Source organism: Thermococcus barophilus MP (genome assembly GCF_000151105.2).
Classification (GTDB): domain Archaea; phylum Methanobacteriota_B; class Thermococci; order Thermococcales; family Thermococcaceae; genus Thermococcus_B; species Thermococcus_B barophilus.
Window position 1 is genome coordinate 386,558 of the sequence record NC_014804.1, and the last position, 112,137, is coordinate 498,694.

The window sequence follows — 112,137 nt, forward strand, 5'->3', positions numbered from 1 at the left end:
GATTTTCATCTCTCTTCATCTCTCTTCTCAGTTCTCTGTTTTCGATGCTGAGCTTTAATCTAAACTCCTTCATTTTTTCTTTATCTTTCTTCGCTTTTTCGCTGAATTTGAGGAGCATTTGATAATGCTCTTCCATCTCCTTGAGCTTTTCTTCAAGCCTCCTGCGCTTCTCAAGCAGGTAGTTGATCTCAAGTATTTGGAGCGTTTTTTCGAGTTTTTCAAGCTCATAGAATCTTCTTTTTATCTCTTTTTTCTCCTTTCTAATTTTCTGAAATTCGTCGTTGGTGACTCTAATCTCTATTTCCAAGCAGAACACCTCTGAGAATTGAATGCTGCTTCTGCCTCTTCACAAAATTTATCTGCAAGGGGAGCCCCTTAAGACTTTCAATTGCCTTGGGAACTGATGATGCTTCCTGTTCGGTTGGTGCCTTGGTTGCCCTGTAATCAAACTTCTCAATGAACAGGTGCATTAGGGTTTTTATTTTTTCCAGCTTTCCAATTTGAACTTTCTTAAGTTCTTCTGCAAGCTCTGGGTTTTTTCTTCTAAGCTTAACTTCAATTTCTTCGAAGTGTTTCTTGCATAGGATTGCCTCAGAGTTCCTGTAGTCTTCAATCAGCTTATCCATTCTATCCACTGTTGCCTCTACTGTATGCTTTTCTTTGACTTCTGTGAGTTCGCAGAGGTAGCATTTTCCATCTTCAATTTTCTTTTCATCCTTCAGTGCATTGAGATAAATTGAAAGCATGTGTTCGTAAATTATTGCAACTCCAAGCCCACCATAGAGGGGATTGGAGTATGCAATGTCTTTAAGCTTCCATGCATGATATGGACATAATCCCAGACTCTCCGAGAACTTTTCTCGGACACTGGGACTGTTGATATGTTCGTAGAGTATATGCCCGATTACCTCTCTCTCGTACTTTTCAACGATTCTGCAAATAGGACATCCAGTTCCTTGAAATGCTTCCCTGAGATATATTCCAATCAGATCCATAGCCATTCCTCAGAAGCTGAGCAGATCATTTAGGGCTCTCAAAGCTCTGTACGTGTTCTGGAAGTTTGAAATTCCAAGCTCAAGGGATCGTCTGAATCCACCATTGGGATTCTGCAGTGCTCTGATGAATCTTATGTGCTCCTTTATGTATCTTGGCTTTCTTCCAAGGAGCTTCAATGCTCTTATGGCATAAAACGTTGGTTCGAGGTATGGAGGCAGGGACATTGGGACTTCTGTGAATCCTCCGTAAACTTCACATTCTTCAAAAAACCTTGTTTTTGGTACTGGATATCCAAGAACATTGAGGGAATATATGGCTTGATACGTCATTGTGACAGTTGGCTGGTTCACTCCGTAGCCGTTTCCTTTTCTAAAACCTTCTATGAAATCCCTAATCTTTTCTTTCATATCATCTGTGATTTTATAGTTCAGCAGTGAAACAAGCCTCATGACCCAATAGGTTGATTCTAATGGAGTTGCTGCTCCAAATTCCTCACTTCCACCTAACCCAACGGAGAACTGTCCCTTCAAGGGATTGTATTTCGCAAATATGTATTCAAGCTTTTCTCTCGCCAAATCTTCAGCGCCAAGAATTGCGAGTGCTTCGCCGGCCATTGCTAAAGCAACTGTAGCCCTGTGCGGCTGAGCAGAGCTATTTAAAAATTCAATTGTTTTTTCTTTCTCTGGAATTTCAAGATTGAGCAGGTCATAGATTTTAACGGCATAGTATGTGTCATTTATATTTGTCTCGTTCAGCATTGAGACGAAGCAGTAACCGCCATCTTCATGACGCCTCTTTGAGATGTAGTTTATAACAGCATTCAAATTCACATATCTCGCAAGTTCATTAAGCTTCGAGCCCATTCTACCGCCTCCTTCCATTTTTATGAGCATGAATGGGTAGAACAGGCGTCATCAGCCCTTAACGGGCGGTTCGGGCTCGAAGCCCGGGCGGACGCCATCGCCCGACTAAACGTGAGAAAGAAAACATTTAAAGATTTTGGTTCATTGTTTTAATTAAAGCCTTTGCAGGTGAAATCATGAAAACCGTGTGGTTCGTGTACATAGGCAACAATTCGTACAGAGATGTCGTTTTTTATGCATACACCGATGTTAATAAATACTTAGCTGAGAATAACATCCCCATTAGGCTAATCTTCCATCATCCTCGAGTTAGGGCTGGGGAGAACGCAGAGAACATGCCAGAAAAGGATATCATTCTTGAATCCAAACCTGGTTTCACAATAACCATTAACACAGGAAAGGGGAAGGTGGTGGCATATCCCCTTGAGGGGATCCTTGATGTCCTCTACGGGTGGCTGGTCAAAACCCGTCATGAAGTTCAGGAGATTTATGAGATGCACCAAATAGAGCCTGACGATGAGATACCAGACACCGTTATAGGGGTTGTCAGCTTTCCGCTTGTTACAAGGAATCCCTATCTCGATTTCTACGAGAAGTTCCTTGGGATCCAAAAAAAGGTTTCTGGTCTGAATATTATAGCTGTCTCTGTGAGCCCGTTTTATCATCCAAACAAGCTCAAGTTCTCAAACAGGATTTTTAAGGCAATTCTTCATGAGCTCGGTCATGCTTTTGGGTTGGATCACTGTTCTGAAAACTGTGTGATGAATCCCCCCTCAACCATTGAGGAGTGGGATTCAAGGGTTCCCGATTTTTGTCCCAAATGCTTTCTGGAGCTGAAGAGAAATGTTGAATGGAAAGAGAATAAGCGTGATAATACCAGCTTACAACGAGGAGAAGAGGATAGGGAAAGTTCTTCAAAGGATGCCTGACTTCATCGATGAGATCATCGTGGTGGATGATGGGAGTGAAGATAGAACAAGTGAAGTGGCGAGAGAGCTTGGGGCAGAGGTCATTAGACTTGAGCAGAATCAAGGGAAAGGTAGAGCCATGAGTGAAGGCATTAAAAAGGCTAATGGAGATATAATCGTTTTCATTGATGCCGATGGGCAGCACAAGCCCGAGGAGATCATAAAACTTGTGGAACCCATTCTCAATGGTGAGGCGGATTTTGTCATAGGCTCCCGCTTAATAAAAGCTCAGGGAGAGAGGCCGCTGATAAGAAAGATAAGCAACTTCATAACGACTTCTCTCATTCGTTTAAAGCTTGGGATAAACGTTAGAGATACTCAGAGCGGATTTAGGGCAATCAGAAGGGAATTTTTGCCCGAGATTGAAAGCAAGAGGTATGAGGTTGAGACTGAGGTTTTGATAAAGGCTGTAAAGAAGGGTGCGAGGGTGAAGGAAGTTCCGGTTTCGATGATCTATGGCATTGAGACAGGTCATTTTAGGCTGGAGGATATTTTACGATTCTTGCATTCTTTAGTGAAGTACTGAAAGCCCTCTGTTGGTTTTTGCCCAATTATTCAATGAAGTTTTAAAATCTTAAACCAGTCCTTAGAAAAAACTTATATACAATAGTCCACATAATTATTCTTTGAGTTCCTGTCTTTTGCTGTGGTGATTGGATGAGGTTCCTAATAAGACTCCGAAATGAGAATTTGGAATTTAAAGTGCCGTACAACCATCTCTACTACCTGCAGGGTTTGGTATATAGGAGAATCCAAAGGGTAAATCCAGAGCTGAGCCTGTCCCTGCACAGGCCAAAAGTTCCAAAGCTGTTTACCTTTTCGCTCTTCATGACAAAAGAGCGGCATAGGATGAGCGGCAACAATAAATACTTCATCGGCAGAAAGGAGGCTTTCTTTTACTTCTCTACAGCTGTTCCGGAAATAGCTGAGGCTTTCATAGGCGGTCTTTTGCAGGAGCCGGAGGTAAAGCTCTGGGGAGAGAGGTTCTACGTTGAGACAGTTAAGGCTTTGCCGGAGCCGATTTCGTTCAGCGGGAAGATATATTCAACGCTCTCTCCAATAGCAGTAACTACCGTGAAAATGCAGTTTGGAAAGCCGAGGCATTACGACTTGGGACCAGATGAGCCAGAGTTCTATGAGAATCTAAAAGAGAACCTCAAGCAGAAGTACCTCTTGATCTATGGCAAAAAGCCCCCAGAGGATTTTGAGATTGAAGTGCTGAGTGCAAAGCCCAAGCGCTTCGAGGTTAAGCCCGGTATTTTCCAGAGGGCTTGGCATCTTATATTTAGGGCATATGGAGATGATGAATTAATTAGAGCTGGATATCTTGCTGGCTTCGGGGAGAAAAACTCTCTCGGCTTTGGGATGGTGAAGGTTGATGAGTGAAATAGAAAGAAGGTTTAGGCAGGTAACAGGCTTTACTCCATATGATTTCCAAAAGGAAGCTATTGAATACCTCTTGGATGGCTACTCTTTAATAGTTAGAGCACCGACAGGGGCAGGAAAAAGTGAAATGGTGCTAATTCCCTTTATCTCTGAATTAAACGAAAGTTTGCCTTCCCAGCTTATATACTCCTTGCCAAATAGGACTCTTGTTGAAAGTTTAGGCAATAGGGCTAAACGCTATGCATCCTTCAAAAAGCTTAGAGTTGCTGTTCACCATGGAAAGAGAGTTGAAAGCAGGCTTTTTGAGGAGGACATAATTATTACAACAATTGACCAAACGGCAGGAGCTTATTTAAGCGTGCCCTTAAGCATGCCAAAAAAGTGGGGAAATATCTTTGTTGGTGGTGTTGCATCTTCAATGCTAGTGTTTGATGAAGTTCACACGTTGCATCCAGAAAAAGGACTGTTGACATCGGTAGCAATGAGCATTGAGAGTTCAAAGCTTGGATTTCCATTTGTCATGATGTCTGCTACACTCCCAGAGAGCTTTATGGAAAAAGTAAAGAAGATGGCAGAGAAGAAAGGAGGAAAAGTAAACATAATTAGTGTGGATGATGAAAATGAAATTGCATCAAGAAAAGCTCGAAAGATCTATTTAGACACTAGTCCTCTTTACTCTAAGACTTCATTAACTGCTGAAGAAGTTTTAAAACATTTAGAAGATTCTAAGAACCTTTTAATTGTTGTTAACACCGTCAGTAAAGCTCAAAAGCTTTATTTGGATCTTAAAGATAAGATAGATGTTCCGTTATTACTACTCCATTCACGGTTTCTTGAAGAAGATAGGCAAGCTAAAGAGAGAACAGTTTTAGAAATTTTTGGAAAGAAACAAAGGGAAGGAATCTTAATTACCACGCAAGTAATTGAAGTGGGCATGGATATCTCCTCTTCAAAACTTTTGACAGAAATTTCTCCTATTGATTCTCTTATCCAAAGGGCGGGAAGGGTTGCAAGATGGGGCGGTGAAGGAGAAGTTATAGTTTATGACGTTGAGAAGAAACCAGGAAAACCTTATGCTCCTTACTCTGAAGAGCTTGTTGAACCAACTATCCAAGCTCTCAAAGGCGTTGAGCTTTTGAATTGGCAAGCTGAAGTAATGCTGGTTGATAAAGTTCTCTCTAAACCTTTTGAGAATTATCTTGATCCATATAAATTCTATGAGCGGTTAGGAGGTTTGGTTAGGGCTGTTTACGAAGGAAAGCGGGCATATGTTGAAGAAAATGTTAGAGAAGCTTATTCAGTTGAGATAGCACTATATGAAAACGTTGAAGAACTTAAGGGTGAACCAGAGAAAGCATTTGCCCTTAAGCGGTTAAGAGTTGACTTTAGAGTTTTGGCTGGTAAGTTCAACTACCTACAGGAGATTGGTGCCAAAATTTACCGTGTGGAGGAAAATCCACTCATCGACGAATACGAGAGCAAGTATGAGCTCGTGGAAGTTCAAAGCAAAGAGGATATCATGCCATTTGAGTTTTACATAATTTCCGGAATAAGTTACTCTCCAGAGGTTGGTCTGCTATTTGACAAAAGTGGTGAGATTAAGAGCTTTGAATTTGAAGAAAAGGAACATCTGTTTAAGCTTGAGCTAAAAGAATTAAGGAGAGAAACATGGGTTGAGCATTCACTAAAAACACTTGACTTTTTGAGAACGTACATGCTACCGAGATATGCTTATCCCATCAAAACCTTTGCCAAATATTTTGGTATCTCCAAGAAGGACTTAATTAGTTGGATTGAGCTTAGTGTGGCTTTGCATGATCTTGGAAAGCTCAATTATTACTGGCAAAAAGCGGCAGGATGGCAAAAAGGAGAAGAGCCAATAGCTCACGGCTTTGAAAGGATTAAAAAGTTGCCACCTCATGCAACTGTGTCTGCCAAAGCTTTAGAACCATATTTAATGGAACAATTTGATGAAGAAGGGCTTTTCAAAGCCTTCTACTTAGCAATAGCTCATCATCATTCACCATGGTCATCTAAATATCAAAAGTTCAAGCTTATTGAGGATGCACAGGAGTATATATTCTCCATATATCCAATTCCAGACGACTTGATATTGAGAAAAAGCCCCTCAGGAAGTTTTCCTTTCAAATTGAATATTGACGATGAGAATGAGTATTATCGTCTATATGGGCTAGTTTCTAAGCTTTTGCGTATCTCAGATAGGCTTGCAACGGGTGGTGAGTCATATGAATCGATATTTAGTTCCTAAACAAGGATGGCAGTTTTTGGATTTGGCAAAGGCTTATGGAGTTGGTATTATAATCTATGCTCTCTCTGGAGATGCAGAAATTTCTGATGCTGGAGCGTATTACGAAGTTAGAACACAAAAAGAGTTAGATTTTTCAAGAATACCCAAAATACAGGAATACATTGGAGATGATCTTGAAGAATGGGGTTATGTCCTTGCCACTCTCAACAAAGCAAAAGTAGAAAAGCTAAAGCAAGAGATAAGAAAATTTTTCAGCGATGAAAACAACGTGAAGAAACTCCTTAGTGGGCATCTTGGAGGAAAGTCTGTAACTCTCCCACAATCGCTTGAACTTGCCGCAAGTAAAGGCATTAGGAAAGCCGTTCTAAGTTCGTATTCGGAAGACCAAGTGAAAATTCTGCAAGATGAGTTTTATCTTGCAGTGCTTGGAGCCATAAACGTTTCACTGTGGAAATATTCCAAAGAATACTGGGTAGCCGTTTATCCATTGCCATCTAATACAAAGATTAGGCACATTTATACCATTAGATCAAAGCTGAAGGATTCTGTAAAGGGATTTCATAGAGCAGGTTATTTTGCAACAGTTGCATATATAGCAACAAGGCTGGTTAAGGAAGAAAAAGCTCTCAGTAATGGGAGAAAGTTTTCACCCAAAATCGGCGGGCTCTTATATGGAGTCATGATGAAAACGGGTAATCAACCAAAACCATTCACATCTGGACTGTTTCCACTTGATCTTCTCCATACCATAGTTGTCTCCAACGAAGATGCACTCGATATGTGGTTGAAGATATTTGAATTCACATCATTCAAGAAAGGTTACGAAGATTTAGCTCTGTCCTTAGCAAAATTCATAGCAGAACCAACTTTAGATAACTACTACTCTTATGCAAGACTTCACTTGAGGAACGAGCTCAAAAAAGAAGGTTTAAAATTTGGAGTTTATGATGCGGATTCCCTTTTGGAGGTGTTGAAGAATGTCGAAGTTAGCTGAGCTTTTTGAAAACGAAGCTATAAAGGACTTTGGAAAAGCCCTTAGGAGGGCGCTGAGAATAGGAGAGGACTATTCCTCTTTGGTAGAACTCGAATATGTTGAAAGCAAGGAGCAGTTTGTAGAGGCAATAAAACGCTTTTTGAGGAGATATGAGACATTAGCCAAGAAAGGCTACAAGGGTAAGCCATTGACCAGACCAAAAGAAACAAGCTTAGTTGAGCTGATGAGGCTTGTTGATGAATATGGAGTAAAGCTTGTTCGTTCTGCCTTAATTAGCTATACTCTTGTGAAAGGAGGTGAAGAAAATGAGTGAAAAAGTTTTTGAAATTGCAATTTTAGGAAGAGCCCTTTGGGAGCTCCACAGCTTGAACAACGAGGGCAATGTTGGAAACGTTGTTGAGCCAAGAAGCGTTAAGATAATTGACCCAAACACTGGGGAAGCTGTAACAACTGATGGAATTTCCGGAGAAATGTTGAAGCACATTCATTCAGAGTTTATGTGGCTCCTCGATGATAAGGAATATCTCTGCGAAGCCTGTAAAGTTCTACATCCTGAAAGGTTCAATCATGTAGTAAACAAAAATAAAAGCAAATTTAAATCACCTAAACAAGTAATTGAAGAGGCTGTGAAGACTTGTGATATCTGTGATGTCCATGGATTTATGGTTGAGAAGCCAACAGTTTCAAGGAAATCAACTGTTGAATTTGGATGGGCATTAGGAATTCCAGAGGTTTATAGGGACATACATCTTCATGCAAGACATGCACCCGGAGAAAAGGGTAAAAGACAAGAAACTGAAGAAGGGGAAAGGGAAGGAGGTACTCAGATGATATATCACAGACCTACAAGAACTGGAAAATATGCAATTGTTACAGTCTTCCAGCCATGGCGCATTGGTTTGAATGAGGCAAGACAAGATGTTTATTCCTACGATGGAAAACGTAGGAAAGAGCGCTATCAACTTGCATTAAAAGCTTATCAGCTAATGTTTGCAAGACCTGAGGGAGCAATGACAACAACAAGGCTTCCACATGTAGTTGATTTTGAGGGTGTAATAGTTCATTCCACAAAACCTGTTCCAGTCCCAGTAATTTCTCCGTTGAAGGAAGACTACAAAGCGGAAATAAAGAAGATAGCTGAGACAATTGAAGAGATTGAAGTTCTTGAGTTTAAAGGAGTGGCCGATTTCGTGGAGAAGATTGGCACGCTGTTGAGCAAAGAACCCTACGAGATGAACTTTGGGGGAGAGAAATGAAATGGTTGAGGCTTAGGATTCACTTTCCTTCATTTTATTCCTATAGGATCCCAGACTACTCATCCCAGTATGCATTAGCTCTGCCTCTAATCGCACCGTCCACAATAAAGTTGGCTCTCGTTGCAACGGCAATTAGAATAAGCGGTAAAGTTAGCGAAGGGAAGAGAATCTTTGAGTATGTAAAAGATGCAAAAGTTGGGATTAAACTTCCTAAGATCATTGTAGTAAATAGTGTCTTTATCAAGAGACTAAAAAAGAGAAAAGATCAACCAGGGTTCCAATCAAGCTTTGGAGTTAGGGAATACGTTCATTTCAGTGGGGACTTAGAAATCTATTTAGGATTCAGCAAAATTGGGATTCCAAAGGAATTGATAATCTATGCACAGAGCATCAGATATCTCGGAACAAGTGATTCACTCGTCTATGTAAAGAGCGTAGAGTGGGTAGATAAAGAACCAGCTGATGCTATTTTCCCTTCAGAACTCTCAAAGCTTCCTGAAGGGGCAATTATTTACCCGGTAAAGGACTTTGCAAAGAAAGTTACATTTGAGCAGATTAACCCATACTCATCTAAAAAAGCTGGAAGACCTTATGAGATCAAATACTATCCCATACTCCTCTCAAAACGTCCAAGAGAGGGCAAGAACTGGAAGCTCTTCGTGCTTTCTTAGTTTTTAGTTTTTGTTGTTCTTTACAGTAGAGGCTGTATCAAAAATTACACCTCAAACTGTTACACCTTCAAGTGTAGTGGAGGTTGCACTATGACAGATACCTACCCCGAAACCCACCTCATCATCCGCGGCACAGAAATTAACTACCTCTTCATCTGCCCAACTAAACTTTGGTATTTTGCAAAAGGCATCACCATGGAGCAGGAAAGTGAATACGTTGATCTGGGCAAATTCCTCCACGAGAAGAGCTACTTCGGAGAAGAAAAAGATGTCAAAATAGGAATGATAAGCATTGACTTCATCAAGAAGGGCGATATCATTGAAGTCCACGAAGTCAAAAAGGGCAAATCGATGGAGAAAGCCCACGAGATGCAGGCATTGTATTATCTCTACTACCTCAAAAAGCTCGGCATAAATGCGAAAGCTATTCTGAATTATCCAAAGCTCAGGGAAACGAAGGAGATAACCTTAGAGGGCAGGGAAAAGGAAGTGGAAAAAGCTATAGGGGAAGTTGAGCAGATAAAATCCCTCTCAGTTCCACCAAAGCCTGTGAAAACAAAGAAGTGCAAAAAGTGTGCGTATTATGAGCTCTGCTGGGTTTGAGGTGATATTATGAGAAAGAAACCCCTCACCCTATTCTCGGACGGAACCCTTTACCGGAAAGAGAATACCCTCTACTTTGAGAATGCCCAGGGAAAAAAGCCCTTAGCAATTGAAGGCATCTACGACATCTATATCTATGGAAAAGTTACCATAACATCTCAGGCTCTCCACTTTTTGGCTCAGAAAGGCATAGCAGTGCACTTTTTCAACCACTACGGCTATTATGACGGCTCATTCTATCCAAGGGAAAGCCTTCACTCTGGAGATCTGGTAATAAAGCAGGCTGAGCACTATCTTGATAGAGAAAAGCGCCTAAGGCTGGCTAAGCTATTTGTAAAGGGCGCTGCAAAAAACATGGAGCGGAACTTAAAGCGCTGGGGAGTTAATACTTCATTTGGTGAGCTCTTGGAGGAGCTTGATGATGCAAGGAAGATAACCGACATCATGAACATTGAGGCGAGAATTAGGCAAGAATACTATGCTTTATGGGATGAAACTTTACCAGATGGCTTTAAGATTGTGAAGAGAACGAGAAGACCTCCGCAGAATGAAATGAATGCCCTGATAAGCTTCCTGAACTCAAGACTGTATCCCGCAATAATCAGCGAACTTTACAACACCCAGCTGACACCGACGATAAGCTATCTGCACGAGCCGAGTGAAAGAAGGTTTTCTCTTGCTTTAGATCTGAGTGAGATTTTCAAGCCAATAATAGCTGACCGCATAGCCAACCGCTTGGTGAAGCAAGGCATAATAAAGAAGGAACACTTTAGGGATGATTTAAACGGTGTTTTGCTCAATGACGAAGGAAAGAAAATTGTTCTTAAAGCGTTCAACGAAGAAATGAGGAAAAGCGTAAAGCATCCAAAGCTAAAGAGAAATGTGACCAAGCAGAGGCTGATCAGGCTTGAGGCGTACAAGCTGATAAAACATCTCATTGGAAGCCAAGAATATGAGCCGCTTGTGGCGTGGTTTTAGATGATGTCCTCCAATGGATTTTTCTCTACCCCCAAGCTTTCTCTTTTTGGCTTTGAGCGGAGCTTGTAAATCACCACTGAATCCTCATTCTCATCTATTAAATTAAGAATGCCTTCTCTTATTCGTTCAAACTCCGCTAAGGTAATTTCTCCCTCAAAAACGCTGTTTTGAACCCAATGCAAATACTGACGCAGGAACTTCTTGACCTTATTAACCCTCGAGACGTTAACATCGTAAACGATGACCACATACATGGCTCATCATAATGGATTTGCCTTTGTCCCATTTAATATTTTTGAAAATTTTTCGATCCTTGCTGGGGTTTTAGTTTTTGAAATTCTTTGGCTTTAGTTTGCTTTAATTTCAAAATGAGGGTTTGTGAGTGGTTTGGATGTTTTTAGTAATTGTTTGTTGTTAAATTACTTTGCGTTGCAAATTTTTGTTAAAATTGTAACGTTTTGAATGTACACATTTGGATTTAGGATCTTTGGGAGCTTCTTTGGTATGCTTTCCTCATGGAAATTTGACCATTTTAAAATTAAAGATCAGAGAGGTTAGATTTTTGGATTTCAAAGTGTGAGAAGGTTTTGGAAGTGCTACGGGCATTGTTGTGCATTGGCTGGAATCATAAAAGGAACCGCCAATTGGGGTAGTGGAGTGACATCAGTACGCTAATTAGAGGGTTATCTTGGCTTTGTTATTAACCCTTCGGCAAAAAGCTTTTATAATTCAAGAGTTCTTATACTCTTATTGGGGAAATAAGGCAAAATCCCGCCCTGTTCCAATAAGACTCCAAGAGAATTGAAAGTCATTAAGTATCTTATTGCCTCCTCAATCTCCTTTAAAGTGTTCCAATAAGACTCCAAGAGAATTGAAAGAAGCACAATTCTTAGAGCAGCAGAATAATGAGTACAGGTTCCAATAAGACTCCAAGAGAATTGAAAGGCTCAAGCAGGCATTAGAAGCCATCGGGATGAAGGTTTTGTGTTCCAATAAGACTCCAAGAGAATTGAAAGGCAGGCGAGAAATTCAAACTTTCGTGAGAAGCCTTTCGAGTTCCAATAAGACTCCAAGAGAATTGAAAGCATAGCCTTTGCATAAGAAATTCTTCCAGTCCTAAAATGTTCCAATAAGACTCCAAGAGAATTGAAAGATTCTTTGTTTGCAGCATCCCAAAACAGTTTGCGATGTTCCAATAAGACTCTAAATTGAAACCATTTCTTCTCTCGTTTTATTATGGAATTTGCTCTTAAGCTAAATGTTTATATTTTTGAAGTTGCACTTCATTTGGGATGAAAAATGCTGCCTGTTGGAAAAGTTCCGCCAGAGAAGCTTAGGGATGTAGTTTTCAAGCACTTGGGCGTTCGAGGAGAAAGAGTATTGATTAAGTCTGGCATTGGAATTGATGCTTCAGCAATTGATTTCGGTGATAGCGTTCTTGTTGCATCCACGGACCCAATAACAGGTGCAGAAAAGCATATAGGGTTTTATGCTGTCAATATAAATGCCAACGATGTCGCAACTTTTGGAGCAAAGCCGAAGTGGTTTTTAGTTTCCGTTCTTCTGCCCGAAAATGCTGATGAAAAACTTTTGAAAGAGATAATGTCCGATATTGATAAGAGTGCAAAAAGCCTTGATATCGCAGTAATTGGCGGACACACTGAAGTCACTCCCGGCTTAAAGAAGCCGATAGTTGTCGGCACAATGCTCGGAGAAGTGAAAAAAGAAAAGCTTGTACATGCTGGAAATGCAAAGCCGGGAGATGCTATAATACTAACAAAAGGAGCAGGAATTGAAGGAACAGCAATCATAGCAAGTGAGCGGGAGGATGAGCTGGTTGGAGTATTCGGAAAAGAGTTTGTTGAGAGAGCAAAAGCCTTTCTCTGGAAGATAAGTGTTGTGAAAGAGGCATTAATAGCGAACGAAATTGGAGTAAACGCAATGCACGACCCTACAGAGGGGGGCATTGCAAACGGACTGCACGAGATGGCAGATGCATCCGGGTTGGGCTTTGAGGTTCATTATGAAAGGATACCAATAGCAGAAGAAACGAGGAAAATCTGTGAGTACTTCAACTTGGATCCCCTATCGCTGATAAGCTCGGGGGCTCTTCTGATTGCAGCACCAAAGGAAAATGCAGATGAAATTGTCGCTGCTCTTAAGAAGGAGAACCTTGCTGCTTCAGTAATCGGAGAGTTTCTTGGAGATAAAAAGAAAAGGATAATCATAAGAGATGGAGCGGAAAAGGAGCTCAAGCAGCCTTTGAGTGACGAGCTTTGGAAGGTTGTGTAGGTTCTTTGCTCAATGTTTCTTTTTCCTGCTCTTTCCACTCTTCCAGCAGGGTTACGAGTAAACCTAAAGCCACTGGTCCAATTATAACTCCCTTTATTCCGAATGACATTATCCCACCAAAAATTCCCACCAATGCGACGACTGAGCTTACCTTTGCACCTTCAGCAACAAGCTTTGGCCTTATCGTTATATCTGGTATCGGAGAGATAAAGACTGCACCGTATACTGCAAATAACACACCAAGGGCTATATTACCGGTTTTAATCAAATATGCAGCTCCAATCGCCCAGAGTATCCAGCCCCCAATTACGGGCAAAAGCTCAAGCACTATGCACAGTATTCCCGCAGCTATCGCACCGCTGACGGTTGTTATCTCAAACAGAACAAACCCAACGGTCAGAAAGATTCCCTTGAGAACGCTGAGCATCAGCCAGGTTCTTAGGATGGCGTTGAGGGTTATCTTTGCCCTCTCAACAAGATGTATGCCAAGCTCCCTGTTTTCCCGCGGAAGCAGACGATAAACTTCCATTGCTAAGAACTCTGAATTTGTTAAGATAGCGTAAAACAGCGCAAGGAAAACTATCGCTTGCAGCAGGAATTTGGGAAGGGAAAACGTGTATCCAAGTAGAATATCCCCAAGCTTTTCTGGGATTGTTTTTGAAAGCGCGTGGAGACTTTCCCCTATTCCAAAAGGAAGGTTTACGCCAAGAAGCCAGTTGAAGAAGTCGCCTATATAAACATACAGATAGTTCAAAACATCCCTTAGCCATAGCGCCGCACCTATAAGCAGGACCCCAGCTAAGAGAGCCATCATTGCGGTAAGCATGACTGCGGACTTTTTATTTCCGAATTTTTGGGAGAGCCGCATATGAAACGGATGAAATATATATGCTATTGCAAGGCTGAAGATGATTGGGGAGATCAGCGGCTCAACTGTACGCCAGACTAAGAAGAGTATGATGAGGGAAATTCCAAGCCAGACAAGGCTTTCGGTTTTCATATCACCATCTCCCTATATATTTCAGTAGTAGCTCCCTCGCAGAGGGCTTGTTAAAGATGAAGAGACGATTTTTAATCCCGTCAAGCAGAAAGTTTTTCCCGAGTGCAAGAAGCCCACCTTTAAGCTTATAAATCTCTGCTTTTTCCAAGCTGATGTTCTCTTTTACTTCTCTTGGAGCTTCAATGTTCTCCAGAATTGCCTCAAGCTTATCCATAACTGCTCTGCTAACAAACTTGGGCTTGCCGAGCTTAAGCTCTTCCGGTTCAACTTCGCTGGCATCCATGTAAATGCCCCAAAACTCCTTTGCGCATTCGAATGGATAAACATACTCCTTTCCATAATCTGGAAGGTACAGCTCGTAAATAATTGCCAGCAAGATTTTTCTGGCATCACTTCCATAAAACTCTATCCTCAAATTGAACTTTCCATCGGCAAAGCCGTTCTCGAAAACCTCAAGCTTTTCCTCACACTGCATGAGCTCACCCCCTTATGTATGAGTAAACATAATTAGCAGGCATATAGAGGGATGAGCTCTCATAGATCCCAAAGTCCGTTTTTTGAGCGCTGTACAAAACAACCTTGGCACTCTTAACGTTCATGAGCTGTTCAAGAACTTTAATTGCATAATCTAAGTCCCCGGTGTCGTCCACTAAGATGCCTTTAACGTCTGTTGCAAACCACGTCTGACCTGTTGCATACTTCTTCGTCGTGTTCATGTCAAGATGCCTCCCTTCGCTTACCACTTGGAGGAAGTCCTGGAAGTAGGTGTCTATGATGTTTTTTATCATCTCCCTTTCTTCAGGTGTTAAGTCCCTCCACTCGGCTCCCATGTCCTTGTATTTTCCGGTTTTAAAGACATTAACCTTAATTCCATTCTGGGCGTAGTACTGCTCAAGGTCATAATGGACATAGAGAACTCCAATGCTTCCGACTTCTGCCAATGGATCAGCGATGATCTTATCGGCGGCACAGGCTATGAAGTACCCCCCTGAATCCGCATATCCACCGGTGTATGCAACAACTGGCTTGCTATAGCTGAGCTTTTTTAGCTCCTTGTAGATCACCCTTACTGGACCTACATAACCTCCCGGACTCTCGATCCATAGTAGAACTCCGCCTATGCTTTCATTTTCCTTTATCTGTCTGATTTTTGAAACCACATCCAGTGCCATGTTCTCATCTATCGGACCCATTATGGGAAGTATGGCTATTGTAGTATTTGCTTTAGCAGGCTGCTTCTCCCTCAGCTGCTCTTTGAGATACTCAACCTGCCTTTGGAGTTCTTCAATTTTAGCCTGCAATGCTGTTATATTGCCCACAGAAGTCTTGACGGTTATATTCGGCATTTCAACTTTAACTTCAGTCGTTCTGTTCACCACCAATGCCTTTTGAAGTTCGCTGTTTTGGGTGTAAAGGAGCACGTTGCTTACAATAGCCAATGCGAGAAGAAGGGTTAAAATGAACGTGAGATACTTCCAGACTTCCTCTTTATCCATACATATCACCTAACATTAAAGTTACGCTGGAAACTTTTAAATGTGGTGCCAAAGATTTTTATACAATCATAGGAAAACAAAGGCAGGTGTGAAAGATGGAAATTGGGGTCAGCATTTATCCTCACTTTGTGAACAAAGACAAGAGCTTGCCCTCAGTCTTAGCTGATGTGAAGATTAAGAAATACGATTTTGTTCAGATATTCCCGCATGCTCTGGGGCTAATAAAAAACGGAGAAGTCGTGGAGAGGAAGCTTCGCCCAGTTGAGGCTGCATTGAAAGGTGTGGGAATAAACTACATAGTGAGAATGCCTCTCTCCGTGAATCTAAGGGATCACATCTACTACTCAAGGCATTTTAAGGTCGCAAAGGCAGTTGTTGATGTTGCAATAAAGCTTGGAGCAAAGATAATAGTCATGCAAAGCGGAAAAACGGGCAGGCTTGACTTGGAGATTGAGGCGATACAGCAGCTTGCAGATATGGCGGGCAAGTTTGGCATTAAGATAGCACTCGAAAACACATTCAGCGTTAAAGACACGCTTTATGTTGTGGACAACGTTGATAGAGAGAATGTGGGCTTTGCACTTGATGTGGCACATGCGTTCTTAAGTGCTCAGGGGGATGAAAACAAGCTCCTTGAAGATGTCAAGCTCGGCACAGAAAAGACGATAATTCTTATGATCCATGATAATTTCGGAAAGCTTACACCTCAGGTTGAACCGGAGGATGCCCTCGCTTATGGAGTTGGTGATCTCCACCTCCTGCCCGGTGAAGGTAAGATACCATTCGGAAAGGTTCTCAAACTGTTCGGCGATGTTCCACTGCTGCTGAAGGTCAAGGATCCGGATAAGTTCGCAAAGCTGCCCGATAAGCAGACGCTGATCGAAATCCTGACAAGCATTTAAAGGTTTAACCTTTCCTTTACCACCTTTAAGAGCTCTCCAAAGGCTATTCCGATAACTTCCTTTTTCCTTGTGAAGTGGAGAACATCCTGGCTGAGGTTCTTTTTAATGATTTCTGCAGCTTCTTCAACTGTTATCTTCCCCTCAAGCCAAGCATAGGCTATTACAGCTTCTGCTATGTCACCTTTTCCATGTTTGTCAGTTCTTGGAGGTATTAAGTGAGAAAGCTTCGCCCTCTCAAGAGCTAAAGCCAGGGAAGAATTAGGAACCCTCCCAGCAGATGGATACCCCAAATACTCACTTAATGCTAAGGAGAATATGAAATTAACAAGAGAATCTCCAAACTTTGAGAGATTCTTGTCTGTGAAGTCCTTCGAATATTTCATATTTGGCATAAAAACCGCTCAAAACTTAAATTTTTTGGTCAAAACTTCAAGCTAAAATTTAAAGGATTTAGCCAAAAATAAGATTAATTGGACACAGAACTACTTCTTAACGGCTTTTTCCCAAGCTTCAAGGACTTCCTTGGCCCTGTCAAATATTTTCTGAGCCGCTTCTTCTAAGGCTTTTTCTGGAGTTATCTTTCCGTCAGTGACCACTCTAAACTTTGGCTTTCTTGCTGTGAGAATTGGATGCTCAATTGTGTATCCAGCGAATGTGACATGCTTGTTCTCATGAAGGACCTCATTAAGCAGGTTGGCAAATGTATGGTCTTCCCCAACGAGATAAAATTCCAGGACATTCTTTTCACGCTTTATAACTTCAATTTTCATCTTCCTCACCTGTTAAATGTTTTAACATTATCTCCATAGCCTGCTCTTTGTTCTTCACAAGTTCGTATTTAAACTTATCTTCTTTATATTCTGCCACTCCAACCTCAACCATTAGGTCGAGAACTTCCTCTGGATCAATGTCAAAGACAATAGCCAAAGGTAATGCAACTTCCCTTATTTGCCTCGTGGTCTGGAGTGAAATGTCTGCAAGGTATTCTCCAAGTTTTCTTGTTAGATTAACTATTTCGTTCCATGGCATTGAGGTCTCAAGCTCATTGTCCTTAAATTCAACGGTCTCACCGAGTAGCTCAAGGGTCTTTAAAAGTATTGGGGCTGAAATGCTAACACCTGCTTCTCGGAATATGTCATCCAGCACGTATCTGTAGAGACCACGCTTGTTTGCGTATAAGCGGGAGCGAACCCTCTTATGAATGTCCTTAATCTTGTAGATTGCGTCTCTGATTTCATCTTTAGTTCCTTGTATATTGATTTTTAGAGAATTGAGCTTTCCATGGACGTATATAAAAGCGGGTAGATTAAGCTTTTGAAGCTCCCTCATAAATTCCTCCTTCTCAACGTCGTCCCTTACATGGATAACAATTACCTTTTTAGCCTTCATTTCTTACACCTAAACCTTAATCTTTCTGTAGAATGCTGAAAGCTTTCTTGTTTCGATCCTTCCACACTTAGGACATATGAGCTGATTTCCCCTCCTCACGAGGGGAGTCTTACAGTTTGAACACAGTGCAAAAACAACACCCAAGTCCGGTGCTCTTGTTGTCAGCTGAATTGGGCTTTTTTCATCAGTCAAAACCCTCGCCCTCACTATGTCTCCTATTTTAAATTCTTTGCTCATATCCTCAACAAAGCCTTCTTTTACTTGGGAAATGTGGATACCAGCGAGCTTTGATGTTGCTATTTCCCTATAATCCTCCCTTCCTTCTATTCTGAGAAGCTGAACAATTGCTGCTTGAGGTTTTACCTCGATTACTTTTGCAATAACAATCTGTCCAACTTTTGGAATTGGAGGGGTGTCTGTAACTGGAACAACACTTATCTCCATTTTTTCTTGGTTTATTTTAACCTTTCCAGCTCTTGTTGAATAGAGCTCCCCATTTTCTTCAATAACACCATCTCCAGGGAGGAACTCCTCAATAACTCCCAGATAATCCCCTGGAAGAACAAAATCACCGTTTTTCACTGATTTTTTCTTCCTATTTTCAACATCCATCCCTCACACCCCAGTGAATTTTAACAATCTGGTCTTTTAAGCTTATGGGCACAGCATATACTTTATAAAGAATCCTTAGAAATTATTTTAGTAAGTTCATCAAAAGGCTTGGATGGTGATAAAGATGAGGATGCTTCTAATTCACAGCGATTATCTTGAGTATGAAGTTAAAGACAAGGCTTTGAAAAAACCTGAGGAGATAAGTGAAGAGCAAAAGAAAGGAAGGCTCGATGAGGTTCTCGCTGTTTTTGTAAGTGTCGAGAAGGTTGACGAACAAAATCCTGAAGAAGTTGTCGAGAAGGCTGTTGCTGAGATTAAAGACGTTGCCTCTCAAGTCAAAGCCCAAAACATATTTGTCTATCCATTTGCTCATTTAAGCAGTGAGTTAGCTTCACCAGATGCTGCTCTTAAAATCCTTAAGGCAGTTGAGGAGAAGCTCAAGGAGGAGGGCTTCAACGTTAAGAGGGCACCATTTGGATATTACAAGGCATTTAAGCTTTCATGTAAGGGCCACCCATTGGCAGAGCTTTCAAGGACGATAGTTCCGGGAGAAGTTAAGAAAGAGGAAGAGGTTCCAGAGGCTCTAAAGAAAGAAGAAGAGCTTGTCAGCTACTGGTACATTCTCACACCAGAGGGGGAGCTTGTTGAAGTTGACAAGTTTGACTTCACTGGACATGAGAACCTCAGGAAGTTTGCGAACTATGAGATAAGCAAGAGCAGAATAGCTGAGAAGGAGCCGCCTCATGTTAAGATAATGCTTGAGCAGGAGTTGGTTGATTACGAGCCAGGAAGCGATCCAGGAAACTTGAGGTACTATCCAAAGGGAAGGCTCATCAAGTCACTACTTGAGCAGTATGTTACGGAGAAGGTTATAGAGTATGGTGCCATGGAAGTTGAGACGCCAATAATGTATGACTTTGAACACCCAGCTCTTGAAAAGTATCTGAACAGGTTCCCAGCGAGACAGTACATTGTTAAAAGTGGAGATAAGAAGTACTTCCTCAGATTTGCCGCTTGCTTTGGTCAGTTCCTCATAAAGAAAGATGCAACAATAAGCTACAAGCACTTGCCGCTGAGAATGTACGAGCTCACGAGGTATTCATTCAGAAGAGAGAAGAGAGGTGAGCTGAGCGGTCTCAGGAGACTCAGGGCATTTACGATGCCAGATATGCACACGGTTGCTAAAGACTTAAAGCAGGCAATGGAGGAGTTTAAGAAGCAGTATAAGTTAAGCATGGAAGTCCTCAAGGGCGTTGGACTTACACCTGATGACTATGAGGTTGCGATAAGATTCACGGAAGACTTCTGGAATGAGAACAAGGATTTCGTAGTTGAGTTAGTGAAAATTATTGGAAAGCCGGTTCTAATTGAGATGTGGAAGCAGAGGTTCTTCTACTTCATTCTCAAGTTCGAGTTCAACTTCGTTGATAACTTAGACAAGGCTGCCGCTCTTTCGACGGTGCAGATAGATGTTGAGAACGCGGAAAGATTTGGAATCACGTACTACGACGAAGACGGAAAAGAAAAGCATCCGCTCATACTACACTGCTCACCAAGCGGTGCAATTGAGAGGGTGATGTATGCGATACTTGAAAAGCAGGCAAAGCTTAGAAACCAAGGGAAGAAGCCAATGTACCCACTCTGGCTCAGTCCAATTCAGGTTAGGGTTATTCCAGTTAATGAGGACTATCTCGACTACGCCCTCTACATTGCAGGAAAGCTTGAGGGTGCAAGGATCAGAGTTGATGTTGACGACACAAGCGATAGATTGACAAAGAAGATTAGAAAGGCGGAGAAGGAATGGATTCCATATATTATTGTAGTTGGTGAGAACGAGAAGAGACAAGGTATAATAACTGTTAGAAAGAGAGAGGACGGCAAGCAGTATGAGATGCAGCTTGAGGACTTAATAAAGGAAATAAAGCAGAGAACAGAGGGCTTCCCATACAAGCCAAGACCTCTGCCGTTACTGCTTTCCCAGAGGCCCAAATTCAGGGGTTAATTTCTTTACCCTTAATCTTTCTGCTTTTTTGCCTTTTGTTGTCCACATAGTATATGTTGATGGGGCAAACTCCTCAAGTGGAGATTTCACCAAATGGAGCCTTTCCTCAAGACCCTCATCACCTATCTTTGAAGAGGCAACTATTACATATTCACTTATGCTTGTTATCCAAGCAACAAAGCGCTGGGACACAACATCTTTGTTCAAGGGGAGAACGAGTACGGAATTTGGCATGAGTTTAGTTTTTACGGCAATTGTCTGATTCAGAAGTTTTAATGTCATGTGTTCACCAAGCATCAGTGCGGCTCCATCCAGTGTATACACAACTCTGAATGCCTTTCTGTCTCCAAGAAGTGGTTTTATTCTGTTTTCATAGATCATGTCTATTTTTGGATTTATGGTCTCTGGATCGACATAATTCAAATAAAACACGTTTTTAAGGTTAAAACGTGATCCGTACTTTGATCCAAATACATCTATTATAGCAGCATTACCCCTTTCAAGTTCTGCACTTAAATCCAAGCCGACGAATTCAGCAGCCCTAAACAGGTTTGGAAGGGGGAGATTGTAGTTTGATATTATGCCGAAACCTCCCTTATCAACCTCGTTTTTCAGCAGAGCAAAGCTTATCAGCCATGCCGAAGAGTAAGTGTCGTAGATTACTGAGACTATGGAGTTGGGCATTATCTCCTTCTTAAAGATTTCCTGAATTAGAATCTCGCCCTCTATGTTCATTTCTTTACCTCCGCAATTACGGCATGCTTTGAAACACTTTGTTACTAAAGCATTAGAATAGTTAACAGTAAGGCAATATAAAAATTTCGCTCTGCCTGAAGTAACAAAAAAGTTAAAACAAGTGTGAATTACTCTCAGGACTTAAAGCTCTCAAGGGTTTCTTTTATGAAATCCTTGGCTTCTTCGCTAAGCTTGTCCTCTTTCACTTCTTTACCGAATTTGTCATACACCTTACCGTCAATTATGCTTATCTCAAAGACCTCATACATCATCTCGTCCTTATCCTCAATCTTAATTCCGTGCTCCTTTAAGTGGCTTCTCACACTGTCAATATCAACATACTTGCCACATTTTTCACATTTATAGAACTGCCAGAACACAAAGTCCTGTCCAATTGTCATGTTGTTTTTCAGGTGTTCGATGAACCTGCCGCCAAGATATTCGTAAAAATCTTCCTGCATGAGCTTTCCATCTTGCTCCACAACCTTAAATCCTCTCCAGACTATGTGATCGTTTATATCCACAAGAGTGCCCCTAAGGAACTTTGATGTCATGATAAATGTGCCGTTGTGAATGTAAAACGTACCTTTGTTCGGTACAACCACTATGTCAAGCCCTTCTCCCTCTTTTACTTCACTGAGCTTTTCTGCTTCCTCTCTGCTGTTTGCCACTCTAATTCTGATCTTTAGATCACTTTTCTTGTGTCTTCCGATTATTTTGTCCCCACTTAAATCCCAGTGATAGTCATCAAGTGTTCTGATTCTGGAGTAAACTTTTCGAAGTCTTGAATCGAGCTCACTGTACTTCACATCCACCACCCAAAAAGGGAATCAGGCTTGGGATTAATAAGTCTTCCCGGAAAACTTTAAAAGGGTAATAGGGAGGGAGAGTTAAGACTACTTTCTCAATACCACGTCTCGGCTATCACATCGTGCTTGTGAATGCTCTCAAGGCTAACAACCCTGACATGTATTCTGCCCTTAAATCTCTGCTTTGCCTTGAAGATTATCTCTCTGGCAACATCCTCCACGAACTTTGGATTTTGGTACATCTTTTGAACGACAGCGTTCTCATCGACAGTTTTCAACAGCGTGTATGTTGGAGAACTGAAAGAGCTCTCAACAACTTCAACCATGTCCTCAAGAGCTATTTCTTCATCAAAGTCCGTCTGTATTTCAAGAGTTGCTATTGCTCTCTGAATGTGCGTTTTTCCTTGATTGTTTGCCATCGCATGGGGACAGGCTGTGTTCCCTATGACCGTAACCTTAAGTACTTTTTCGAGTTTACCTTTTGTTTCATCTTTTATGACCCCAACCTCAACATCATAAGCCTCAAGGCTTATCTTTTTACTTGCGGGGGTTTCCTTCCCAATAATTAGGTGCGTCTTTATCCAAACTTCAGCCCTCTTGTGTGGGTGTTTTTTCTCCAACCGCTTGATTATTGCAAGCTCAAGCTCCTCAAGGGACGAATGAACCCTGCTAACCTCCTCTTCCACGGCTTCGCTCATAGTTTCCGTTATGCTTTCCACGAGACGGCTCATGTGTATTCCCTTTTTCTCCTCAGGAACATCTATTGTTATCTCAAAGGTAGGTATGAAGGTGTAGAGCTTTCCTTTCCAGTTAATCTTTGCTACAGTTCTGAGATTAGTTATACCAACCCTGTGAAGCTTCTCTTTAATCTCCGGAACTTCCTCTTGGGTCTCAAAAATCTCACCCATTATTATCACCGCCAAGTTGAACTAAACAATCGGCTTTTTAACTCTATCTCAGAAATTTCATCAGGTTATCATAGCTTTTCTTTGCGATGTCTATGTCTTTGCTGCTGAGCCTTTTGGCGTATTTAGCCTTCTCAAATATTCTTGTAAGCGCGTGAAGATCCTCTAAATCCTCGAATATATCTCTCAGCTTTTCTTCATGCTCCCAGTGAGTCCAGCTCTTTTGATATGGATAACCTTTTAAAATAAGCCCCGCAACGACGTTCTTGTACATCTTTATTATCCTTTCTTCAGGTGTCCCTTCAATTGTGTCAAAGGTCATCTGAGGGTTGAATTTGTGGGGCTCCCCCATAATTATGATGCGTTTCTTCCGTCTTTTAACTGCAGTTAGAACAAGGAGAGCAGCTATGATAAGCGGAAGAGCATACGCATATAGGGGCAGAGGCTTGTAATAGATCATGACAGTCTGGTTAAGCCCAAAGCTCATGATCCATTTTGGATACCTTATAATGGGAGCTTCTCCTCGGGGCAAATATCGAGGTTTAGCTGTGAGGAGCAGATAAACGGCAACAACAATTGCAAATAGGGTGATAAACTCCGCAACGTTCCACCATTTGCTTTTCTTTCTTGGAAGCCTTTCACTGGAAATTCCGGTTTCAAAGAGAAATCTCAATGCTATGCCCATAGCTATGAAGAAAAAGAACCCCCATGCTAAGTATATCCACTCAATGTTAAAAGAGGAAGCTTTAGATCTGACAGTGTATTTGTGGAGCGACGAGAACAGTATGAGGAGGAGTAAAAATATAACCAAATAACCTACTGCACTTCCTCTTTTATTTCCTCCCCTGCGGGCAGACATTTGCAGCACCAGCTTCATCTGCCGTTAAGCATGTAGTAGACGGTTCTTAGTGGGATACCAAGCTCTCTACTTATCTCTTTTGGACTCTTTCCCTGAGTCATGAGCTCTCTGATCCTGAGGAGAACAGCTTCGTCATACTTTCTCGGCCTGCCTCTCGATTTTTTGATCGGTACTACCTCAATACCCATCTGCCTTAGTGCTCTTATAACTCTCTTTGAGACCTTTGGGTACAGGCTTGGGGGGCAGCCTATGAGTTTTACATTTGGAGCATTTTCCAGGATTCTCACAAGTATTTCTTTTGTAGGTCTCAGGTTTATATAAACCTCCCTCACATTCTCATTAAGGAGCTCGTCTATCTTTCTCAGCAACTCCTCGTTGTTTCTCGCGGTTATCTCAACCCTCACCCATCTCACCCCTGGAGAAGCTCCAAAAACCTCTTTGCTTTATCGCTCTTTGGCATAAACTTCTCAAACTTCTCTAAGTTAGTAAAGAGAGACTTATGAAGACCAGAAAGGACAAGCTTTCTGATAGCCTCAACAAGCCTATCCAAATCCAATTCGAGGAGCTCTGCAACTTTTTTCTCATCAAATGGGCTTACACCATACAGTATTGCCCCACCAAGCAGGTAGTTCGGTATGTTTGAGATCTCGCTTCTCTTTCCGCTGAGCATCTTTTCAATTTCGCACTTCTGAATTATCATCATGCTCCCGAATCCTGTCCGAAAACCCTTTTCTTTCATAAACGGCAGGTCAAAGACTGAATAATGACAGTCAATGCAGAGCTTTATGTCAGGATACAATCCAAGGCTTTCCCTCTCTTTTTCTGAAGTTAAAAAGTAATACCTGAAGAGGTCAAGCCCCAAAAGCTCTGGCCCCTTTTCAGGGTCGAATGCCGCATAAGCAAGAGCCAGATTATCAACAGTATAGTGGTTGTTGATAAGGACGCCTTTCGTTTTCACATAACTTAAAACCCTCCAGCGGAAGCGTTTTCCAAACCTTTTTCTGAGCTCACTTTCTATATCCGCATCCGTAGGAATATCAAGCCTTGTCTTTCTCAACCTGCCCTTATCCCAATACTCCACCTCAATTCTGAAGCTCTTCTTCCTTACAACCCCTTTTTCTCTCAGCTTTGATTTTATGAGCTTAAATGCCTCTCTAACTTCTACACTCTCCTGCCCAAGAAGCCTCAAAACATCTCCAGAATATGCTAAGTGAGGCAGCACATCAATTCTTCCGAGGGCCACTGGTTTTTTAACTGCCTTTATCTTTTTGATCTCTTCATGTTTCCTAATTGTTTTTGGGTCAATCTCCCGGTTTCCAAGGTAAAACGAATAGTTCGCTGAAATTAAAGCCAATGCCATTTTGTGTGCTACTATTGCACTTCTCAGCCTCTCAAGAGCCAGAATTCTGTTGTGCTTCTTCTTATATAACCATCTTATGTGGGGATCCTTCTCCTTCTTATCTATCCCTCTAACTGAAGGTACGGTTTCTCCAACCCTTCTTGAGAGCTCTTCTTCAAACTCTCTCAGAATCTCAAGGTTTCTGTTAAGGTAGAAAACAAGAACGGGAATGTCGAGATTTTCAAATAACCCCATCATATCAATTCCAATATCGTCCAAAATTTTGTTCACCTGAGCGACCAGCTCCTCAGTGGTCGTCATGGCAGCAACTCCTCGTTCGCAATTTTTTCAGGCAGATACTTCTTAGCAACGAACTCCAAGCTTTTGTTAGCCAAAGCCTGCTGCTCAATTCTTACTCCCCACTGTAAGGCAAGCTTTAATTGTCTCTGCCACTCCTTGGTTTGGAACCATGGATAGTTCATTTCTTCGATGATCCTCTTGTAATCTCCAGTTGGGCCGCCTTTCTTATTTGGCGGAATTCCCTTGAGCTTTTCTGTAACGTTCTCTAAGCCATACTTCTTGATGTCATCCATGGTCATTCCAACGAACTTAGCCTCAGGCGTTGCAAGCTTCTCGCTGAGGTAGGCGAGGTTAATTGAACCCTGCTTTATTGTTGAATAGATGTACCAACCGTAAGGGTCTCCATCTGTGAAGACTATGATTGGCAAGCCTTCTTCATAGTGCAGACGGTGGATTAATCTTCTCACACCTCTTGAAGCCTGTCCCTGAGTTGCAATGATCAAAGCTCTCTCCTTCTTTGGGAACTTTTCTTCAATCAGACGGTCTGCCATAGCCGCTGTCTCTACAACTAAAGCGTAATCAACGTTTATGTCCACGAACTGAATGTGCTCAACTGTTCCTGGAACAGCCCAGCCACCCATACCGAGCTTTGAGGTGTTGAACTCGTCTTCGCCATCTCTGATTGTTATGTCCCCATAAACGTAACCTCTTCTGTCAGCAGTTAGGTGCATTTCTTCTCTTAGAACACCAAGCATCCTCTCCAAGTCTTCGATAACTGGGTCGCTCTCGCTCTGGTCTTCAAATGTGTTTTCCTTAGTCCCAGGGATTGTGTGCTTGTTGGCATAGTAGGCTTCTCTCAAGCTCGCATGCTTTCCTTCGCTCACCAATCTCTTTACGTAAGCTGCTATCAGCAAGGTCTGCATGAACTTTCTCGCATGAGCTACGTTGAGAAAGTATCTCCTTGAGAGCTTGTTCCCCATCCTGATGACTCTCTTGACCTCATCAAAGTAAACGTTGTTAAGTCCCCTTGTTGGAATATCGAGGTAAGGGTTCTTTCCCTGTTTAACCTCTTCAAGGATTTCTTTTCCGAGCTCTTCCAATTTACGGAGAACTTTCTGCGGATCATATGCAAAGCGTTCCTTCGGCATTTCACGCTTCAGCATCTGCTTCAACCTCCGCTGGCTGTTCTAATGCCTCCTCAACAGCTTCAAACTTCCTCTCAATCAGACTGATGAAGTATTCCTTAACTTTCTCCTCAGGCTCACCTGTTAAAATGCTTAAAGCTCTCGCTATTTCGGGAACATACTTCTGAAGTGTTTTCTTTCTCTTAACCTGATACAGCTTTCTGTGTTTGCCGCTTAAATATGTCTGCAGTCTTCTTGCAGCTTCCATTATGGCAAGTCTAATTTCCTCATAAATTTCATCCTCATTGGCTATGCTCTGCTTCCCTGTTGAGGTGTAAGGAACGTGGACGCTGATGACATTGATTAGAAGTGTTAGAGGTGCTCTATCCAAATCCTCAACCTTATACCGCTTCCAGTCTATGCTCCTCGCTGCTGTTGTTGTTACACATGCGCCCGCATCGAATAATAGCGGAACCCTGTTGGCGTATCTGAGCAGATTAAATGAGCTTTCAAGCTCACCGCCGTATGCCAGGCCAATTTCAACTTGGAATGGAATACCGCCGCGGTAAACTTTGGGGGGTCTCGTAACTGCTGTGACAAACTCTGGCTTGAGGATTCCCGTGAGACCTTTAACGATGTTTTCTTCACCAATTGGTCTCAAGCCGTGGGTTGGTGGTGCTAAGAACTTAATGTACTTAAATGCTTCAACTATTTCTTCAGCCTCATGCCAAGTGAGCTTCTCTGGGGGTTTGTCCATAAGCTTTTGGACCTCTCTGATGGCTTTCTTCGCTCTCCTACCATAACTCCTCAGAATTAAATCCACCTCGCCCTTAGCTAATCTCTCAAAGAGCTCATCTTTTATTCTCTTGTCTTCCTCGCTGTTAATAAGCCTAATTGCGGCTATGTACTTGATGAGCTCATCTATCTTCCTATCGCTGATTCTTGAGAACTCAGAAATCAAAAATCTTTTTACGGTGTTTTTTCTCGTTCTCTTTGCCATTCTGTAGACATCGTCTGTCATGACTCCCCTTGGATGCGGCTTCATCTCTACAGGAGGCTTTGGAACCTCTTCACTTGAGCGCGGAAAGACAATAAGCTTCCCATCAGGTTCAATCAACTCGATGTGAGCGTGGGGATTCGCTATAGCAGTGAGCTTGAGATACCAGAAGACACCCTGCTTTGAGCGAACATACTTAACGTTTTTTACTTCGAGCTCTATTCTCGTTCCTCTCCAGCCTGTTGGATTTGGATGCTTAATCTTCTTGACGATTTTACCCTCATTCTTTTCAACATCAATCTTGACCCATGCCTCAATTATCTCATCGCCACCTGTTGAAGTTATTACGCGTGTTGCCTTTCCGCTTGTAATTTGAGCAAACATCACTGCACCGCTGATGCCTATACCCTGCTGACCTCTGCTCTGTATGTTTCTGTGAGCCTTTGTACCGGCAAGCATCTTTCCAAAAACGTGAGTTATGAACTTCTCCGGAATCCCAGGACCGTTGTCCTCAACGATTATCTTGTAGTGTTCCCTTCCGAGCTCCTCTATTTCAACCCTTACATAAGGCAGAATTCCCGCTTCCTCACATGCATCCAGGGAATTTGTAACAGCCTCATGCACCACTGTCGTAAGGGAGCGAATTTTTCCAGTGTATCCTAACATTGCGGCGTTTCTTCTGAAGAACTCGCTGACACTCTGGATTTTAAATTCTTTAAAGAGTTCTTTAGCCTTTGCCATAATAAACGCCTCCTTCAAGTTCCAAATCCTTCTTTCTTCTTTCAAGATACTTATACACCGTTCCGTGGGGGGAACCCTTCGCCAGCTTTTCTATAGCCGTTTTGGCAATCTCAACTTGAATAGGGTTCCCAATGATAGCAACTGTCTTACCGTAAACACTAATATCAGCACCGCTCATTTCCTCAATGATCTCCCTTGTCCTGCCTTTCCTACCAATAATCCTCCCTCTGATTCTTGGCAGGGCATTCTTTTCGTTTCCAATGATTATGTCGCTTAAGTTAATTATCTCAAGAACTTCACCCTCGTTGAACAGTCGGAAAGCCCTCTCGGGCGAAAATCCCCTACCAATAGCCATTACAACATCTCTTGCCTTCCATACTGCTAATGGGTCGTCTGTTTTTTCAGTTGAACTTATGAAGACTTCACCAGTTTCGCTGTCTACCTCAATTTTTGTCTTTGTGATCTCCTCGATCTTCTTCTTGGTTGAGCCCTTCTTTCCAATGAGAACTCCAATTCTTTCTTTGGGGATCCTCACAAATTCTTCCTGCTCGCCAAGGGATTCATAATCTATGCTCTCCTCAAACTCACTTCTTCTCTCCCCTTCTTTATCAACATACTCATACTTTTTAAGCAGCTTATCAAACTCATCTCTCATATCAATCACCTGTCAGCTCTTTGAACTTCTCCTCGAGATCATCAACAGCAACACCTTTTCTACCGAAGTAATTGATGATATTCCTTAAATCACGATACAGCAGGGTTAAGCTCATCCTATTTCTCTTCACAGTTGCCTGAGACCAGTCAATTATCACAGGCTTTTCCCAGATCAAGATGTTGTACTCGCTTAAATCACCGTGAACCATATCCCCTCTCTTCCAAAGCCTCTCTATTGCACTCATCGAGAACTCATAAAGCTCTTCGAAGTCTCTCTTTTCTAATACTTTCTCCACATCTTTTAAACGCGGAGCTGGAACTTCATCTCCAATAAACTCCATTATTAAGATGTTGTTGCGGAAAGCAATTGGCTCTGGGGCTCTAACAGCATATTTCATTGCTCTCTGCAGATTTTTGAATTCCCTCCGTGTCCAGACAAAGACGAGCTTTCTTATGTCCTTGGGAAGGTAGCCAACCCTTGGATCAGCTGCTAAATACTCCCAGATTCTTCTGAATTCCGTTGTGTAGGTTCGGTAGATTTTGACTGCTATTTTGTTGCCTTTGCTGTCAGTTCCCATAAAGACATTTGCTTCTTTACCCGTTGAAATCACTCCAAGGAGCTGCTCTATTTTGCCCCTTCTGTGAAAGTAGCTTAAAGTTTCGACGGTTGTTTTATCAAATACCTCGCTGAAAACTTTGAACAATTCGCTGTCCTTTTCCCTACGCTCGTCTAATCCAAGTATCTCTGCAATCTCCCTATCAAATCTCTCCATAGAACATCACAACGTTAATCCACCGGTTAAAAACTCCTGACTTATCTTTCCTTTTCTTATAAGCCAATCAACTTGGGTTCTTGTATATCTATATACAATGTCGCCTCTCTTGTCCGTTTGCACAGGCCAAGGCTGAACTATTACCAGGTCCCCGACCTTAATCCACATCCTCCTCTTAAGCCTTCCAGGAATTCTGCATCTCCTGATTTTTCCGTCTTCGCATCTAACATCCATCCATCCAGCCCCTAAAGCCTGCTCAACAACTCCGAAGAGCTGGTTTCCTTCCGGAAGAGGAACCCTAATAACTTCATCCCCTTCAACTTTTCTATTATCTCTTCTGGGTCTTGCCATGAGCATCACCTCCAGTGATTAAAACTTATGCATTTATAAGCATAAGCTTTGCAAAAATTTTCCACAGAAACATAGATGCGAGACTTTAAAAATTTTTGCATGCATAAAATTGGACATAAGAATAGGGAATAGAATTCATTCCCCAAAGATCTTCTCGATCATCCACTTTTCATCGAACTCTTTTAGGTCATCATACCCCTGCCCAATGCCTACAAAGAGTATCGGTGCTCCAATTGCATGGCTTATACTTAACGCAGCTCCTCCCCTTGCATCGGCATCAAGCTTTGTAAGAATTACCCCATCGATCTTCACAGCCTCGTTGAACTGCCTCGCTTGTTCAATTATGGCGTTTCCTGCCAGGGCATCGCCAACAAAAATTACTAAGTCAGGCTTTGTAACCCTAACAATCTTTTTCATCTCATCCATAAGGTTCCTGTTCAGCTCGTTTCTGCCGGCTGTGTCGACTAAAACTACGTCAACGCCCCTCGCTTTTGCGTGCTGGATTGCATCATAAGCCACAGCAGCTGGATCAGCGCCATAGCGGTGCTTGATTACCTTAACGCCAACTCTCCTTGCGTGCTCCTCCACCTGCTCAATTGCTCCCGCTCTAAATGTATCACTTGCTGCTATTACTGAACTTAAGCCGTGTTTCTTGAGCCAATGAGCGAGCTTGGCTATAGTTGTTGTCTTTCCGGAGCCATTAAACCCAACAAACACTATGACAAAGGGCTTCTCCTTCTTTGCTTTTATCATCTCAAGAAGGTTGATTTTTCTTTCGGGTGTAAGAACTTCAAGAACAGCTTTCCTTACAGCGTCTTCGACGATCTTTTTCTTATCAGTCCCAATTTTAACCTTTTGACCAACCAGCTGCTGCTTGATTTTCTCCTTCAGCTCTTCGACGACCTCCAATGCAACATCCGCCTCTAAAAGCTCCAGCTCCAGATCCCACAAAGCCTCTTCAACATCTTTTTCCTTTATTTCAGTTTGAGCAACCTTATCAACAAATGAGCTTAACTTCTCTTTAAGCTTTCCAAACATATTTCACCACCAGAATTGAATTGGGTGAGAGGTTTATAAGGCTTCTCAGCACAAAAGCTTTAAGGTATTTGGCGAATTCAATTTCATGAAAAAGCTTTCAGTTGTCATGATAATTTTACTCTTCCTACCCTCAGCTACAGCTTTCTCTTTTGAGGAAGCTAAAACGGAAGTTATTCAAAAACTCGAAGCTCAAGTCAATTTTGTCGAGAATGCTGAACTCAATTATGCAATTTACATCCGCTTCCTGGAAATAATAGCAGTTACAAGGTCAGGAATCCCAAATGAAAAGCTTATTCAGAATTACGCTGAATGGCTGAAGTCGCTTCAAGAAGATGACGGTTCATTTCCCCCTATCATAACTTTTGACGTGTCCGGTGTTCCTTCCTGCGATGCTTATTACTATGCAGAGAGGCCCAAAGGATTTGAAGGCTTTCCCTCCTGCCTTTACGGATTCTCATTCAAGAAGTGTCCTGAGTATAGCTATATAACGACATGCTCCAGAGCCGCTTCAACGGCTCTGATTTTGTATGCGCTCTTAGATGCTGGCGAGCCTAGAAATTCTCCTGTGATAAAGAAAGGAGTGCAATATCTCCTGAAAACTATGAAGAACGGCACATACTGGACATATGTTTACACGGTATCTTCTTCCAAAGTAGGAGTTTCGAGCTGTAAAGAGGCTGAAAAAGTGTGGGGATTCAAAGAAAAGCCCAGCTTAGTTGCCACAGCTTATGCTGTCGCGCTTCTCCATAGATTGGGATATAACGTATCGAAGTCCTTGCAGTGGCTCAACTCAAATCTAAAGCCTGAGAATTTGATTAACAAAGATTACTTGACATATCTCCTCGAAAACGAAACACCCAAATGGGAGTACAGCTTTCCATTCTATCAGCTTGGTTTTCCAAGCGTTCACTTTTATCATAGAGAGCCCTTTGAGAGCTTAGTGGTTCCTCTGGTGCTCATTAAAGAAGAAAGATTAGAGATTAATCAGAGTGCCGTTAGGTTTATGGTATCCATTCTGAACAAAACGAGGATTTCCTTTGCTGGTGATTACACACTCTACATTTCGACAGATTTATTCTGGAACTCAAAAGAAAACTATTCTCTGAGCGTCTTATTCAAAGGAACCAACTTGAGCCAAATAACTGAAAACGGAACCTTTTACTATCTCTTGAGCAGAAGCTTGAAGTTTAAAGCGCTTGAAAAGAATTTTACAATAAGCGGAAGCCTGAACTTCACGGTTCCAGAGGAAGTTAGTTGGGAGCCAGAAGTGAATGTATTCCTTTTCAAGAGGCTTACAAACAGAAGCTATATGCGAGTTGACTGCGCCGAAGTTGAGAAATGCGGCAGAGGATGCTACAATTTTAAACTTTACCCACATTACGACTGGTGGAGCGACTCCATAAGACCTTCTGCGACTGCTTTGCTATGGTATTATCTTGCTGGCGAAACAAGAGCTATAGATGAGTTCCTGAGAAATTATAGCTCCCCTAAATGCGAGAGTGAGCTTGCTGAGGACTATCAAAATAGAGGCTGCTCTGAGGACTATGCTCTGCTACTTCTTTTAATGGACGTCCGGAGTGGGAGCTTCAAGGAATATGGAAAACCAAGGATAAAATTGGTGGGAGGTATTTTTGTGTTTGTTGTTCTTGTGCTGTTAGTGAGACTGTATCTTAAAAAGAAATAAGCTGTCGGCGATAGCTGGTGTCATCACTTCTCAGTTCCGAAACCGCTCGTCATCCAGCATATACATACTTGTTCCAAACTTTTTTAAGGATTTGTATAACTTAGTTATAGAATTTTACAAAAGAGTTATAAACATTATGCGAAGAGTTTATGACGGTGAGCATTATGGATGGGGGGTATGATATAAGACCCACATCTGAAAGAACTTTCACATTCCTAACGCTCTTTGCTATTTGGTTCGGTGCTGGAATAAGCATTGCAGAGTTCTGGGCAGGAGCTTTGCTGACTCCAGCTCTGCCTTTGCTCACAGCAATAGCGGTGATAATAATTGGACATCTAATCGGCAACGCAGTTATGGGATTAATAGCGATTGAAGGCGAAGAAACTGGAGTTCCAACGATGGTGCTTTCAAGAGGCGCATTAGGAATAAAGGGCTCAGTCCTTCCTTCAATTCTAAACTACCTCCAGCTCATAGGCTGGACGGCAATAATGCTGATCGTTGGTGCAAATGCAATGAATGCTGTCTCGAAGCATTTTGGTTTTGAAAGCTATGCTCTTTGGGTGGTTCTTCTCGGTTTGCTGGTAACTGCATGGACTTACATTGGACCAAAGAACTGGGATAAGCTGGAAAAAGCGGCAGCAGCTTTGCTCCTTGTACTGAGCATTTGGCTAACTTATGTAACGCTGAAGCAGTTCTCACTCAACGAGATCTTATCAAAGCCCGGAACGGGCGAAATGGGAACGATGCTGGCTCTTGACTTAGTTATTGCAATGCCCCTTTCATGGGCGCCCCTTATAGCAGATTATTCAAGATTCGCTAAGGACAAAAGTTCGGCGTTCTGGGGAACCTACATAGGTTACTTTATCTCGTCATCGTTGTTTTACTTTGTCGGAGCGCTAACAAATATGGCAATAGGAGAGAGCGACCCAATTGGAATAATAGCAGCATATGGAATCGGAATCCCCGCAATGCTGATAATAGTGTTCTCCACGGTGACCACAACCTTCCTTGATGTTTATTCAGCGGCAATAACCTACAAGAACATCTCACCAAGAGCAGATGCAAGAAAGCAAGTTCTGCTTGTTGGAGCATTGGGGACTTTGCTGGCTCTGGTATTTCCAGTTGATCAGTATGAAAGCTTTCTCCTGCTAATTGGGGGAGCATTTGTGTCTCTAACCGCAATAATGATAACAGACTATTTCCTTGTCAAGAAAGGATACAATGCTGAAGAGCTTTTAGATGAAAATGGAAAATTTGCAGGATACAATAGAAAAGCCCTGATAATCTGGGCGTTGGGGTTTGTGTTCTACATGCTGCTTGCAGTTGAAGGGCTGTTTGGGGTTCACATTCCAGTTTTGAGCGATGTTGGCTTTAAGCTCGGCTCAAGCATTCCAACCTTCGTTTTGGTGAGTGTTCTCTACTACCTATCGGAGAGGTGGTAGCATGGAGTGGATAGCCAAAGCTTTGGAAAGAGTTAGAAAAAGAAAACCGCTCGTTCAGAACATTACAAACTTTGTGGTGATGAACACAACCGCCAATGCCCTCTTAGCCCTTGGAGCCTCACCTGTGATGGCACATGCCAGAGATGAGCTTGAAGACATGCTGAGGATAGCGGATTCCCTTGTGGTTAATATTGGAACCCTCGATGAGCACTGGATTCCCTCAATGGAAAAAGCTGTTAAAATTGCCAGTGAGCTGAAAAAGCCTACAGTCCTTGATCCTGTAGGAGCTGGAGCCACTAAGCTGAGAACCGAAACAGCCCTAAGACTCCTCGAGATCGGAGATATAACGATCCTCCGCGGCAATTTTGGTGAAATAGCGGCTTTGCTTGGTGAGCATGGAAGAACAAGGGGTGTTGATTCGGCAACATATGAAGAGGACAAGGCTAAAGAGCTGGCTTTAACTGCGGCAAGGGAGTTCAACACTGTTGTGGCTGTCACTGGTCCAGTAGATTATGTGAGTGATGGCAAGGGAGTTTACGCAGTATACAACGGCAATGAGATGTTAGGGAGAGTCACGGGAACAGGGTGTATGGTTACTGCAATAACCGGTGCCTTTGCAGCTGTTGAAGAGCCATTGAAAGCTGCTGTATCTGCACTGGCGATCTTTGGAATTGCAGCTGAGAAAGCCTGTGAGGAAGCCAAATATCCGGGGAGCTTTCATGTAAAGCTCTATGACTGGCTCTACAGAATCGATGAGGAGCTAATAATTGAACGGGCGAAGGTGAGGAAAGTTGAACCTTAAGAAAAGGCTCAGGCTTTATGTCATCACCGATAGAAGGCTCAGGGATGAGATAGAGACCACAAAAGCGGCACTGGAAGGAGGGGCGACTGCAATACAGATGAGGATTAAAAATGCGCCGACTGGGGAGATGGTAAGAGTTGGAAAAGAGCTCAGAAAGATAACGAAAGAATATGGCGCACTGTTTTTTGTTGATGACAGGCTTGATGTGGCTTTAGCAGTTGATGCAGATGGCGTTCAGCTCGGTCCAGAAGACATGCCAGTTTATATAGCCAGAGAACTTGCTCCAAACTTAATTATTGGAGCTTCAGTCTACAGTTTGGAGGAAGCTCTGAAGGCAGAAAGAGAAAAAGCCGATTACCTCGGAGCCGGCTCGGTTTTTCCAACAAAAACAAAGAAAGATGCCAGAGTTCTGGGTTTGGAGGGATTAAAAAAAGTAGTTGAATCAGTAAAAATCCCAGTTGTTGCGATAGGTGGGATAAACCACGAAAATGTTAGAAAAGTTCTGGAGATCGGCGTTGATGGGATAGCGGTTATCTCTGCCATAGTTGGTGCTGAGGACGTGAAAAAGGCAGCTGAAGAAATGAGGAGGATAATTGATGAATATCTGGGAGGTGAGTAGTGTGGATGATAGGAAGTATGTAAAAACAGCTCTAACGATAGCAGGGAGCGACAGCGGGGGAGGCGCTGGTATTGAAGCTGATCTTAAAACTTTTTCAGCCTTTGGAGTTCACGGCTTGGTGGCAATAACCTCGGTCACAGCTCAAAACACTCAGGAGGTTAGAGCGATTTATGATGTATCTCCAGAGGTTGTGGCAAAGCAGATTGAGGCAGTTGCAGATGATATTGGAGTTGATGCAGCTAAGACAGGAATGCTGAGCAGCGCTGAAATAATAAAGGCTGTTGCAAAGACTATGGAGAAGTATGAATTCCCACTTGTGGTTGATCCAGTGATGATCGCTAAGAGCGGAGCTCCTCTTTTGAGAGAAGATGCAGTGGATGCCCTTCTCAAATATGTGATACCTTTGGCAACACTTGTAACGCCAAATAAGCCAGAAGCTGAAAAGCTGAGCGGTATTAAAATTGAAACTCTCGAGGATGCAAAAAAAGCTGCAAAGATTATTGTTGAAGAGCTGGGAGCGAAAGCGGCAATAGTGAAAGGTGGGCACTTAAATCTCAGTGAAGCCGTTGATGTGCTGTATTATGGTGGGGAGTTTAGGGAATACAGGGCTCCTTTTGTTGAAGGCTGCACCCATGGAACCGGCTGCTCATTCTCAGCGGCGATAACTGCAAACTTAGCAAAAGGGAAGGACTTAGAGGAAGCAATTAAGGTTGCAAAAGAGTTCATAACAATGGGCATCTTTTATGGTGCAAGAATTGGGAAAGGGCACTGCCCAGTTAATCAAAACGCCTGGATTGAAATTCCAGCGGAGAAATGGCGGGTCTATGAAAGCTTAGTAAAAGCTGTAAGGGAGCTTGAGAAAATTGGAGACAGAACTTTGCCCCATGTGCCGGAAACTGGCATGGACTTTGTTTATGCACTATCGAGGCTTTATGCAAGAACCCCCAAAGACGTGGCTGGGAGCAAGATTGTAAGAGTTGGGAATACAGTAAAAGCAGTTGGTAGTGTAGAATTTGGAGCATCAAACTATTTAGTAAGTGCAGTCCTAAAGTTCATGGAGCTTTATCCGGAGATTAGAAGTGCGCTTAATTTAAGATACAGCGAGGAATTGATAAAGAAAGCTCAAAAAAACGGATTTAGAGTTTCATTCTATGATAGACGGAAAGAACTGGAAAAAATAAAGGTTAAAGAAGAAGCGACAATTCCTCGAGACATTGAAACAGCAATAAAAATGCTAAGTGAAAAACCGGATATAATATGCCATCTTGGCAATTGGGGAGGAGAAGCACTGATGCTGATATTTGGGGAATCTCCAGAGGATGTGCTAAGGAAAGTCAAAATTATTCTATGACCTTCTCACATAGGTCTTTTTCTCAACCACTCTCCCTTCTTCGAACTTGTAGACATCAATCCTCTCAAATCCGAGTGTCTCTCTTTTGTATGCAATTAGATAATTAATTAATTCTTTAATTCCATAACGAAGCACGGAATCTTTCATGTACTTGGTCTCATAGATTAAAATCAGCTTATTACTGTGCTCCTTTATCCACTCATAAACCCTTGCTCTTTCATTTTTTGGTCGAGAAAGGAGATTATATATTAAGTACCCATCAAATTCTATTCCTTCATTTAAACTTCCTATGAAAACATTCCCTGGGTATTTTACATCGAAAGGGAGATGCTCTGCCAAGAACGTCATCCCATTTGAAAGCCAGGCATTAAGGAAAATTCTGGTAATCTTTTTTGCGTCTCCAGTGATCAATATTACCCCTTTACTTAAGTGTGCTATTTCTCTCAGCATGTGATGAAATGTGAGAATAGCTTAATAAATTTTTCGAAAAATTTTCGAAAAACCTAACAAAATACACCACAAAGTATATATTTGCATGTGCAGTTCTTCATGAGTGAAACAACTTTGCAGGGGGTTACGACATGAAGAGGTCAGTGCTTGCTTTGTTTTTAATCGGTGTTTTGGCATTTAGTGTAGTTGCCAGTGGATGTATCGGTGGTGAAAAAACAACAACACCCACCCAAACCCAGTCATCTCCAGCAACTTCTTCACCCACACAGACAGCAACAGAAGAGAAGCCCAAGCTTAAAGGTGCCATTGCTGTGGTTTATGACATTGGCGGTAGGGGAGATCTAAGCTTTAACGACATGGCGTATATGGGAGCTTCGAAGGCAGCAAAAGACTTTGGTCTTGAGCTTAAGGAAGTCCAGAGCAAGAGTGAGAGCGATTACTTGCCGAACCTCAGGCTTCTCGCTCAAAGCGGTAAGTATGATCTAATCATTGCAGTTGGTTTCATGATGACTGATGCCGTCAAGCAGGTTGCAGATGAGTTCCCCAACCAAAAGTTCGCAATTGTTGATGGGTTCATCCCAGACAAGCCAAACGTCGTTAGCATTCTGTTCAAGGAGAATGAAGGCTCAGCCCTTGCAGGAGCTTTAGCCGGGCTCATAGCGGCAAACGATGGTAAGGACAAGGTCGGTATTGTTCTCGGTATTGAAATCCCAGTTCTCTACAAATTTGAAGGCGGTTACCGCTTTGGAATCAAGTGGGCTGAGGATTACTACAAGAAGAAGACCGGAAAAGACGTTAACATTGAAGTTTTGTACACCTACACAGGCTCATTCACTGACCCAGCAAAAGGTAAGACCGCTGCCCAGGCTCAGCTTGGACAGGGTGCATGGGTTATCTACCAAGTCGCTGGTGCTGTAGGATTGGGTGTCTTTGATGCCGTTAGTGAGTATCTCAAGAGCCAAGGAAAAGAAATGGGACCACCATTTGCTATTGGTGTCGACTCAGCACAGGACTGGATCAAGCCAGGAGTAATCATTGCATCGATGATGAAGAGAGTTGATGTCGGTGTCTACAAGGCAGTTGAGATGGTCGTTAAGGGCAAATGGAAAGGAGGAATCATGGAGCTTGGCTTGGCTGACGGCGGTGTAGGCTTAAGCACAATTGATGACGTTAAGGCAATGTTCAACTCACTTCCAGAGGACGTTAAGAAGAAGAAGCTTGAAGAGCTTGGCTTGAAGAGCGAGGATGAGCTCTTTGCAAAACTTGAGCAGACAAGAAAGCAGGTTCCAGACTGGATCTGGCAGGCAGTGGATGAGCTGAAGCAAAAAATAATCAGCGGTGAAATAGTAGTTCCAAAGGCATTCAACAAAGAACAAATTGAAGCTATTAGAAACGCCAAGACCTGGCAGGAAATGGAAGAACTCGCTAAGAAGTGGGAGAAGAGCTCTTGATTTCTTTTCTCTTTTTCTTGGAGGTGAGCTTATGGAGGAAGTTCCCATTATAGACATGAAAGGCATTGTTAAAATCTACCCGGATGGAACTAAGGCTTTGAAAGGTGTGGATTTTTCAGTTAAGCAGGGTGAGATTCACGGTCTTTTGGGTGAGAATGGAGCTGGTAAGACAACTTTGATGAAAATTTTATCCGGAATGCTCCCGCCAACAGAGGGTAAAATCTATGTTAAGGGTAGGGAAGTTCAATTTAAGAGCCCCGCTGATGCTCTTGCAAATGGTATTGGTATGGTTCACCAACACTTTACCCTTGTTGAGGTTTTTGATGCTCTCCACAATATAATCCTGGGGATGGAGGGACACGGGCATTTTTCAAAGATAGATGTAGATAATGCCAGAAAAAAGCTTCAAAAGCTTATGGATGAATTGAACTTTCAAGTTCCCCTTGATGTTCCGGTTGAAAATCTCCCCGTTGGTGTTCAGCAGAGGATTGAGATTTTAAAAGTTTTGTACAGGAATGTTGATGTTCTTATACTGGATGAGCCGACTGCCGTGCTAACTCCTATTGAAGTTAAGGAGCTGTTTGATGTTTTAAGGACACTCAAAGAACAAGGAAAGACCATCATATTCATCAGCCACAAGCTCAGGGAAGTTATGGAAATAACTGACAGAGTCACCGTCCTCAGAAAGGGAGAAGTTATCGGAACGGTTAATACAAGCGAAGCAACCCCCCAGCTCTTGGCAAGGATGATGGTTGGCAGAGATGTCGTGCTGAGAATCCAAAAGCCCCCAAAAGAACCGGGGGAGCCCATTCTAAGAGTAGAGGACTTGTGGGTGAAGGGGGACAGAGGAGAAGACGCCGTCAAAGGATTAAGCTTTGAAGTTAGGGCGGGAGAGATATTCGGAATAGCCGGTGTTGAAGGCAACGGCCAGACAGAGCTTATCGAAGCAATAACCGGGCTGAGAAAAATTGAAAAGGGGAAAATAATTCTGAACGGAAAAGACATCACAGGCAGACCTCCAAAAGAGCTCTACAACCTTGGTGTAGCACATATTCCGGAGGATAGAACACATATGGGGCTCATACTTGACATGACTGTTGCAGAAAATGCTGTTCTTGGACTGCACTGGAGGGAGGAGTTCACGGGAATACTAAACTCTATCAGGTGGAGCAGTGTCAAGGAGCATGCTAAAAAGCTTATTGAGAAGTTTGACATAGTCGCTCCCGGCGTTGATGCACCTGTCAAAAGCTTGAGCGGTGGGAATCAGCAGAAGCTCATAGTTGCGAGAGAGGTCAGTAAAAATCCTGAATTAATAGTGGCATCCCAGCCAACCAGGGGAGTTGATGTTGCATCAACCGAGTACATCAGGAACTACCTTGTTAAGCTTAGAAATGAGAACAAAGCTGTCCTGCTTGTCTCTGCAGATCTGGATGAAGTTCTCCAGCTGAGCGATAGGATGGCGATAATGTATGAGGGGCAGTTCGTTGGCATAGTGAAGCCTGAAGAGGTAACAGAAGAACAGATTGGACTTATGATGGGAGGTATCAAAGATGAAAGCTGATAAGCTGTCAAACATTATAAAACCCCTACTTGAAAGCCTCATTGCAATCATTATTGGAGTTGTTATTGGAGCAGTGGTGCTGAAGGTTTCCGGCTACAGTCCAGTGGAGGCATACGTTGCTCTTGTTAAAGGTGCTGTGGGATCCATTTATGGATGGTCAATGACGCTCAGCTCGGCCACCCCTATAATCCTCACTGGTTTAACTTTTGCAATAAGTGCCAGGACTGGAATATTCAACATAGGTGCTGAAGGTACGGTATATTTCGGTGCAATAGCGGCAATAGTTTTCACAAACATGTTTGCAAATCCTGTTTTGGGCCTGATAGGTGGAATAATTGCAGGGATACTGTGGGCATTGCCAGCAGCACTCCTAAAAGTGTACAGAGGAGTTCACGAAGTTATCTCAACAATCATGCTGAACTGGATTGCATTTTATACGGCGTTGTATCTTGTTTTAGGACCCTTAGCAAATCCAAATGACCCCAATAAAACCCTTGAAGTTCCTACAAGTGCAAGATTACCGTTGCTGATGAAGGGAAGCGAGCTTTCACTTGCCTTTATCATTGCGATAGTGGCAGCGGTCATAACTTACTACATCCTGTGGCATACGGTTCTTGGTTTTGAGCTGAGAGCAAGCGGGTACAATGAAAGGGCAGCACAATACGGTGGAATAAATCCAAAAAGGGCTATAATCTGGTCATTTGTCATAGGTGGAATAATGAGCGGACTTGCCGGGGCTACTGAAGTCATGGGAAGACCTCCAAGCTATGCTATAAGCCAGGGAATGGCAAACATTTACGGGTACGGTTTCGATGGAATAGGTGTTTCTCTGGTTGGAAGAAATCATCCAATAGGCATAATATTCAGCGGTATATTCTTTGGTGCACTTAAAGCTGGAGCAACATATATGCAGATAGATGCAGGGGTTCCACTTGAGATGGTTAAAGTTGTTCAGGGTATAATTGTTGTTGCCGTGGCAGTTCCGGGACTGTGGGACTTGGTTAAGAAGGTGGTGAGAAGATGATTGACATGGTGGTATCGATCCTCCTCGGTTCGTTAACGGCAATGGTTCCAATAGTTCTAACAAGTACTGGTGCAGTTGTAAGTGAAAGGGCTGGAGTTGTTAACATTGGATATGAGGGAATACTCCTCATGGCAGCCCTTTTTGGAGCAATGTTTGCAGAAACAAGCGGCAATGCATGGATAGGCCTTTTAGGCGGAGCTTTTATTGGCATGCTTCTTGGCATGCTTCATGGTGCTATAACCGTTTATTTAAAGGGGGATCACATAATTCCAGGTATCGGCGTTAATATCCTCGCTCTTGGTGTAGTTGCCTTCGGAATTCCAGCAATATGGGGGACAGCAGGACAGCATCAAGTCCCCACCAACTTCAGGATTCAGCCTCTCATAAATACTCAATACGGTAGCTTGAGTCCAATGATCCCCATAACCTTTGCAATAGTGTTCATTACCCACTGGGTTCTCTTCAACACCCCTCTTGGCCTTAGGATTAGGGCAGTCGGTGAGAATCCAGAGGCAGCAGATGCCCTTGGTGTTAACGTTGAAAGGTATAGATTCTTAGCAACAGTCTATGGAGCAACTTTAGCTGGGCTTGGAGGAGCTTATTTAAGCGTGGACTGGCTTGGAGTTGTTACAAAAGAGATTTCATCAGGTAGAGGTTTCATAGCATTAGCCAACATGGTGTTCAGCGGATGGAACCCGGTCAGGGCATTGATTGGAGGATTTATCTTCGGATTCTTCGACAACCTTTCAGTATGGGTCAGGACAAATCCGGCGATATCTCAGATAATACCGTGGCAGTTTGTTGCAACACTGCCATACATAGTGACAATAATCATTGTTGCAGGAATAATCGGAAAGGTAAGGCCACCGAAGTGGGATGGAAGGCCATACAAGAGAGAGTGAGCTTTTCTTTTTCCTATTTCTTAATCAAAGCTCCAACTGCCATCCCCAGCGAAATTCCAACGATTAATGAGAGAATAATATATGTAACATTAATGTTTTCTGCTTTTGTAGTTTGCTGGATGGGTGTTGTTTTCTGGTTCAGCACACTCACTATGGCTTTGGAGTTTTCAATAAGAACTTCGGTATATGGTTTATTGACCCAGATTGTTGTTATGTCGGCTAAGGGCTTTCCAGACCTTTGAGCAAGTTCAATAGCAGCATTCTTTAGAGCCTCTGGACTTTTGGAGGAGTAAGCTATGAAATCTACAGCATTTGCTGTTTTCAGCATTTCGTCAACACTTTTGGCAGGAACCTCTGCTTCAGGCTTTATAGATGCGACAGCCTTTACCCCAAGCCACTCAAGGGCATACTGCTGAGAGGGCAATTCGATAATGGCAGTTGAGTTCTCAGCTAAAGCTTTATACGCTTTAACTATTGCCAGAACTTTTGTTTCAAACCTCTCATACTGTCTCACATAAAGCTCTCGATTCTGCGGATATCTCTCCGATAATGCTTCAGCTGTAGCTTTTGCAATTGCCAGAGCATTGTATGGGTCAAGCCATATCCCATGTGGGTTGTTTTTATTATTGTACCATCTTTCAGGCAGAAATCTGAAGCCGTATTTCCCGTAATCCTCCGCAAACAGTACATCTGCGGTTATTGTTCCTTCTTCCTTGAGTTGCTTCATCTTCTGCTCTGCTGGTAGATGTCCGTTGGCTGTTACAACAACATCTGCCTTTTTGATCAGGTCAATCTGCTCGGGAGTAAGCTGGTACTGGTGGGGGTCAGCTCCTGGTGGAACGATGTAAACGACATCTACAGAGTCGCCAAATACCTCCTTTACGATCTCCGCCAAGGGAGGTATGCTTGCGACTATAAGGGGCTTTTCAGCACTCACCTCGGGAGATAATAGTGAAGTGAGGATGAGTATGAGGATTAATGCTTTTGCCCTCATTTTTAGGTCACCCTAAAATCATTAATCTGTTTAGCTTTAAAACCTTGTGCAAATTTTTTAAAGATAGGTTCAAAATCCTTATGGGTGGAGATCTGTGAGGAAGCTTTTGATTTTCTTAATTTTTGTGATTCTCACTTCTCCGGTCTATTCGTATCAGTATCAAACAGACAAGGTTTATGTTGAGATAAATCCAAATGAGGAGCTTTTGAGCATCGTTTATTACCTCGCTTTCGGGGCTGATGAGTTCGTCATACCCCATCATGACTACATCCAAGATGTTGAGGCATATTTTGCCAGTTATAAGAACCATACTGCAGTTCAAATACTGAGGCAATACTTCAGCGATGCAGAGACAATTCCTCAAAGAGATTACAAGCTTTTTGTCCTCGATGCATATATCCTTCAATTCTCAAATCCTCCAGAAATGAAGAGGATTTATGCAGGGTGGCAGGACTCAGATTTGGACAAAATCATCGATGCTCTAAGGACATTTGCTCAGGATACGAACTTCATGGAGTTCTTTAAGGCACATGAAAGATACTACAAGCGAGATTTGGAAGTGTATACTTCTGCTATTCACCTATTACCCCCAGATGAATTCATGAAGCACTACATGAACTTGACAAACGTAATGTTTGAATTTCATCTGCCTTATCTTTTATGCATCCACGGACACAGCTTTTATGCCAAGGATAATGGTACTGAGATTTACGGCTCCGGTGGAATGCCGCCTCTTGTAAGACGGGCTCCCCCGAGAACTTTATGGAGCTTAGAAAGGGCCAAGGATACCATATTTGGTGTTCCTCTCAACGCTGTTTATGTAAATAACAGGAAATTTGATGAGCTTTGGATTTTGGACTTTATCTACCATGAGCTTGGACATGATATCACCAGCGAGAAACTTGATGAGTATTACAGCTCTGAAGTTGAACCTCTCCGCTATCTTGAGGACACGATAGAGGAGGACATGCCATATCTGGCGACTTATGATATCCACTTCTGGTTTGACACTATGATGATTTATGAGAGCTTTGCCGATGCTTGGGCATATTTCGCACTAAGCCATATAGACAAGGATTATGCCGAGTGGAACCTCCAAATGCAGAAGGCATGGGGTGAATTCTGGCAGGATTACATGATAACGCTTTACCAGAAATACACAGCCCTAAGCATAAAAGAAAACCGGAGTTTTAGTGAATACACCCCCCTAATACTCAAGGAGCTTGTTGAAAAAATCCCCCCTGAAAATACCAAGGAAATTTACGAGAACAATGTTCCTGTAACACCCCTAAGGGCCTTGGATGATACTGTTAGAGAAGGGGAAGTGGTGATTGTCTACGGCACTCAAAATCCAGATAAAAAAGGATCCGAATATGATAGAGAAACTGCGGAGATAGTGAAAAGCTATCTCGAAACATTTTACTCACAGTGGCATGAATACATTAAAATTGAAGTCAAAGCTGATGTAAATATGACAAATGAGGACTTAAGGAAAGACTTAATCCTCATAGGGGGTCCTGTCAGCAATAAGGTCGTGCAGCAGTTTGAGGGGTATTTTCCATTGAGATTCGTCTACAAAAATGGTGCTTGGATTTTAGAGAAAAACCCAGAGTTCGGAAGTGTTAGGACATTTCTAATAACTCCAGATAATATAAAAGAGATCCCCTTCATGGAACTCTCCTACAGCTCACCTCAGACATCTCTGCTGCTTGCCATAAGAAATCCCCTGAAAAAAGATAATTACATAATCTGGATTGCTGGTGCAGACAGGTACTCAACGAGAAGATACAGAAATCCAACCTATTATCTGGTCAGCTATGAAATCTATGATGGAGAAAAGATAGAAGATGGATTCTATGTTCAGCCGCTGCCTTCATCGTAACTCTCTCCATCTCCTCTTCTGTTTTCCCCATTGTTGTCACTCTTTATGTACGGCTTCCCAATTGCAATGCTGAAGCCTTTGAATGAATCATCTTTTTTGTGGAACTCAATTGCCAGAGGCAAATCGTTGTCGTCATTTATGACAATCCTAACTATCCTTGCCCGTGAATGATCATTTAGATAATCCTCTTTCAGCTGCTCATAGTTGTCGATAGCATTGTTTATGCTCTCCTCGTGCATTTCATAAATTTCTCTTGAATAATTGCTGTGGTTTTTGATGGCTTCTATGGTTTTCTTCTTGTCCAAGATACCACAACCTCAAGGTTTGAGCCAGAATTCTCCTTCCCTCTTAAATATTTTTCTCTTCTCTGCTATGCCCAAAGCATGTTCAAGTCTCTCCTTTGGAACCTCAATACCATGAAGCTCCCTGAAAAGAGCTATGATTTCATCTGTAGTGAGCTTTTCTTTTTCTTCAAAGAGGTTGTTTGTCAGGTTTATCATGTCTTCAACGAAGTTCCATGGGAACACAATCCACGCCCAGTCAATCTCCTCCCCGTAGTAATCGGGTCTGAACTTTGAGGTCTTTATCACCAACAGGGTTGCGGCTTTAACCTCAGCTGGACTCTTGCTTTCAACATAGCTTTTGGCCAGAGTCAAGCTTTCCCCTGTGTCAGCTATGTCATCAACAATTAGGACTTTCTTACCTTCAAAAGGATACTCTGTTCCGTATTTTAACTTGGCCTTTCCATCTGGTGTTGCTGTAATCCCCCAGTGCTCAACTTTGATGCTTACTAAATCTTTGATGCCGAGATAATCACAGTACAGCCTCGCTGGAACCCAGCCACCTCTTGCAAGCCCGACTACAACATCTGGCTTCCAGCCTTCGTCAAGAATCTTTTGAGCTCCTCCTTTTGCCCATCTCTCAATATCATCCCAAGAAGCGAGATATGCTGGAAACTTCTTCATGATTTCCCTTAACGGCGTTAATGAATTGGGCATATTTAAATGTTTCCATGAGAAAAATGAAATGCAAAAATCACTTTTTAAGCAGGTTCATTGCAACCTCTGCATAAATTTTGGGTAGCAGTTCAAGAGAACTCACATCGGCATATTCATTAGGTCCATGAACATTTCCTCCTCTCGGTCCAAAATCTATTGCTTCAACACCATAGGGAGTGAAATACCTCGAATCTGATGCCCCAGCACCTTCAACAGGTTTGGCTTTCTCTCCAAAGCTTTCTAAGATTTTCATCATTACCCTAACAAGCTTTGAATCTGGTGATGTAAATAAATAGCCAGCTTTTTCATTGTGTCTAACAGTCAGCTTTGCATTTGGAATGTTAAACTCTAAAATTTCCTTAAGCACTTTTTCTATCTGCCCAGAGGAGTAGCTCATCGCCCTTATATCAAGTCTGAGCCTATGAACCCCATTTTCAAATGAATATAAGTTGGGGGTTATTGAAACTCCAAAGTCGCTGTATCTTTCAGCACTTATCGGGGCTCTAACTAACGGAACTATGCTCTTTAAAAGCTCTGTTAAGCCCAAATCTACCTCAATCTCTTCCCCACTTTCATCAGGTTCCACATATGTCAGCTCAACTCTGCTTGGCAGAACGTTTGACTTCAGGAATTTACCCCCCAATTTCACAGCAAAGACATCGTTGTTCCTTAGGAAGTGAGAAAGGGCAATCATTGGGTGAGCATCTACACCAGGCATGAAGTAGGCGGCATGTCTTGTTTGAAGTACGGGTGTGCTTATGGTGAATGACTTTTTTATAACTCTGCCTCTAATTGTAATTTTCTGCTGGGGTATTTCAATTACAGCCCCAAATCCCTTTCTTCTCCTGATTATTGGGCTCATTCCAGCCCCATCGGCGTTGATTAAATATTGTGGGATCTTATTCTCCTCCTTCAGCTTTTCCGCTATGTGCATTGCCAATTTGCCGCCGATTTCTTCATCTCCAGTAAAAGCAAAAAGCACTTTCCCACTGAGCCTTTTTGTTGAAAGCTCCTTTAGAGCGAGCATTACCCCAGCAACGTTGCCTTTGTCATCTGCACTTCCCCTTCCATAGGCTTTGTTCCCGATTACAGTCAGCTTAAACGGATCGGTCTTCCATTCCTCTACATTCACTGGAACGACATCAAAGTGTGCCATGAACATGACCTTTGGTGTTCCTTCTCCAATTTCACCGTAAACAGTGTAGTATCCATCTTCCTCAATTATCTCGCTCTCTATTCCCCAAGAGGCAAGAGCGTCTTTGATAAACTTTGGACACTCTTTGTTTGGCTTCTTTCCTTTGGCTGGGTCATTTACGGTTTCAAATTCAATCAGCTGGGACAATAATTCCATCATTTTTAGCACCGTTAAGATTTTCATCGAAATGATATTTAACCTTTTAGCTCAAAGTTTTAAAAGGAGCGTCTGTAAATTAAAGCTGGGAGGTGGAAAAATGGAGCCAAGACCAATGATACTTGATGACAACCCAGAAATCATGCCCGGTGGAGAAGATGACGTTGGAGAAGAGGCTGAAACTGTGGAGCAGTTCTTTGCAAAGAGCCAGGGGAACACACTGTATTTCTCATACGCAACAACCCATGCAAAGATAACCATTGGAATCAGCCACGATAGCGCAACTCTTGAAGAGATGGTAAAAGCTGCGAAAGAGCTGATAAATGAGTTTAGAAAGAAAAAAGAGTAACTTTACGTCTCTTTTTTCCTGTAGAGAGTTAACGACACAGAGTTGTTCTTAAATTTTATCTCTGCTCTGTCTGTCATCATGCCAATAACTGAAAGCTCCGTGTCTTCTTCAACTTCCCCAACAAGCGTCCAGTAGTACTCACTTATTTCATCATGTTTTGGCAGGGATAGAAGCTTGGTAAGCTCCTTTACGAGGGGATCGTCCCTGTTTATCCTGTCAACATGCAAGTGTATTCTAAAGGCATCACCTTCATCCTCAATGTGAATGCTCAGCTTTTTTGCCCCATGACGGAGGCAGAACGTTACCAGCTCATCAACGATTTTTGCTATCTTTTTGGGTTCCTCATCCATTTTTATGCCTCCTTTCCGAATGCTCTAAGTATCGGAACGAGAATTGTGGCAACTATACCTCCAGAAAACCCGTTGTTGTATAGGTTTATCCCCCCGTGGAGATAACCCACGTTAAGGACTACAAACATGTGCAGCATTCCCGCAGCTATCCCTGCCAAAGCTCCAAAAGATCCGGCTATTGGTGCAAGCGTTGTTCCAAAGAGTGCGGTTATTGCCAACACCGTTGGATGGATGTTTTTGAATATCAGGATTTCTCCAAGGAAAATGCCAAGAATGACTGGAAGCGAGTTGAGTGGATGCTTTCCGAACGCTGAAAAGCCAACAAGGGTTAGAAGGCCAGCCACAACAGGACCGTTAACTGGGCTTTTCGCTAATGCAACCACAGCCAAACCCATCAGCCCCATGATCCCCATATTGATCAGTGAAACCTCAAAACCTTCAAGCTGAACAAAATCTGTGACAATTCTTCCGTTGAGTTTCATTATCCTCCTGTATCCCCTAAGACTTCTGCCGTTTAGGTAAACTCCTAAGAACAGGAGAAATAAAAAGAATGCGCTGAGGAGGATCTTCAGCTCAAGGTCGTATTCACTGCTCAATATAAACTGCTTTTCTGGTTCAATTCCCAGACCCCTCTTCACTGCCATTAATACTCCCCCAAGAAGCCCGCCGGTAAAGCCTATGTTGTACAAGTTGTATCCATCGTGAACCCTGAGCATGTGGGCTGAGAGAGGTGGCATTATGAAACCCACAATTACTCCGCCAAGAAATCCAGCAATGAACCCAAATTTACCCAAGGAGGGGCTTATGAGGAGCTCGGTTACAAGGGGCGCAAGTGTTGTGGCGAACATCATGATCAGAATGACGCTCTTGAAGGATGTTCCTTTGTATCGGGTGTATAGGTAGCCACCAACGTATATCGGCCAGACATTTATTATGTTCTTCCCCATAAAGGCGAACCCAGCTATTGTCAGTACCGCCGCAATTATTGGGCCTGTGGGCTCGATTTTGAGTCGATAAAGTAGATATACGTTGGCTAAAGTTAGGAGGGCTGAATTTATCAGCGTTGCACCTATGCCGCCGACCGCCAAGTAGTCCACAAGGAGCACATCAGAATGGAGGACTATGGCTTTGAGACCTTTAATCATGTTTTCTGGGGTGTCAAGCAAAAATGCAGCAACGATCATTAGAAGCGGAAGGGTTAAAAGAATGTAAAATCTGAGAGATAGCCTATTCATTGAAGTGTTTCCTCCTATGAGTTGTGGAGATGGTAATTCAGTTGTTCAGCTATTTAAACGTTTATCCTCTTCCAAATTGTGCCCTGTGGAGTGTCTTCAAGCTGTATGCCGAGCTCTCTAAGCTCCGCTCTAATTTTATCCGCCAAAGCGTAGTTTTTCTGCTTTCTCAACTCAGCTCTAACTTGGATTAACAACTCAATCAGTTCTTCTTCTTTTGTCTCCTTTGTCTCTTTGAAGTATTCCTCAAAGATTCCAAAGACTTCACCGACCATCTTGAAAAACTCAAGGGCTTTTCTCAGGACGCTTTCCTTTGGCTTTTCCACTTTTGCTAAGTACTTGTTCACAGCGTTTGCCACTTCAAATATCGGCTTCATGGCTTCAGCTGTGTTAAAGTCATCGTCCATTGCCTCATAGAACTTCCTCTTAGCTTCTCTAATTACTTCATAGAGCTCAAACTCCTCTTTGCTCCACTTAAATGGTATCTCAGCTTTTTCAAGGGCAATTCTGATGTTTTCAATTGTGTTGTAAAGCTTTTCAAGGTTGTTCTTTGCGTGCTGTATCCCTTCTTCTGTATAGTCAAGAGGTGAGCGGTAGTGCTTCTGCAGGACAAAGAACCTTATAACCTCCGGGGAGTATCTCTGCAAAAGCTCCCTTATCGTGACAAAGTTTCCTAAGCTTTTGCTCATCTTCTCTCCTTTTACCATGACGAAACCTGTATGGAGCCAGTACCTAACCCATTCCTTACCCGTGCATGCCTCCGTCTGTGCTATCTCGTTTTCATGGTGAGGGAATATTAGGTCATTTCCGCCGCCATGAATGTCAAACTGCTCTCCCAGATACTTGGTGCTCATTGTTGAACACTCAATGTGCCATCCCGGTCTTCCCTCGCCCCATGGCGAATCCCACTTTGGTTCTCCGGGCTTGGCTTTCTTCCAGAGGGCAAAATCCTCTGGATTCCTCTTCCCTTCACCGGGCTCAACCCTTGCTCCTTTTCTGAGCTCTTCAAGCTTTATTCCGCTGAGCTTTCCGTAGTCCCTGAACCTCTGAACCTCGAAGTAAACGCCGTCAGAGCCTTCGTAGGCGTAGCCCTTCTCTTCCAGCTTCTTCACGAAGTCTATGATGTCCTCGATGTGCTCTGTAACTCTTGGATAAATATCAGCCGGCTTAACTTTCAACGCCTTCATGTCCTCGAGGAAATACTTCAGGAATTTCTCAGCCAATTCCTTTGGATCTTCACCAGTCTCCTGAGCTCTTCTGATGATTTTGTCATCTATATCTGTAAAGTTCATGACCATCAAAACAGTGTAGCCCTTATGCTCCAGATAACGCCTTATGACATCAAAAGCAATGTACGTCCTTGCATGTCCTAAATGAGTGTAATCGTAAACGGTTGGGCCGCAAACGTACATCCTGACTTCTCCTTCTCTCAGAGGTTTGAACTCCTCCTTCTGCTTTGTAAGAGTATTGTACACTTTCACCTCTATCACCTGAAGAAGATTTTTGCTTGGGTTTTATTAGACTATCGTTGGTGGCAATCATCTGCGTTTTAGGAATAGAGAGACAGAGATAACCACCAGCAATATCAGGAGAAGTGAGGTAAGTTTTGGAATCTCCGATTTGCTGTTCTGAACGGTGTGATTTGTGAGAGGGGAACTGGTAAGATTTGTACTGTGTATGGAGGTTGAAAATGTTTCAGAAATGAGATTTGGGCTCAATGTTTTTGTTTTTATCTCTTTCTGTGTAGTCATGTGTTCGTATGAAGGAGCGAGATTAATAAATTCGTACTTTGGGGAGAGATGAAATGCATTCCCAATCCATGAAAGCTTGACCTTTATCAAGGGATAGGACTTCAGCGTTTTCCCATCAAAGTAAAAAGCATAGAGGGGCTTATTGAACATCTCTGAAAGCTCATCCCAAGTTAGATTCATCCTATCTACCTTTTGAGTTTCCCATCGAATTGCTGTGCCGTTGATCATAATGAGATACCCAATAAACACATGGTACGTAACATTGAACACAATTAGAGTTTTATCAACTTGCTTTCCGGGCTTTCTCATGATTGTGAAGTTGCTTTCAATGGCATCAATTTCAACTGCTGGAACAATTACAATCCCCATTCCAGAAGGAAAAGCCACTAAATGATCTAATAGGCTGTCACTCCACAAGTAAAACATCAGTTCCTTGACGGGAATTTTATATGTTCCGTTTTTGAAGGAAAAGATGACATAATCACCGCTGTGATTCCCAAGTACTGGAACGACGTTCCTCTCCACCGTAGATAGTACCTCATTGAGGGTTCTGTTCTCAGTGCCATACTCGTAGTAGCCGCCGAGATAGTAGGCATCGCTTGAGTTCACCAAATAAAAGCGGGCATATTGAGTTGGAGGGTCAAACATCGCTATGCACTCGCCAAAATTCTGAGGTTTCAGATCATAGAGTCCAGCCCCCACATATATTACCCCAGAAGTCGTAGGAGCAACTATTATCCGGAAACCGGAGGAACAGAAGGCTACCGAAATTGTTGGAGCAGGAGTCACTAATGGAAGAATCAAAAGTAGCAATGGGAGAAAAATCTTCCGCATTACTACCACTCCCCTAATAGAAATTAGTCCTACCCTTTTAAAGCATTGTTCACAAGACCAGCAAAAGCTTAAAAACCCAATTCCCCCAATTTAAACCAGCTTAAAAAACAGGAGGTCATGCTCATGAAAGTGGGAAGGGGAGATGTTGTAAGACTTCATTACATTGGAAAAGTCAAAGAGACTGGAGAAATCTTTGACACAACGTATGAAGAAGTTGCAAAGGAGGCTGGAATTTACAGCGAAAAGGGTATCTACGGTCCAGTGCCAATTGCAATTGGCGCTGGTCATGTCCTCAAAGGGCTTGATGAGCAACTTGAAGGTCTCGAGGTGGGAAAGAAGTACACAATTGAAGTTCCTCCAGAGAAGGCCTTTGGAAGAAGGGATCCTAAGCTCATTAAGACATTCACCCTTGGTCAGTTTAGAAGGCAGGGAATCATGCCATTTCCCGGATTAGAGGTTGAAATAGAAACTGAAAGTGGGAAGAAGCTTAAAGGGAGGGTTTTGAGTGTTTCAAGTGGGAGGGTTAGAGTTGACTTCAATCATCCCCTTGCAGGAAAGACCATTATATATGAAGTGGAAATTGTAGAAAAGATTGAAGATCCAATTGAGAAGGTTAAAGCATTAATTGAGCTGAGGCTTCCAATGGTTGATCTCAGCAAAGTCAAGATTGAAGTCGGAGAGAAAGATGTAAAGATAGATTTCAGCGATGTTGAGATTGATAAAAACACGCTTATTCTTGGAGAAATCATCCTTGAGAGCGATCTTAAGTTCATTGGATATGAGCAGGTTGAATTTAAGCCCACAATTGATGATCTTTTGAAACCTCCAGAGGTAAAGGTTGAAGAAGAGATAGAAAAAGAGGTAAAGGAGCAGAAAAGCGGAGAAGAGGCAACTGAAGAAAGCAAGGAGGAAGCAGAAAAAAAGACTGAAGGAGTTAAAGAAAGTGCTGAGAAGACAGAAGAAGAGAAAACTGCCGAAGTTAAAGAGGAGAAAGAAGAGGCTAAAGAGGAAGCCAAAGGATGATAGCATTTCTTCTTTACTTAGTTTCCTTGATTTTTATTATCCTCAACTGGCATCTGGGTAAAAATATCTACGAATGGGCATTCTATGACATTCTGTTTTATGTATTCTTGCCCCTAACTGCGGCTTACCTTTTGGGATTCAAGCCTAATGAGCTGGGATTTAAGATTGGCAAGAGGGAAGGTTACATCTGGGCATTTGTCCTTTTCTCAGCAACTTTACCGGTGAGCGTTTATGCATCGAGGATAGAGAGCTTCCGGAGCTTTTATCCTATTTTCAGCTACTCCTCTTGGGGTGATTTTATCTTTAAGGAGCTGTTGATAGGAGCAATAATGTTTGCGCATGAAGCGTTTTATAGGGGAATTCTGCTGTTCCCACTGGCAGAAAAAAACGAATGGCTTGGGATTTTGCTCCAGAACATTCCCTATACCCTAATTCACATAGGAAAACCGACACTGGAGATTCCATACTCCTTCATTGCGGGCATAATATTCGCGAAAATGGATTTGAAAAGTGAAAGCTTTCTGCCGAGTTTTCTTTTACACTGGATTGGAGCTGTGGCTTTTGATGTTCTTTGTATTATATGAGCCTGAGCTCTATGTTTCCATTCACTGTAGAGACTTTGACTGAATACTTTCCAGAACCAAGCTGTGCGCTGAAGCTTTTTGGTCCAAATTTTCCCACCAAAGAAGTCGCAACGTTATCAAAGCCCTCTGTTAATATTCTTCCATTTGTTGTACTTGCTGAGATCATTGCATCAGCTTTTTTTGGAAGCAGAAATTTTATCGACCCGTTTACGGTTGAGATTTTTACATCGTTTCTAACAGCTTTCAGCACAACTTTTATCGGTCCATTTACATTTCCAACTTTGCTGATCTCCACATTTTCAAGCTCAATTGACCCATTTACGTTGCCAATTTTAATAACTCCCTTAACATTTGAAATTGAGATTCTGCTGTTTACACTGCCAATTTTCTTTACTTCAACGGTTTTCGGAACAAGGATGTCAAAATTCACCGAACTTCCACCCAAGCTGATGCCAAAGGTTTTCTTATGCTTAGCCTCGATTTTTAGAACATTTCCCTTTTTTTTGACTTTGATTTTTGGCTCTGATGCAAAAAGGCCCCATTTCTTCTCCGCTCTCATTTTTATTGTATCACCATCGTAGCCTTTTATCTTGATGTGTCCGCTCACATTGCTGATGACAAGCCTTAATCCTTCGGTTACCTCATACTCCCTCTCAATTATCTCAATCATCTTGCCCACCATTACTGTATTGCATGCTCAAAGAAAAAGTAAAATGTGGTCAGGAGTGAGCACTTCCTTTGCTGACCCTAACTGTGCCATAGCCAACAAAGAGCAACTTATCCGGATCGAGGGCTTTAACGACCTCAGGTCTGTGGGTAATTATCACCGCTGTAATGCCTGCTTCACGAATTATTTCGCTGACCTTCTTTGCAACCCTCATAGCGGTTAGTGTATCGAGGTGTGCAGCAAATTCGTCCATAAGTAATAGATTTGGCTTCTCCGCAAGCAGAGATGCTATCTTAGCCCTCTCCTTCTGTCCTGTGGAAAGCTCACTAAACTTTGCCCTGTAAAGCACAGCATCGCTCAAGCCGGAGCGGTTTAAAACTTCAACTGCTGCATTTAAATCCCTAATTTTTCTGTAAACGTGCTCCAGTATGCTCTCCGAACCAAAGGATGGCTCAAATTCGCCTGGAATCATGACCGAAACCTTAACGTTTTCTGGCACTTCAATTTCTCCACCTGTTGGTCTGTACTTCTCTTCCCAGTAGCCTTTGGCTGCTCCAAGGATTAAGCGTAAAAGAGTTGTCTTTCCGGCTCCGCTTGCTCCGACCACCACAATCAGCTCTTTTGGCTTGATTTCAAAGTTTAGATTTCTCAGGACAGGTCTCTGAATAACTCTATGTCTTACCCCAAAAGCCTTCAAAAGCTCCTGAATTTCCTCGGGAAGACCCCTTATGTCAAGTTCGCTCTCGAAGACCTTGCTTACATTTTTGAAGACTATTGAGCCTTTTAACGGCTCAACTTTTCCATAGCTTGGCCTCCACAGTTTTCCGTCTTTAGGAGCGTATGGATCATCCCTTAAAAAGCGCTCTATGTATTCTTTAGCCTCTTCGCTTAGCGGATAAAAGAGGACAGGTCTTCCACTTGCTGTTTCCCATAAAAACTTAAAGCCAACTTTTTCAAAGAAGGGGTTATAGCGAGCCATTTGAGCTATTGTCTCTACTATGTGCTTCCTCTTTCTCATCTCTGGGATTCTTCTTTCCTTAATCCATTCTAATGCAGCTTTAACGCTTAATTGGCCAAGCCCATCGGAGCGGTAGTCTGGATGGACAACAACCCTTGCAATTCTCGCTCCAGCAGTGTTGCTCTCTCTCAAAGCCTGCCACTTTGCTTCCTCCCAGAGCATTGAGCGGGCGACTTTTTTAGGATATTTCTTCTTGAGCTCTTCATAAAGCTCCTTCATTATACGCTCGGGCCAGAATGCCGGATGGAACCAGTCCTCTGGAAAAACCTTTTCACGAATGTTCTTCTCTATTTCACCGTTTGGTAAGCGACGGTGCATCAGAGGAATTGGTGGATCAACTCTAACGTAAGCCAAGATTCTTGGCTCATACTCCTTTCTGTTCTCGAGCTCAAGGATTAAGAAGCGTGATGCCGGGGTTGAACCTTTAATCTCCAAGATGTGAACATCTTCGCTCCCGCAGACCGGGCACTTCTGCTTCGTATTCGACTCAAATACGTGTCCGTTCTCGCATCTCCAGAGCGCAACTTTCTCCTTCTGCGATGCATAATGATACTGCTCAAGCTCCGCTATTGCCTCAAAGTCGCTCTCGTAAGTTGCTTCCCTCGCCTTAATCTTGTAGGTATAGAGCAGTTCACCAGTTAATGGAGAATAGCGCTTTGCTTCATACTCCCTCTCCCACAGTGGCCAAACTTTAATTTTGTCCCCCTGATAGAACTTGTAAAGCTCATAGTCATCAAAATCAAGGATTTTTTCACCATTTTTGACTTTTGGCTTCCCCTTCACGTGAATTTCAACTTCATCTCCAGTTACAAACCACTGAGCAACGCCACTCATGTAGAGCTTATATCTTTCCCCCTTAGTCTCAACTTCAAGAATTCCAAACCATCGGTGCTTGAAGCGTGGAATTTCACTACCAACGACTTTACCTCTAAGAATCATTGTTATCACCATTGAAAATTCGTTTTTTGTGTATTTAAGGTTAGTCTGTGTTTCACCATAATGCATTTAATAACGCTAAGCCTAACATCTTAATGGTGGTTTAAATTGGAAGACCCTTATCTCTGGATGGAGAATCTGAATGATGAGAGAGTTCTAAAGTTCATTGAGGAGGAAAACAAGCGCTTTAGGGAATTCATTGAGGATTTGCCAGAAAAGCTGATTGATGATGTGAGGAAGTACTACTATCTGCCCAACATCTGGGAAGCTCAAATCACAAAGAGAGGAACCTTTGTGAAGATAAATGAAGCAGGAAGACAGCTCATAAAACTCCTCGAGACTGGAGAAATTATAGTTGATTCCAAAAAGCTTGAGGAAGAGCTTGGCGATGAGATTCTCCTTCAAGGATTTACAGTTGACAGAGATGGGAAAAGATTAGCCTACAACTTCTCAATTGGAGGGGCTGATGAGGGGATAACGAGGATAGTTAACCTTGAAACTGGGGAAATCATTGAGGAAATAAAGCCATCCTTGTGGAATATCGTTTTCCTCGATGATGGTTATTATTTTGCCCGCTTCTACCGAAAAGAAAAGACTCCCGATGGAATTTCTGCTCCAGCGGAGAGAATTTTCCTGAAGAAAGGGGAAGACGAGGTTATGGTTTCTGGCGAAGGATTTGGTTCGGGCTATTTCATGAATCTGCACAAGAGCACGGATGGAAAGTGGGCAATGCTGACGGTTACATTCGGCTGGAACAAAGCCGATATTTATCTCGGCCCAATTGATGAGCCAGAAAAGTGGAGGAAGGTTTATTCAAGCGATGTTCCAGCACATCCGATAGATGTCATCAACGGAAAGCTCTACATCTACACACGCAAAGGAAGAGGGCTTGGAAAAGTTATTGCAATCGAAAATGGCAAAGTTGAAGAAATAATCCCCGAAGATGAGTTTCCGCTTGAGTGGGCGGTTATTGTTAATGATAAAATACTTGCTGGCTATTTGGTTCATGCTTCCTCTAAACTTAAGGTGTTTACACTTGAGGGGGAGCTTATAGATGGGATAAGCTTTAAGATGCCTGCACAAGTTTACCCGCTTGACAATGATGGAGAGCAGGTTTTACTCAGATACGAGAGTTTTACAGTTCCATACAGGCTTTACCGCTTTAGAGACAGGCTTGAGCTGATTGATGAGATCAAAGTTGAAGGAGAATTTGAAGTCAGTGAAGATTTTGCAACCTCAAAAGATGGAACAAGGGTTCATTATTTCATGGTCAAGAAGAAAGGGACAAAAAGCGATAAAGCTTGGGTTTTCGGATATGGGGGCTTCAACATTGCCCTGCTCCCACGGTTCGTTCCTCAGGTGATTCCCTTCATTGAACGCGGTGGCACATTTGTGATGACAAACTTAAGAGGTGGCAGCGAATACGGTGAGGAGTGGCACCGTCAAGGAATGAGGGAGAACAAGCAGAACGTCTTTGACGACTTCATAGCTGTTTTGGAGAAGCTCAAGAGAGAAGGGTATAAAGTTGCCGCTTGGGGAAGGAGCAACGGAGGGCTTTTGGTTTCAGCGGTTTTGGTTCAGAGACCAGATGTTATGGATGCCGCTTTGATAGGCTATCCCGTTATAGACATGCTGAGGTTTCATAAACTCTACATTGGAAGCGTTTGGATTCCAGAATATGGAAATCCAGATGAGCCAAAGGACAGAAAGTTTTTGCTGAAGTATTCTCCCTATCATAATGTAAAACCTCAAAAATACCCGCCGACGCTAATCTACACTGGTCTGCACGATGACAGGGTTCATCCTGCACATGCTTTGAAGTTCGCTAAAAAACTGAAGGACGTTGGGGCACCTGTCTATCTACGCGTTGAGACGAAGAGTGGACACATGGGCGCTTCGCCAGAGACGAGGATAAAGGAACTGGCAGATTTATTGGCGTTTGTGATTAAGGTGCTTGGCGTAGATTAAAGCTTCTTCCTTCTAACGCTTTTTTACTGCGATTTCTTATGCACCCCAAAGCCTCAGGATGGGAAGATTTATTAGTGATAACATCAATTATGATAATGGTGATTATCATATGAAACACTTCGTGGACAGAAAAAATGAGCTGAGGGCAATAAGGGAAAAGCTGATGAGCAGGAAATTTGAGCTGATCGTGATATACGGTAGAAGGAGGGTTGGAAAAACCCGACTTGTTCTTGAGGCAGTTAAAGATTTCCCTCACATCTACTATCTGGCGGTTGAGAGTGACAACCTCAGACATTTTCGGAAAACTGCGGAGAGAATAGCCCCTGAAGTGAGATATACAAGGGAAGACTGGGAAAGCCTGCTCCATGCTCTGAAAGGAAAGGTGATAATCATAGACGAGTTTCCCAACATGATCAAGGAAGACCCCAAAGTTGTTTCCATCTTTCAAAGAGCGGTTGACCTTGATCTCTCGAATTCAAACACTAAGCTCATACTCCTCGGTTCTTCAGTAAGCATGATGACCGAGAAGGTGCTGAGCTACAAGAGCCCACTCTACGGGAGGAGAACGGGTTCAATGAAGCTTAAACCAATGGAGTTCTTCACCTTAAGGGAGTTCTTTCCGGGAATAAGCTGGAAAGAGCTGATTGAGATTTACGGACTTACCGATGGAATACCCTTCTACATAATCCAAGTTAAACTGCCCTTCTGGGAATGGCTTGAGAAAGAGCTGCTCAATCCCGTGAGCTTCTTCAGGGATGAGGTTGATTTTCTGCTCAGGTATGAATTCACGGAAACAAGAACATACAGGAGAATACTTGAGGCAATAGCACTCGGTAAAACGACGCCAAAGGAGATAAAGGACTTCACGGGGATGAGGCATTCTGACATAACTCCCTACCTTAGAAACCTTATTGAAACCGATTTAGTTGTGAGGGAGGTTCCAGTCACAGAAAAGCCTGCCTCAAAGAAGGGACGCTACTACGTTGCTGACAACTTCTTGGCATTCTGGTTCCGCTACATTTATCCCAATTTGTCAAGGATTGAGGCGGGAACCTTCGACATTGCAGAGATACGGGAGGATTACAGTCGGTATCTCGGCTGGGTTTTTGAGAAAGTTGCGAGGCAGTTCCTTGTTAGGCTAAATAAAGCCGGAAGACTTCCGTTTAGGTTCACCAAGATTGGGAAGTGGTGGCATAAGAGCGAGGAAATTGATTTGGTTGCGTTGAATGAGCGTGAAAAAAAGGTGCTTTTTGTTGAGGTTAAGTGGAAGGATCTGAGAGAGAGGGAAGCTAAAGGTGTTCTGAGAAATTTGGAGAGGAAGAGCAAGCTGGTTGGTTTAGAGGACTGGGAGAAAGCTTATGGCATGATCGCCAGAAACATTGGGGGAAAAGAGGACGTTAGGGGAAGTGGATATTTTGCATGGGATTTAGGGGATTTTTGAGCCTTAAAGATTTAAACGGTTTTTAATTTCCTCATATCTTTTTCTTGCTTCTTCGCGCTCCTTCTTTCGCTCCCATAGATTTACCCAAAGTGCCAAACCACCTACAATAAGGGTCATCACAATTCTCAAGAACAGTCCGTTATTTATAGGAATAGCATCGTTCTCATCCAGAATGCCGTCTTTATCCCTATCAAAAAGTGGGTTTATAATAAACTTTACTCCAGCATTTCCATAAGCTATGAATTTCCCATCAGGGGAGAGGGCAATTTTTCCCAGAGCAATGCCTATTTCTGGATATAAAGGATGATACTTCGTATTGCTCCAGAGCTCCCTTCCGGACCAGTCAAATATATGCAATACCCCATCATATATAAGGAGATATTTCTGTGAGATTGCAAAATCTTCTACATGCAGAAAAGTTTTGCCCCAAAGAAAGTTGCCGTTCCTGTCATAAACTCCCAAGAACTGTCCATCGCGGGAGTAGAAAACCACAACAAGCTTTCCATCATCTGTGAGTCCCATACGAGCAACTGCACCTTTCCAAGGGTTGAAAGCTTTTATAAGTTTCCCATTTCTGGAAAAGAGATAAATTTTGCCTTTCTCAGCAACTGCAACAACCTTTCCATTCGTTGTAACCTTATCACCAAAATCCAGACTCCAGAGCTCGTTTCCACCTATATCAAAGACCCTCACAATACTACCATTCTTTATATAGCCTCTCGCTACAATTAAATCCCCAGCAGTGCTCACCGATGTTGCGTTAAACTTCCTTCTCCATAGCTCAGAGCCGTTTGGAGAGTACGCTATAAGATAAAAAGGAGAAAATGTGAAGGTAGATTCATTAAGCCATTTGAAATTCGCAGTTCCCAATGCAATGATCCTCTTAGAGGCATCGAAAGAAGCAACAAGGTGCAAAAGAGTGGTATTTCCGATCACGTTGCCTTTCTCATCAACGATAATGAGGTGACCATTTTTAGCATGCTTTGCAATACCCCTATAAGAGGTCGCAACTACTATTCGACTATCTATGAATTTAATGCCTGCAATATTCTCCTCAAAATTTCCAAAATTTAGCCTCCACAAAGTGTTCAACACGGGGTCTTTTTCCGAGATTACTTTAGCATAATTAGCAGAATAAAGAGCTAACAAAAGCAGCACGAAATTGGCAATCCACCTCTTTTTCACAGAGCCCACCAATATTTTTGGCCCGTTGACATATTTAAGCTTTTTCTTCTATTAGTTTCATTATTTTACTATGCAGCTGCTTAATCAACTTTTTGTTTAACTTATCGGGCGGGAAGTCCCTGTCCGGAAGGGCGGGGTAGTTCACGAACAGCACATCTTATATTCTTCTCTCCAGCTCTCTCTTCAGCCTTAAGTACTCTTCATGGGCTTTTCTGCCTTCTTTTTTCTTCCGCCATTCATAGAGTGAGGCAAAGATGAAACTAATCCCAAAAGCAGAGAAAAGCTGGTGCAGCAATTCGTTATTTAGAGGAAAAACATCTTCATCGTCGGGAATTTTATCGTGGTCTCTGTCATAGAGCGGATTCACAAACACATGATATTCATCGAAAATAAGCCTTCCATCCGGAGAAATCTGAAAGTATCCAATTGGCATGTTGTAATAGGCGATAACTTTCCCGTTAGTATCGAGGATTGTGAAGGAATCTGCTTCGCTTAAATAAACATTTCCATTCCTGTCTATGTGGGCGTAAAAGTTGTAAAAGCTGATCCCATCCTTTTTGAAGATGACTTGATTCTTTGGAGATACTTCTTTTATCCACAGTTCATTGCCGTTCATGTCAAAGAGACCATACCAGTTGCTTCCCCGCATTAAAATGTAATGACAGTTAGTGTCCAGTGCGGATACGTCATTTTCAAGCTTCCAAAGAAAATTCCCAGAGGGGGAAAATGCCGGCACCTCATATCTTTTCATGTTTTCAGTGCTCACTATGATTAGCTTCTCACACGAAAGCATTCTGTATGGATTTCCTTCAATTGTCTTCTTCCAAAGCAGATTACCGCTATTGTCAAGGGCAAATATATTCCCTTTGTCAATTCCAAAAATTCTGCCATTGGAGTAAGCTAAAGCAAAGGCAGAGATGTTCCGCCGCCAGAGAAGCTTTCCATCGAGGGAATATGCAGAGACAAAATTCTGTGTATATACCGTTGAGCCTTTTATATCGAGAATTTTTGACTCACTCACAAACAGTGTGTCATTGGCAACTACAAAGGAATATACCTTAAATTCCGTTTTAAATTTTCCCAAAAGCTCCCCTCGCTTCGAGAACAACATAACGACACTTCCTTCGTTTGAGAACCTACTCAAATTTGTCTCAACGACGACAAGCTTGTCACCATAAAAGTTGCCTCTAATAAACCCGCCGGTGGTGAATTTGTCAAGGCTCCAGAGGGGGTCATTTAGGTATGCCTGGCTTTTTATATAATCGTAGTAGCCCACGAGAGAGATAACTGAAAGCAGGATAAAGCTTCCTAAGAAACTCTTCACCCAGCTTTTCATTACCACTCCTGGAGATATTGAGTGTCTACACTTAAAAAGTTTATCTCATTCAAGCTCCCCGATCATAGCCATTATCTTTCTATGTAGCTGCTTAATCAGCTCCCTTCTGTCTTCCATAAGCACAACGTCACTTGCTCCAATAATTTCAAGGTTGAAGGCAAATGGACTCGGCAGCTCATTTTGTTCAAAAACGATTTTTATCTTGCCTTCTTTAACCCAGCTCAAAAACAGCTCCGCATTTTTAATATCCATCTTGTCCTCCATAATCTCGCGGTAAACTTCCTTGAGAAGTGGGAAGTCGGGATAGTTCTTTTTAAGAAGTCTAAGTAATGTTTGGGCATTCAACTGCTGCCTGCTTAAGCTTTTCTTCCTCCCCATGTATCTCCTTAAAATTAACAGACCTCTGTTGGCGACGTGCCTGAATCTTCTCTTCAACAGCTCCGTGTTGTCCAGGGCTTTCTTAAGGGTTTCTCTCAAATCCTCAAGCTGGAATAAAGTCCTAATATCCTCTTCACTCAACCTTTTCTCTCTTGGTAGAATCAGCATGAAGCCATTATCGCTTATGGCAATTCCCACGTTGCACCTTTTCTTTTTGCTCACCAAATATGCAAAAGCCCTGCTCAAAGCTTCATTTGCTCTCCTCCCTATCAGGGTGTGGAAGAAGTACTTTGCCCTTCTCTCCTCCAGAACCTCCTCAACCAGAAGGATTCCATCATCTGGAATTGTTGAATACTTTGCCTGCTCTCTGAAGTAGCCCAAAATTGCTTTGGCAGCTTTTTCATCTATTCTGTACTTCTCCATTAGGATTTGCTCTGCTTTGGGATTGTTTAAGAGTTCTTTAACCTCTTTCCTAAATCTCTGCACGTCCAAGGCTAAATCAAAGCTCAAAGGCAACATTTCAGAAAACCACGCTGGGATCGTTGGCTTCGCCCCTTCTTTAGGCTCCACATAAATCCTGTTACCCCTTGACTTTTTGAACTCATACGTCCTTCCAGCCAAGACAAAAATATCTCCAGGCATCAAGCGTTCAGCAAATTCTTCCTCCACAGTTCCAATAAACCTCCTATCAAGCGTGTAAACTTCGATTTTAGCCTCATCTGGAATTGTACCCGTGTTCATGTAGTAGATTGCTCTCGTCATTTTCCCTCTTCTTCCGAACTTGCCCTCTTTTTCATCGAGCCAGATTTTTGCATAAACCTTCTTCTCTTCAAGTCCAGCATATTCTCCCGCTAAATATCTAAGAACGCTCATGAAGTCTTCAAAACTCAAGTTGTGATAGGGATACGCTCTTCTTACAAGCTTATACGCTTCGTTAATGTCCCACACTTTTTCCAGAGCCATGCCGAGGAGATGCTGAACAAGAACGTCGAGGGGATTCTGCGGGATTTTAATTCTGTCCAATCTTCTATTCCTCGCATTGTAAGCCAAAACGGTACACTCAACTAAATCGTCCCTATCCAAGACAAGGATAATTCCCTTGCTGACTTCATGCAGTCTGTGACCCGCTCTCCCTATCCTCTGCAGAGCCCTGTTTACACTCTTTGGTGAGCCGATTAAAACAACTAAGTCAATGCTTCCAATGTCTATGCCCAACTCAAGCGATGTTGAGCTAACAACACAGCGGAGCTCTCCTTTTTTCAATTTCTCCTCTACTTCAAGTCTAACATCTCTCGAGAGGCTCGAGTGGTGGGCTTCAATTAGTTCCGCATATTTTGGGAACTTTTTCTTAAGATGATAGGCAACCCTCTCAGCACCGCTCCTTGTGTTTGTAAAGATGAGCGTTGTCCTGTGCTGTTCAATGAGTTCATCCAAGCGCTTGTACAAGGCTTCACTTAGTGTTGCCGCATCTGTGTAAACTAAGTCCCCAACAACGCTTTCTACTTTAATCTCCGTCTTTTTGGCAAAGGAAACATCTACTATTAAACCACTTCTTGGAGTTCCGTCATCGTTGAAGCCAAAAACAAATTTAGCAACCTCTTCGAGGGGATGAATAGTGGCACTGAGACCGATTCTAACGAAATCCCCGGCTAAATTCTGTAATCTTTCAAGGCTGAGCATTAGATGGGTTCCCCTCTTATTCTCAGCCAATGCGTGGACTTCATCGACTATGACGTATTTAACCGTCTTTAGCCTCTCGCTGAATTTTGGAGCATTTAAAGCTATGGCTAAGCTTTCTGGTGTTGTAATCAATATGTGGGGCGGCTTTTTTACCATCTTCTGCTTTTCATAGCTTGAAGTGTCGCTTGTTCTCACTGCTACTCTTATTTCCGGCAGGTCATAACCCATTTCATGAGCAACTTCCCTAATCTCTCTGAGGGGCTCCTCTAAGTTCCTTCTGATGTCATTGTTCAAAGCTCTGAGGGGCGAAACATAAAGAACGTAAATTTTATCTTCAAGCTTACCCTCCTTTCCCAATAAAATAAGCTCATTTATGGCAGCGAGAAAAGCTGATAAAGTTTTTCCGCTGCCCGTTGGCGAAGAAATAAGCACATTTTCTCCTTTGTGAATTTCAATAACCGCATATCTCTGGGGGGGTGTGAATGTTCCAAACTTTCCTCTAAACCACTCCCTAACCGGATCAGCTAATATCTCGTAAATTTCCTCATCGGTGTACTCTCTCTGGGCAAACCTTATCATCGGACTAACCTTTTTGGGTTTGATTTTTAAACCCTTCGGTTGGTCTAATAAACTTTTTAAATCGAAAAACTAAACCCCAATTGGGTGGGTTTATGGAAATCCTAAAGAGAGTTATCAAGGAGTTTAATAAATATCATGGGAGTGAAGCTCAAGCCAAAATCATCAAGGCTGAGAGAGATGAGGTTATCATTGAGTTTGACGGTAGCTTTTGTAAAACCTGCGGGCTTTACGATTACTTTGAGGACATAAAGTGGGAAGCAATGAACTTTGGATTAAACATTGAGCCTGTTGAAATTATAGAGAGTGAGGAAGAGTTTGAGAGAGGGAGATATTTAGTGAAGTATAAACTCAAGAGCGAACAATCTTCTCAACAAGCTCGACAACCTTAGGAACTGCATTTTCGACTTCTTTGCTTAACTTCATTCCCAGTTCAACTTCTTTGGCAACTATCCCTATGAAATGAATCTCTGCTTTTGCTAATCTTTCATCCAGAGCCATCATCAGCTTTAGCCCGTCAACTGCACCCATGAAATGGGCACTTCTTATCTCAGCTTTAAGCTTCTCAAAGACTTCCTCACCCTTCAGATGAACGATTTTTCCGGGCTCAAATTTTTCACTTAGAATCGCATCAACTATCACAATTCTCTTCTCTCCGTTATAGTAATTTTGGAGCTTAAAAATATCAGTCCCAACTTCAAGGACATTGTATCCTTTTTCTGCTAAAATTCTCCCTATTTTAAGCCCAACACCATCGTCCCTCATGAGCTCATTGCCAAGAGCGAGGATTAGAGTTCTCATAAAACCACCAGAGATAAAATTTAGAAAAGAGAATTTAAAGCTTCACGATATGAACTGAACACGAAATGCACGGATCAAAAGCCCTGACAACCATCTCTGAGAGGAACTTAAGCCTATCTGGATCGTCTTGATAATGCTTCTCTGCCATCATCCTAACGTGACGCTCCATTATTGCCAAGTTCATTGCAGTTGGCGTTATTATGTCAGCATAGCTGACCCTTCCATTCTTAACTTCAAGGGCATAAACTAACAGCCCTCTCGGTGCCTCAGTGATGCTGACTCCAAAGCCGTCTTTAATCTCAACTGCATCTCTTTCCCTGATTGGCCATCTGGCTAAAGTTTCATCAATTATATCGACAGCCTTCTCCGTGAAGTAAACAAGCTCAAGCGCCTGTGCAAGGTTGTTGGCAAAGCAGTTGTCATATCTGAATAAATCCCTATACTTCTCATAGAGGGCTTTTGCCCTTCCATAGAGCAGATCAGCGTTGTTCACGATTCTTGAAATTGCGCCGACCATGAAAGGTTTTCCTTTATAAAAACTGTGCTTTGCAAAGCTGTGTTCAACAACCCTCTCAACTATCCATTTTTTGTAATCCTCTACCGGAAACTCAAAGCCGTCGCTCACTTTTACATAATCTCCATAAATGCCGTAAATGCCGCCTCTTGGCTTAATTGCCATGTGAACGTTTTCCTCATCATCAACTTCGCTGAACTGTTCAAGCTTTGCAAATAGCTCCACTGTATATTCTGCCAATGGGAGGATCTCTTTAAGCTCCCTCCTCAATTCTTCAAACTGTGCTCTGCTTGGAAGCTTTCCAAAGCCGCCTAAAATCGCATTCTCCTGATGAATTGCCCTTGAACCGAGGACATCCATAATCTTTGAGCCGATGTTTTTGAGCTTCATTGCATATTCAACTTCCCTCTTATACCTGTCAATCATGCTAAGCGGATCTGGATAGCCAAGATAATCCGGGAGAACTAAGAGATACAGGTGCAGTGCATGACTCTCAATCATATCTCCTATGTAGAGCAACTCTCTGAGCTTTTGAATCTCCTCCCTTGGAGTAAATCCAATAGCTTTTTCTGCTGCTTCAAGGGCTGTCAGCTTATGGGCAGCTGAACAGAAGGAACAGATTCTTGGGTAGACAGCTAAGGCTTCATCTAACTTTTTCCCAATGGTTATTGCTTCAAAGAACCTTGGACCTTCAATGATGTTAAGCTTCACCTCTTTGACTCCCTCATCTCCCATGACTATCTCTATTCCACCTTTGCCCTCAACTCTCGCTATATGATCAACGGTGATTGGAATATACATCATTCACCCTCCTCAAAAATTTTGTTAACCATTTCCTCGAGCTTTGGATTATGGGCATTGAAAATCCTCATTCTGTCAAGGATTTCCTCCTTTGTGAAGCCTTTCTTCTTGAACTCCCTTGCCAGTGAGTCGAACCATGCGACATCATAACCAACGGCTCCTCTGCATCCTATGCACGCAACGCCATAGGCTGGACACCTTGCATCACAGCCTGCCACTGTAACTGGACCCAGACAGGGCTCACCTTTTTCGATGAGAATGCAGGAGTTGCCTCTCAGTCTGCACTCGACACATACAGGATAGTCAATGTCCTCCGGCCATGACCCTACTAAGAATGTCCCCAGTGCATAGAGAAAGTCCTTCTTTTCTGGTGGACATCCGTAGAGCTTGTAGTCAACTTTTATAAACTTTTCAACTGGTTCCGCCATCTTTGGCTCAAATTTGACCTTTCCGTCTCCATAGACTGTCTTCCAAAGCTGCTCAAGTTCTTTTTCCTTGCCCCAGCTTTGAACTCCGCCATGAACTGCACAGGAGCCAACGGCAACTACGATCTTTGCCTTCTCTCTGATTTTCTTAACAAGCTCAATCTCCTCTTTTGTTGAAACACTCCCCTCAATGAATGCTATATCAACCTCTCTCTCCTCACTGCTATCTCTGCTCAGCATATACCAGCACTCGATTTTTGCTTTATCAATGAGCTGAAGTATTTCATCCATCATGGCAAATTGCAATTGACAGCCGTAGCATGATGTGAGGGCGTAAAACCCGATTTTAATCTTCCTGTTTTCCATCTCTCCTCACCTCAGTCGAGCAAGCCTGGTGTTGAAATTATGTCGAAGTACCCAAACACTGGACCATCTTTGCAGATGTACTTCCAGGAAGTGCTTGTTCCAACGTTGCAGTGGCCACATTTGCCAATTCCGCACTTCATCCTCCTCTCCAGTGTCACGAAAATGTTCTCTGGTCTGTATCCATAGTTTATGAGGGATTCGAAGACTGCCTTATACATCCTTGGTGGACCACAAATGGCGACAGCTGTCTTCTTTGGGTTTGTATTGGCTTCAACAATGAAGTTCTGAGGTCTACCCTTCAGTCCGGGCCATTCGGGATCTCTTGTAACACTTTGGATGATCTTCACATTTTCAGATTCTGCCAAATCTTTCATTGCCTCAAGCTCCTTGTAGAAGAGAAGATCCTTTCCATAACGGGCTGTGTTGATGAAGGTTATGTTTCCGTACTTCCATCTGTTGTCCATTGCGTAGAGGAAGACGCTCCTAAGAGGGGCAGTACCGAGACCAGCTGCTATCAAAAGCAGATCCATTCCCTCCCATTCATCAACGGGGAATCCATTTCCATAAGGTCCTCTCACCAGAACTGTATCTCCGGGCTGCAATCTGTGAACAACTGTTGTAACTCTCCCGGCTTTTCTTATACAAAGCTCAAAGAACCCCTTTCTCATTGGTGAGGAGCATATGCTTATTGGAACTTCACCAACTCCAGGAATTGTCAGCTGAACGAACTGCCCTGGCTTGAATGTCCAGGTTTCTGCTATCTCAGGATCTTCAAACCTAAAAAGGAACAGCTTTTCTTTATCTGTGAGCTTGTAAACTTTCAAAACTTTGACCTTTTCAAGAGCATAGGGATTATCACCATGGACAATTTGAGTGGTGGTCATCATATTCCTTCACCCCTAATATTGCTTGCATAGGCAAATCCTCTCTTTGGAATCTCCTCACTCATTTCAGGAGGACAGGACTTCTCCTCAAATCCAAGAATTGTCCTTAAGTTCCTTACAAAGCTTATCCCTGCAGGACAGAAGTATGTACATCTTCCACATCCAACACAGTAGCTTATGCCAAGCTTTTCATTATATGCATTCTTGCACAAATATCGGTTCATGAAACGGGATTTCTTAGTTGGTCTAAAGTTATGTCCCCCAGCAACCAGGCCGTGGCTTCTCAGCTGGCATGAGTCCCATCTTCTAATCCTAACTCCAGTGTCACCATCAAGATTCGGTATATCCTGAACATCATAACATCTGCATGTTGGACAAGTTAAGTTACAGTTCCCACATCCTAAACAGAGCTCACTCTGCTCATCCCACATTGGGTGCTCCATTTCAAGCTCAAGGAGATAGCGCAGGTTTCCCCAATCTTCATGATATCTGAACGATTGGTGTCTCTTCTTTTCAAAGTCCCTGAAGTTACAGATGTCTTGGGTTGTAACCTCTTCAAAGAGCTTTATGTTCTTGTCGACAATTCTGTGTCCCGTGGGAGTGCCGACTCTCACGAGCCATCCATCTGGAAGTTCGTGAAGGAAAAGATCAAATCCGTCATCTGCAAAGTCTGTCTCCCTCAGGTTGCAGAAGCAGTATTCATCTGGCATACAGCTTATTCCTATGATGATACCTTTCTCTCTGCGGATCTTATAGTATTTATCTGGGAATTCATCAAGGTATATCGTGTCCATAATCTTCAGTCCAAAGATGTCACATGCATGAAGTCCAAAGATCACGAAGGGTTCAACGTTCTCAACAACCTCTTCATATTCAGCCTTTGATATGCTGAACTTGAACATCGTTTCTCTTGGCAGGAAGAAGAACTTCTTAGGTGGCATTATGGTTCTGTTGTAATGGAATTCAATTTTCCTGACATCATCTATCTCTCTGAAGTCATAAAACTTCTCTGAGATTTTCACGGGAGCATACAGCTTACCAAAGTTTTTTAAACGCTCCAGAAATTCATAAACATTTTCCTGTGGCAGCTTCACATACCTCATAGAGATCCCCTCCCCATGAACATCATTATGCATATGCTCATTTTTGTACCTCCTCAAAGGAAACTACGGTGGGGAATAAAAAAGCCTTTCTAAACCCTTAGCTTGTTAACCAAAGGTTAAAATGTATCTGTTTGCTTCAATCTCCTGTAACTTCTACAAAAATCGCTCTCTGTTGTAGTATATGGTGGAAAAATGAACAGAGTAAGTGGCGAAGGACAAATGATGTTCATTGTTGTTCTTAGATATTCCACCTTTGGTTGAGAAAGCTTCGTTTAAAAAACGCTTTTATAGCCTTAGTTGAAGAATGTAAAATGACACGAAGTATTCATTTGGACATAAAAGCACCTTATAGCCCAAATAAGTACTTAATTGAACAAAGTGATGCTGAAATGCTGAGAAGTGAACTGTGTATAGGATGTGCAGCATGTGCAAATGCATGCCCCTTTGATGCTATTGGGATAGTTGACAATAACAAAAGAGTAATTCACTTCTCCCCAGAAAAATGCAGCAACTGTAGCTTTGAATGCAATGATGTGTGTCCAACAAGGGCAATAGAAAGAAGACCAGATAAAATAACCCTGGAATTTGAATATGCCTTCTGCCTCGAATGTGGCAGAAGATTAATGCGAACTAAGAAAGAGGCGGAATATTATGCTCAACAGTTGCTTAAAATGGGCGAAAAAGTCGAGTTTGCATTTATCTGTGATGAATGTAAGATGAAAAAGATTTCCTCTGTCTCTGACAAATACTCAGGCTACCTGATTTAGGGGGTGAAGTTGGTGAAAGGTATGAGGTTCGCTTTCTTATGTAGGGAAAAACCTGAGCCCACAGGGAAAAAAGTGGCAATAATTGGTGCAGGGCCGGCTGGACTGAGTGCCGCCGGGTATTTAGTCTGCCACGGACACGAAGTTCACATATACGACAAGCTACCGGAACCTGGTGGATTGATGCTCTTTGGAATTCCGGAGTTTAGGATACCGATATACAGAGTCAGAAAGGGGTATGAGGAGCTCGAAAATGTCTTTGAAGTAAAGTTTTTCCCCAAAACCAAAGTTGCCTTTGGAAATGGTGAGGAGGAAGGAGATAAATTTGTAGAGAATGTTATAAACTTCAATGAGCTGGTTGAAAAATATGACGCTGTTCTTATAGCAACGGGAACTTGGGAGTCATGGATGCCAAACATTGAGGGTGTCGAGTTGGAAGGAGTCTATCCGGCTTTGGACTATCTCTTCAAAATCAAATCAGCAAAGCTTGGGCACATGAGCTGGGATGAGGTTCCTCCAATTGAAGGAAAACGAGTTATGGTGGTTGGAGCAGGTCATACGGCTGTAGATGCCGCTATGGAGAGCCTACTCCTCGGAGCGGAGAAAGTTTACATGAGCTACAGAAGGACCATAAGGGAAGCTCCTGCCGGTGCTTATGAGATAAACCTCCTTAAGCAGAGGGGAGTTAAGTGGCTCGAGCTCACGGTTCCTGTGAGGATTGTTGGTGAGTATGGCAAAGTTATTGCTGTTGAGTTGCAAAAATGTAAGCTTGGAGAGCCAGACGAAAGCGGAAGGAGAAGACCAATTCCGATTGAAGGCTCAAACTTCCAAATCGATGTGGATTACGTAGTATTTGCAGTTGGGCAGAGGCCAACACCACCCTTTGCTGGAGATGTTGGAATTGCCGTTGACAAGAAGGGCAGAATTGTAGTTGACTCAAGACACATGACGAGCAGGGAGGGAGTGTTTGCTGCTGGTGACGTTGTCATCGGGCCATCAAAGGTCGGTAGAGCGGTGTTAGATGGTCTGCTGGCTGCTGAAAGCATGCACATGTGGCTTCTTGGGAGGTGATTAAAATGGCAAGGAGGATTCTTCACGTTGATTACAGCTTATGTATTGGATGTGAAACATGTCAAAGTGTTTGTGATTTCCTCCACCATGGAAAACCGAATATAAGGATTTATTACACTGAATCTGGTTTGCCGATCCCAATAAACTGTAGGCACTGTGAGAAAGCCCCATGTATGAACGTTTGTCCATCAAATGCTATCTACAAGGACACCGATGGTGCGGTAATCATTGACCCCAAGAAGTGCATTGGCTGTCTTATGTGTCTTGCCGTTTGTCCCTTCGGTGCTCCAAGCTATGATGCAAGGCTTAAGGTGGTTACAAAGTGCGACATGTGTGCTGACAGAAGAAGGGTTGGCTTAGAGCCGGCGTGCAGTGAGATGTGCCCAGCAGAGGCAGTATTCTTCGGAAGACCAGAGGAAGTTGAGGATGAAATAAGAAGGAGGACAGCAGAAAAGATCGCAAGGGAAAGGATTTCCTCCACCGTCATGGAGAGTATTGGAAGAATTCTCTGAAAGCATCTATCAGCTTTTCGTTTTCTTCTCTTTTTCTCACACTGAAGCGGATGTATTCTGGCAGGCCAAAAGAGGTGCAGTCTCTAACTGCTATTCCTTTCTTCTTGAAGAATTCAACTGCTCCTTTTGCATTCCCAACATTTTTTATGAAGAAGTTTGCATCGCTTTTGACGTTGAGGGCTTTTTCAATGCGTTCCTTCTCCTTCCAGATTAAAGGCATTGTTTTTTCCAAATGCTTAAACTCATCTCTGACAACAAACTCCAGAAACGCATAGCCTAAAGAGCCAATGCTCCAGGGCATTCTGACGCTCTTAAAAGCCTCGCTGAAGCCGATGACATAGCCAACCCTGATTCCAGGCAAACCGTAGCTCTTCGTGAACGTCCTCAGCTTTAGGATGTTCTCCCCCTTCGGGCTTCTGGCATCTTTAACGAAATCTATGAATGCTTCATCTAAAACCAGAAGTGAATCTGTATCTTCCACCGCTTGAATTAAAAGCTTGAGTCTTTTTGGAGAATAGAATTTGCCATCGGGATTGTTTGGATTGCAGAAGAAAACAATGCTACTCTTTGCAACAAATTCAGCCAGCGCTTCTGGGTTGTTTGGACCTTTGATAACCTCAGCGTTAAAAATCCTTGCAATTCTTTCATATTCCTCATAAGTGTGCTCTGGGATAATTACCTTCCTTCTTTCTTTCATCGCAAGGATGCCGAGGAGATACAGAGCCTCGGTTATTCCCGCTGTGACTGTTACTTTTTCACCAATCAAATTCGAAAGCTCCTCTTCAAGCTTTTCCCAATAAATGTAGCGTTTGCTTAAGGTTTTAGCACGTTCAAACATCTCATCTACCCATTCTGGGAGGTAGGGATTTAGAGAGGCGGAAAAATCCAGCAGCCCCTCTTCTCTTACACCGCCGTGGTGGGTTTTAAATTTAACTGGTTTAAGCATCATATTTCCTCCAGCAGACTATTGGACATAAACAATGTCCCTCCTAATTTGTTCCCACAACCTTTTTCGGCTTAATGCAGCGTTTTTAGTAATCAAATCAACTCTAATTCCAAGGATTTCCTCGAGATACTCTTTTAAATCTACAATCTCCCAACCAATTGGTCTCTCAAACTCAACGAGGATGTCAACATCACTAAGCTCATCAGCTTCTCCTCTCGCATATGATCCGAAAATTGCAATCTTTTTTACACCAAATCTTTTATGCAGTTCGTCTTTGTGCCTGCGCAGAATTTCCTCAATCTCTTCAAGGGACTTCATCACTACCCCCATCCGTTATTGTACAAAAAACGATTTAACGATTTCGGAGACAAATACAAAAGCTATCCATTCCTCAACAACAGCCCAATAAACTCTTAATGCCTTCCCAATGTCTTCCAACCTAGGTTCTTTTCCCTCAAATCTGTAAACGCCTTTTTTCTCGAGCCAGACTCCCAAAATGGCGCTCATGGCTGCTATCGGCTTATCGGAGTTGAGCTTGAACCTCGCTTTTCTCCAGTATTGTATGACTTTCCCTGGATTAAAAGGTAGGAAAAGCAAAACAGTAATGCGAGCTGGAATGAAGTTGAGCAGATCGTCTAAACGGGCGGCGAACTTGCCGAAATAAAGGTAGCGTTCATTTTTGTATCCAATCATGGCATCAAGTGTGTTTACGGCTCTATAAATCAAAGCCCCACTCAGTCCAAAGATGAGATAATAGAACAGAGGGGCAACTACGCTGTCCGTTATGTTTTCAGCTAAGCTTTCAATTGCTGCTGAATTTAAATGAGCCCTGTCTAATTTTGATACCTCCCTGCTCACAATCCAGCTGACATACTTCCGCTGCTCCTCAATATCCTCCCGTATTGTGTTTCTCACGTGCTGGGCGAGGCTTTTGATGGCGAATGAGCTCTTTAAGAGATAAACGCTCAAAGCAAAGCAAAGCCATTTAGGTAAAAACCCTGGAAGCCTTGAAAGGGCAAAAGCAACCGCAATCACGAATAAGGAAGCAAAAGTTCCTGCAACAAAATCTAAAGCTGGACTCCTTCTTTTGTAATGTTTATCAAAAAAGCCTATCAGCCTGCCAAACCACACTGTAGGGTGAAGCAAAACGGGAGGCTCACCCAGAGTTAAATCCCAGACGATCGCGAGTATGAATATCCCGAGGTACTCCATGTTCAGTATCTGGATATTTTGTCCTTTTAACTTTTGAGCTTTTTGTTCTTTGTAACTATTGTCAAACAGTTAGTCACGGGAGCTTTTTAAGGACGGGCATTTTAAGCTCGCGGATTTCCCTTCTTAGCTCTTCCATTCCCCTTCTGAAGTTTTTTGTTTTCCTCTTTCAGGCTCTGAAGCTCTCTTCGAATCTCAAGCAGAGCAGAGGATTCGACCTTTTGACGACGATCAACTAGTCCCTTTGGCTTTATGCATTTGTGCATAACCTGCCGCAGTTCTTCCAAGTATTGGAAGGCTTTTTCTGGATCTTTGGCGTATTTTTTAATGAACTCTTCCAGATCATCCATGTTTGATCCTTCTGCCAGCCAAATCTGTGCGTGATTTATGTTATCTGGGCCCCACGCATCAACGAATTTGGCAATGACCTTCGCGACTTCCTCTAATTTCTTCAGTTCTTCCTCAGCTATCTTTCTGCCGAGGTATTCTTCAGTATATCTGCTTTCCTTTAATGCTTCCTCTATTATTAAGTACCAGTTTATGCCAAGCGGGTCTTCGTCATGGTGTTTCCACGGTTGTAGGTGACTGTCGACATCTTCTAGTAGAATTATTGTAAACAATTTGTGTGGAGTTATGCCCAGAATGCTTGCCGCAGCCTCTCCGAATATTTTGAGCCAGAGGGAAAGTTTTGTGGCTTCCGCAAGATCGTGCTTTACTATGGGCTTTGCAGCACCTTCCGATGCCCCGAATACTCTCTTTCTCTCAAGGTCTTCGTATTTTTCCAGCGCCTTCTCTCCTTCTGGATGGATATACTCTATGAGCTGCCGCCACATCTTGGCAGTTCTCTCATTTGCACTGAAGAAACCTTGAAGGTAGCCCCGTTCCCACATCCTGTTTCCCTTATGCTTCGTTGCTAACACGATCATCAGAACCACCAGTGGTATTTGGAAGTTGAAGAATTTAACGGTTTTCACCAGAAATAACATTAAATTCCTCAGCACTCTTTCTTTTTCATCATCAAATCCTCAAGATCAAATACCAGAAAACCATTTTCCAAAAAATGCTCCTTATCTTCAATGGTTCTGGCGATAACTCCTAACCGAAGGCTTCCGGTAAGTGGCAAAAGTTTGGACTTTCTTTTGAGATTCCTGAGAATTCTTGAGACATCGATTTTTCTTAAATCACTCCACTTAACTTCAAACAATGCGATATTTTCTCTGTTATACGCAACAACATCTATTTCCTCCCCCTTATGCCACCAGCTACCAACCCTCAGAGGTTTAAATCCCAGGTTTATCCGCTTAACGAATTCAAAGGCTATCCTCTCATAGGTTTTTCCAACAAAGGCTGGAAAGTTCCTTTCCAAATCATCAAGCACCAGATCAAGGTTACCTTCCTCAAGGTATGTATAGTTGTGATAAACAAATCGGAACCAGAAGTTGAAGAACTCATCAGCTACTCTGTAAGACACTTTCCTTGTCTTTCGTGGGTCTTCGGTGACGGGTACTTCTCTCCTTAAGTATTCGTAATGGTTCGTTAGCTCGCTGAGATACTTGCCAACGGTAAGAAGCTTAAGCCCGGTCTTGTCGCTTATTTCCTTTGGCGTAGCATATCCAAGGCTAACAGCCTCCAGTATCGAGAAGTATGAGCGGTAAAACCTGCCAAACTCAAGCTTGAGTGTGTTCAAGCCTTCCTCACGAAGAGGGGCAAACTCATCAAAAAAGAGGTTGTTAAGAGTTTCAGCCACGTTTCCTGTGTAGTATCTCTTCAAGTAAAGAAGATACCGAGGCATGCCGCCAAGGGCGGAGTAAAGCTCAACAAAATGATTAGGGGGCACATTAGCAAATGTATTCACAAAATCATAGGCAGTCCAGAAGTCAAACGGTCTCAGCTTTATCCATTCATCGACCCTGCCAAAAAGCGGTTCCTTGTTATCCATGAAAATGCGCTTCATCATGCCAACATATGACCCCACCGCAATGAGTATAAGATTTGCTTCATTTTTCATGTCCCACAGCTTTTGAAGAGAAGAGAAGAAAGAGGGTTTAACTGAGCGGAAGTTCTGGAACTCATCAAAGACAACAATAAGCTTTTGCTCCTTGGAAAAGTCAAGCAAAAATTCAAAGAGTTCTTCAAGGGATGAAAATCTTGGTGTAAAGTAGCTTGGAAAATGCTCACCAAGAACGTTTTCTATCTCCTTCAAATATTCTTCAATCAGCATTGCTTCGTCTTTCTCCCCAACAAAAAAGTAAAGCCCAAGCTTATTCTTAAGGAACTCCCTAACGAGTGCTGTTTTCCCTACTCTTCTACGCCCATAAATGACGACGAAAGTTGAACCCGGGTGAGCATAAATTTTTTCAAGCTTCTCAAGCTCAGCCTTCCTGTTGTAGAACATATTACTCACCAAGTATATTACTCATTTAGTAATATTTAAGCTTTTCCTTACAACATCATACTCCTCAAGCATTTCATCATTTGGTTCTCTCAAGCCTCTGCGCACGTACCAAGCTGGATGTCTCAAATAGACAGCATCAAAGCCAACTCTTTTCAACGCTTTTTCTGCCGTTCTTCCAAGGGCAAAAATGGCTTTAGGTCTAAGAATCTCAAGCTCTTTCTTGAGAAGAGAAAGCTCCCGCTTATCAACTCCCTTGAGCTTATTCTCTGGGGGATTGCATTTTACAACATTTGTGATATACACAAAATCGGGGTTAATTCCGAGAGAAAAGAGAGCTTTCCTGAGCAACATTCCGGAAGCATCTCTGTAAAAGCATATTCCCGTGTATCCACAGCCTTTCCTTCCTGGAGCCTCCCCGACCAAAACAACCTTTGAGCCAACCCAGCCATTGGCAAAGGGCAAACCTTCAAACCTCTTAACTTTAAGCTGGTATTCGTAGTATTCCTTGTGACAGAATTTGGTGGGATTTTTAAGCAATTCATTGTACAGCTCTGCAAGTTTGAATGCTTTTTGCTTATCTTTCTCGTTTTTAACCAAAAATCGCTCTTTTGGATTGTAGACAGTCTTAGCATAGATTCCGTAAGTTTTCTCATCTAACGACAGCAAATCTCTCCAGTCTCTCAAAAATAGCGGCATGGTTTTATAGTTCCTCGGGTTTATGTAAATGCCGCCGATCTTTTTCAGGCGTTCAAACTCCAGCAGCATGAATATAAATCAAAACTTGCATTTATATCAGTGATGGTCAAGCTGGACTACTTTACAATCGGCACGAGCAGCCACGTGAGCGGTCTATGCCACAGCATAATTAGGGGAGAGGTCTTCACAACCTGCTCACTCGGCTGTGTTTATTGTTACGCGAGATGGTATCGCAAGGATGGAATTCCTAAGCCCATTTTTGATGTTTTTAGATTAATCAAAGCCTTAGGGAAGCTCGTGGAAGAGAACATTCCAGTAACTCCGGTTAGATTCTCAGCTTTAAGCGATCCATTCCAGCCTCCAGCTAAGATAACACTCAAAGCGCTTAAGCTGGCATACAAGCTCAAAGTACCGGTGATTGTGAATACAAAGCTCTACCCATCAGAAAAGCATCTCAAAGTCCTTGAAGACCTGGCATCTGAAGGCTTGCTGGTTCTTCAAGTCAGCATAACAGCAGAGAAAGATTCTAAGGAAGTTAGAATCCTTGAACCTTTGGCGAGTCCAATTGAGGAGAGATTAAAGCTGGTGAAAAAAGCAAGTGAAGTCGGAATTCCGAGTGTAGTGAGGATTCAGCCATTAATTCCTGGATTGAGCGATAGAGATGTAGAAAACCTTTTAGATGAAATCGCTTGGGCTGGTGCTAAAATGGTCATAATTGAGTTTCTCAGAGTTGAAAGAGAAAATTTTGAGTTCTATAAAAGATTCTTTTCTAAGCATAGCGAAGTTTACAGCAGAGAATGGGAATCGTATCTGCCGAGGACGCCAAGCGAGGAAGCACCTCTCATTCAAGTTCCCCTCGAGTACAGACTTAAAACTGCAGAATTATTTGCAAAGGAATCCAAAAGAAGAGGTTTAGCATTTGCAACGTGCAAAGAGGGCATCTTCAATCTTCACGAGCCTAAAACGATGGACTGCTGTGGGATGGGATTTTTGGGAGTTGAGTGGACAAGGAAGCCGACGCTGTGGGATTTATATCTGAAAGCTTATGAGAAAGGGAAAGCAAGAGCTGAGGACTTATGGGAGAGATGTGAGAGAGAAGGACTTTTGTGCGGTGAACGGTTGAAGTTGTATCCTTCCTGGCTTTCAAAAAGCTTTAAAGCTCATGAAAAGAGGCTTAAAAGCATTTTAAGGAAGCCCGAATTGGTCGAGAAGCTTGTTCCTGTCTTAAAATATAGAGAGGGACATTATGTAATTAATGAATTGATTAATTAAACAACTCTATAATTCCACAATCGAGGACAGCAAAGGATAAAACATCCAAAGCTGCTGTAATTTTTAGGTGATCCTTATGGAAACGAAAAAATGCCCCTTCTGTGGAGGAACTATGATAAAAGGGAAGAGCAAATTTGAGGGACACGCTCAGTATTTCTGGAGAGCTCCATGGAAACATGGTTTAAAAGCAGCTTTTACCGGCACTGTTAAGGCCTATCCATGGCTTTGCATTGATTGCGGAGCAATAATTCCCTATGTGGACGAGGCAGAGCTCCAAAAGATTCGTGAAGAGTATGAGCAGGCTAAATTGGAGGGCTTAATTTGAGGGGTGTGGCATTCTTTTCAGGAGGCAAAGATGGGCTTTATGCAACGCACTTAGCCGAAAGACAAGGAATTGAAATTCCCTATCTTTTGGCACTGAAAACTACAATCGGCATATCACCTCACTACGAAAACTTAAGCGAGCTGAAAAAGCTTGCAGACGCAATGAATAAGAAGCTCTTGATCTTTGATATGACCAAAGGAAGTGAAGGCCTCGCTGAGTTCATAGCATCCCTTGATGTTGATTACATAATCGCTGGGGATGTCCTACTTGAAGATCATTTAAAGTGGGTTGAGTGGCTCGCTGAAAAGAGCGGGACAAGAGCTTTAGAACCGCTATGGGGTAGAGACACGCTTGAGCTTGCGAAGGAAATAATAAACGCCGGCTTCGAGTACTCAATAATTGCCGTGAATAAGGAAAAGCTCTCAAAGGAGTGGCTTGGCTATACTTTTCGCTCAATTGGAGACTTAGAGAAGTTTTTAAAGGAAAATCCCAATGTTGATCCCGTAGGAGAGTTTGCAGAGTTCCACACTGTGGTTTTGAAATGTCCGCTATTTGAGAAGAGCTTTGAGCTAAAACCAGAGGAAGTTGAGGAGGGTGAAAGATACTGGTGGCTGAGGTTTAGGCTGGTGAGAGCATGAAAGCTGGAGAAATTCTCCGAAGACTTGAATCAAAAGGTATAACTCTCGAAAAGATGCTCGACACAGCTTTGGAGCTTTACATTGGAGGAGATGCTGAAAAGATTAGGAAGAAGCTCAAGCCCCTGATGCTCCACTATCTCAAGGATGTCAATGTTCAAGCCCTTCTTATGGCTGCATTGCTCCTTGAGAAGAACTTTAAAGTCAAAGGAGATCCAGTTAATTTGGTTGCAGATGAGCTGATTGGCATTGACCTTGCAGAGTACATCGGCGGAAAGATAGCTCTTTTTAACTTCTTCTACTATGACACCAAAAAGCCGGGAATCTTAAAAGAGCTACCACCGTTTTTGGACGATGCAGTTGGGGGATTCATAGCTGGCTGCATGACCAAGCTCTTCGAGACTATGCATTTCGATTCAGCCGAGACTCCCAGCGAAGGAAGAGAAACAGAAATATGAAGAGGATTGTAATGTAATAGCTGACCGCAAAAGGCAGAACCCCAGCTAAGCCGAGCGTGTATATGAAGGCAAGAGCCAAAACAACGATGAGCAATATTCGGTAGTGTTCTTTTTTCATTGCACAAATAATTGGAGAAAGAATTTTTAAGGCTTTTCAACATTGGATTAATTAGCCGGGTGGTTCAATGAAAAACCTCATATCCTTTATGACAAGGATTCCTCTTAAAGGTGACTTTGAAAAAGCGAGGCAGGGGATTTGGGCGTTTCCCCTTTTAGCAGTTATCACGTCAGCTTTATCCACAATTATCCTTTATTTTAACGTTCCTCTGAAAAATATTTTGGCAGTTCTGCTCCTATATTTCACCGTAGGCTTGCTCCACCTTGATGGATTAGCGGATTTTGCCGATGGGATTATGGCCAAAGGAGACAGGGAAAGGAAGATTAAAGCCATGAAAGACTTGAACACGGGAATAGCAGGAATTTTTGCTGTTGTAATGATTCTCTTTGTTCAGGTTTATTCTCTGAGTTATACTCCGTTCTATGCCCTTTTTCTGGCAGAGCTGAACTCGAAGTATGCGATGGTTCTGGCTTTAAGCACGAAGAAGCCTTTAGGAGAGGGATTAGGGGCTTACTTTATGGAAGCTGTGAGCAGAAAGCAACTGCTTTTAGCGACCATGATCTACACTCTCTTACTGGTGCCTTTCTTTCTCTACGAGTGGAGAACTGTTATTAGTGTTCTTGGATTTCTAATTGGGGCTTACATCATAAAGCTCAGCTTAGACAACTTTGGCGGTTTAAATGGTGACTGCATTGGAGCAGTGGCTGAGATAACGAGGGGTGGAACGCTTTTGATCTTGGCTTTCATTTGGTGGTACCTATGATAATCATCTTAGCAGGCGGAAAATCTACCAGAATGGGAAAGGAAAAGCCCGTCCTCAGGATAGCTAATAAACCGATGCTCCTCTGGATTTATGAGCAGGCAGAAAAAGTTGATGAAGTTTTAGTTGCATTGAGCAAAAATACTCCCAAAACGAGAGAGCTCTGCCTTCGGGAGGGAATTCCTTTTATTGAAACTTCTGGAAAGGGCTATGTTCACGATATTCAGGAGCTTTTAAAGGAATTTGGTCCATTTATAAGCATCTCTGCAGACGTTCCTTTTGTGAAAGCAAGTGATTTCTGGCTCATCAGGAAAGCCTTTGATGGAAAGACAAGCCTAACGGGAGTCCTTCCTCTAAGCCTTGTTCCAAACGATCTCAACCCTGTAGTCTATAGAGGATGTGCAATTGTTGGATTAAACGCCGTAGCTGGAGAAGGAGAAGAATTTTTCAAGCTCAGCAATCCATTGCTGGCATTGAATGTGAACACTCTGGAAGAGCTGGAGCTTGCAGAAAAAATTGCAAAGCTGATTTACAGCCCCAAGCTGTCCAAAATATAACTAATGTCGAGATTCCTCTCAACAATCTTTGCAAACCTCTCGATTTCCTCTTCAATACTCCACTTCTGTACTGTTATTGGTTCAAGATCCTTTTTTAAGCGAAGCATGTTCAAAAACTGCTCTGTAAATTCAAAGTTGTGAAAAATTCCGTGGAGATAAGTGCCAAAAACCCCTTTCCCAACAGCTCCTTCGGGCTCAAAAGCCTTAACTCCGTTTATTTTTCGTATTATTGAGAATGGCTTTTTTGCTACAGAGCGCCCCATCCTAATCTCATAACCATCAACATTTAAACCTCTCATAGGCTCCCACATAATTTCAGCCTTTAAATGGTTTGTTCTCTTGGTCTCAGCAAACACCGTTTTAGCTTTCAGCAGACCAATACCCCTAACCTTACCACGTTTCGATTCTATGTTATCAATAATTTTTTCTCCAAGCATCTGAAAGCCACCACAGATTCCTACAACGAATGCTCCATCTTTATGTGCCTCAAGTATGGCATCTTCAATGCCGTTCTCCCTCATCCAGAGCAGGTCTTCAACCGTGTTCTTGCTTCCGGGAATTATGATTAAATCCCCTTCGATTTCCTCTGCTTTTGTTACATAATCAACTCCGTTTGCCCAGTGGAGGGGTTCAAAATCTGTGAAGTTGCTTATATGTGGGAGCTTAATGATTTGAATGTGCAAATCACCCTTGACTTTTGGAAATTCAACAAGAGAATCCTCTTCTGGGAGTTTATGCTCCATATAGGGTATCACTCCTAAAACCTTCTTACCGTATCTTTTCTCAAGATAATCGAAACCAGGTTTTAGCAGAGAGACATCTCCCCTAAATTTGTTGAAGACAAAGCCGATTACGAGTTCCCGCTCCTCTTTGCTTAATAACTCCATTGTGCCGACTATTGAAGCAAAACTACCGCCTCGATCTATGTCCGTAACGAGAATAACTTTGGCATTTGCATGTTTTGCAACACGCATGTTAGCTATATCATAATCTTTGAGATTGATCTCGACTGGACTCCCAGCCCCTTCAATTACCACGATGTCGTGCTTTTCCAAAAGCTCATCTAAAACCTGCATGGCTTTTTTGAAAAGTTCCTCTTTCTTTGAGAGCATATATTCACGAGCGGAGACACTTCCTATTGGCTTCCCCATAAAAACTATTTGACTCCTCATATTCCCCTCTGGTTTAAGTAAAATGGGGTTAAAATTTATTGAGGGCTTCTTTCTGCACGCCAAAGCTTGTAAATACTGTGCCCTGCTGATCTCTCCCCCTTCTATGCTTGGAGCCGAATTTAGGCTCATGTTTTGGCTTTTAAACGGAACTACATCGTAGCCCATGTCCGTGAAAATTCTACATAAAGCTAAGGTTAGGAGAGATTTTCCAGCTCCTGATGATGTTCCTTGGATCATGAGTGCTTTTCCCATATTTTACTCACCTCAGGATAAAGCAAATTGGGAGGCTCACCTTTTCCTGTTCCCCTTATTCTATACGTGTTTGGCAGGATTCTTCTCACTTTTCTTATGCATTCATCAACCTCTTCATATATGGGGTTCTGGACAAGGGGATCAATTCTGAACCTGATTTTTGGATTTAGTGATGCTATGAATTTGGCTATTTTTAATATTTCATCACACTCTACTATACCTTTAACATAAACAGTTTCGGCAACTATTTTTCCGCTTTTTGCAAAGCGTTTAAAGTTCTCAAGAACCTTATAGTTAGAAACACCAGTTATCCTCTTGTGAAGCTCATCATCAAAGGCTTTTATGCTGAATGTTACCCCCTTCACCAACTCAACAAGTTCCTTATCCAAAAGCTCACCGTTAGTGATAAGCCATACACTAATCCCTTCTTTTTTCAACTGTTTTATCAAGGGTTTGAGCTCTCTATCAATTGTAGGTTCTCCGCCTCCGAAAAAAGCCAGCTTAACACCATTTTCCTTTAAAATTCTCACAACTTCCTCAATGCTCAAAAATTTAATATCCCCTCGGATCCACAGCTTATCAAGCTTTCTCTTTAAATCATCTGGAAGACACAGATTCCATTTTTCAAACGCCCATACACAATAAGAACAGCGCCAATGACAACCATGGAAGAGCACATATGCATCTCCGCGTTGAAACTTGACAATGTGATAAACATTCGTCATGGCAACCACCAAAAGAAATGGTAGAGGGAGAAAGATCAACCAGAGACCGAGGCACTACACTTTAACGGTTGTGGTTCATAGTTGAAAACTTCAGGATGTATGAATTCTGCCAGCTCCTCCAATCCCAGCACAATTCTTGGCCCTGGACGCGAAATTATGTTGTCGTCGCTTATAACATAGACCCTACCGTTCTTTACAGCATCTGTCTTTGCGAGTTCTGTCTCACAGAGCTGTTCTGGCGAAATTCCAGCATGAGCTGAAAGTATTATGATTTCTGGATTTCTCGCCAATACCTGCTCAATGCTAACTTGTGCCCACCCAGTTAAATCATTGAATACATTCTCTCCACCAGCTAATTCAATAAGATCGCCTTGGAACGTATCTCTACCAGGAGTGTAGATTGGGTTCCACCAGCTTATGAAGAAAACCTTTGGTTTTGGTTTCTCCCTGACCCTTGAAGTTATGTACTCAACTTTTGCCTTCATTTCATTAACAACACTCTGTGCATATTCTTCTCTGTTGGTAACCTTACCCAAAAGCTCAATTTGTTTATAGATTTCATCAATGTTTCTTGGTGCAACGATTATTACCGGTGCAATCTGCTGGAGCTGGTCAAGATATTTAAGGTGCATTGAAGTTCCGATAATCAAGTCTGGTTTAAGTGATGCGATAATCTCAATATTAGGATCGCTAAAGCCACCAATTTTCGTAATATTAGCTACTTGAGGTGGGAAGTCATCGTACTTTGTAACACCAACAACCTTATCACCGGCACCTATATAGAACAGGGTTTCTGTTATGCTTGGTGCAAGTGAGACAATTCTTTGGGGCTCTTTTTCAATTGTGACTGTTCTGTTCATGAAGTCAATAACAGTGAGGGGGTACTTTCCTCCAAATACATCAGGATGAATAACTTTTGCAAGCTCTTCGAGCCCAATAACAATTCTTGGAGAGGGTCTTACAAGGACATTGTCGTTTTGAATTACCACCACCTTTCCTTCCTTGGCGGCAGTTGTCTTTGAAAGTTCGCTGTGATATACATCCTGAACCGTCATTCCACAATGAGGTGTGAGAATTATGACTTCTGGATCCTTAGCTAAAACCTGCTCTATACTTACCTGTGCCCATCCTTCAACATCACTGAATATGTTTTCTCCACCGGCTAATTTAATCAAGTCATCAATGAAAGTTCCCTTTCCAGCGGTCATCATGGGATTATTCCAAACAACATAAAAGACCTTGACTTTTGGCTTGCTCTTAACTGCACTTTGGATTTCCTCAACTTTTGACTTCATATTTGCAATAACTTTTTGTGCTTGTTCTTCCTTGTCGACAACTTTACCAAGAAGTTCAATTGCTTTGTAGATATCATCCATGTTCTTAGGATCAATTATTACAACCGGAGCAATCTGCTCAAGTTGAGTGAGATATTTCATGTGCATAGATGTAGCGATGATTAGATCGGGTTTGAGAGATGCAATTATTTCGATGTTTGGATTGCTGAATCCACCAATAATTGTTCTACCTTCCTGCACTCCCGGGGGAAAATCATCATATTGGGTAACACCTACAACTTTGTCCAAAGCCCCGAGGAAGTATAAGGTTTCGGTTATACTTGGAGCTAAGGAAACAATTCTCTGAGGCTCTTTTTCAATGGTAACTTTTCTATCTGCAAAATCAGTGATGGTTATTGGATACTTTCGCTGTTCAGTCTCCGTTGGAGCTTTTGTAGTTGAGGTTGTGTGAGCTACTGTCATCTCTTTTGAGGAGGTTGCTTGGGTAGTCGTACTTGTTGGGGTTGTGCTTGGGGTTGAAGATGTCTGTTGATTTATACAGCCCGCTATTATTACTCCAAACATCAAAATTGTCAAAATTAGGGCGACTTTTCTTTTCATGATTCCCACCTTTTGGATTATTTGTCCAACCTTCAGCAAAAATATGAGCGAAGGGTATATAAGTTTGTTGGATAAAATTGCCAGGGGTGAAGATCATGATGCTGGTAGTTTTGGGGAACACTGAGATAAGCACAATCCCGGGAATAAGTGTTGCTGGAGCAACTCCGGAGTTAACCAAATTGACGCCGCCTGCTGATGCCGAATATCTGTTTTATGAAAAGCCTAAAATCATTGATGCTATCCCTGTAACTCCAGAAGGGCACCCAACACCGGCTATAATCACTAAAGCCGCTAAGGAACTGGTTGATTTTCCAATTGTAATTGTCAGGGGAGGAACGTATTTAGCTCCATTAGTTCCCCATGTTCACATAAGCGACGTAGTCGGAAGGGACTTCCGCAGAGAAAAGGCCCTCCCGGAGGTAGAAAAAATAATAGAGAATGCAAAGCTATTTGGAGAGCAGCTGAGCAAACTTAATCTGAGAGAGATCGTAATCGGTGAATCAACCCCTGGAGGAACGACAACGGCTCAAGCTGTTCTCTGGGCTTTGGGATATGATGCAAGAACAAGCTCAGCAGCTCCAAGTAACCCGCAGAGCTTGAAGGAGCAGGTAATCATGGAAGGCTTCAAAAGAGCTGGCATTGAAAAAGGTGGATTTGCAGATGAGCCTTTAAAAGCATTGGAGGAATTTGGCGATCCAATGATGGCAACCGTTATTGGACTCTCCCAGGGGTTTAAAGGTAACGTTGTCTTAGCAGGTGGAACTCAGATGCTGGCAATAGCTGCTCTGCTCAAAGCAAAGGGAGAAGATTTGAGCAGATTCATGATTGCTACGACGAAGTGGGTTGTAAATGATGAGAGTTCAACGTTCAAGAAGACGGCAAAAGATATTGGTATAATCTACTACTACGCTGAGCTTGACTTCTCAAAGAGCAGGTTCAAAGGTCTGCAGGACTATGAGAGAGGATATGTGAAGGAAGGCGTTGGAGCTGGAGGAGCAGTTTGGCTGGCAGTTAAGAAAGGGTTTACAGCTGAGGATGTTGCAAAGAAGGTTGATGAGCTTTATGAGAGGCTTATGGAGATTGGAGGGAAGGGTTAATCTGTTGCTCTTTCTCTTAGTTTTATGTTTTATCCAGCATAATCAACAGTCTACAAAAATAAAAAAAGCAAAATCACCCAAAAAGAATCTTAAGCTCCTTCACAAAAACCTTACGATTGACTATGATGTGAGCAATGATAAGGATGTTCATGATGAGAGCGACTTTTGTTCTGAGAGCAAAGATTTGAGCCTTGGTCATTCCGAGGAATGCTCCGTTTTTTGTGGCCCACAGCATGCCTATTGCAGTGAACAACGCTAAGAGGAACACAAAAAACAACACAAGTGAAAGCAGTGCCTTGACTTTAAGCTTTCTTCTCATCTTGGGATTCTTTGCAGCTTCATCAAGCATCTTTTCTATTGGATCCATCTTTATACCTCCCCAATGGGTTCATCCATTTTCTCTCTGACACTTAAAAAGTGTTCCGAAACTTTCACATCATTAAGCTCTTAAACGAAAAAGAGTATTAGACACCATGGTCAACAAACACTACATTCATCCTTTCAAGGAGCCAATGCTCAGCTTAAGCAACGCCCCTCATAACGGGGGGCTATTCAAGGCCAACGGGTTCTTCTTCATGCACGTTCACAAGAACTACAGTGGCAACTACAAAGAAGACTGCCTTAATTTCGAAAAGCAGAACGGATTAAGGGACTTTGTGGGCTTCATGACCGCTGTGGACATTCCAAAAGTTCTCGCCCATGCAAAAAGCGGAAGAGTTGAAGCATATGTAACAGCTGGAATAACAAATCCTGCCATAGCGGGTGACGAGCCTCCGCCATGGAAGCCCGGAACGATAAACATTGCTATCATAATACATAAAGGGTTAACCGTTGGAGCATTGGCAAATGCTATAATGACTGCAACGGAAGCAAAAACTTACACCCTGCTGAAGCTTGGCTATAATGCAACTGGAACTACAAGCGATGGGATTGGGGTGTTTGCTTATGAAGGAAGAGAAGAGTGGGCTGGAACTGCAACAAAGCTCGGTATCTCAATCGGAAAAGCCATAAGAAAAGCCCTAAAGGAAAGCTTGGTCAAATGGGAGAAAATCAAAAACTAGGATTTAAAAATTGCAAGCGAAATACATTCTAATGGGGATGATGCCTTCCGACGCTGAGGGATGATGAGTGGACGGCTGGCTGATCACTTAAGCCGGAACAAGTCTGAGCGGGTTATTATCCCTACAGGCTTTCCCTCTTTGTTCTGAACTATAACAGCGGGATGCTCTTCAAGGAGATACTTAACAACCTCAATGTCCTCCTCCTCATTAACTATTGGAAAAGGTTCCTCCATGACTTCCATAGCTTTTCTCTCGTAGATGTCTTCGTATTCCAGGCTCTTTCTCACAAGTGTTTTTTCAGTTACAGATCCAACGACTTTGTTTCCTGCAATCACAGGAACCTGGGATATGTTATGTTCATTCATCAGCTTAATTATCTTATCCACTTGATCATATGGTTTAACAGCAATTATCGGAGAAGACATGACATCTTTAGCTTTAAGCTGAGCCTTTTTACACTGAAGAAGGGCCTCAAGAATTCGATTAAAAGTTGAAAGTCTGGGATCAACTTTTCCACTCTCAAGCTTAGCTATATACGCTTGGGTAACACCTGCCCTTTTAGCAAGTTCCTCTTGGGTAATTCCAAGCTCTTTTCTGATTCGCCGTATCTCTCGCGGATCAATGGGGCGGGGGAGAATTACCATAATAACCACCGGTTATTAAAATTAACTTTGAGGATTATAAAAGTTTTGAAATTGTGGGCCGGCAACAGAGACTCCCCGCTCATGACTCACGGGGGCGGATGCACCGGCCCTATGGGCTCGGCGTGAGCACACTCCGCTCATCGAGCCCGAGTTCTTGCGGAGGCGGGTTCGACCGAGCCCACGAGGGTACGAATTGTACCCTCGCTGTCGGCATTAGTAATTGGGATGAGGGGAATTTAACCTTTATGCCGTGCTTATCAATATCACACCAATCACTGCCATTACTAAACCGGTCAGAATCTTGCTGTTTGGAGGTTCTCTCAGAATAAGAATAGCCAATGTTGCCGAGATAATCGGGTTTATAGAGGAAACTGGTGCTGCAATTGGGGAACCAACTAAACTAACAGCCTTCACAAAGGAATACTGTCCAATGAATAAGCCTAAAAACGCTGCTCCTGCTAATGCTGTTAATTCTCTTCTTGTGATTTCCTTTATTTCACCTTCATACCTCTTCAAGAACACGCTTATGCCCAAAGCAGCAAACATCATCCTAAGCCCGGCCAATGTAAAAGGGGAAATTTGAGCAGAGAGCCATTCCATGGTAATTATGGCAAAACTCCACGATAACGGAGCTAAGAGAGCAAATACAAATCCTTTCATATCCAAATGTTCCTCTATTTCCCCCTGCCGCACAATTATAATAGCGAGGACTATTAAAAATGCACCGAATATTATCTGTGGGCGGATATTTCTTCCGAGAAACAAATATGCCCATAAAATTGCCCAGAGGGGATAAGATGAAGTTATGGGCACCGTTCTTGAAACACCCATGATTTTCATGGCATTAAAGAAAAAGTAATCTCCGATAACAAACCCGAACTGGGCAGATACAAATGCAACCATAAGCTGAAGAGGTGTCAAGTTTAAAACTTCCCTCCAGTTTCCATTAACCATAAAGAAGACTGCATAAACTACTGCAATAATATAGAGCCTAACTATGTTTACAGTTATTGCACTTTTGTTCCTCATGCTCACCTTTATCAGTATGGAAGAGAACCCCCATCCAAATGCTGACAAAAGTGATAGTACCACTCCAAATATCAGAGTGTTCATGTGATCTTGTCTTCCACTTAGCTTAAAAACTTAACGTTTCGACAAATATCATAAATGAATTTATAAGCATTTAAAGTTGAAAGATTTCAGATGATGATCTCGGCAGAACTGAGCTCTGCAATGATGAGGATCTTGAGTGCTGATAAAATTAAAAATCAGCGAACAAGGACGTTTATTCTCTTTGGGACAATATTTATGCCATATTCCCTTGAAACGTCTTCCATAGCCTTCTTTATTGTCTTAATAGCATCCTCTTTTATTTTATCGTCAGAAATTCCTGAAAATGTCCCAAATAATCCCCCAACTTCCTCTTTTGCAAAGCTGACTTCAAATATAACTTCCACGTTTGAACCCGTGAAGTTCCAGTTCATCTTGAGCCACTTAAAAGTGACCCTCGGAAGCAACTTAAGGTCGTTCTGAACTCTTGATTTCAAAGTTTCCATAGCAGGTTCAATACGGCTTTTGAGCAACGTTTGCTCTACATCTTTTTTCTTGTCTTCAGTTAGGAACGACAGCTCCTCAATACCTGCCTCTTTAAGAAGCTTTTCTACCTCTTTTTCTATTTCCGATTTTTTCTTGAGGATTTCTGCAGCTTTTGTACTTACCTGAGATTCCATGACACTCGATGGTTGCTGGGGCATTATACTTTCAACCTCTACCCTGTGCACCCACACATATTTCTTAAGAGCCTTCCCTATCTCCCGAGCATGCTTTTTAGCAAGAGCGGTCACAAATGATTCGATCTGGATTCTGCTCATATTGGCTGCAGAAGCGTGAAGCTTTATGTTGATTTCATGCTCTTTTCTTCCTTCGACCTCTACTTCCATCTTTTCAACTCTAATCCCCGCATCTTCTATGTCCCTTAGAAGGGCCTTTGAATAGGCACTAAAGTATGTTCTGAACTCCGGATCGATTGTAAGAGATATCTTGGGAGTAACTTGAACTGTCGGCGGCTTTTTAAGTCGCCACAGCTCAACCTCTCCTCTTTCTTTTTCCTCCATAGTATCAACTTTCTCACCAGCTATTACGTTCACCTTTACGGTTCTAATTATTGGCTTCAGCCCAGAAACTCTCCCTATAACAGGTATGTGCCTGTTGGCAAAGAATAGAATCTTTCTTTTTGCAATTTCAATGCTCTTTTCATCCCCGACATTTGCATTGAGTTGAATTGTTAAGTATACCACCCCAGTTCCAATTTCACCGCGAATTTCTACGTCATTAAGGACTGTATCGTTCATCTTCTTAATCTCATTGAGAAGAACTTTTGAGTACTCTTTGAATGCCTCTTCAAGAGCCGGTTTAAATGCTTCGCTTCCAATTATTTCAATCTTCACCTTAAGCTCTTCTTTTTTAGCTACCTTTTGAGAAGCTGGTTTAGGAACCTCTTTAGGAACTTTGAGTGGCTTTTCCTCCCGGGGTTTTTCTATTATCTCTGGAACTTTTGCCTTTTTCACCTCTTTGACTTTCTCAATTTGAGGTGCAGGTTTTATTCTCTCCTCCCTCTTAACTTTTTCTAAAACCTGTTCCAGGAGTTTCTCCTTTTCAAGAACTTCAGAAAACTCACTCTGCTTGGGAACTCCGAGGAATTCCTCAATGCCAATTTTGGGGGTTGCGCTGTAGATCTCAATGTTGTCTGCAATAGACAGCTTAAGCGTTATCTCATCGAGAGTATATACATCAACGACCATTGGGTTTGAAAGGAGCAACCTGAGAGCATCCAGTGCTTCCTTTCCGATTACATCCCTATTCGCGATCAGAAACTTTCCATAAGCTGCGAGTATCTTCGAGTTGTCCGTTAATACCGTGAAATAGTATTTCTCATTAGAGTCCTTGGTAAATATTTTGATAAATGTCCCATTAGCATCAGCGAGGGCTTCACGGATAAGTGATACAAAGTCATCCTTGCTTGTGGACACAATATTTTCTTTAAACGGCTGCATTTTAGGTAGCTGCATATTTCACCACCACATATACCATTAGGTATATATATCACTACTCTCCAAAAATCGTTGAAAGGGCATTCTTACTAAAATACATCCACGCTAATATTTAAACATTATTGTATTAAAGGTGGGAAAAATGAAGGTCCTCATACTCGGTGGAGGAGCAATCGGAAGAACTATCGCAGAAGCTTTGAAAGGGGAGTTTGATATCACAATTATTGAAAAAGATGAGCTACGAGCCAGGTCACTATCTGAAAGTGGCTTTCAAGTTGTTCACGGTGATTTTTCATACACTGCCACTCTACTCAAGGCGCACATAGATAAGGCCGATTTAGCGATCATTACAACAATGGATGTTCCCACAATAAAGCGCACCATCCAAGTAATACGCTCAAACAATAAATCTATTCCTATTCTTACGATTCTTCCTGATGATGTAAGCCAGGAGGATATTGTGAATCAAATTAAGGAAGAATTTGAAACAGAGGTTAAAATAGACTACGCTGTATCTCCAAGAAAGGCTATCTCTAAGGTCGTTGTTGATATAGTTGAGATGTTTGGGGAAAAGAAGAATGCAAATCTTCTTGCTAAAAAACTCCAGCAACTCAAACAAAAAGGAGACGGTCTTCTGATAGTTATGCACGATAATCCAGATCCAGACTCCATGGCAAGTGCGGCAGCATTAAAGACAATAGCACAAAACTTCGGATTTAAAGTGCATATAGTGTACGGTGGAGAAATTACCCATCACGAAAATAAAGCCCTTTTAAATGTTCTTGGAGTTGACATGAGCAAAGTTTCAAGGGGTTCTTATGAGATTAAAAGATACCCTTTCATTGCTCTTATAGACTCCCAACCCAATGGAAATCTTACAATTCTTGAAGAGGACGATTTCAAAAAGATTCAAATTATCATTGACCATCATCAAATTCTTCAAAGCCTTAAAGAAAAGCTGCCCCAAGATGCATTTGTTGATATAAGGCCAGAGGTCAACGCAACTTCCTCAATACTTGCCGAATACTTTAAAGCTCTTAATTTACCACTAAACGAAACCCTTTCCACAGGTTTGTTTTATGGTATTTATGTTGATACAAAGAAGTTTTCAAAGCTCAGCCATGTTGACCTAAAAGCCATTGAATTCCTGGCAGAGAAAGTCAATTATGAGCTCCTTGATAAAATCGAGCATCCGGATATCTCAACAGAAACCGCTGAGATCCTCGCCAGAGCAATTCTTAACAGAAAAATATACAAGAATGTGGTTGTTTCGAACGTTGGATTTATAACGAACAGAGACGCCATAGCGGAATCTGCCGATTTCCTCCTAAGGCTTGAGGGGATAACTACAGTCCTTGTTTTTGGAATAGTTGATGATAGAATTGAGATATCCGCCAGGACAAGGGATGTGAGAATCAACATTGGAAAAGTCCTAAAGGATGCATTTGGGGACATAGGTAGCGGAGGAGGTCATGCACAGTCTGGAGGAGCAAGGATAAGCCTTGGGATATTTAAACTGGCAAAGGATAAGAGCTCCTTACTCAGACTTGCAGAAGAGGCTATAACAGAAAAATTCCTTGAAGCATTGGGAGTAAAAGAGAGCTGAAAGGGTCACTCCTCTTTGGCTTTAACCAAAATGATGTCCCCAATCGCGGTGACCCTGTCGTAGGGAATTCCGACTTTCTCGCCGGGTAATCCAAGGGCTAAAACCTTTCCATGCCCTCTGTCGATGTCAATCAAGACCTCGTCAACATAGCCAACGTAGTATCCTTTGGTGTTGTATATCTGTTTCCCATAAAGTTTTGACAGTCTCATTACCATTCCAACCACCACATCTAAGTTCTTTTTTCTGCTTTTAAATTTTCTTCTTAGCTGTCTGAGCAGTTTCAACAAATGCTTTGAACATGCTCATTAAAAGACTTATTCCCGCCCCTGCAACACCGACAAGAACAATGCTCATCACCGAGCCCTCAATCTTGTACATCTCAACATTCCTAAACAGAATGGCTGCAAGGATAAACCCTCCAAAATACGCAAAAGGCGTGACTGCTATATCTAAGGTGCTTGTTGATTCCACGATCCACATCACGAAGACAACCAAAGCTAAAAAAGCAAAAGCATAAGACACTTTGAAAGGAAAACTAATCCACAGGAGATGAAGGACAGTAGTTATCAAAAATCCCAATATGAATGCATATCCGCTGGCGTTAATATTCCCTTTAACCATGCCAAAAATACCGCCCAGTATTAAACCTCCAAGATAAAGAGGCATGAGTTTTTCCATGGCTGTATATGAAGGATACACCATGACTATCAGAAAAAAGCTTAAGGTAATGCCCAGCCCTCCAAAGCCAAGTATGCTCATAATTTCTTTCTTCATCTTATCACCTTCAGCTTTATTCTTGAGCCATCTTTTAAGTTAAGCTCCCTCCTTAAGTAAATGGGTGCTATAACCTCGGCGATTCTTGGAGGGTGTATGGTTCTTGAGGGTATCACTATGGCACCTTCAATTCCGTTTATTTTAACTTTATAGGCTCTAACATCCCCAAAAGTCCTTCCATTCTTAACAAAGCCTGGAATCAGTATTGGTTTGACGTTGCATAGTGCATCAAAAATAGTCTTTGGGAAAATTATCTTTATGTTGAGTGTGCCGGGATATGGTTCAAATCCAAGATACTCCCTAATTAGGGGAGCATACTGTCTCACATAGTATGCCCCTTCTCCAAGTCCTGAAATAACTTCTCCAATTATCACCCCCTGATATAAAACATTCGAGAGTTGTTCATAAAGCTCTTCCAGGTACATCAGAGCTTTGTCAGTCAGCTCGATGCAGGTTTTCTTTCCTTCAACTGTGCGCGTTATATATCCTTCTTTTTCAAGTTCATCAAGCCATCTTAAAACAGTTTGGGGAGAGACCTCAAGCTCTCTTGATAGCTCTCTAAGGGTAATTTTAACCTTTTCACCGATTGCACCGTTTTTTGCAATCTGTAGGATTAATTTAAGCTTTTTCATTTTTCAGCACCCTTTGAAAGTTTATCTGCAATTTTAAGCGGCTTGGGGTAGCCGTTCTCATTTACCATTTCTACAATTTTTGCTGCAGAGTTCAAATCAATTAAATTTCCAACGCTTACATAAGCTTTTCCCACTTTCACAAGAGAACCTTCTGGATAACCTCTCAAAGGCTTCTTAGCAATTCCAATCGTCGGTTTTTTAAGCAGCAAACCAATGTGAGACGCCAAACCGTAGCCCCTTGGATGAGCTTTGCCATGTCCCTCAACTAAGAGAACATCGAAGGTTTCTCCTCTTATTGCCAATAAAACTGGTCTTGTTTCCCTCAAAAAGAAAAATGTTGGGATATATGGAAAATCAACGTTAGTCTCAATGACTTTAGCTTTCAAAATCTCACATGAAGGAAAGGAACACAAAACAAAAGCCGCCTTTGCCTTGCCTTTTTTATATGAAACATCAACTGCACCAATTGTTTTAATTCGCGAAATATCCAATGGTTTTTCAACTATCCTTTTGCTGAGCTTTCTCTGCACTTCAGCAATCTTTTTAAAGTTCACATTAGCTCTGCTCATTCCTTCAAAGCCTCTTCGAGTTTTTCTTCTAAAGCTTTGTTTATCTTTGCTCTTGTTAAGTCTTCAAGAGTACGCTCAAGAATATAGCGTGCTTGATCCTGCTTCTGTCTTATATTAACCAATCCCTTTGGATATTCAAGAGTCATGAGTTCTTCATAAACACTCTCCATGAAGTGATAGACTTCCTCTGCTTTTGCAATGTCCCCATTCATGAGCAGAATTAGGAAATACCTCCTCAGCTCACCAATGAAATCTCCAATGCCTAAGACATAATCTGCCTCTGGAATTTCAAGTTCTCTTGGGGAAGGGAAGTCTTGGTCTTTCAGATAGCTGTAAAAGAGCATTGCTTCCACAAACTCCTGATGTGCATTTTGAACATAACCCGTGAAATACAAATCTTGGTGGTTTTTGAGCATATTCTTGAGGTGTTTAACTAATTCCTGAGCTTTATTGAGCCTTTTCTCAGCCAACTCGAAATTCCCTCTATGAAGAGCCTTTATTGCATCACCGCTTAAACGAACAATATCTCTTGTTGTTTTTAGAGCTTCCTCTCTAAGGGCATCTTTTTCATCAAGAACCTCTCTGATTTTGGTTATTATCTCTGCAATTTTCATCATCTTCACCAAAACTTGTTAGAGGAAAAACTTAAAAAATATGGGCTTGGCATATCCCACCGCCTTCATCGTCAGCCGTTGTCGGCTTTCCTCAAGCGGCCCCGGAGGCCAAGCCCTGTCCGCCCGGCATCGTCCCTCGCGCTCATAGCTGCCCAAACGCTCACGCGGTCGGGCCACCGGGCATGGTCGGATGTCCACTATTTTATCCCCGCCATGAATTTTAAGGATTTTCTCTGTTTAATAACTTTCAGTTATATTCTCTGCATAAAGATATGCCGAAAAATATATAAACGGACCTTCAGAGCTATGCATGAAAAGCTTCACAGGTGATGCTCATGGCAGAGAAAAAGAGGAATATAGTTGTGGAAGAGCTCATTAGGACTCCAGTAGAGATGCAGAAGGTTGAATTAGTTGAAAGAAAGGGAATTGGACATCCGGACAGCATAGCCGACGGTATAGCTGAAGCGGTGAGCAGGGCTCTTTCAAGAGAGTACATCAAAAGATACGGAATTATACTCCACCACAACACCGACCAAGTTGAAGTTGTAGGCGGTAGGGCATATCCAAGGTTTGGTGGCGGAGAGGTCATAAAGCCGATCTATATCCTTCTCTCAGGTAGAGCCGTTGAGTTCATTGATAGAGAAATGTTTCCAGTCCATGAAGTTGCCATAAAGGCCGCAAAAGAGTATCTGAGAAAAGCTGTTAGACACTTGAACGTTGAGGAACACGTTGTTATTGATTCAAGAATTGGTCAGGGAAGTGTTGATTTGGTAAGCGTATTTAACAAAGCAAAGGAGAATCCAATTCCTCTGGCCAATGATACCTCATTTGGAGTCGGTTATGCCCCTCTCAGCGAGACGGAGAAAATTGTTCTCGAGACCGAGAAGCTCTTGAACAGTCCAGAATTCAAAAAGAAGTGGCCGGCTGTTGGTGAAGACATCAAAGTTATGGGTCTAAGAAAGGGAGATGAGATAGACCTTACCATTGCTGCCGCTATTGTTGACAGCGAAGTTGCCAATCCAAAGGAGTACATGGAAGTTAAACAGGGAATTTATGACGCTGTTAAGGAGTTGGTTGAAGAACATACAAGCAGAAAGGTCAACATTTATGTGAACACCGCAGATGACCCAGAAAAGGACATATACTACATAACTGTCACCGGAACATCAGCTGAAGCTGGTGATGATGGCTCAGTTGGCAGAGGCAACAGGGTTAATGGGTTGATTACTCCAAACAGGCACATGAGCATGGAGGCTGCCGCAGGAAAGAACCCAGTCAGCCACGTCGGTAAGATTTACAACCTCCTTGCAATGCTGATTGCAAATGACATTGCCAAACAGATTGAAGGGGTTCAGGAGGTTTACGTCAGAATTCTCAGCCAGATTGGAAAGCCAATCGACGAGCCCTTGGTTGCAAGCATACAGATAATTCCAAAGCAGGGCTACAAGATTGAGAGCTTTGAGAGAGATGCCTATGAAATTGCAGATGAATGGCTCGCTAACATAACAAAAATACAAAGGATGATCATAGAGGACAAGCTGAATGTTTTCTGACTTCCTCTTGACCTTTTAAATTTTGAAAGAGCAAAATATTCAAACAGTCAAAACTTGACCATTCTGCTTGAGGATTCTCAAAAGCTTGGCTTCTTGAGCTAATGCCATAGCCTTCTCTCTTTTAACAACAGCAAGCTTTTTTGAAACACCAACTTTTCTTTGGTACATCATCCTAACAAGCTTGGCTTCTTCAAGCATGAGCAACTCTTTATGTTTCTTGACGACTTCCAATTTTTTCTGAATTAACCTCAAATTCTCCATAACGGTTCACCTGAAAATCTATTATTCACTCCTCCCTTAAAAAACTTTCGTTTAATACCTAAGTTTACTTCGACAATCAACTTAAATAAACCATATCTTTAAAAAGCTGAAGGTTAAATTAATTTCAGGTGAGAAAATGATAATTGCAGTGAGCGGAACCCCCGGAGTGGGAAAGACCACAGTTGCAAAACTTTTGGCAGAAAAACTCGGGTACATGTATGTCGACCTCAAGAAATTCGCAATTGGGCATGAGATTGGCGAGATTAAAGGGGATGAGCTCGAGGTCGAAATTGACGAGCTGGCATACTTCATTGAAAAAGAGCTTAAAGGAAAAAACGTTGTTCTTGATGGACATCTGAGTCATCTTATGCCTGCTGACCAAGTTATAATCCTACGCCTGCATCCAAAGATTATTGGAGAAAGATTAAAGGAGAGGGGCTACAGCAGAGAAAAGATAAGTGAAAACGTTGAGGCTGAATTGGTTGATGTCTGCTTGGTTGAAGCCATTGACACGCATGAGAATGTAATCGAAGTAGATACCACTGGGAAAACACCAGAGCAAGTCGTTGAAGAAATCTTAGATCTTTTGAACAAGGGTGTTAAAAAGAGGGTTGGGATTGTAGATTGGACTCAGGTTTATGAGGAAGTCATCCCGTACTTAAATTTAGGGGGTGAGTGATATGGGACTTGGGTTGTGGTTAAGGACTGGCGTATTAATGGCGTTCCTCACCGGATTGCTGATGGCATTAGGGTACGTGCTCGGCAGTGAGACAGGGATGATCTTTGCATTTATATTTGCATTAGCTATGAACTTCTTCAGCTACTGGTACAGCGATAAAATCGTTCTCACTTGGTATAGAGCGAGAATAGTTGATGAAATGGAAGCCCCAGAGCTTCACCGCATAGTTGAGGATCTTGCGAGAGAAGCTGGAATACCAAAACCAAGAGTTGCTATAGTGCCTACTGATGTTCCAAATGCATTTGCAACTGGTAGAGATCCAAAGCATGCGGTTGTTGCGGTAACCCAAGGCTTACTGAGAATCTTGGACAGAGATGAGCTTGAGGGCGTGTTAGCTCATGAGATAAGCCACATAAGGAACAGAGACATTCTTATCCAAACTCTGGCGGCAGTTATGGCTGGGGCAATCATCATGATAGCCAGATGGGCCGGCTGGATGCTCTGGCTTGGAGGATTTGGAGGCAGGGACAGGGAAGGTGAATCGGGAAGTATCCTGGGAGCAATAGTTCTGATTATTCTTGCTCCAATAGCTGCAATGATGATTCAGATGGCAATAAGCAGGGCAAGGGAGTATTTAGCAGATGAAAGTGGAGCAAAGATAAGCGGCAAGCCGTGGGCACTGGCGAGAGCACTTGAGAAAATTGAATATTATGTCTCAAGGAGACCTTTAAGAGATGGCAACCCAGCAACAGCTCACATGTTCATCATAAACCCGTTCAGGGGAGTAAGCCTTGCAGAGCTGTTCTCAACCCATCCACCGACACAGAAGAGAATTGAAAGGCTCAGAAAGATAGCAGAGGAAATGGGAATGTACTTCTAACAAACTTTGCACAGCAAAGTTTGATCAAAAATATTTGCTGCTTTTAACTTCATTTTTTTGTGCATCTCTTTTGGACTTCTGCAGTGCTTTCTTCTAGAGTCTTAGTGATAGAGCTTCATCCCTCCTTTAACAGCAAAACTAATCTTTTCCTTGCTTTGCATTAATTACAGAATTAGATTAATTATTTAATTCGTTAATTAAATCATCGACAAACATTTAAGCGCTTTTATGAAAATTTATTCGGTGGTTGTCATGAAGGCTGTGAAAGCAACTCTTTTATATGATGGATTGGGCAATCTCAAAAAGAACATCTACATTGTTTTTGACAAAGAAATTAAGAAAATCACAAAAGAGAAGCCCAAAGATGCTGAAATAATAGCGGAAGGAGTTGTGACGCCCGCGTTTATTGACGGACACTCACACATTGGGATGGAGCGCTATGGTGAGCCCTATCAGGAAGGAGAAGCAAACGAGCAGATGGATTCAGTTCTGCCTTTAGTTGACGCTTTGTACTCAATTTATATGGACGACAAAGCTTTCAAACACTCAATTGAGTTTGGAGTTCTGTACTCTTCAGTTCTACCAGGAAGTGGAAACATCATCGGAGGAAGGGCTGTTCTGATTAAAAACTATGGAAGGGACATCGAGGATGCATTTATGAAGTACGTCGGCGTTAAAGCGGCTTTTGGGTACAATCCAAGGTCAACTAAGGAGTGGAAAGGAACAAGACCGAGCACAAGGATGGGAGCAATTGGAATTCTCCTGAATTGGCTCATAAAGACTCAGAAGACAATTGCTCTGCTTGAAAAAGGTAAGAAAGAGCCTGAGGAGATTGAACCAACTGTTGAAGCATTAATCCCAGTTTTGAAAGGGGAAGAGCCTCTGAGAGTTCACGTGCACAAAGAGGATGATATAGCAGCACTGCTCATGATAAAGCGCAAGTTTGGGCTTAAGATAACCATTGAACATGCTGGTGATGTTCACAGCAAAGAGACGTTTGAGAAGATCAAGAAAGAGAATGTTCCATTGATCTATGGTCCATTCGATTCTCTGCCCTACAAGGTTGAGCTGAAGCATGAAGACTGGAAGAATGCTAAATACCTCATTGAAGTGAAGCCCCTCTTTGGGCTTATGAGCGACCACCCGGTAACGCTTCAAGCAAATCTTTACCTGCAATTGAGGCACTTCATAAGGTTAGGAATGAGCAAGGAAGAGGCGATAAAGATCATCACCCACAACAATGCCAAAATCCTCGGGGTAGATGACATTCTGGGAAGCATCGAGAAGGGCAAGTGGGCTTCGCTTGTCGTCTGGAATGGTGACCCGTTCCACATGGAGAGCTACCCAACGCATGTATTTGCTGAAGGCAAATTGATTCACGAGTGGGAGGTTTGAGATTTTCTCCTTTTTCGTTCACGTTTTGTGAACAGATTGTTCATGATTTGTGAACTTGACTTACGCTTTTTTTCTCTGAGTTGCCTTAAGGTAGTTTCATGATTTTTCATAAGAATCTACATCTACAGGGATCACAACTACTCTAAAATCTTCTCCTCACCAAGCGGTAACACCAAAGGCCTTGATAGATGCCTCCTTGCATCTGGTGGGACTTCGTAAATTTTCTTTTGCAGCTTTCTTGGGACTTCAACAGGAATCAAAACTTTAGGCATTTTATAACCGCACTTTTTGCACTTCAGGTAATCCCCCTTGCTCTTCATTGTTCCACCACATTTTGGACACTTCGGCTTTCTATACTCAATTTTCTTAGCCAGCTTTACTGGATAAAATTTCTCAAGATTGAGCGTCAAAACACCTTCAAACTCCTTTACTCCCCCAGCCGCTATAATCTCATCCCCTTCAATCAGCATTCTTACGTATCTTCTGAACCCTTTTGTCGGTTCAAATGCAGCAACCCTCAGCCTTCCGGTTCCATCGTCAACTTCAAAGAAGACGTGCCTTCCTTTTTCCCAGTAACTCTTTACAACTTTTGCTTTAATTACAGCATTATCGAATTGTTTAAGATCTGCAATCTTTTTGAACCTTAAATGTTCATCCGTGCTCTGATTCGTCTTAAAAATCTGGTAAAATTCGAGTGGCTCTTCAATTGTTATGCTTTCAAAAGCCAGAAGAACCTTATTTTTGTCAATTCCTCTAATGCCAACCAGAACAGGGTCTTTGCCATGAGGGGTGATTAAAACCGAGCCCTTATATGGATCAACGTTATCGTAGGTGAAGGGATAGAACTGCCTATCCATCTCAAAAACGCTCTCTCTGTTTACCTTTCTTGGGGTTCCCCAAAGCCTTCTTTTTCTATATGCCAAAAGCTCATAAGTAAACTCTTTAAGAGGATGCCCAATTGCCGCCAATGCTCCGACTATTCCTCTTCCAAGTTTAAATTTGTAGATTTCAGCATCAACGTCTTTAGCAACTTTTTCTGCTTCTTCAATACTTATGTGCTCCCAGATAGCCCGATAAGTAAACTCAGTCAGCTCTTCTGGAATTTCCCCCTCCAAAAACACCACACCCGGATTCGTGTTCTCATGAGTTAGATCGGCAAGTTCTTCAACAAATTCGAGAACAAGATTCTTAATCTTTGGAACATCTTCTTCATCAGCTTCAAAGCTCATTGCAACTGCACCGTTCCCTCTCGTCTTGTAGGGAACGTTGGGATTCAGCCTGATCAGCTTCGGCAAATCTAAGGGCTCCGCTAACCGTGAAATTTCTCTATAGAGCAAAGCTCCAAGATATGTTGTGCACATGCCATTTGGTGAGTCAGTGTCGTCGAGACCTATGTGAAGCATCATCAAAGCGTAGAAAAGAAGAGAACGTTAAAAGCTTTCCCATTCATCCTTAAATAGCTCGTAAAATAAAACATCAGCAAAGCCTTCCTCTGGGATATGGACGTGCTTTTTTAGCCTTCCCACGAGCTTAAAGCCGTTCTTTTCAAGAACCCTTTGCGAAGCTACGTTATATTCATAAACCCTTGCATAAACTTTCCTTAGATTGAGCCATTTGAAGCAGTACTCCAAGGCCAATCCTACTGCTTCCGTTGCATATCTTTTCCCCCAGTACTGCTTGCTCAAAAAGTACCCTATTTCAGCATGCCCATTCTTGTGATTAATCTTATGAACTCCAATCAATCCAACGAGAGAGTCGCTCCTATTCTCAATAACCGCAAAAACTCTGTGTTTCTCTTTCTCCCTTCTGATTCTTTCGTACCATTCCATCTCATCTTCAAAGTAGAACACAGCATCTGGTGAAGATAAATATCTCCTCACATCTCTGTCGTTGTACCACAGCCAAACCTTCGGTATGTCCTCTCTCAGTAGAACGCCGAGAGAAACCTTCCTCCCAGTTAGGATTATAGGTCTCTGCATACCATACACCTTAAATTTTTAAGTTCTTTTTCCTATTTATAAATGATGATGGAAAAGGAGAGATTGATTAGAGTCGTCGAGAGCATCTTGCGAGGCACAGGATTTAGAACCGCGAGAATGGAGTTTAAGGGTGCATGCTTTGACTTAGTGGCGAGTAGGTTATTCCTATTGCTATTCATCAAAGTTTTACAGAACATTGACACGCTCACAAAAGAGCAGGCTGAGGATTTAAAAAGATTAGCTAAGTTCTTCCAGGCTTCTCCGCTCATAGTTGGGCTCAAGACAAAAAACGATGAGCTTGAGGAAGGGGTAGTTTACGAGCGCTTTGGAATCTACGCATTGAATCCACAAACCCTCTACGATGTGATAGTCGAAAATGAACTGCCGGCAATCTTCGCTGAAAGAGGGGGCTTTTACGTCAAAATTAATGGAGAGTATCTAAGATATTTGAGAGAAAAGTATGGATATAGCATTGGTGAGCTTGCCGAGCTGTTGGGAGTTTCAAGAAAAAGCCTGCAGAATTATGAAAGAGGAGAACAGGCCGTCAGCTTAGATGTTGCCATTAGATTGGAGGAGATATTCAATGAGCCCCTGGCTAAGCCTATTGATATCCTGCATGCAAAAGTTGAAGCTAAGCTTGACGTAAAGCCAGAGAACGAGCTTGAAAGGGAAATCTTTGAGCGCTTAAAAGCTCTTGGGATGGGAGTTGTTAAAATTAAAAAGGCTCCTTTCAATGCAATTTCGAAAGAGGAGGAGTTCAAGATTTTAACAGGGATAGACCAGAGAAAAACCAAGACAACAATAAAAAGAGCTCAGATGATCAATGAGGTCAGCAAGATAATCCACAGCGATGGAGTCTTCATTTTGGAAAAAACAAAAACTGAAGTTGTTGGAGAAATTCCGCTAATACCTAAAAAAGCCCTCTCAGAAATTAGGGATGCTGATGAGCTAATTGAGATGATTGAAGAGCTGAAGAAAGAGATAAAGAAAAAGATTTTCAGCTGAAAATTACTTTTTTCCAGATTTCCCTAACTTTATTCACGTATTTTGCTGGTGAAGCAATGAGCACAGCCCATCTTGGAGTTTGTCTTCTCTTCAGTGCGTTTGCCAGGGGAGTAACTTTTGTAAGGGGCTGAAGTTCTCCAGTGTGGAGCAGTACATTGATTTCCGTCGCTTTTAGTCTTGGTTCACTGAGCATTAGATCTGCAATTGAGAACTCAAGAATCACCTCACCTTCCTTGGCTCCAACAGCATCCGCCAAGTTTCTCTCGATTTCCTGCCTCCTCTTGACGTTTCTGTATGCGCTCAGCAGTTCTTTCTTCTCCTCTGCAGAAAGCTCATCTGCACTTGCCAGCACAGCTGCTTTGTATATGTCCCTGTATTTAATGCGCCTTGCAATTTCACCGGGGTAGCCTTCAAGGTCCTCAAGCTCTACAAAGACTCTGCAATCAGTCATTTTCCAGAAGTCCCAGAGATGGCCTTCTTCAAGAGCAAACTCCAAAGCTCTCGTTAGCATTCCTTCGGCAATTTTAACCGTATGATGGAAGTAAACCCTTGAATACATCAAAGCTCTGGCAACCATCATCCCTTCCACTGCCTCAATTCCTTTCTCATCCACCACAAGCTGTCCCTCATGGATTTTCAGGACTTTTAAAAGCCGCTCAATGTCAATAATGCCATGGGCAACGCCAGTATAGTGGGCATCTCTCATAAGGTAGTCAATTTGATCAACATCAACATCTCCATGGAGCATTTGACCCAAATAGCGCTTCTCGTATTTGCCTAAAATCAAGTCAGCGACTTCTTTTGGGGAATAACCATAACTTTCAATTATTTCTGGAATGAACTCTCTGCTCTCTATCTCTCCATCAATGATATCTATTTTTCCGAGGATTATGTTTTGACCAAGATGCATGTGGTCGTACTCTTTGACATAGTGCTTGTAAATCTGCTCAAATGTGTGAGAAAACGGTCCATGTCCAATGTCATGTAACAATGCTCCCATTTCAAGTAAAGTTTTCTCATCTTTATCAAGCTCGATCTCTTGGGCAAGCCTCCTCGCTATGTTATAGGCTCCAAGGGAATGCTCAAATCGGGAGTGGTTTGCTCCTGGATATACAAGATATGCCAAGCCAAGCTGCCTTATGCTCCTAAGTCTTTGGAACTCTGGAGTCTTTACTAAATCCAGAATGACTCCCTTGATTTTCATGCTTCCATGAATGGGATCATGTATAATTTTCCCGTCCACCATCCTCACCTGAAAGAATTTCAGAAAAGCGTTTTAAATAGATTTTGGCAATTTGACATTTTTCTTTTATCTTTTACAAGCCTCGCCTTTCAGGACGGGGTACGGTGTTCTGCAAATTAGCCATTAAGCGGGAAAGCGACACTCTTTTAAAGCCTAAAAATAATACTACAATTTGAGATGAAGCGTTCGGTAACGGTTAAACTTCAGCCCTCAAAAGCTCAAGAGAAGATCCTCTTCGAATTAGCTCAAGCTACAGCCATAATCTGGAACAAGCTCAACTACCTAAGGCTCAAACAATTCAAAGAATTTGGGAAAATAGACTTTAACGGAACAGAAAAAGAGGCTTATTACTGCTTTAAGGATTGGATTGGCGGCTCGACAGTTCAGCAATTAGCCAGAAAGAACGCTGAAGCGTGGCGTTCTTTCTTCTCCCTCAACAGGAAGAAAAAGAAGGGTGAACTGCCCGAATGGTTTAAACCGAAACCACCAAAATTCGTCAAGGAAAAGAATGGTAAAAAACTCTTTGTAATCCCCCTTAGGAACGACCAGTATCAGATTGATGGGAACGTTATTGAATTGAGACGTCTCGGCAAGTTTGGGAAACTCAAAATCCAGTTCAAGGGCAGAATACACTTGAAGGGCAAGCAAGGACGCTTAGAAATCGCCTATGATGACGTTAGGCGGAAGTGGTATGCCCACATTAGCTTTACGGTAGAGGAGAAGCTTGAAAGTGGGGAATGGGTAAGCGTTCCGAGAAAGCCAAGGGGAAACCTCTCTGCCGGAATTGACTTGGGAGTGAACAATTTGATGGCCGTTTATGTTGAAAACGGTGAGAGTTTTCTGGTTAATGGAAGGCCACTCAAAAGCATTGATTTTTACTGGCGGAGGAAGATTGCTGAGTATCAGTCAAAACTTAACAAGTCAGGAGCTAAAACGAGCAGGAAGCTCAAGGCCGAGCCCGAGGGGCTGATTTTTGGCTTCAATGAAGCCCCTCAAACCTCCCCGCCAATGGCGAGGGGCTAAGCTAAACCCTCACCGTTCACGGCAGGGAGGAGGTCAGAATTTATTCCGCTTTGCTGTTGTCTACACAAAGAACTAAGCATCAAAAAGAAAAGAAAAAGTCAAATATCCTTGCCAACAATGAAGATTCTTTTTGTCTTGCCAGGCTTTTGTGGGAGCCCTTCTCTGACTTTTTCTGCTGGAACTGCCTCAATTATGAGCTCAGCCTGTTTTGAATCTTCTACTTCGTATCTAACAGGGTTGTTGCCTTCATATATCAGACTTCTAATTTCATCTTCTATCCCAGCAGGCTTTTCTCCTACATAGCCAACCCTTATGATGGCTTTCGGCTTTGGATTGCTGGGTGATAGCGGATGGTAAATAATCACAAAGTCAATTAAGAACGGATACCTGTGAACGATGCTAATAATCTGATCGAGATACAATGTTGCTCCTGCCAAGCTTATTGCATCCTTTATTCTGAGTATGCTTTTTATTTCTCCGTTTTCGACCCTCGCCAGATCCCCAGCATCGTAGTTGAACAGAGGCAGACCTGTCAGCTCGCCTTCTTTCATTATCTTCGTTACGTATATCTTGTGATATTCTTTGTATTCCTCTTCTTCGATGCTTTCTAAAACTATTATGGACTCAGGGAATGAGAAGTTGGTTGTCTTTTTCTTTGTTACAATTCTGTATCCCACAGCGCCCTCCTCAGACATTCCGAGTGCGTCTATTATCATTGCATTTGGGAAGTTCTCCAATGTAGCTTTTGCCAGCTCTTCGGTCAGCGTCTCACCTCCAACGAGGATTACCCTGATATCATTGCGGATATCTTCTGGAAGCTTTAGTCCAAGGAGAAATGCCGTTGTCGTTAAAGAGAACAGCACAGTTGGTTTTATTGATCTCAGTTCGTTTATCAACAGATCAGGCATGCGGATGAACTGGATAGGAATCTGGAAGTATGCAACCTTTGCTCCAAGCTCTTCGACAGCTCCATACCCCATAATGCCTGAAGCAGACGGCAGTGGGGGAAAGAAAGATGCTATCCTGTCCCCTTTCTCAAAGTATTCATAAAACCAAGGTATGAACTGCCTTGCAACTCTCCTCTTATCATCTATTGTGTAGGGTATTCTCTTTGGCTGACCTGTTGTTCCGCTTGTCCTTACGATGGTGTAAAAGATATCGTAGTTTTTAATGTAACTTGGCCATACCCTTTCAGTATTATAAAGATCTTTTGGAAGTATGTGAATGTTTTTAACTTCGGAAGCAAGTGTCTCTGGTGTCATGCTCTCAATATCAATCTTGGAGAATTTTTCTTTCCAAAATTCAGTGGTTTCTGCTGCTTTTTTTGCAGTGTATCTTAGCTCTTCCAAATGTTCCAGGGCGGTTTTGCCAACGACCAGCTTTGACATAAAAGACCACCATCTTAAATATCTCTGAAAAATATTTAAGGATTTGGGAACTAAATTGATAAGACTTCAATTTTTAATTGAGGATTATACAAAACTTTTAAAAACTTGTGAAACAAAAAAGATTTCATGAGATATGCAGAAGTAAAAGAGATGTACGATGATCCTTTTCATTTAGATGAGAGCTCCGCAATACAGTATCTAAGGAACATCTTTGAATTTCACTTCCAGAATACTCCATACTGGCATGCTGTTGAGAAAAAGCGGGGGATAGATTTGGACTCTATTTTTGAAGGCAGCCTTGAAGAAACTGTTGAGAAAATATTCAATTCTGGTCTCTCTATTGAGAGTGACGAATTAAGAGAAAACTGGCTTGGATTTTTACCAAGAAACTACAAGGGCAAACTTAGATTCTACCAATCCTCTGGAACTACAGGACCGAGGTCTTTTTGCCACTGGGATCATGAATATGTTGATCTGCTTGTTTTTTATCTTCGAAGGGCTCTTGACGAAGTTTATCATCTTGATGAAACGTACAACGATTCTCATCAACTGCGAGCCCTGCTTCACGGACCATACGGCTGGTATCAGGAAGAAATGAGTGAACTGGTATGGTCATATGGGGGAATTCTATATTTTGTTGCAACTGAGACTGAGGGCTTAAAGAAAATTCTTGAAAAAGAAGGTATTCAAGCTGCAATGAAATATTTGGCTCCTCTTGTTAGATATACCCAAAGGGTTCTTGAAAGGGATGAAATAAACCTGATAAGAACTGCCGTACAGTTATTGGATATTTTCAAGCCTTTCGGTGAAAATCTTGAAACCATAATGTTGAGCGGTACCAGCACAACGCCTGAAGTGATTAAGCATTATCAGGATTACTTTGAAAATTCGGTATTCATTCCCCTTTATGGGTATTTTGCATTTGGAGATGCTATAGGGGTGCATAGGGGTAAAAATATTCAATACTATCCCAACTATCCCTTCACAGTGATCTTACCTCTTGTTCCTGAGAATGGAAGATACAGAATCGCCAAGTACTGGGAAAGAGGACTAACAGGTATAATCATTGCCAGACCTGAAATATTGATAGTGAAGATTGAAGATGAGCTCATAACGAGGGTTCCTCCTATAAAACCTTTTGAATGGGATGGATTTGCCAACCCAAGTAGGGAGGGAGTGTCATGTTAGGAATACCCCTATATATCCTTGCTGAAGTTTTACTCGTCATGACACTGGATTTATTAGCGTTTGTGTTTGTTTTCAGAGCATATTTAAAAACTAAGAGAAAATCTGCTCTGGTTTTCTCATTTGCATGGCTTTCAGATTTTCTAACAATACTCTTCGCAGGGTTTAATATGTACGTACTGAATTCATTCTTCATTGCACTGTTCGGAGCTCTGATCACTTATGGAATACTTATATTCTTGGAAGAGGAAAAAGAAACTTTGCCCTTGACACAGGTTCAAAAAGCCACTGTTCTGCCACCTCTTTTTGTCATATACTTGGTACTTCTGAAGAATTATGCTGGGATAAATGAGTGGACGTTAATTGTTGGTGGGTCTTGGTTTTTGGCGGGAGGATTTCTGATTTTTGCGGGTATTTTCCTAAGAAACTTAGTAAATGTATATGAAAAGAGCGTTCGGTATCTCTACTACGGTTTTGTCCTGTTTGGACTTCACCTATTACCCTATCCATTCTTTGCACGTGAGGAATGGTATGCTCCAATTGGACTTACAGCATCAACGGTTCTAATTGTTTTCCTAACAACGACCATGATACGTTTGGTCTTGTCTCCACGCTTCACGAAGCTATATGAGATCCCTGCTGAATCAAAAGCGAGGAAGATTGACCTAAAACCCGGGGTCTTGATTGTAAACCAAAACGAATACAAGCAACTGGAGCTAAAACTCAAAGACATGCCGGCGTTGGCGTTTTTGAGAAACATAACAAATGTTCCAGAGAAGTGGGAATACTTTTTTGTCACCACAGTAACTAAGGACGGTTCACAAAAAGTCGTATCCCCAACAGATTTAGCAAAGATAACTGAGCTCACATACAGATACCTTAAGGCGGCTGCAGATACTAACACCCCAGGTATTGTAATCATTGACTGTCTGGAATACCTTTTGGTATATAACGAGCCTACTTCAGTCATGAAGTTTCTCACCAAGCTGAGAGACCTGATCTTAGTTCACAAAGCAACTCTGATACTGGTTGCCGAAAAATCTGCATTAGGTGACAAAAACTGGGCATTATTAACTAAATTGCTTGGTGGATAAAAGAACTTATAAGCCAATGCAATGAATAATATATTGCCCCTGCGCGAGGACCCCGGGGAGAATGAACCGGGGGGCGATGCGGGGGCAACAGCTCGGTCATAGCGAGGTCCCCACGGGAGAGCCTTCCGCGTTACGGAGCACGATGACCGTGGGTAACCCTGACCGAGCACACTTCTGCCCGCCTGGGTTAACCCGCTTGAGAATGCCGTTCCATGGCTTCAATGAAGGCGGGGGTTACGGGCGGGCAACATATTTTTGTTTCTTCCTTAAAGTTATGGTACAAGTCGTTATTACCAAAATTAACAAAATGTAGATGATAGAAAAGTAAAAGAAACAATAGAGGAGCATCAACCCATCATGTTCATGCCGCCCATTCCGCCCATGCCTTCCATTCCCTGTCCGGAGCCTTCGCTCTTAACTCTCTTTGCAGCTATGACGTCGTCGATTCTGAGGATCATGATTGCTGCTTCGCTTGCGCTCTTGATTGCCTGCTTCTTAACCCTCACAGGCTCAATGACACCCCTCTCAAGCATATCAGCAGGCTCACCAGCAAAAACATCAATTCCAATTGCTTTACCTTTAGTCTTATGTTCGCTGATGACCTTAACAAGCACATCAATTGTATCAAGTCCAGCGTTCTCTGCTAATGTCTTGGGGATTATCTTAAGTGCATCTGAGAATGCCTCAATTGCTAAAGCTTCCTTTCCTCCAACTTGCTTTCCGTACTCATCAAGCCTTATAGAGAGCTCAATCTCAGTTGCGCCTCCTCCCGGGAGAATTGCTCCGTCTTCCATGACATCCTTAACGACTTTAACGGCATCTTCAAGGGCTCTTTCCACTTCATCAATGACGTGCTCTGTTCCACCCCTGATGAGGATTGTCACTGCCTTTGGATTCTTGCAGCCCTCGACGAAGATCATGTTCTCGCCGGCGATCTTTCTTTCTTCAACGAGCTCTGCATAACCTAAATCTTCCGAAGTCAGGTCTTTTACATTTGTGACTATCTTGGCTCCTGTTGCTTTTGCTAACTTCTCCATGTCACTCTTCTTGACCCTCCTCACTGCCAGGATTCCAGCCTTAGCCAAATAGTGCTGTGCTAAATCATCAATACCCTTCTGAACAAACACAACATTTGCACCAGTAGCAACAATCTGGTCAACCATGTCTTTAATCATCTTTTCTTCCTGCTCAAGAAACGCATAAAGTTGATCTGGAGCAGTAATATTTATTTTTGCATCAGTCTCAGTCTTTTTAACTTCGAGAGCATCGTTTATGAGTGCAATCTTAGCTCTCTCAACCCTCTTTGGCATCCTTGGGTGGACCCTCTCTTTGTCAATCACGACACCTTTAATAAGCTGGCTCTCCTCAACGCTTTCTCCTTCCTTCTTCTCAATCTTGATGTTATCAATGTCCACCTCAAACTTGCCGTCCTTTTTCTCTGCAACCTGCTTGACAGCCTCAACTGCAAGCCTCGCTAAATGCTCTCTGTGTGATTCTGCACTCTTACCGGTGATTGCTGTTTTTGCTATCTTCATAAGGGTCTCCTCATTTTCTGGGTCTACTTTTATTGCAATATCTCCAAGTATCTCTTGGGCTTTTTCAACGGCTAAGGTGTAGCCCTTCACAATTATGCTTGGGTGAATGTTTTGATCAATCAGCTCTTCAGCTTTCCTGAGAAGCTCACCGGCAATAACAACTGCTGTGGTTGTACCATCACCGGCTTCCTCATCTTGGGTCTTTGCGACTTCAACCATCATCTTTGCAGCTGGATGCTGAAGATCAATCTTGTCCAAAATAGTTGCACCGTCGTTTGTGATAACGATGTCGCCAAGGCTGTCAACGAGCATTTTGTCCATTCCTTTTGGTCCTAAAGTTGTTCTAACGGTCTCAGCAACAATCCTTGCAGCCAAGATGTTCAACCTCTGGGCATCTCTACCCACATACCTTTGAGTTCCCTCAGGTAGAATAACTATTGGCTGTCCGCCCTGTCCAACAAGCTGTGCCATTTTCTTTTCCTCCTAAGATTTCAATACGCTCTTCATACGTTAGTGTTCTATAAAAAACTTTTGTTCAAAAATTCATATTTTAACTGAAATTTTTGTCAAATTGTCTGAAAAAAGCCAAACTTAATAGAACAATCACAAAGGAATTAAGATGTGGAAGGTGGATAAGATATTTAACCATGAGATACAAACAAAAAAGAGGTTGGGCATATGGAGGAAGTAAAAATTTACGAGATAAGAAAAGACAACATTAGAGCCATGCTTAAAGAAATTGCCGAATACAACTTAGCGGATATTGAGGTTGAAAATCGTGCATCGCTTGTAGATGATATGCTGAAAAGCCCTGGGGATAGACTTAGCTATGCCCTTCAAAAGCTGGAAGAGAACGATGTTGACACTGCAAGGTTTGTCATAAAAGATGATGCTGGAATCCTCATAGTAAAAATCGATGATATAATAACAATAAGGATATCCTTGAGGATTTTAGGCTTGTTACAGATTAAGCGGGTGGTGCTGATGGAACTAATAAAGCAAGGAGCAGAAGCAAAAATCTATTTAGCTAAATTTGAAGAGCTTTATTTCCCATTTAATGGTGAAAAAGTAATTATAAAGCACCGCATTTCTA

At 42.4% G+C, this 112,137-nt stretch carries 116 protein-coding genes, 1 pseudogene, 1 CRISPR repeat array and 1 riboswitch (3 of these 119 cut by a window edge); of the genes and pseudogenes, 50 read left to right on the plus strand and 67 right to left on the minus strand.

What is annotated here, in order from left to right:
- Positions 1-9 carry the 5' portion of a hypothetical protein gene (locus TERMP_RS02320; protein WP_013466740.1) on the minus strand. The gene continues 405 nt to the left of window position 1, outside the view, so only the first 9 of its 414 coding nucleotides appear in the window; its start codon is at positions 7-9; the stop codon falls past the left edge of the window.
- Positions 1-307, minus strand: the 5' portion of a protein-coding gene (locus tag TERMP_RS02325) for a hypothetical protein (protein WP_013466741.1). Its footprint begins 14 nt before the window's first position; 307 of the gene's 321 nt are visible here — the first part of the coding sequence; it begins with the start codon at positions 305-307; its stop codon lies off the left edge, out of view. The genes TERMP_RS02320 and TERMP_RS02325 overlap by 23 nt, the downstream gene beginning before the upstream one ends.
- On the minus strand, positions 291-1,001 hold the full coding sequence (locus TERMP_RS02330; protein ID WP_237702851.1) for a DUF6062 family protein: 711 nt from the start codon (positions 999-1,001) through the stop codon (positions 291-293). The genes TERMP_RS02325 and TERMP_RS02330 overlap by 17 nt, the downstream gene beginning before the upstream one ends.
- A gap of 3 nt (positions 1,002-1,004) precedes the next feature.
- Positions 1,005-1,859: a prenyltransferase/squalene oxidase repeat-containing protein gene (locus TERMP_RS02335; RefSeq protein WP_013466743.1), complete on the minus strand. Its 855-nt coding sequence runs from the start codon at positions 1,857-1,859 to the stop codon at positions 1,005-1,007.
- A gap of 35 nt (positions 1,860-1,894) precedes the next feature.
- Positions 1,895-1,970, minus strand: a riboswitch (Fluoride riboswitch).
- Between the two features lie 65 nt (positions 1,971-2,035).
- Here TERMP_RS02335 and TERMP_RS02340 point away from each other — a divergent pair.
- The 10 genes from TERMP_RS02340 to cas1b all read left to right on the plus strand — a co-directional run bounded on the left by TERMP_RS02340 (position 2,036) and on the right by cas1b (position 10,984).
- A complete protein-coding gene (locus TERMP_RS02340) occupies positions 2,036-2,788 on the plus strand; it encodes a zinc metalloprotease (RefSeq protein ID WP_013466744.1) in 753 nt (250 codons plus the stop codon).
- Positions 2,703-3,353: a glycosyltransferase family 2 protein gene (locus TERMP_RS02345; protein WP_048159724.1), complete on the plus strand. Its 651-nt coding sequence runs from the start codon at positions 2,703-2,705 to the stop codon at positions 3,351-3,353. Before TERMP_RS02340 ends, TERMP_RS02345 begins: the two co-directional genes overlap by 86 nt.
- A gap of 131 nt (positions 3,354-3,484) precedes the next feature.
- Positions 3,485-4,213: a CRISPR-associated endoribonuclease Cas6 gene (cas6, locus tag TERMP_RS02350; protein WP_013466746.1), complete on the plus strand. Its 729-nt coding sequence runs from the start codon at positions 3,485-3,487 to the stop codon at positions 4,211-4,213.
- Positions 4,206-6,482: a CRISPR-associated helicase/endonuclease Cas3 gene (locus TERMP_RS02355; RefSeq protein WP_013466747.1), complete on the plus strand. Its 2,277-nt coding sequence runs from the start codon at positions 4,206-4,208 to the stop codon at positions 6,480-6,482. The genes cas6 and TERMP_RS02355 overlap by 8 nt, the downstream gene beginning before the upstream one ends.
- Positions 6,460-7,476 (plus strand): hypothetical protein, encoded by a 1,017-nt coding sequence (locus TERMP_RS02360; protein WP_013466748.1) that lies wholly within the window; start codon positions 6,460-6,462, stop codon positions 7,474-7,476. Before TERMP_RS02355 ends, TERMP_RS02360 begins: the two co-directional genes overlap by 23 nt.
- Positions 7,460-7,789, plus strand: coding sequence for a hypothetical protein (locus tag TERMP_RS02365; protein WP_013466749.1), 330 nt, complete (start codon positions 7,460-7,462; stop codon positions 7,787-7,789). The genes TERMP_RS02360 and TERMP_RS02365 overlap by 17 nt, the downstream gene beginning before the upstream one ends.
- Positions 7,782-8,732 carry a DevR family CRISPR-associated autoregulator gene (locus TERMP_RS02370; RefSeq protein WP_013466750.1) on the plus strand — a complete coding sequence of 317 codons (951 nt, stop codon included), beginning with the start codon at positions 7,782-7,784 and terminating at the stop codon, positions 8,730-8,732. The genes TERMP_RS02365 and TERMP_RS02370 overlap by 8 nt, the downstream gene beginning before the upstream one ends.
- A complete protein-coding gene (gene cas5a, locus TERMP_RS02375) occupies positions 8,729-9,403 on the plus strand; it encodes a type I-A CRISPR-associated protein Cas5a (protein WP_013466751.1) in 675 nt (224 codons plus the stop codon). Before TERMP_RS02370 ends, cas5a begins: the two co-directional genes overlap by 4 nt.
- Before the next feature lie 90 nt (positions 9,404-9,493).
- Positions 9,494-10,006 carry a CRISPR-associated protein Cas4 gene (gene cas4, locus TERMP_RS02380; RefSeq protein WP_013466752.1) on the plus strand — a complete coding sequence of 171 codons (513 nt, stop codon included), beginning with the start codon at positions 9,494-9,496 and terminating at the stop codon, positions 10,004-10,006.
- Between the two features lie 9 nt (positions 10,007-10,015).
- Positions 10,016-10,984, plus strand: coding sequence for a type I-B CRISPR-associated endonuclease Cas1b (cas1b, locus tag TERMP_RS02385; protein ID WP_013466753.1), 969 nt, complete (start codon positions 10,016-10,018; stop codon positions 10,982-10,984).
- Here the strand turns inward: cas1b and cas2 are convergent.
- The gene (gene cas2, locus TERMP_RS02390) at positions 10,981-11,238 is read right to left on the minus strand and encodes a CRISPR-associated endonuclease Cas2 (protein ID WP_013466754.1); all 258 of its coding nucleotides are present in this window, start codon (positions 11,236-11,238) and stop codon (positions 10,981-10,983) included. The genes cas1b and cas2 overlap by 4 nt on opposite strands.
- A 524-nt stretch (positions 11,239-11,762) precedes the next feature.
- Positions 11,763-12,137: direct repeats of the CRISPR family, unit length 30 nt; unit sequence GTTCCAATAAGACTCCAAGAGAATTGAAAG.
- 146 nt (positions 12,138-12,283) lie between these two features.
- On the opposite strand from cas2, the gene TERMP_RS02395 reads away from it, so the two are divergent.
- Positions 12,284-13,276: an AIR synthase family protein gene (locus TERMP_RS02395; protein ID WP_013466756.1), complete on the plus strand. Its 993-nt coding sequence runs from the start codon at positions 12,284-12,286 to the stop codon at positions 13,274-13,276.
- Here TERMP_RS02395 and TERMP_RS02400 read toward each other — a convergent pair.
- The 3 genes from TERMP_RS02400 to sppA are packed head-to-tail and all read right to left on the minus strand — an operon-like array spanning position 13,236 to position 15,772.
- Entirely contained in the window at positions 13,236-14,276 is a 1,041-nt protein-coding gene (locus tag TERMP_RS02400; protein WP_013466757.1) for an AI-2E family transporter, read from the minus strand. The genes TERMP_RS02395 and TERMP_RS02400 overlap by 41 nt on opposite strands.
- A gap of 1 nt (position 14,277) precedes the next feature.
- Positions 14,278-14,751 (minus strand): PH1570 family protein, encoded by a 474-nt coding sequence (locus TERMP_RS02405; protein ID WP_013466758.1) that lies wholly within the window; start codon positions 14,749-14,751, stop codon positions 14,278-14,280.
- 4 nt (positions 14,752-14,755) lie between these two features.
- Positions 14,756-15,772, minus strand: coding sequence for a signal peptide peptidase SppA (gene sppA / locus TERMP_RS02410; RefSeq protein WP_013466759.1), 1,017 nt, complete (start codon positions 15,770-15,772; stop codon positions 14,756-14,758).
- Positions 15,773-15,867: 95 nt separating this feature from the next.
- On the opposite strand from sppA, the gene TERMP_RS02415 reads away from it, so the two are divergent.
- Complete coding sequence (locus tag TERMP_RS02415; RefSeq protein WP_013466760.1) at positions 15,868-16,674, plus strand: sugar phosphate isomerase/epimerase family protein; 807 nt, start codon at positions 15,868-15,870, stop codon at positions 16,672-16,674.
- Here TERMP_RS02415 and TERMP_RS02420 read toward each other — a convergent pair.
- From TERMP_RS02420 to TERMP_RS02435, 4 genes are all read right to left on the minus strand, one after another.
- A complete protein-coding gene (locus TERMP_RS02420) occupies positions 16,671-17,057 on the minus strand; it encodes a ribonuclease III family protein (protein ID WP_048159900.1) in 387 nt (128 codons plus the stop codon). The genes TERMP_RS02415 and TERMP_RS02420 overlap by 4 nt on opposite strands.
- A gap of 99 nt (positions 17,058-17,156) precedes the next feature.
- Complete coding sequence (locus TERMP_RS02425; RefSeq protein ID WP_013466762.1) at positions 17,157-17,444, minus strand: DNA-directed RNA polymerase subunit L; 288 nt, start codon at positions 17,442-17,444, stop codon at positions 17,157-17,159.
- Entirely contained in the window at positions 17,434-18,063 is a 630-nt protein-coding gene (locus TERMP_RS02430; RefSeq protein WP_013466763.1) for a DUF2067 family protein, read from the minus strand. The genes TERMP_RS02425 and TERMP_RS02430 overlap by 11 nt, the downstream gene beginning before the upstream one ends.
- A gap of 9 nt (positions 18,064-18,072) precedes the next feature.
- Positions 18,073-18,675: an exosome complex RNA-binding protein Csl4 gene (locus tag TERMP_RS02435; RefSeq protein ID WP_013466764.1), complete on the minus strand. Its 603-nt coding sequence runs from the start codon at positions 18,673-18,675 to the stop codon at positions 18,073-18,075.
- A gap of 124 nt (positions 18,676-18,799) precedes the next feature.
- On the opposite strand from TERMP_RS02435, the gene TERMP_RS02440 reads away from it, so the two are divergent.
- Positions 18,800-20,677: a threonine--tRNA ligase gene (locus TERMP_RS02440; protein WP_013466765.1), complete on the plus strand. Its 1,878-nt coding sequence runs from the start codon at positions 18,800-18,802 to the stop codon at positions 20,675-20,677.
- Here TERMP_RS02440 and TERMP_RS02445 read toward each other — a convergent pair.
- The 12 genes from TERMP_RS02445 to ftsY form a co-directional block, all read right to left on the minus strand.
- The gene (locus tag TERMP_RS02445) at positions 20,642-21,412 is read right to left on the minus strand and encodes a hypothetical protein (RefSeq protein ID WP_013466766.1); all 771 of its coding nucleotides are present in this window, start codon (positions 21,410-21,412) and stop codon (positions 20,642-20,644) included. The genes TERMP_RS02440 and TERMP_RS02445 overlap by 36 nt on opposite strands.
- Positions 21,413-21,546: 134 nt before the next feature.
- Entirely contained in the window at positions 21,547-22,221 is a 675-nt protein-coding gene (locus TERMP_RS02450) for a hypothetical protein (protein ID WP_013466767.1), read from the minus strand.
- A gap of 95 nt (positions 22,222-22,316) precedes the next feature.
- A complete protein-coding gene (locus tag TERMP_RS02455; RefSeq protein ID WP_013466768.1) occupies positions 22,317-23,129 on the minus strand; it encodes a GTP cyclohydrolase IV in 813 nt (270 codons plus the stop codon).
- Between the two features lie 43 nt (positions 23,130-23,172).
- Positions 23,173-23,985: a DUF4129 domain-containing protein gene (locus TERMP_RS02460; protein WP_048159725.1), complete on the minus strand. Its 813-nt coding sequence runs from the start codon at positions 23,983-23,985 to the stop codon at positions 23,173-23,175.
- A 14-nt stretch (positions 23,986-23,999) separates the two neighbouring features.
- The gene (locus TERMP_RS02465) at positions 24,000-24,389 is read right to left on the minus strand and encodes a DUF1699 family protein (protein WP_013466771.1); all 390 of its coding nucleotides are present in this window, start codon (positions 24,387-24,389) and stop codon (positions 24,000-24,002) included.
- A 5-nt stretch (positions 24,390-24,394) separates the two neighbouring features.
- Entirely contained in the window at positions 24,395-25,645 is a 1,251-nt protein-coding gene (locus tag TERMP_RS02470; protein ID WP_013466772.1) for a DUF530 family protein, read from the minus strand.
- A complete protein-coding gene (locus tag TERMP_RS02475) occupies positions 25,642-26,787 on the minus strand; it encodes a DNA topoisomerase IV subunit A (protein ID WP_013466773.1) in 1,146 nt (381 codons plus the stop codon). The genes TERMP_RS02470 and TERMP_RS02475 overlap by 4 nt, the downstream gene beginning before the upstream one ends.
- Positions 26,774-28,486: a DNA topoisomerase VI subunit B gene (gene top6B / locus TERMP_RS02480; RefSeq protein ID WP_013466774.1), complete on the minus strand. Its 1,713-nt coding sequence runs from the start codon at positions 28,484-28,486 to the stop codon at positions 26,774-26,776. The genes TERMP_RS02475 and top6B overlap by 14 nt, the downstream gene beginning before the upstream one ends.
- A complete protein-coding gene (locus TERMP_RS02485; protein WP_013466775.1) occupies positions 28,473-29,141 on the minus strand; it encodes a KH domain-containing protein in 669 nt (222 codons plus the stop codon). The genes top6B and TERMP_RS02485 overlap by 14 nt, the downstream gene beginning before the upstream one ends.
- A gap of 1 nt (position 29,142) precedes the next feature.
- A complete protein-coding gene (locus TERMP_RS02490; protein WP_013466776.1) occupies positions 29,143-29,913 on the minus strand; it encodes a serine protein kinase RIO in 771 nt (256 codons plus the stop codon).
- Between the two features lie 6 nt (positions 29,914-29,919).
- The gene (gene eif1A / locus TERMP_RS02495; protein ID WP_013466777.1) at positions 29,920-30,264 is read right to left on the minus strand and encodes a translation initiation factor eIF-1A; all 345 of its coding nucleotides are present in this window, start codon (positions 30,262-30,264) and stop codon (positions 29,920-29,922) included.
- Between the two features lie 135 nt (positions 30,265-30,399).
- Positions 30,400-31,302, minus strand: coding sequence for a signal recognition particle-docking protein FtsY (gene ftsY, locus TERMP_RS02500; protein ID WP_013466778.1), 903 nt, complete (start codon positions 31,300-31,302; stop codon positions 30,400-30,402).
- An 85-nt stretch (positions 31,303-31,387) separates the two neighbouring features.
- Here ftsY and TERMP_RS02505 point away from each other — a divergent pair, with 85 nt between their 5' ends.
- The 5 genes from TERMP_RS02505 (at position 31,388) to TERMP_RS02525 (ending at position 37,200) form a co-directional block, all read left to right on the plus strand.
- Complete coding sequence (locus TERMP_RS02505; protein WP_013466779.1) at positions 31,388-32,986, plus strand: hypothetical protein; 1,599 nt, start codon at positions 31,388-31,390, stop codon at positions 32,984-32,986.
- A 164-nt stretch (positions 32,987-33,150) separates the two neighbouring features.
- Entirely contained in the window at positions 33,151-34,428 is a 1,278-nt protein-coding gene (gene cytX / locus TERMP_RS02510; RefSeq protein ID WP_013466780.1) for a putative hydroxymethylpyrimidine transporter CytX, read from the plus strand.
- A 1-nt stretch (position 34,429) separates the two neighbouring features.
- Positions 34,430-35,230 carry a hydroxyethylthiazole kinase gene (gene thiM / locus TERMP_RS02515; protein ID WP_013466781.1) on the plus strand — a complete coding sequence of 267 codons (801 nt, stop codon included), beginning with the start codon at positions 34,430-34,432 and terminating at the stop codon, positions 35,228-35,230.
- Positions 35,220-35,849 (plus strand): thiamine phosphate synthase, encoded by a 630-nt coding sequence (gene thiE / locus TERMP_RS02520; RefSeq protein ID WP_013466782.1) that lies wholly within the window; start codon positions 35,220-35,222, stop codon positions 35,847-35,849. The genes thiM and thiE overlap by 11 nt, the downstream gene beginning before the upstream one ends.
- Positions 35,827-37,200 carry a bifunctional hydroxymethylpyrimidine kinase/phosphomethylpyrimidine kinase gene (locus tag TERMP_RS02525; RefSeq protein ID WP_048159726.1) on the plus strand — a complete coding sequence of 458 codons (1,374 nt, stop codon included), beginning with the start codon at positions 35,827-35,829 and terminating at the stop codon, positions 37,198-37,200. Before thiE ends, TERMP_RS02525 begins: the two co-directional genes overlap by 23 nt.
- Here TERMP_RS02525 and TERMP_RS02530 read toward each other — a convergent pair.
- On the minus strand, positions 37,195-37,650 hold the full coding sequence (locus TERMP_RS02530; RefSeq protein WP_048159727.1) for a hypothetical protein: 456 nt from the start codon (positions 37,648-37,650) through the stop codon (positions 37,195-37,197). The two genes, TERMP_RS02525 and TERMP_RS02530, sit on opposite strands and share 6 nt — an antisense overlap.
- 131 nt (positions 37,651-37,781) lie before the next feature.
- Here TERMP_RS02530 and TERMP_RS02535 point away from each other — a divergent pair, with 131 nt between their 5' ends.
- From TERMP_RS02535 to TERMP_RS02550, 4 genes are read left to right on the plus strand one after another with little or no spacing between them, the layout of a single operon-like run.
- The gene (locus TERMP_RS02535) at positions 37,782-39,101 is read left to right on the plus strand and encodes a BMP family lipoprotein (protein WP_013466785.1); all 1,320 of its coding nucleotides are present in this window, start codon (positions 37,782-37,784) and stop codon (positions 39,099-39,101) included.
- Positions 39,102-39,132: 31 nt separating this feature from the next.
- Positions 39,133-40,662 carry an ABC transporter ATP-binding protein gene (locus TERMP_RS02540; RefSeq protein WP_013466786.1) on the plus strand — a complete coding sequence of 510 codons (1,530 nt, stop codon included), beginning with the start codon at positions 39,133-39,135 and terminating at the stop codon, positions 40,660-40,662.
- The gene (locus TERMP_RS02545; protein ID WP_013466787.1) at positions 40,652-41,686 is read left to right on the plus strand and encodes an ABC transporter permease; all 1,035 of its coding nucleotides are present in this window, start codon (positions 40,652-40,654) and stop codon (positions 41,684-41,686) included. The genes TERMP_RS02540 and TERMP_RS02545 overlap by 11 nt, the downstream gene beginning before the upstream one ends.
- Positions 41,683-42,588 carry an ABC transporter permease gene (locus TERMP_RS02550; protein ID WP_013466788.1) on the plus strand — a complete coding sequence of 302 codons (906 nt, stop codon included), beginning with the start codon at positions 41,683-41,685 and terminating at the stop codon, positions 42,586-42,588. The genes TERMP_RS02545 and TERMP_RS02550 overlap by 4 nt, the downstream gene beginning before the upstream one ends.
- Before the next feature lie 13 nt (positions 42,589-42,601).
- On the opposite strand, the gene TERMP_RS02555 is transcribed toward TERMP_RS02550, so the two are convergent.
- Positions 42,602-43,582 carry a metal ABC transporter solute-binding protein, Zn/Mn family gene (locus tag TERMP_RS02555; protein ID WP_013466789.1) on the minus strand — a complete coding sequence of 327 codons (981 nt, stop codon included), beginning with the start codon at positions 43,580-43,582 and terminating at the stop codon, positions 42,602-42,604.
- Positions 43,583-43,676: 94 nt separating this feature from the next.
- On the opposite strand from TERMP_RS02555, the gene TERMP_RS02560 reads away from it, so the two are divergent.
- Positions 43,677-45,464, plus strand: a complete 1,788-nt coding sequence (locus tag TERMP_RS02560; protein ID WP_013466790.1) for a DUF4932 domain-containing protein — start codon at positions 43,677-43,679, stop codon at positions 45,462-45,464.
- On the opposite strand, the gene TERMP_RS02565 is transcribed toward TERMP_RS02560, so the two are convergent.
- The 3 genes from TERMP_RS02565 to TERMP_RS02575 all read right to left on the minus strand — a co-directional run bounded on the left by TERMP_RS02565 (position 45,443) and on the right by TERMP_RS02575 (position 47,816).
- Complete coding sequence (locus tag TERMP_RS02565) at positions 45,443-45,769, minus strand: hypothetical protein (RefSeq protein WP_013466791.1); 327 nt, start codon at positions 45,767-45,769, stop codon at positions 45,443-45,445. The two genes, TERMP_RS02560 and TERMP_RS02565, sit on opposite strands and share 22 nt — an antisense overlap.
- A gap of 12 nt (positions 45,770-45,781) precedes the next feature.
- On the minus strand, positions 45,782-46,429 hold the full coding sequence (locus tag TERMP_RS02570; RefSeq protein WP_048159728.1) for a phosphoribosyltransferase: 648 nt from the start codon (positions 46,427-46,429) through the stop codon (positions 45,782-45,784).
- Between the two features lie 70 nt (positions 46,430-46,499).
- Positions 46,500-47,816 (minus strand): M20/M25/M40 family metallo-hydrolase, encoded by a 1,317-nt coding sequence (locus tag TERMP_RS02575; protein WP_013466793.1) that lies wholly within the window; start codon positions 47,814-47,816, stop codon positions 46,500-46,502.
- Positions 47,817-47,913: 97 nt separating this feature from the next.
- On the opposite strand from TERMP_RS02575, the gene TERMP_RS02580 reads away from it, so the two are divergent.
- Positions 47,914-48,162, plus strand: a complete 249-nt coding sequence (locus TERMP_RS02580) for a hypothetical protein (RefSeq protein WP_013466794.1) — start codon at positions 47,914-47,916, stop codon at positions 48,160-48,162.
- Positions 48,163-48,164: 2 nt separating this feature from the next.
- Here the strand turns inward: TERMP_RS02580 and TERMP_RS02585 are convergent, their stop codons facing one another.
- From TERMP_RS02585 to TERMP_RS02600, 4 genes are all read right to left on the minus strand, one after another.
- Complete coding sequence (locus tag TERMP_RS02585) at positions 48,165-48,512, minus strand: hypothetical protein (protein ID WP_013466795.1); 348 nt, start codon at positions 48,510-48,512, stop codon at positions 48,165-48,167.
- 2 nt (positions 48,513-48,514) lie between these two features.
- Complete coding sequence (locus TERMP_RS02590) at positions 48,515-49,696, minus strand: DUF1576 domain-containing protein (RefSeq protein ID WP_202795444.1); 1,182 nt, start codon at positions 49,694-49,696, stop codon at positions 48,515-48,517.
- A gap of 104 nt (positions 49,697-49,800) precedes the next feature.
- On the minus strand, positions 49,801-51,231 hold the full coding sequence (gene cysS, locus TERMP_RS02595; RefSeq protein WP_193385912.1) for a cysteine--tRNA ligase: 1,431 nt from the start codon (positions 51,229-51,231) through the stop codon (positions 49,801-49,803).
- 51 nt (positions 51,232-51,282) lie between these two features.
- On the minus strand, positions 51,283-52,329 hold the full coding sequence (locus tag TERMP_RS02600) for a hypothetical protein (RefSeq protein ID WP_013466798.1): 1,047 nt from the start codon (positions 52,327-52,329) through the stop codon (positions 51,283-51,285).
- Positions 52,330-52,446: 117 nt separating this feature from the next.
- On the opposite strand from TERMP_RS02600, the gene TERMP_RS02605 reads away from it, so the two are divergent.
- A complete protein-coding gene (locus TERMP_RS02605) occupies positions 52,447-53,352 on the plus strand; it encodes an FKBP-type peptidyl-prolyl cis-trans isomerase (RefSeq protein ID WP_013466799.1) in 906 nt (301 codons plus the stop codon).
- On the plus strand, positions 53,349-53,936 hold the full coding sequence (mrtA, locus tag TERMP_RS02610; RefSeq protein ID WP_013466800.1) for a CPBP family archaeomyxosortase MrtA: 588 nt from the start codon (positions 53,349-53,351) through the stop codon (positions 53,934-53,936). The genes TERMP_RS02605 and mrtA overlap by 4 nt, the downstream gene beginning before the upstream one ends.
- Here mrtA and TERMP_RS02615 read toward each other — a convergent pair.
- Both TERMP_RS02615 and TERMP_RS02620 read right to left on the minus strand, forming a co-directional pair.
- The gene (locus TERMP_RS02615) at positions 53,929-54,606 is read right to left on the minus strand and encodes a DUF4097 family beta strand repeat-containing protein (RefSeq protein ID WP_013466801.1); all 678 of its coding nucleotides are present in this window, start codon (positions 54,604-54,606) and stop codon (positions 53,929-53,931) included. The genes mrtA and TERMP_RS02615 overlap by 8 nt on opposite strands.
- A 49-nt stretch (positions 54,607-54,655) precedes the next feature.
- Positions 54,656-56,560: a GNAT family N-acetyltransferase gene (locus TERMP_RS02620; RefSeq protein WP_013466802.1), complete on the minus strand. Its 1,905-nt coding sequence runs from the start codon at positions 56,558-56,560 to the stop codon at positions 54,656-54,658.
- Positions 56,561-56,665: 105 nt separating this feature from the next.
- Between TERMP_RS02620 and TERMP_RS02625 the strand changes: the two genes are divergently transcribed.
- Positions 56,666-58,525: a prolyl oligopeptidase family serine peptidase gene (locus tag TERMP_RS02625; RefSeq protein ID WP_013466803.1), complete on the plus strand. Its 1,860-nt coding sequence runs from the start codon at positions 56,666-56,668 to the stop codon at positions 58,523-58,525.
- Between the two features lie 109 nt (positions 58,526-58,634).
- On the plus strand, positions 58,635-59,966 hold the full coding sequence (locus TERMP_RS02630; protein ID WP_013466804.1) for an ATP-binding protein: 1,332 nt from the start codon (positions 58,635-58,637) through the stop codon (positions 59,964-59,966).
- Positions 59,967-59,969: 3 nt separating this feature from the next.
- On the opposite strand, the gene TERMP_RS02635 is transcribed toward TERMP_RS02630, so the two are convergent.
- The 3 genes from TERMP_RS02635 to TERMP_RS02645 all read right to left on the minus strand — a co-directional run bounded on the left by TERMP_RS02635 (position 59,970) and on the right by TERMP_RS02645 (position 65,124).
- Positions 59,970-61,160 (minus strand): WD40 repeat domain-containing protein, encoded by a 1,191-nt coding sequence (locus TERMP_RS02635; RefSeq protein ID WP_148221053.1) that lies wholly within the window; start codon positions 61,158-61,160, stop codon positions 59,970-59,972.
- Between the two features lie 148 nt (positions 61,161-61,308).
- The gene (locus tag TERMP_RS02640) at positions 61,309-62,493 is read right to left on the minus strand and encodes a PQQ-like beta-propeller repeat protein (protein ID WP_148221054.1); all 1,185 of its coding nucleotides are present in this window, start codon (positions 62,491-62,493) and stop codon (positions 61,309-61,311) included.
- A 39-nt stretch (positions 62,494-62,532) separates the two neighbouring features.
- Complete coding sequence (locus TERMP_RS02645; protein WP_013466808.1) at positions 62,533-65,124, minus strand: ATP-dependent helicase; 2,592 nt, start codon at positions 65,122-65,124, stop codon at positions 62,533-62,535.
- Positions 65,125-65,216: 92 nt separating this feature from the next.
- Here TERMP_RS02645 and TERMP_RS02650 point away from each other — a divergent pair, with 92 nt between their 5' ends.
- On the plus strand, positions 65,217-65,513 hold the full coding sequence (locus tag TERMP_RS02650) for a hypothetical protein (RefSeq protein ID WP_013466809.1): 297 nt from the start codon (positions 65,217-65,219) through the stop codon (positions 65,511-65,513).
- Here the strand turns inward: TERMP_RS02650 and TERMP_RS02655 are convergent.
- The 5 genes from TERMP_RS02655 to hydB are packed head-to-tail and all read right to left on the minus strand — an operon-like array spanning position 65,473 to position 70,015.
- Positions 65,473-65,922, minus strand: a complete 450-nt coding sequence (locus TERMP_RS02655; protein WP_013466810.1) for a hydrogenase maturation protease — start codon at positions 65,920-65,922, stop codon at positions 65,473-65,475. The two genes, TERMP_RS02650 and TERMP_RS02655, sit on opposite strands and share 41 nt — an antisense overlap.
- 34 nt (positions 65,923-65,956) lie before the next feature.
- The gene (gene hydA, locus TERMP_RS02660; protein WP_013466811.1) at positions 65,957-67,237 is read right to left on the minus strand and encodes an NADPH-dependent hydrogenase/sulfhydrogenase 1 subunit alpha; all 1,281 of its coding nucleotides are present in this window, start codon (positions 67,235-67,237) and stop codon (positions 65,957-65,959) included.
- Positions 67,237-68,028, minus strand: a complete 792-nt coding sequence (gene hydD, locus TERMP_RS02665) for an NADPH-dependent hydrogenase/sulfhydrogenase 1 subunit delta (protein ID WP_013466812.1) — start codon at positions 68,026-68,028, stop codon at positions 67,237-67,239. The genes hydA and hydD overlap by 1 nt, the downstream gene beginning before the upstream one ends.
- 11 nt (positions 68,029-68,039) lie before the next feature.
- Positions 68,040-68,915: an NADPH-dependent hydrogenase/sulfhydrogenase 1 subunit gamma gene (hydG, locus tag TERMP_RS02670; RefSeq protein WP_013466813.1), complete on the minus strand. Its 876-nt coding sequence runs from the start codon at positions 68,913-68,915 to the stop codon at positions 68,040-68,042.
- A complete protein-coding gene (gene hydB, locus TERMP_RS02675; protein WP_013466814.1) occupies positions 68,912-70,015 on the minus strand; it encodes an NADPH-dependent hydrogenase/sulfhydrogenase 1 subunit beta in 1,104 nt (367 codons plus the stop codon). The genes hydG and hydB overlap by 4 nt, the downstream gene beginning before the upstream one ends.
- Before the next feature lie 311 nt (positions 70,016-70,326).
- Here hydB and TERMP_RS02680 point away from each other — a divergent pair, with 311 nt between their 5' ends.
- From TERMP_RS02680 to TERMP_RS02690, 3 genes are read left to right on the plus strand one after another with little or no spacing between them, the layout of a single operon-like run.
- Positions 70,327-70,782, plus strand: coding sequence for a 4Fe-4S dicluster domain-containing protein (locus TERMP_RS02680; RefSeq protein WP_237702853.1), 456 nt, complete (start codon positions 70,327-70,329; stop codon positions 70,780-70,782).
- Between the two features lie 12 nt (positions 70,783-70,794).
- A complete protein-coding gene (locus TERMP_RS02685; protein WP_013466816.1) occupies positions 70,795-71,850 on the plus strand; it encodes an FAD-dependent oxidoreductase in 1,056 nt (351 codons plus the stop codon).
- 5 nt (positions 71,851-71,855) lie between these two features.
- Positions 71,856-72,362, plus strand: a complete 507-nt coding sequence (locus tag TERMP_RS02690) for a 4Fe-4S dicluster domain-containing protein (RefSeq protein ID WP_013466817.1) — start codon at positions 71,856-71,858, stop codon at positions 72,360-72,362.
- Here the strand turns inward: TERMP_RS02690 and TERMP_RS02695 are convergent.
- The 6 genes from TERMP_RS02695 to TERMP_RS02720 all read right to left on the minus strand — a co-directional run bounded on the left by TERMP_RS02695 (position 72,334) and on the right by TERMP_RS02720 (position 77,677).
- Positions 72,334-73,308, minus strand: a complete 975-nt coding sequence (locus TERMP_RS02695; protein ID WP_048159902.1) for an aminotransferase class I/II-fold pyridoxal phosphate-dependent enzyme — start codon at positions 73,306-73,308, stop codon at positions 72,334-72,336. The genes TERMP_RS02690 and TERMP_RS02695 overlap by 29 nt on opposite strands.
- A gap of 18 nt (positions 73,309-73,326) precedes the next feature.
- Positions 73,327-73,626: a nucleotidyltransferase family protein gene (locus tag TERMP_RS02700; protein ID WP_013466819.1), complete on the minus strand. Its 300-nt coding sequence runs from the start codon at positions 73,624-73,626 to the stop codon at positions 73,327-73,329.
- A gap of 15 nt (positions 73,627-73,641) precedes the next feature.
- On the minus strand, positions 73,642-74,520 hold the full coding sequence (cbiB, locus tag TERMP_RS02705) for an adenosylcobinamide-phosphate synthase CbiB (RefSeq protein WP_013466820.1): 879 nt from the start codon (positions 74,518-74,520) through the stop codon (positions 73,642-73,644).
- 101 nt (positions 74,521-74,621) lie between these two features.
- Positions 74,622-75,452: a hypothetical protein gene (locus TERMP_RS02710; protein ID WP_148221055.1), complete on the minus strand. Its 831-nt coding sequence runs from the start codon at positions 75,450-75,452 to the stop codon at positions 74,622-74,624.
- A gap of 59 nt (positions 75,453-75,511) precedes the next feature.
- Entirely contained in the window at positions 75,512-76,912 is a 1,401-nt protein-coding gene (locus TERMP_RS02715) for an ATP-binding protein (RefSeq protein WP_013466822.1), read from the minus strand.
- A 21-nt stretch (positions 76,913-76,933) separates the two neighbouring features.
- Complete coding sequence (locus TERMP_RS02720; RefSeq protein WP_013466823.1) at positions 76,934-77,677, minus strand: uracil-DNA glycosylase family protein; 744 nt, start codon at positions 77,675-77,677, stop codon at positions 76,934-76,936.
- Positions 77,678-77,710: 33 nt separating this feature from the next.
- On the opposite strand from TERMP_RS02720, the gene TERMP_RS02725 reads away from it, so the two are divergent.
- From TERMP_RS02725 to TERMP_RS02750, 6 genes are all read left to right on the plus strand, one after another.
- Positions 77,711-78,880 (plus strand): radical SAM protein, encoded by a 1,170-nt coding sequence (locus TERMP_RS02725; protein ID WP_048159731.1) that lies wholly within the window; start codon positions 77,711-77,713, stop codon positions 78,878-78,880.
- A 76-nt stretch (positions 78,881-78,956) separates the two neighbouring features.
- Positions 78,957-79,205: a PF20097 family protein gene (locus TERMP_RS02730; protein WP_013466825.1), complete on the plus strand. Its 249-nt coding sequence runs from the start codon at positions 78,957-78,959 to the stop codon at positions 79,203-79,205.
- Positions 79,202-79,843 carry a PAB0415 family putative ATP pyrophosphatase gene (locus TERMP_RS02735; RefSeq protein WP_013466826.1) on the plus strand — a complete coding sequence of 214 codons (642 nt, stop codon included), beginning with the start codon at positions 79,202-79,204 and terminating at the stop codon, positions 79,841-79,843. Before TERMP_RS02730 ends, TERMP_RS02735 begins: the two co-directional genes overlap by 4 nt.
- The gene (gene cobZ / locus TERMP_RS02740; protein ID WP_013466827.1) at positions 79,840-80,298 is read left to right on the plus strand and encodes an alpha-ribazole phosphatase CobZ; all 459 of its coding nucleotides are present in this window, start codon (positions 79,840-79,842) and stop codon (positions 80,296-80,298) included. Before TERMP_RS02735 ends, cobZ begins: the two co-directional genes overlap by 4 nt.
- A gap of 185 nt (positions 80,299-80,483) precedes the next feature.
- The gene (gene cobS / locus TERMP_RS02745; protein WP_013466828.1) at positions 80,484-81,179 is read left to right on the plus strand and encodes an adenosylcobinamide-GDP ribazoletransferase; all 696 of its coding nucleotides are present in this window, start codon (positions 80,484-80,486) and stop codon (positions 81,177-81,179) included.
- A complete protein-coding gene (locus TERMP_RS02750) occupies positions 81,176-81,733 on the plus strand; it encodes an NTP transferase domain-containing protein (protein ID WP_013466829.1) in 558 nt (185 codons plus the stop codon). The genes cobS and TERMP_RS02750 overlap by 4 nt, the downstream gene beginning before the upstream one ends.
- Here TERMP_RS02750 and TERMP_RS02755 read toward each other — a convergent pair.
- From TERMP_RS02755 to TERMP_RS02765, 3 genes are read right to left on the minus strand one after another with little or no spacing between them, the layout of a single operon-like run.
- Positions 81,706-83,157: a cobyric acid synthase gene (locus tag TERMP_RS02755; protein ID WP_013466830.1), complete on the minus strand. Its 1,452-nt coding sequence runs from the start codon at positions 83,155-83,157 to the stop codon at positions 81,706-81,708. The two genes, TERMP_RS02750 and TERMP_RS02755, sit on opposite strands and share 28 nt — an antisense overlap.
- Positions 83,139-83,882, minus strand: coding sequence for a radical SAM protein (locus tag TERMP_RS02760; protein WP_048159732.1), 744 nt, complete (start codon positions 83,880-83,882; stop codon positions 83,139-83,141). The genes TERMP_RS02755 and TERMP_RS02760 overlap by 19 nt, the downstream gene beginning before the upstream one ends.
- Before the next feature lie 35 nt (positions 83,883-83,917).
- Positions 83,918-85,777: an ABC transporter substrate-binding protein gene (locus TERMP_RS02765; RefSeq protein WP_013466832.1), complete on the minus strand. Its 1,860-nt coding sequence runs from the start codon at positions 85,775-85,777 to the stop codon at positions 83,918-83,920.
- Between the two features lie 95 nt (positions 85,778-85,872).
- On the opposite strand from TERMP_RS02765, the gene cobT reads away from it, so the two are divergent.
- Positions 85,873-86,874, plus strand: coding sequence for a nicotinate mononucleotide-dependent phosphoribosyltransferase CobT (gene cobT / locus TERMP_RS02770; protein ID WP_013466833.1), 1,002 nt, complete (start codon positions 85,873-85,875; stop codon positions 86,872-86,874).
- Between the two features lie 73 nt (positions 86,875-86,947).
- Here cobT and TERMP_RS02775 read toward each other — a convergent pair whose 3' ends face one another.
- Positions 86,948-87,241, minus strand: coding sequence for a hypothetical protein (locus tag TERMP_RS02775; protein ID WP_013466834.1), 294 nt, complete (start codon positions 87,239-87,241; stop codon positions 86,948-86,950).
- Between the two features lie 106 nt (positions 87,242-87,347).
- On the opposite strand from TERMP_RS02775, the gene TERMP_RS02780 reads away from it, so the two are divergent.
- Entirely contained in the window at positions 87,348-87,935 is a 588-nt protein-coding gene (locus TERMP_RS02780; RefSeq protein ID WP_013466835.1) for an adenosylcobinamide amidohydrolase, read from the plus strand.
- A gap of 83 nt (positions 87,936-88,018) precedes the next feature.
- On the opposite strand, the gene TERMP_RS02785 is transcribed toward TERMP_RS02780, so the two are convergent.
- From TERMP_RS02785 to TERMP_RS02795, 3 genes are all read right to left on the minus strand, one after another.
- Positions 88,019-88,579 carry a CBS domain-containing protein gene (locus tag TERMP_RS02785; RefSeq protein ID WP_013466836.1) on the minus strand — a complete coding sequence of 187 codons (561 nt, stop codon included), beginning with the start codon at positions 88,577-88,579 and terminating at the stop codon, positions 88,019-88,021.
- A gap of 243 nt (positions 88,580-88,822) precedes the next feature.
- Complete coding sequence (locus TERMP_RS02790; RefSeq protein WP_048159733.1) at positions 88,823-89,692, minus strand: DMT family transporter; 870 nt, start codon at positions 89,690-89,692, stop codon at positions 88,823-88,825.
- A gap of 155 nt (positions 89,693-89,847) precedes the next feature.
- Positions 89,848-91,647 carry a hypothetical protein gene (locus TERMP_RS02795; protein WP_013466838.1) on the minus strand — a complete coding sequence of 600 codons (1,800 nt, stop codon included), beginning with the start codon at positions 91,645-91,647 and terminating at the stop codon, positions 89,848-89,850.
- 124 nt (positions 91,648-91,771) lie between these two features.
- On the opposite strand from TERMP_RS02795, the gene TERMP_RS02800 reads away from it, so the two are divergent.
- The gene (locus TERMP_RS02800) at positions 91,772-93,235 is read left to right on the plus strand and encodes a DHH family phosphoesterase (protein ID WP_013466839.1); all 1,464 of its coding nucleotides are present in this window, start codon (positions 91,772-91,774) and stop codon (positions 93,233-93,235) included.
- A gap of 5 nt (positions 93,236-93,240) precedes the next feature.
- Here the strand turns inward: TERMP_RS02800 and TERMP_RS02805 are convergent, their stop codons facing one another.
- From TERMP_RS02805 to TERMP_RS02825, 5 genes are read right to left on the minus strand one after another with little or no spacing between them, the layout of a single operon-like run.
- Positions 93,241-93,450, minus strand: coding sequence for a PRC-barrel domain-containing protein (locus tag TERMP_RS02805; RefSeq protein WP_013466840.1), 210 nt, complete (start codon positions 93,448-93,450; stop codon positions 93,241-93,243).
- A gap of 34 nt (positions 93,451-93,484) precedes the next feature.
- Entirely contained in the window at positions 93,485-94,009 is a 525-nt protein-coding gene (locus TERMP_RS02810) for a hypothetical protein (RefSeq protein WP_013466841.1), read from the minus strand.
- Positions 94,006-94,641: a DUF120 domain-containing protein gene (locus tag TERMP_RS02815; RefSeq protein WP_013466842.1), complete on the minus strand. Its 636-nt coding sequence runs from the start codon at positions 94,639-94,641 to the stop codon at positions 94,006-94,008. The genes TERMP_RS02810 and TERMP_RS02815 overlap by 4 nt, the downstream gene beginning before the upstream one ends.
- Positions 94,638-95,210 carry an endonuclease V gene (locus tag TERMP_RS02820; protein WP_013466843.1) on the minus strand — a complete coding sequence of 191 codons (573 nt, stop codon included), beginning with the start codon at positions 95,208-95,210 and terminating at the stop codon, positions 94,638-94,640. The genes TERMP_RS02815 and TERMP_RS02820 overlap by 4 nt, the downstream gene beginning before the upstream one ends.
- A complete protein-coding gene (locus TERMP_RS02825) occupies positions 95,207-95,824 on the minus strand; it encodes a translin family protein (protein ID WP_013466844.1) in 618 nt (205 codons plus the stop codon). The genes TERMP_RS02820 and TERMP_RS02825 overlap by 4 nt, the downstream gene beginning before the upstream one ends.
- Before the next feature lie 335 nt (positions 95,825-96,159).
- On the opposite strand from TERMP_RS02825, the gene TERMP_RS02830 reads away from it, so the two are divergent.
- Positions 96,160-97,377 carry a methionine adenosyltransferase gene (locus tag TERMP_RS02830; RefSeq protein WP_013466845.1) on the plus strand — a complete coding sequence of 406 codons (1,218 nt, stop codon included), beginning with the start codon at positions 96,160-96,162 and terminating at the stop codon, positions 97,375-97,377.
- Between the two features lie 39 nt (positions 97,378-97,416).
- Here the strand turns inward: TERMP_RS02830 and TERMP_RS02835 are convergent, their stop codons facing one another.
- The gene (locus TERMP_RS02835; protein WP_013466846.1) at positions 97,417-97,638 is read right to left on the minus strand and encodes a hypothetical protein; all 222 of its coding nucleotides are present in this window, start codon (positions 97,636-97,638) and stop codon (positions 97,417-97,419) included.
- A gap of 136 nt (positions 97,639-97,774) precedes the next feature.
- Here TERMP_RS02835 and TERMP_RS02840 point away from each other — a divergent pair, with 136 nt between their 5' ends.
- From TERMP_RS02840 to TERMP_RS02850, 3 genes are all read left to right on the plus strand, one after another.
- Positions 97,775-98,317 (plus strand): adenylate kinase family protein, encoded by a 543-nt coding sequence (locus TERMP_RS02840; protein ID WP_013466847.1) that lies wholly within the window; start codon positions 97,775-97,777, stop codon positions 98,315-98,317.
- A 1-nt stretch (position 98,318) separates the two neighbouring features.
- Positions 98,319-99,197 (plus strand): zinc metalloprotease HtpX, encoded by an 879-nt coding sequence (gene htpX, locus TERMP_RS02845; protein ID WP_013466848.1) that lies wholly within the window; start codon positions 98,319-98,321, stop codon positions 99,195-99,197.
- A 252-nt stretch (positions 99,198-99,449) separates the two neighbouring features.
- Positions 99,450-100,592, plus strand: a complete 1,143-nt coding sequence (locus TERMP_RS02850) for an amidohydrolase (protein ID WP_013466849.1) — start codon at positions 99,450-99,452, stop codon at positions 100,590-100,592.
- Between the two features lie 137 nt (positions 100,593-100,729).
- Here TERMP_RS02850 and tiaS read toward each other — a convergent pair whose 3' ends face one another.
- Both tiaS and TERMP_RS02860 read right to left on the minus strand, forming a co-directional pair.
- A complete protein-coding gene (gene tiaS, locus TERMP_RS02855; RefSeq protein WP_013466850.1) occupies positions 100,730-101,998 on the minus strand; it encodes a tRNA(Ile2) 2-agmatinylcytidine synthetase TiaS in 1,269 nt (422 codons plus the stop codon).
- Positions 101,999-102,022: 24 nt separating this feature from the next.
- The gene (locus tag TERMP_RS02860) at positions 102,023-102,571 is read right to left on the minus strand and encodes a GNAT family N-acetyltransferase (RefSeq protein ID WP_013466851.1); all 549 of its coding nucleotides are present in this window, start codon (positions 102,569-102,571) and stop codon (positions 102,023-102,025) included.
- Positions 102,572-102,619: 48 nt separating this feature from the next.
- On the opposite strand from TERMP_RS02860, the gene TERMP_RS02865 reads away from it, so the two are divergent.
- Positions 102,620-103,576 carry a transcriptional regulator gene (locus tag TERMP_RS02865; protein WP_048159734.1) on the plus strand — a complete coding sequence of 319 codons (957 nt, stop codon included), beginning with the start codon at positions 102,620-102,622 and terminating at the stop codon, positions 103,574-103,576.
- Here TERMP_RS02865 and TERMP_RS02870 read toward each other — a convergent pair.
- Positions 103,569-104,819 carry an HD domain-containing protein gene (locus TERMP_RS02870; RefSeq protein WP_013466853.1) on the minus strand — a complete coding sequence of 417 codons (1,251 nt, stop codon included), beginning with the start codon at positions 104,817-104,819 and terminating at the stop codon, positions 103,569-103,571. The two genes, TERMP_RS02865 and TERMP_RS02870, sit on opposite strands and share 8 nt — an antisense overlap.
- Positions 104,820-104,996: 177 nt before the next feature.
- Here TERMP_RS02870 and TERMP_RS02875 point away from each other — a divergent pair.
- Positions 104,997-105,770: pseudogene (locus tag TERMP_RS02875) on the plus strand (RNA-guided endonuclease InsQ/TnpB family protein); the annotation flags it as partial.
- Between the two features lie 170 nt (positions 105,771-105,940).
- Here TERMP_RS02875 and TERMP_RS02880 read toward each other — a convergent pair.
- Positions 105,941-107,230 (minus strand): AMP-binding protein, encoded by a 1,290-nt coding sequence (locus TERMP_RS02880; protein ID WP_013466855.1) that lies wholly within the window; start codon positions 107,228-107,230, stop codon positions 105,941-105,943.
- Positions 107,231-107,356: 126 nt separating this feature from the next.
- Here TERMP_RS02880 and TERMP_RS02885 point away from each other — a divergent pair, with 126 nt between their 5' ends.
- Both TERMP_RS02885 and TERMP_RS02890 read left to right on the plus strand, forming a co-directional pair.
- Positions 107,357-108,418, plus strand: coding sequence for a hypothetical protein (locus TERMP_RS02885; RefSeq protein ID WP_013466856.1), 1,062 nt, complete (start codon positions 107,357-107,359; stop codon positions 108,416-108,418).
- Positions 108,412-109,509: a DUF835 domain-containing protein gene (locus tag TERMP_RS02890; protein WP_013466857.1), complete on the plus strand. Its 1,098-nt coding sequence runs from the start codon at positions 108,412-108,414 to the stop codon at positions 109,507-109,509. Before TERMP_RS02885 ends, TERMP_RS02890 begins: the two co-directional genes overlap by 7 nt.
- Positions 109,510-109,856: 347 nt before the next feature.
- On the opposite strand, the gene thsB is transcribed toward TERMP_RS02890, so the two are convergent.
- Positions 109,857-111,515, minus strand: coding sequence for a thermosome subunit beta (gene thsB, locus TERMP_RS02900; RefSeq protein WP_013466858.1), 1,659 nt, complete (start codon positions 111,513-111,515; stop codon positions 109,857-109,859).
- Between the two features lie 513 nt (positions 111,516-112,028).
- Between thsB and TERMP_RS02905 the strand changes: the two genes are divergently transcribed.
- Positions 112,029-112,137, plus strand: the beginning of a protein-coding gene (locus TERMP_RS02905) for a Kae1-associated kinase Bud32 (protein ID WP_048159905.1). The gene runs 557 nt beyond the window's last position; only the first 109 of its 666 coding nucleotides appear in the window; the start codon lies at positions 112,029-112,031; its stop codon lies beyond the right edge, outside the window.

What these genes read in the sequence shown, in the direction of transcription:
- TERMP_RS02330 (WP_237702851.1), bottom strand. Translation starts at nt 1,001, where the DNA reads ATGGCTATGGATCTGATTGGAATATATCTCAGGGAAGCATTTCAAGGA.
- TERMP_RS02335 (WP_013466743.1), bottom strand. Translation starts at nt 1,859, where the DNA reads ATGGGCTCGAAGCTTAATGAACTTGCGAGATATGTGAATTTGAATGCT.
- TERMP_RS02340 (WP_013466744.1), top strand. Translation starts at nt 2,036, where the DNA reads ATGAAAACCGTGTGGTTCGTGTACATAGGCAACAATTCGTACAGAGAT.
- TERMP_RS02345 (WP_048159724.1), top strand. Translation starts at nt 2,703, where the DNA reads ATGTTGAATGGAAAGAGAATAAGCGTGATAATACCAGCTTACAACGAG.
- cas6 (WP_013466746.1), top strand. Translation starts at nt 3,485, where the DNA reads ATGAGGTTCCTAATAAGACTCCGAAATGAGAATTTGGAATTTAAAGTG.
- TERMP_RS02355 (WP_013466747.1), top strand. Translation starts at nt 4,206, where the DNA reads ATGAGTGAAATAGAAAGAAGGTTTAGGCAGGTAACAGGCTTTACTCCA.
- TERMP_RS02360 (WP_013466748.1), top strand. Translation starts at nt 6,460, where the DNA reads ATGAATCGATATTTAGTTCCTAAACAAGGATGGCAGTTTTTGGATTTG.
- TERMP_RS02365 (WP_013466749.1), top strand. Translation starts at nt 7,460, where the DNA reads ATGTCGAAGTTAGCTGAGCTTTTTGAAAACGAAGCTATAAAGGACTTT.
- TERMP_RS02370 (WP_013466750.1), top strand. Translation starts at nt 7,782, where the DNA reads ATGAGTGAAAAAGTTTTTGAAATTGCAATTTTAGGAAGAGCCCTTTGG.
- cas5a (WP_013466751.1), top strand. Translation starts at nt 8,729, where the DNA reads ATGAAATGGTTGAGGCTTAGGATTCACTTTCCTTCATTTTATTCCTAT.
- cas4 (WP_013466752.1), top strand. Translation starts at nt 9,494, where the DNA reads ATGACAGATACCTACCCCGAAACCCACCTCATCATCCGCGGCACAGAA.
- cas1b (WP_013466753.1), top strand. Translation starts at nt 10,016, where the DNA reads ATGAGAAAGAAACCCCTCACCCTATTCTCGGACGGAACCCTTTACCGG.
- cas2 (WP_013466754.1), bottom strand. Translation starts at nt 11,238, where the DNA reads ATGTATGTGGTCATCGTTTACGATGTTAACGTCTCGAGGGTTAATAAG.
- TERMP_RS02395 (WP_013466756.1), top strand. Translation starts at nt 12,284, where the DNA reads ATGCTGCCTGTTGGAAAAGTTCCGCCAGAGAAGCTTAGGGATGTAGTT.
- TERMP_RS02400 (WP_013466757.1), bottom strand. Translation starts at nt 14,276, where the DNA reads ATGAAAACCGAAAGCCTTGTCTGGCTTGGAATTTCCCTCATCATACTC.
- TERMP_RS02405 (WP_013466758.1), bottom strand. Translation starts at nt 14,751, where the DNA reads ATGCAGTGTGAGGAAAAGCTTGAGGTTTTCGAGAACGGCTTTGCCGAT.
- sppA (WP_013466759.1), bottom strand. Translation starts at nt 15,772, where the DNA reads ATGGATAAAGAGGAAGTCTGGAAGTATCTCACGTTCATTTTAACCCTT.
- TERMP_RS02415 (WP_013466760.1), top strand. Translation starts at nt 15,868, where the DNA reads ATGGAAATTGGGGTCAGCATTTATCCTCACTTTGTGAACAAAGACAAG.
- TERMP_RS02420 (WP_048159900.1), bottom strand. Translation starts at nt 17,057, where the DNA reads ATGAAATATTCGAAGGACTTCACAGACAAGAATCTCTCAAAGTTTGGA.
- TERMP_RS02425 (WP_013466762.1), bottom strand. Translation starts at nt 17,444, where the DNA reads ATGAAAATTGAAGTTATAAAGCGTGAAAAGAATGTCCTGGAATTTTAT.
- TERMP_RS02430 (WP_013466763.1), bottom strand. Translation starts at nt 18,063, where the DNA reads ATGAAGGCTAAAAAGGTAATTGTTATCCATGTAAGGGACGACGTTGAG.
- TERMP_RS02435 (WP_013466764.1), bottom strand. Translation starts at nt 18,675, where the DNA reads ATGGATGTTGAAAATAGGAAGAAAAAATCAGTGAAAAACGGTGATTTT.
- TERMP_RS02440 (WP_013466765.1), top strand. Translation starts at nt 18,800, where the DNA reads ATGAGGATGCTTCTAATTCACAGCGATTATCTTGAGTATGAAGTTAAA.
- TERMP_RS02445 (WP_013466766.1), bottom strand. Translation starts at nt 21,412, where the DNA reads ATGAACATAGAGGGCGAGATTCTAATTCAGGAAATCTTTAAGAAGGAG.
- TERMP_RS02455 (WP_013466768.1), bottom strand. Translation starts at nt 23,129, where the DNA reads ATGGGTGAGATTTTTGAGACCCAAGAGGAAGTTCCGGAGATTAAAGAG.
- TERMP_RS02460 (WP_048159725.1), bottom strand. Translation starts at nt 23,985, where the DNA reads ATGTCTGCCCGCAGGGGAGGAAATAAAAGAGGAAGTGCAGTAGGTTAT.
- TERMP_RS02470 (WP_013466772.1), bottom strand. Translation starts at nt 25,645, where the DNA reads ATGACGACCACTGAGGAGCTGGTCGCTCAGGTGAACAAAATTTTGGAC.
- TERMP_RS02475 (WP_013466773.1), bottom strand. Translation starts at nt 26,787, where the DNA reads ATGCTGAAGCGTGAAATGCCGAAGGAACGCTTTGCATATGATCCGCAG.
- top6B (WP_013466774.1), bottom strand. Translation starts at nt 28,486, where the DNA reads ATGGCAAAGGCTAAAGAACTCTTTAAAGAATTTAAAATCCAGAGTGTC.
- TERMP_RS02485 (WP_013466775.1), bottom strand. Translation starts at nt 29,141, where the DNA reads ATGAGAGATGAGTTTGATAAGCTGCTTAAAAAGTATGAGTATGTTGAT.
- TERMP_RS02490 (WP_013466776.1), bottom strand. Translation starts at nt 29,913, where the DNA reads ATGGAGAGATTTGATAGGGAGATTGCAGAGATACTTGGATTAGACGAG.
- eif1A (WP_013466777.1), bottom strand. Translation starts at nt 30,264, where the DNA reads ATGGCAAGACCCAGAAGAGATAATAGAAAAGTTGAAGGGGATGAAGTT.
- ftsY (WP_013466778.1), bottom strand. Translation starts at nt 31,302, where the DNA reads ATGTTTGGAAAGCTTAAAGAGAAGTTAAGCTCATTTGTTGATAAGGTT.
- TERMP_RS02505 (WP_013466779.1), top strand. Translation starts at nt 31,388, where the DNA reads ATGAAAAAGCTTTCAGTTGTCATGATAATTTTACTCTTCCTACCCTCA.
- cytX (WP_013466780.1), top strand. Translation starts at nt 33,151, where the DNA reads ATGGATGGGGGGTATGATATAAGACCCACATCTGAAAGAACTTTCACA.
- thiM (WP_013466781.1), top strand. Translation starts at nt 34,430, where the DNA reads ATGGAGTGGATAGCCAAAGCTTTGGAAAGAGTTAGAAAAAGAAAACCG.
- TERMP_RS02525 (WP_048159726.1), top strand. Translation starts at nt 35,827, where the DNA reads ATGAATATCTGGGAGGTGAGTAGTGTGGATGATAGGAAGTATGTAAAA.
- TERMP_RS02530 (WP_048159727.1), bottom strand. Translation starts at nt 37,650, where the DNA reads ATGCTGAGAGAAATAGCACACTTAAGTAAAGGGGTAATATTGATCACT.
- TERMP_RS02535 (WP_013466785.1), top strand. Translation starts at nt 37,782, where the DNA reads ATGAAGAGGTCAGTGCTTGCTTTGTTTTTAATCGGTGTTTTGGCATTT.
- TERMP_RS02540 (WP_013466786.1), top strand. Translation starts at nt 39,133, where the DNA reads ATGGAGGAAGTTCCCATTATAGACATGAAAGGCATTGTTAAAATCTAC.
- TERMP_RS02545 (WP_013466787.1), top strand. Translation starts at nt 40,652, where the DNA reads ATGAAAGCTGATAAGCTGTCAAACATTATAAAACCCCTACTTGAAAGC.
- TERMP_RS02550 (WP_013466788.1), top strand. Translation starts at nt 41,683, where the DNA reads ATGATTGACATGGTGGTATCGATCCTCCTCGGTTCGTTAACGGCAATG.
- TERMP_RS02555 (WP_013466789.1), bottom strand. Translation starts at nt 43,582, where the DNA reads ATGAGGGCAAAAGCATTAATCCTCATACTCATCCTCACTTCACTATTA.
- TERMP_RS02570 (WP_048159728.1), bottom strand. Translation starts at nt 46,429, where the DNA reads ATGAAGAAGTTTCCAGCATATCTCGCTTCTTGGGATGATATTGAGAGA.
- TERMP_RS02575 (WP_013466793.1), bottom strand. Translation starts at nt 47,816, where the DNA reads ATGATGGAATTATTGTCCCAGCTGATTGAATTTGAAACCGTAAATGAC.
- TERMP_RS02580 (WP_013466794.1), top strand. Translation starts at nt 47,914, where the DNA reads ATGGAGCCAAGACCAATGATACTTGATGACAACCCAGAAATCATGCCC.
- TERMP_RS02585 (WP_013466795.1), bottom strand. Translation starts at nt 48,512, where the DNA reads ATGGATGAGGAACCCAAAAAGATAGCAAAAATCGTTGATGAGCTGGTA.
- TERMP_RS02590 (WP_202795444.1), bottom strand. Translation starts at nt 49,696, where the DNA reads ATGATCGTTGCTGCATTTTTGCTTGACACCCCAGAAAACATGATTAAA.
- TERMP_RS02600 (WP_013466798.1), bottom strand. Translation starts at nt 52,329, where the DNA reads ATGCGGAAGATTTTTCTCCCATTGCTACTTTTGATTCTTCCATTAGTG.
- TERMP_RS02605 (WP_013466799.1), top strand. Translation starts at nt 52,447, where the DNA reads ATGCTCATGAAAGTGGGAAGGGGAGATGTTGTAAGACTTCATTACATT.
- mrtA (WP_013466800.1), top strand. Translation starts at nt 53,349, where the DNA reads ATGATAGCATTTCTTCTTTACTTAGTTTCCTTGATTTTTATTATCCTC.
- TERMP_RS02615 (WP_013466801.1), bottom strand. Translation starts at nt 54,606, where the DNA reads ATGATTGAGATAATTGAGAGGGAGTATGAGGTAACCGAAGGATTAAGG.
- TERMP_RS02620 (WP_013466802.1), bottom strand. Translation starts at nt 56,560, where the DNA reads ATGATTCTTAGAGGTAAAGTCGTTGGTAGTGAAATTCCACGCTTCAAG.
- TERMP_RS02630 (WP_013466804.1), top strand. Translation starts at nt 58,635, where the DNA reads ATGAAACACTTCGTGGACAGAAAAAATGAGCTGAGGGCAATAAGGGAA.
- TERMP_RS02645 (WP_013466808.1), bottom strand. Translation starts at nt 65,124, where the DNA reads ATGATAAGGTTTGCCCAGAGAGAGTACACCGATGAGGAAATTTACGAG.
- TERMP_RS02650 (WP_013466809.1), top strand. Translation starts at nt 65,217, where the DNA reads ATGGAAATCCTAAAGAGAGTTATCAAGGAGTTTAATAAATATCATGGG.
- TERMP_RS02655 (WP_013466810.1), bottom strand. Translation starts at nt 65,922, where the DNA reads ATGAGAACTCTAATCCTCGCTCTTGGCAATGAGCTCATGAGGGACGAT.
- hydA (WP_013466811.1), bottom strand. Translation starts at nt 67,237, where the DNA reads ATGTATATTCCAATCACCGTTGATCATATAGCGAGAGTTGAGGGCAAA.
- hydD (WP_013466812.1), bottom strand. Translation starts at nt 68,028, where the DNA reads ATGGAAAACAGGAAGATTAAAATCGGGTTTTACGCCCTCACATCATGC.
- hydG (WP_013466813.1), bottom strand. Translation starts at nt 68,915, where the DNA reads ATGATGACCACCACTCAAATTGTCCATGGTGATAATCCCTATGCTCTT.
- hydB (WP_013466814.1), bottom strand. Translation starts at nt 70,015, where the DNA reads ATGAGGTATGTGAAGCTGCCACAGGAAAATGTTTATGAATTTCTGGAG.
- TERMP_RS02680 (WP_237702853.1), top strand. Translation starts at nt 70,327, where the DNA reads ATGACACGAAGTATTCATTTGGACATAAAAGCACCTTATAGCCCAAAT.
- TERMP_RS02690 (WP_013466817.1), top strand. Translation starts at nt 71,856, where the DNA reads ATGGCAAGGAGGATTCTTCACGTTGATTACAGCTTATGTATTGGATGT.
- TERMP_RS02695 (WP_048159902.1), bottom strand. Translation starts at nt 73,308, where the DNA reads ATGCTTAAACCAGTTAAATTTAAAACCCACCACGGCGGTGTAAGAGAA.
- TERMP_RS02700 (WP_013466819.1), bottom strand. Translation starts at nt 73,626, where the DNA reads ATGAAGTCCCTTGAAGAGATTGAGGAAATTCTGCGCAGGCACAAAGAC.
- cbiB (WP_013466820.1), bottom strand. Translation starts at nt 74,520, where the DNA reads ATGGAGTACCTCGGGATATTCATACTCGCGATCGTCTGGGATTTAACT.
- TERMP_RS02715 (WP_013466822.1), bottom strand. Translation starts at nt 76,912, where the DNA reads ATGTTCTACAACAGGAAGGCTGAGCTTGAGAAGCTTGAAAAAATTTAT.
- TERMP_RS02720 (WP_013466823.1), bottom strand. Translation starts at nt 77,677, where the DNA reads ATGCTGCTGGAGTTTGAACGCCTGAAAAAGATCGGCGGCATTTACATA.
- TERMP_RS02725 (WP_048159731.1), top strand. Translation starts at nt 77,711, where the DNA reads ATGGTCAAGCTGGACTACTTTACAATCGGCACGAGCAGCCACGTGAGC.
- TERMP_RS02730 (WP_013466825.1), top strand. Translation starts at nt 78,957, where the DNA reads ATGGAAACGAAAAAATGCCCCTTCTGTGGAGGAACTATGATAAAAGGG.
- cobZ (WP_013466827.1), top strand. Translation starts at nt 79,840, where the DNA reads ATGAAAGCTGGAGAAATTCTCCGAAGACTTGAATCAAAAGGTATAACT.
- cobS (WP_013466828.1), top strand. Translation starts at nt 80,484, where the DNA reads ATGAAAAACCTCATATCCTTTATGACAAGGATTCCTCTTAAAGGTGAC.
- TERMP_RS02750 (WP_013466829.1), top strand. Translation starts at nt 81,176, where the DNA reads ATGATAATCATCTTAGCAGGCGGAAAATCTACCAGAATGGGAAAGGAA.
- TERMP_RS02755 (WP_013466830.1), bottom strand. Translation starts at nt 83,157, where the DNA reads ATGGGAAAAGCACTCATGATCCAAGGAACATCATCAGGAGCTGGAAAA.
- TERMP_RS02760 (WP_048159732.1), bottom strand. Translation starts at nt 83,882, where the DNA reads ATGACGAATGTTTATCACATTGTCAAGTTTCAACGCGGAGATGCATAT.
- TERMP_RS02765 (WP_013466832.1), bottom strand. Translation starts at nt 85,777, where the DNA reads ATGAAAAGAAAAGTCGCCCTAATTTTGACAATTTTGATGTTTGGAGTA.
- cobT (WP_013466833.1), top strand. Translation starts at nt 85,873, where the DNA reads ATGATGCTGGTAGTTTTGGGGAACACTGAGATAAGCACAATCCCGGGA.
- TERMP_RS02775 (WP_013466834.1), bottom strand. Translation starts at nt 87,241, where the DNA reads ATGGATCCAATAGAAAAGATGCTTGATGAAGCTGCAAAGAATCCCAAG.
- TERMP_RS02780 (WP_013466835.1), top strand. Translation starts at nt 87,348, where the DNA reads ATGGTCAACAAACACTACATTCATCCTTTCAAGGAGCCAATGCTCAGC.
- TERMP_RS02785 (WP_013466836.1), bottom strand. Translation starts at nt 88,579, where the DNA reads ATGGTAATTCTCCCCCGCCCCATTGATCCGCGAGAGATACGGCGAATC.
- TERMP_RS02790 (WP_048159733.1), bottom strand. Translation starts at nt 89,692, where the DNA reads ATGAACACTCTGATATTTGGAGTGGTACTATCACTTTTGTCAGCATTT.
- TERMP_RS02795 (WP_013466838.1), bottom strand. Translation starts at nt 91,647, where the DNA reads ATGCAGCTACCTAAAATGCAGCCGTTTAAAGAAAATATTGTGTCCACA.
- TERMP_RS02800 (WP_013466839.1), top strand. Translation starts at nt 91,772, where the DNA reads ATGAAGGTCCTCATACTCGGTGGAGGAGCAATCGGAAGAACTATCGCA.
- TERMP_RS02805 (WP_013466840.1), bottom strand. Translation starts at nt 93,450, where the DNA reads ATGGTAATGAGACTGTCAAAACTTTATGGGAAACAGATATACAACACC.
- TERMP_RS02810 (WP_013466841.1), bottom strand. Translation starts at nt 94,009, where the DNA reads ATGAAGAAAGAAATTATGAGCATACTTGGCTTTGGAGGGCTGGGCATT.
- TERMP_RS02815 (WP_013466842.1), bottom strand. Translation starts at nt 94,641, where the DNA reads ATGAAAAAGCTTAAATTAATCCTACAGATTGCAAAAAACGGTGCAATC.
- TERMP_RS02820 (WP_013466843.1), bottom strand. Translation starts at nt 95,210, where the DNA reads ATGAGCAGAGCTAATGTGAACTTTAAAAAGATTGCTGAAGTGCAGAGA.
- TERMP_RS02825 (WP_013466844.1), bottom strand. Translation starts at nt 95,824, where the DNA reads ATGAAAATTGCAGAGATAATAACCAAAATCAGAGAGGTTCTTGATGAA.
- TERMP_RS02830 (WP_013466845.1), top strand. Translation starts at nt 96,160, where the DNA reads ATGGCAGAGAAAAAGAGGAATATAGTTGTGGAAGAGCTCATTAGGACT.
- TERMP_RS02835 (WP_013466846.1), bottom strand. Translation starts at nt 97,638, where the DNA reads ATGGAGAATTTGAGGTTAATTCAGAAAAAATTGGAAGTCGTCAAGAAA.
- TERMP_RS02840 (WP_013466847.1), top strand. Translation starts at nt 97,775, where the DNA reads ATGATAATTGCAGTGAGCGGAACCCCCGGAGTGGGAAAGACCACAGTT.
- htpX (WP_013466848.1), top strand. Translation starts at nt 98,319, where the DNA reads ATGGGACTTGGGTTGTGGTTAAGGACTGGCGTATTAATGGCGTTCCTC.
- TERMP_RS02850 (WP_013466849.1), top strand. Translation starts at nt 99,450, where the DNA reads ATGAAGGCTGTGAAAGCAACTCTTTTATATGATGGATTGGGCAATCTC.
- tiaS (WP_013466850.1), bottom strand. Translation starts at nt 101,998, where the DNA reads ATGATGCTTCACATAGGTCTCGACGACACTGACTCACCAAATGGCATG.
- TERMP_RS02860 (WP_013466851.1), bottom strand. Translation starts at nt 102,571, where the DNA reads ATGCAGAGACCTATAATCCTAACTGGGAGGAAGGTTTCTCTCGGCGTT.
- TERMP_RS02865 (WP_048159734.1), top strand. Translation starts at nt 102,620, where the DNA reads ATGGAAAAGGAGAGATTGATTAGAGTCGTCGAGAGCATCTTGCGAGGC.
- TERMP_RS02880 (WP_013466855.1), bottom strand. Translation starts at nt 107,230, where the DNA reads ATGTCAAAGCTGGTCGTTGGCAAAACCGCCCTGGAACATTTGGAAGAG.
- TERMP_RS02885 (WP_013466856.1), top strand. Translation starts at nt 107,357, where the DNA reads ATGAGATATGCAGAAGTAAAAGAGATGTACGATGATCCTTTTCATTTA.
- TERMP_RS02890 (WP_013466857.1), top strand. Translation starts at nt 108,412, where the DNA reads ATGTTAGGAATACCCCTATATATCCTTGCTGAAGTTTTACTCGTCATG.
- thsB (WP_013466858.1), bottom strand. Translation starts at nt 111,515, where the DNA reads ATGGCACAGCTTGTTGGACAGGGCGGACAGCCAATAGTTATTCTACCT.